Below are 115,343 nucleotides of genomic sequence, written 5' to 3' on the forward strand. Positions count from 1 at the left end.
CCGCCGTTAATCGTGGTCCCGTCAAGTCCGCGGACAATGACATTGCCCGAATCAACGATGATCTCCACGGAGTTGTCCGACATGTCGCCATGCAGCACGGCGTCGCGGCCGACAAACTGAGCCATCACGTTTCCTGCCAGCAGCACTCGATCTTCCAGCCGCTGAAGACGCGAAACGGGCAATGATCGCTCGGAGCGGGCTCGAAAACGTCGCGAAGAGCCGCGGCGCGACCGGCCGCGCGAGAACAGATGTGCAACATTCATGGGTGGCAAATAACCTTCCTGGAGGTTCTGGCAAACGTGGCGGAACAGCGGATTCCCGGAATTCATGGAGGCCGGGAAGCGTGGACTCACCGCCTTGTCGACGTGAATTACCCGGAATTCTAACGCCGCGGCGCAGTGACCCGCAATTTGCAACCTGGGAAACATGGCGAATCTGCGCACGCCCGCCGGTCCGGCTGTGACGATTGTCCGCGGCGTGCTGCCCGCGAACCGCCCCTACGCGAACAGGGAATCGCGGGAAGCATCGTGCTGCAGCAGATTCCGTCGCGCCACAAACTGTGCTCGTTCGGCCGCCGCCTGGACTCGGGCGACGTACGAACTGAAGTCCGTCGGCGATTCGTCATCCGGACCCGCGTCTCGAACGATCGCGCTGGCCAGCCATTGTCCGTAGCGCTGCAGCAGCGAGTCTTCCGCCGACACAAACGTCTGTGCCGATCCGGGGTCACCCTGGCGGGCACAGCGGCCGATCAATTGCCGATCCATGCGGCCCGACAACTGACATTCGGCGACGATCACGTGCAGACCGCCGTGTTCGCGAACAGCGGGATCCAAAGCGATGTCCGTACCGCGCCCGGCAAGGTTCGTCGCGATCGTGACCGAACGGCTGCGACCGGCCCTGGCGACGACGTCCGCTTCCTCAGCCGATTGCAGGCCGTTGAGAAGTTCATGCGGGATACCGCAGTCGTCCAGCAGTCGTGCCAGAATTTCGCTGTCGACGATGGAACGCGTGCCGACCAGCACCGGCCTTCCGGAAGCGACCTGCTCGGCAACGCTGTTTCGAATCGCATCGCGTTTCGCGTCGGCCGTCGCGAAGAATCGCGTCGGCAGCAGAACACGCGCTGACGGAACTCGCAGCGGGATCGCCGCCACGGCTTTTCCGTAGACGGCAGCGAATTCCTGTTCGCAGCCGATGGCTGTGCCCGTCATGCCGCACAGGTTGCGGTACAGTCGAAAGAACCGCTGCCGCGTGATGCGGGCCGCAGCTTCCTTCTCCGCCGAAACGGGCAGACCTTCCCGGGCCTCGATCGCCTGGTGAAGCCCGTCCTGCCAGGAACGGTCTTCGAAAATGCGCCCCGTCGATTCATCCACGATCCGTACTTCGTCATCAGCGACCACATAATGCACGTGACGCCGAAACAGATATCTGGCTCTCAAAGCCTGTTCCACGTATTGCGTCCATGGCCGCAGCAGGTGCGCCGACGGGATGGCGACATCATCCTGGTAACAGCGCGTCAGGCCCGTTTCCGTCAGAGCGACATGACCACTGGCCGGATCGATCCGGAAGTGAACGGGCTGTTCAAGCTGACCGACGAAATCACAGGCCGCTCGATGGACCGATTCATCCGGCGCCGGACCTGTGGACGCGATGCTGAGCACCAGCGGAGAACCCGCGTCGTCAATCAGGACACTGTCGGCTTCGTCAACAATGCAGAACACCAGACCGCGCTGCATCGTGCGGCGCTGGTCGGGATCGGGATTGTTCAGACGCCGCAATACGCCGCTGCCGAGTTCCCCGCCGGCTTCCTGACGCAGCGTCAACTGGTCCCGCAGATAGTCGAACCCGTATTCGTTGCCGGTGGCATACGTCACGTCACAGTCGTACGCCGGACGTTTCTGAGCCGCCTCAACGCGTTCCGGCAGCAGCCCGGCCGTCATCTGCAGCGCTGCCAGAACAGGCGTCGCCAGCCGGCAATCGCGTTCGGCCAGGTACGCGTTCGGCGTGGCGACATGAACACCCAGACCAGCCAGAGCAAGATGCGTGGCGACAGCGATCGCGACGTAGGTCTTGCCTTCTCCGGTCTGCATCTGAGCAACCCGGCCGCGCGTGAGTTCCACAGCAGCCTGAATCTGAACATCGTACAACTGAACATTGTGACTGCGTCGCAGTGCTTCGGTGGCAAGCGCCAGCCCGGCAATCAGGATTTCCGGACGCGTCACGGACTGATCTCCGGACAGCTCACTTCGCAGCCGGTTCGCTTCGTCAATCAGTTCATCTGCGGCGGCATGCCGCGCCAGCGACTCAGCGCGTTCGCGGATTTCCGCAACCAGTTGCTCAACCGATGGCTCCGACGTGGAGCGCCGTCGCGATGCGGTTTTCGGTGACGTTTTCGTTGCGGGCAACATGACACGTTCGCTTGTACTTCGGTTTCATTGCTGACGGTATGAGTTCGATTCTGTGGTGGACGGCGACACAGCACAGCACGAGAGATTTCGCTGAACCGCCATCCCCGCTCACGCCGTCATTCCCGCGAAGGCGTTCCGTCATTCCCGCGAAGGCGGGAACCCAGCGGAACGGAAACAGCTCGCAAAAGAACCACGACGGGGTCAACAGCGTGCCCGCATGCGCGGGAATGACGGGAATGACGTCAAGTTACTCTTCGGCAGGCAGAATCGTGGTTTCGCCATCGGTGACCGTTTGCAGACGCCCGTCCATCCACCGCTGTTCGGATTCCGGAACGTCCGGAAGTGAGTGGCGGCTTCTCAGCAGCGTGCCTTGTTCCTTTTTCAGCCGCACCAGAGCCACCGCGTGGTCCGCCAGAGCCTGAGCAAAAGCGCTTTCTTCGTCGGCCAGCCGTTCGTAGGCGGCCAGCAGGTCTTCCAGCAGCAGCGTGGCGGAATCTTCCACCATCGGCAGCACGTCGAAGCGGTCCTGCAGGTATTCGGCTTCGTCCCGAGCGGCGGACATCGCCTGGTACCGGCTTTGAACTTCGGAAAACGCGGTGGCGACTTCGCGGCGGGCGATTTCCACATCAGTCAGCGACTTTTCGACCGTCGCGCGATAGACGTTGATGGCTCGCCGCAGTTCCCACTGCCGCTGTTCGTAGCGGGCTCGAGCAGCGCGATTGCCGATCGGGACTTCAAATTCCAGGCCGACGGTATAGCCCGGACGGTTGTCCGTGAACTGGTTCGAGTACGCGGTCCCCAGTTCATCGAAGCCTGCCAGGTCGGCGACGTAGGCGGTTACGATCAGATCCAGTTGCGGCAGCAGTTCGTTCTGGCTGACTCCCAGGCGAACGCCGGCCGCGCGCATCCGGCGAATGGCTTCCGAAATATCCGGCCGATTCATCAGCGCGTATTGCAGCGACTCCCGCAGCGGAGACGGGTCGCTGACCATGCCGGGAGCTTCCAGCGGCAGCAGTTCGGTCTGTCCGACATTCAGCATTCCCGGTGAATTCACCAGCAGTCGAAGCTGTGATTCCGCGTCGCGAATTCGTGCGAACGAACGCTGGATGCGCGACTGAGCCTGCGCGACGGCAGCTTTGGCTCGCAAAATCTGGCGAGGAACGGTGTCAACCTGATTGCGGCCTTCCAGTGTTCGCAGAACTCGCTGAGCCGACTGCAGAAGTTTCTGCCGCTGAAAAAACTCCGCTCGCGCGCGATACAGCGTCCAGTAGGTTTCGGTCACTTTCAGCAGATGATCCTGCAGCGACCCGACGACATCGTCTTCCGACGCGTTGGCCGCGATTCGGGCCAGCACGATTTCACTCTGATTCACCGCCTGTCCGGCTCCGTCCAGCAGCGGCTGACGATAGCTGAGTTCCAGTCGCGCGGTCGCCTGATGCGGCGGTACAAAGAACTGCGAGTTCTGTGTTTCGTGACCCAGTTTCTGAGCCACCGAAAACTCACCGCCCTGCAGGTTCTTCTGGCGGATGCCGGCGGCGAAGTTGAATTTCTCGTCAAGCAGCCGTGTCTGGCCGTTCGGTCCCAGCGTCAGCGTATTGCCGACCGGATCGTTCAGGTTGCTGTACACGCCGCTCAGAAATGTCGACCAGTCGAAGTTGGCGACTTCCTGTCCGATAACGCGATACAGCACTTCCGGTTCAGCCTTGATCGCCAGCACCTGCGGCGAATACAGCAGCGCATCCTGCAGCAGCATGGACATGTCGACGGGCAGCGTTGACGAAGTCAGCCCCGTTCCGGACCGCACGGCGTTGTCCCACCACGGCGAATACGTCGCGGGAACCTGCGGCACCGTTGGGATGGCAACCGACGTCACGGCCGAATCGCCCGCCGCGTCGGCTCGCTGCGTGTAGGGCGAAATCCACATCGCGGCATCGCTTTCCACGGTCGCTCGAAAACGAGACAGACCCGGGCCCGCCGTGAATACGGAGTGCCCATACGAAATCTGACTTGAAGCCGGCTGACGTCGAATCGGTCCCGGTGCCGACGATGCCTCGACGGCGGACGACGAAACCGACGACGGTGCAACCGGGTGTGAAATTGCACGCTGATGCAAAAGTGGCGGGGCGTAGCGACCCGAATACGTTGGCGAAAACTGCGGCGGCGGTTCCTGAAGTGTCGGCTGCTGTGACTGACCGCGGACTGCGGACGTCGTGGTCAGCACGGCCAATTGCGATGGATCTGACGACGCCGAAAAGAAATTCTCCGCACCGATCGACGGATCATCCGACGCCGGTGAAATCAGCGTCGTGGACGCCGGCGAATTCCAGGTAAATCCGTGACCCGTGAAACCGTGGCCGGTTGCACGGATGGGTGGTTGTGACGCTGTCGAACCGGTTCCGTTTTGAAACGTGGCCGTTCGAACATTGACCCCGCCGCTACCGGTTGTCTGATCGCGGCGCTGCGGTTGGCGTTGAACGGAAGCCGCAGTCTTGCCGCTGTAGAACGACGGAGCCTGAAGTTCCGCCCGAGGTGGTGCGTGGCCGAACTGAGGCGGCTGCAGTCGAATGAAGGAGGCATTGCCGGCAGCCTGGCCGATGTCGTCGACGGCGCGCAGATCGTCCGCAACAGCAAGCAGGACGAGCGTCGCGGCGAGGCACACGCTTCCCGCGGCAAGCAGCGCGCGCACGCCTGACGACTGCCGCATGTTCGTCAGCAATCCGTCGCGGAGTCGCGCGCGGGCTGTCGGCCGGCTGTCGCTGTCGCACGACAAACTGTTTGAACCGTCTCCCATGCCGCCCACATGAAGTTTCAAGGATACGTGATTCCGATCGGGGTGCGGTCCGGCGTCATCCCGCCAGACGCGACGCGCACAAATCGCGCAGATCGTTCCCATTCGGACATTCGTCACAATCGAACCGCAGGAACCAGAAAATCCGGCGCGGTGCGCTGAGGTCGCGGGCGCTTGCGGGTTTTTCCGACCGGAAGAACCCAGCCGCGCTGAGTGAAATCCCTCGCGCAGCGCGCCGACGGAGCGTCTCCGCCGCGGGTCTTCAATGGTCGCAACAGATCTGCCGATGGCGACGTGTTGCCGGATTACATCGTGTCGGAACCTTCGGAAATATCATCCGCGCTCGGACCGAAGGGTGAAATGAGTTCACAACGCGGACCGTGGCCTAGCTTTGAATCGTGGAAAACCGGTTTGCCTGCGCGCCCGGCGCACAGACGGTCCGGACCTTTCCCGCCGGCCAACTCAAAAACGGTCCTGCCACCAATGTGACCCTGATGACTCGTACGTTTCGCAACCTGCCCGGTCGCTGTCGACTTGCCGTCGATCAGTTGCTGCACGCGCTGCGAAGTGAGCCTGTGTGCCGCATCGGTGACTGGGGCACCGGAAGCGTCCAGATTCTGACGCTGGAACATCGCATCCTGATGAGCGCGTCACCAGCGGCTGTCGTGGCCGCCGACGCGATCCCGGCCGCGGGCGACGCGCAGGTCACCGATGCAGCGGGAATGGAGGAAGCTGTCTGGTCGGCGGAGTTCGGTTCCTTTGAACAGGACGCCGCGCTGCCAACGGACTTCGATTTCGCCGAAGAGACCGACGCAGTTCGCGGCGTGGAACTGGTAGTGATCGATCCGGCGACGGAAGACTACCAGCAGCTTGTCGCCGACCTGACGACTCAAACCGAGCGCGTGTTTGAAATCCTGATTCTGGATCCTCACAGCGACGGCATCGCCCAGATCACCGACGCCGTTTCGCGGCTAAGCGACATTTCCGCGATTCACATCGTGTCTCACGGCGAAGACGGCGAGATCTTGCTGGGCACCAGTGTGCTGAGCCGGCGGACATTCGATCGCTACGCGGCGGAGATCCTGACGTGGCAGAATTCGCTGACGTCCGACGCGGACGTGCTGATTTATGGCTGCGATCTGGCCGCCAGTGAATCGGGACGCGAACTCGCCGCGGTCCTGAATTCACTGACCGGCGCGGACATCGCAGCCAGCGACGACGACACCGGACACGCCGTGTTTGGTGCCGACTGGCAACTGGAATACACCGTCGGCAGCATTCAGACTGACATCGCCTTTTCCGAGGCGGTGCAGAACGAATGGATGCATGTTCTGAACGTTTCCGTCGACGCCACCAGCACGGGAACGGCCGCTGGCGGTTCTTCATCGGTCACGGTTTCTCACACAACCTCCGGCACGAATCGTCTGATGCTGGTGGGCATCAGTTTCGGTCGCGACGACGGAGAAACCGTCAGTTCAGTCACGTGGAACGGCACGAGCCTGACGCGAGTGGGTTTCGCTGAACACACCGATTCCGATCGTTCGCGAGTGGAAATCTGGTCTCTGGTCGCTCCGCAAACGGGTACTCACGACGTCATCGTCAACTTCAGCGGCTCCAGTCATGAAGGAGCCACCGTCGGCGTCATGACGTTTACCGACGTGGACCAGGTCAATCCGCTGGGCACGCTGGCTGCGGCACAGGGGCAGTCGACGTCGTCTTCGGTCACGGTTTCGTCGGCAGTCGGTGAGACCGTTTTCGGTATCGTCGCATTCGACGACACCAACAACCTGAATCTGGTGCCCACGAGCGGTCAGGACGAACGCTGGGATTTGTTCCGACAAACCGCGAACGGGGCAGGCGGAATCCAGACGGGAGCCGCATCGGTCACAAATTCCTGGTCGTCGGGAAGCAATACTCGCTGGGCGGCTGCTGGAGTGTCCATCCGGCCGTCATCGGTGATATTCGATGTCACGGGCGAATTTCTCGTCAACCAGACGACGTCGGATAATCAGGTCACATCAGCGGAAACTCGCGGAAGTCAGCAGGCTGTTTCCGCGGATTCGAACGGAAACTACGTCGTGGTGTGGTCGTCGAATCAGGCCACCGGCGCTGACGGGACGGGCTACGGAGTGCTCGCTCGTGTGTTTGACGCGCACGGCAATCCGCTGACGAACGAGTTTCAGGTGAACACCGCCACGACGGGCGATCAGGATTCGGCGCGAGTCGCGTTCGCGGACGACGGCACGTTCGTCGTCACCTGGACGACCGAAGCGGCCGGCAGCAAGGACATCCGCTTTCGTAAGTTCTCCGCGGACGGCACGGCACTCACCGCGGAATTGTCGGCGAATTCCACGACGACGGGGGCGCAGTGGAATTCCGTCATCGCAATGGATCGTGCGACCGGTGACTTTGTTCTGGCATGGCAGGGCGAGGGACCCGGCGACGCATCTTCGATCTTCTTCCGCAGGTTCAGCGCCAATGGTGCCGCGAAGGATGCGGCCGACAGAATCGCAACTCCCGCGGGCGTTGGTGCGGAGATCGATCCGGCCATCGCAATGCTGACCGGCGGCAAGTTTGTGATTGCCTGGGAACGATCCGACAACGATCACATCTACTTCCAGCGTTTTGCCGCAGATGGCTCGAAGCTTGGTGGCGAAACACAGATCGACAATGGTCTGGCGACCAGCACAGGACTCGCTGTCGCTGCAGACGCAAGTGGCGGTTTTACGTTTGTCTACCGCGAAGAAGTCATCCTGCCCGGTGTCTGGCGGCGCGGCTACAACGAAGACGGATCGCAGAACTACACCTGGGCACAGATTTCGCTCGGCGACGCATCCAGCGCATCGATCGCGATGGCGGCGGACGGGTCGTATGTCGTCACCTGGCAAAAGACCAGCGACGGGTTGGATGTCTTCGCACGCAAAGGCAACGCGGACGGCAGTTTCAACGGCGGCACATTTCAGGTGAACCAGACCAGCACGGGCGCTCAGTCGATGGCGTCCGTGGCGGTTTCCGACACTGACAATTTTGTCGTCGTCTGGAGCGGCAGCGGCACCGCTGACGCAGACGGGGTCTATGCCAGGCAGTTCGGGTCACCGGCAGTCACGGCAAATGACGACGACTATTCGACAACAGAAAACACGGTGCTGAACATTTCCGCGGCTGGAGTCCTGTCCAACGATACTCAGGGTCCGCCGCCGGTCGCGGGAAACACGCTGGGATACAACGCGGCGTCCGATACCAACGGCGACGATGTCTGGGACAACGGTACGGGAACCAGCGGCTTCGACTGGGACTTCAGCGGCGGCGGTGTCACCTACACGACGACGCCCACGACAACCAACAGCAACATCAGCGCGGCGTGGGTGTTTGACGGCACGGGCGGCGGGTTCACCGATGCGTTTGAATCCATCGCAGGAAATCCGACCGACGATCCCGCCAGCTTTGAAATCTGGTTCAATCCATCCGATCCGATTGGTCAGGAACTGATCTTTGAAACCGGCGGCAATGGCCAGGGAACATCGCTGTCTCTGAATGGAACGACGCTGGAACTGCTGGTCACGAAGGGCGCTGCGACCGCGCTGGCCACATATGATCTGACGACCGAGATTCTGGCCAACGAATTCATCCACGTGACGGGCGTGGTCGACAACGCGTCGGCCGTGCCGGACGTCTATCTGTACGTGAACGGCACGCTGGTCGATTCCGTGATGGATGTCGCGGGACTGACGTTCTGGGCGAACTTCGACGCCAGCGGACTCGGGAGCGTCAACGGGACCACAGGCACGAGCAACACGTCCAGCTTTCAGGGAGAAATCGCTGCCTTCCGGCTGTACGAATCGGCTCTGACGGCCACCGAAGTGCTGACCAACTTCCAGTCGGTGACACAGGCGGAAGGCAGCGTGCTGACCGCCACCGATCTGAACACCAGCGGCACCGTCGGCGCCGTGACGCTGAACTCCGACGGATCATTCACGTACACGCCGCAGATCGGGTTCTCCGGCGTCGACACGTTCCGCTACACCGCGGACAACGGAGGAAACAGTTCCACGGCAACGGTCACGATCACCGTCATCGACACAAATGACCCACCGCTGGCGGATGCCGGCGGACCGTATTCCATCAATGAAGGCACATCGCTGATTCTGGATGCCAGCGGTTCATCGGATCCGGACACCGATCCGCTGACGTACAAATGGGATCTCGACAACGACGGCGACTTCGACGAAGCCGGTGAACCGTCCGGAGTCGCTCCGACAGTGACATGGGCCACGCTGCAAAGCTTCGGGATCGCTGATAACGGTTCGTTCACGATCGGGCTGCAGGTCGACGACGGGCAGGGCGGAATCACCACCACGACGGCGACGCTGACAGTCGTCAACGTGGCTCCCGCGATCACCTCGTCAGCGACCGCCAGCGTTGTGGAAAACTCCACGACCGTGCAGACGGTCACGGCCACCGATCCGGTGGATTCCCTGACATTCAGTGTCACCGGCGGTGCCGATCAGACGCTATTTTCGATTCAAACGACATCCGGCCTGCTGACATTCAACGCGCCTCCCGACTTTGAAACACCGGGCGACGTCGGCGCAAATAATGTCTACGAGGTCCAGGTTAGCGTCAGCGACGGTGACGGCGGAATCACAACGCAGACCATCACTGTCACAGTCACGAACGCCAATGACAACACACCCGTTGTCGACGCGAGTCAGTCGTTCAGCGTCTCCGAAGCGGCCGTCAACGGGACGTCGCTGGGAACCGTCACGGCCAGCGATAACGACGCCGGCACAACGTTCAGCAACTGGACCATCACCGGCGGCAACACGGACGGCATCTTCGCCATCAACAGCAGCACCGGTGAACTGACCGTCCTGGACAACGCGAATCTCGACTTCGAAACAACGACAAGCTACACGCTGAGCGTCTCCGTGTCCGACGGAACGCACACGTCGGCCGCGGGAACGGTTTCGATCACGGTGACGCCGGCCAACGACAACGTGCCGGTCGTCGATCCGAGTCAGTCGTTCAGCATTTCCGAAGCGGCCATCAACGGGACGTCGCTGGGAACTGTCACCGCCAGCGATAATGACGCCGGCACAACCTTCAGCAACTGGACCATCACCGACGGAAATTCCGACGGCATCTTCGCCATCAACAGCAGCACCGGCGAATTGACCGTTCTGAACAACGCAAATCTCGACTTCGAAACAACCACAGCCTACACCCTCAGCGTCACCGTGTCCGACGGAACGCACACCTCGACCGTGGAAACGGTCAATGTCACCGTTACAAATGCCAATGAAGATCCCGTCGCGGTGAATGACAGCTACACCGTCGTCGAAGGTGGTTCGATTAGCATCGGCGCGATCAGTGGCGTTTCCGCCAACGACACGGACCCGGAGAACAATTCGCTGACGGCCGCACTTCTCAGCGGCCCGGCCCACGCGACAGCGTTCACTCTGAATCCCGACGGATCGTTTTCTTACAGCCACGACGGCAGTGAAACCACCAGCGATACCTTCACGTACGAAGTGTCCGACGGTTTGGGCGGAACAGCAACGGCGACGGTGACACTGACCGTGACGCCCGGCAATGACGCTCCCACAACCAGCGGCATCAGCGACTACAACGGTGCCGAAGACACGGCGATTCCGGCGTTTTCCGTCAGCACCGCGTTCCATGACACGGACCCGGGCGACGTGCTGCACTATTCGGTGTCACTGCCGGGCGGAAGTACGCCGTTGCTGCAGTCACTTTCCGTCAACGCGAATACGGGAGTCGTGCAGATTTCGCTGGCCGCGAATCAAAGCGGATCGGTGGTTATTCGGGCAACGGCGACAGATTCGGGCGGCCTGTCCGTCAGCAGCGACTTTCTGGTTTCGATCAGTCCGGTGAATGACCGGCCGACCGTTGTCAGCCAGACTTACGCGGCTGACGATACCGGAAATCTGTCCGTCACGGCTCCGGGAGTGCTGGCGGGCGCCGCTGACGTTGAAGGTCAGACTCTGACTGCTGTGCTCGTCGCGGCACCGTCTCACGGAACGGTCACGCTTAGCAGCACCGGACAATTCACCTACACCGCCAGCGCAGGGTTTCCCGGATTCGATTCGTTTTCCTTCGCGGCGTCGGATGGTTCGCTGAACAGTACCGCCGGAACTGTCACGATTACGGCGACTCCCACGGTGGGCGGAACGCCGCCGGCAACCGGCGGTTCCGATTCTGACAGCAACACGACTACCAGCGACGACGGCAACAACTCGGATTCCGCAGCGGACTCCGGTGATTCCACAATCACCTACGGCGGCACATCGACGGAAACGTCCGGCCAGAACGATGACTCATCGGGCGACGGTTATGGCAGCGTCCGAAGCAGCGGCAGTGACGACGATTCATCGCCGACCAGCGTTCCTCAGCAAACCGAAGTCACATCCATCGCCATCTGGTCAGCGGACGATACGGAGATTTCCGCAACCGTCGACAATCGAGTCGCGTCGTCATCGCTGTCAAACGTCGAGTCAACTCGGGCGGGCCGCGGCGAGCTGCGGCAAACCGACTCAATTCTTCCGGACCAATCCGCGACAACCACTGCCGGACTGCTGTATCAGCAGTTTTCGGAACACGGAACGATGTGGCAAAGTCTGGACACGCTCAGCGACGACGTTGCGTCTGACCTGAACTTCGAAAACGCGGTTGTCGGATCGGTGGGCGTTGTATCAACCGGATTCGCCGTGGGATCCCTGCTTTGGGCTGTTCGCGGCGGAGTCCTGCTTTCGGGACTTCTGGCGCAGTTGCCGATCTGGACACTGTTCGACCCGCTGCTGGTCATCGACGGCGTCGCCAGGGACGACGAGTCCGGTGATTCGATTCATGACATCGTGGACAAGCAACAACGCGCGGTGAACCTGAAGTCCGCTTCCGCCGGTGGTCCCGCCACTGAGTATTCCTCTGACCCCGACGTCGCCGATGCGACACCGGACGCTGAAAACGGATCGTTGACATGAAACGCCTGACTGTCGGAACCCGCATTTCAATCGGCCTGGTTTGTTCCATGCTGGGCATTCTGCTGGCCGCCAACTACGTCGGTCTGCTGCCGGATCGCGAACGGATGATTATCGGTCATCGCGCGCAGGTGGCCGAAAGCCTGGCGTTCAGCGCATCGGCTTTGATTCAGCAGGACAACATCGACGGTCTGTCGGCGGTGATGAAGGGACTGGTCGACCGACACGACGACCTGCAATCCGTCGGCATTCGAAATCATTCCGACGGACTGCTGGTGGACAGCGGCCGTCACGGAGAATTGTGGCCCGCTGACCAGCCGATAACCTCCGATGCCGAACACATGCAGGTGCCTCTGACGCGAGGCGACGATGCTCAGTGGGGTCAGATCGAACTGTGCTTTGCTCCGCTTCACACCAGCGGCTGGTGGGCTCCGCTGCGTTCGCAACTTGTTGTACTGCTGGCCTTCTGTGCCATCGGTGGCTTCTTTGCCTTTCGCACGTTTCTGAGATTCGTTCTGAAGAACCTGGACCCTTCGCGAGCCGTGCCCAGGCGCGTCCGCGAGGCATTGGACATTCTGGCTGAAGGTCTGATGATCGTGGGCGTCGACGACCGCATCCTGCTGGCCAACAAAGCTCTGGCCAGTGTCACCGGCCAGGACGCCGAAAGTCTGATCGGCAGGAAAGCATCGGAACTGGGATTTCGCTGTCGAGTACCCGGCGGCAGTCAGCCGTGGACGGAAGCCTTCGCGCAGGAGAAATCGCTGTCCAACGTCACGATGGACTACTTCGCCGCTGACGGTGCCCGCATCTTTAACGTCAACTGTTCGCCGCTGCTGGGCAATGGCGGAAAGAACCGGGGAGTGATGGTGACGTTTGATGATGTCACCACTCTGGAACAGCACAAGATTGAACTTCGCGCCGCCAAGGACGAAGCCGACGCCGCCAACAAGGCCAAAAGCGATTTTCTGGCAAACATGAGCCACGAAATCCGCAATCCCATGAACGCCATCGTCGGATTTACCGACATCCTGCGCCGCGGACTGGAAGAAAACGAAACCACTCGCACGGAATATCTGAACACGATTCACGCCAGCGGCACTCACCTGATGGATCTGATCAACGACATTCTGGACCTGTCGAAGATCGAAGCCGGCAAGATGGAAATGGAACTGTGCGACTGTTCTCCGTTCCAGGTCGTGGCGGAAGTGGTCAACGTGATGCAGATGAAAGCGCAGCAGCAGAATCTGGTGCTGGAATCGTCGGTCCGCGGCAAAATTCCCCGCATGATTCTGACGGATCAGACGCGGCTGCGGCAGATTCTGATGAACCTGGTCGGCAACGCCATCAAGTTCACTCAGCAGGGAAGTGTCCGCATCGTCACCGAACTGATCGACGACCCGCGCAGGCCGATGTTGAAGTTCGAAGTCAGCGACACCGGGATCGGCATGACGGCCGAACAGTGCGGGAAGATCTTCGAAGAATTCACTCAGGCCGACAGTTCCGTCAATCGCCGATTCGGCGGAACAGGACTGGGGCTGGCCATCAGCAAACGGCTGACCGAAGCGCTGGGAGGAACGATTGAAGTTTCCAGCAGGTCCGGTCAGGGCAGCACGTTTACGTTTACCGTGACGACCGGCAACATTTCCATGGTGCCACGCATCGACCATGACACGGCGGTCACGGATCTGCGAAACACGTATCAGCGACACAAGTCCGGGCTGTCGGTCACGTTCAAGCGGGCTCGCGTGCTGATCACCGACGACACTGCCGCCAATCGGCAGCTTGTCGGTCTGGTCCTTCGCCGCGCCGGGCTGCATGTGGAAGAAGCAAAGAACGGTCTGGAAGCGGTCAAACGCGCGACGGCGGAGAAGTTCGACCTGCTGCTGATGGACATGCAGATGCCGGTGATGGATGGATTCACGGCAACTCGCAAGCTGCGCGAAAAGGGCATGAACGCACCGATCATCGCGCTGACCGCAAACGTGATGGCCAGCGACCGCGAACGCTGCGAGCAGGCCGGCTGCAGCGGATTCCTGACGAAACCGATCGACATCGACAACCTGCTGCAGGCGCTTGCCGAACGATTGCCAACCGCCGATGTTCGTCAGGAAGCGACTGCCGGCACCGAGACCACGAACTTCAACCCCTACGTCGACCAGCCGGCACCGGGAGAGAAGCGCAGCCCCGCTGCGCCAAAGGGAGCCGCGCCGGCAATCGCGCGTTCCGCCGGCGTCCGTCCGCCGGTGCGGTCCGCGGAACAGAAATCACCCGCACCACAACCGGCGGTGCCGAAGTCCAGGCCGGCCGTACCGCCGACTCGACGCGCCGTCGAAACACAGGTTGCGGCACCGAAACAGCAGCCGGAATCCACGCGGCGTCCGGCGTCGAAACCGAAAACTTCGCGGGCTCCGATCACCTCCACTCTTCCCATGGAGATCCCCGAATTCCGCGAGATCGTGGAACAGTTCGTCGGCGGACTCAGCACCACACTGGGAACGATGCAGTCCGCGTGGGATCGGCGCGACTTTGCGACACTTCGCGACCATGCCCACCGCCTGAAAGGCACCGGCGGAACCGTCGGGTTCCATCAGTTTACGGCTCCCGCAGCCGCTCTGCAGGATCGGGCAGAACAGAGAGCGGAAGCAGATATTGATGAACTGCTGGCGGAACTGCATGAGTTGTCGCACGCCATTCAACTGCCCGGTTGCGGCGATCTTTGCGGTGTCGCGGATTAGTCGGAATGCAATACCGCGCGGGATTTCCCCCGTCGCCGAATCGCAACAAAAGTGGCCGGCAGCATCGGATGCACGAAGCGGGCCGACCTAGTCTGTTAGATGATGTCTGCCGAAATTCCGGCCGGGGCCGGGCCTCGAAATCGCGCCGCAACCGGCGACACAAAACGAACGTGGATTGGAATCATGACAGGAAAGGCCAATAGTCAGGAACGCTCCGTGCTGGACGACGTCCGGTCGGCGATTGCCTCGCTGGACGCCCTGCGCGGCAGACGTCGCTCTGACGCTCAGCATGCCGGATCGGCGCATGGCAGTGACCTGGCGGAAGAAGTCAGTGCTGTGGCGGTCGCTGATGTGGCTGCGGATGCAACTGCCGGTGACTGCGAAGCTCATTCTGTGGCAGACTGGAGCAGCCGGACCGCGGAATTCTCACTCGAACGCGAAGCGGCCGCGGAGGTCCACGAGGACGCGTACGAAGAATCGGAATTGAACGAACTGCCGTCGTATGAACCCGCAGTCGGCGACGATGCTGTCGGCGATGATTCCGTCGGCGATGATTTGGGCGCCGACACCGAATGCGATGATGAACTTGACGGCAGCCTGTTCTCGTCGGCCGACCGGCTGATCAATCGCGCGGCAAACAAGGCCGCGAAGATCATGATTGTCGATGACGAGCCTCTGAACATCATGACCTTCCGTCAGCATCTGAAGATGGAAGGCTACAACAACTTTGTCACTACGGAAAAAGCCACTCAGGCGCTCACGCTGATTCGGCGCGAGAAACCGGACATCGTCCTGCTGGATATCCGTATGCCCGAAGTCAGCGGCATCGACATCCTGCGCGTGATCGGGCTCGACCCCGCGCTGCAGCATATTCCGGTGCTGATTCTGACCGCGGCCACCGACCCGAGAATCCGCCGGAAAGCTCTGGAACTGGGCGCCAGTGACTTCTTGTCAAAGCCGATCGATCCGAACGAACTGCTGCCGCGAGTCCGCAACGCCATCGTGCTGAAGCAGCACTACGACATGGTGTCCAACGAAGCCGCGCGGCTGGAACAGCAGGTCGAACGGCGCACCCAGCAACTGGAAGCCACGCGGCAGCAGTTGATTCTCAGCCTGGCCCGCGCGGCCGAACACCGCGACGACGATACCGGCAACCACGTCATTCGTGTGGGACGGTACACGGCGATCATCGCCCATGAACTGGGTTACCCGACCAGCAAGCTGTCGATGCTGGAACAGGCCGCGCAGCTTCACGACGTCGGCAAGATCGGCATTCCCGACTCCATTCTGTTCAAGCCCGGCAAGCTGGAACCGGATCAGTTCGAAATGATGAAGAAGCACTGTGCTCTGGGAAAACAGATCATCGAACCGATCTCGGAGAAGGACTGGAACATCCTGAAGACGCACACTCGCCGCGGCGAAAGTCTGCTGCACGTCCGTTCGTCGCCGCTGCTGATGCTGGCGGCCCGGATCGCTCAGACACATCACGAAAAATGGAACGGCGCCGGATATCCGCTGGGCCTGTCGGGAGAAGACATTCCGCTGGAAGGCCGCATTGTCGCGGTCGCGGACGTCTTCGATGCGCTGTCCAGCGCCCGGCCGTACAAGCCGCCGTTCTCCCGCGAAAAGTCCTTCCGCATCCTGGAAGAAGGCCGCGGAACGCATTTCGACCCGCGCGTGCTGGACGCATTCTTCGCCCGGGCCAACGAAATCATCGAAACGCAACTGCTGCTGATGGACGAGACCGACCGAATTACGGGCCCCGGATGCGCGGACGAGGAATAGTCGGGCGGGCCTACATCCCGTATTCGGTTTCCACCAGCGGACTGTAATTTTCGAACCGCATGTACTCCCGGCGCCAGGTCAGCCGCACGATGCCCGTCGGGCCGCTGCGATGCTTGGCGATGACGATCTCCGCTTCGCCCGGTCGGTCTTCGGGATCGTAGGCGTCCGGCCGATGCAGGAACATGACCATGTCGGCGTCCTGTTCGATCGCGCCGCTTTCGCGCAGGTCGGCCAGTCTGGGCCGCTTGTCTTCACGCAGTTCCACGCCGCGATTCAACTGAGCCAGTGCGATCACCGGGACCTTCAGTTCCTTCGCCAGAAACTTCAGGCGCCGGGATATCCCTGCGATCTGTTGTTCCCGCGGTGCCGACTTTTCCTCCGGTTCAATCAACTGCAGATAGTCGATGACGATAATCCCCAGCGGACTCTTGCGGTGCTGGCGCCGCGCGAGCGCAGCGATCTGTGTCATCGTCCGGCCCGGCTTGTCGTCGATAAACAGCGGCAGATCATGCAGCGCGTCGGACGCCTCCATCAGATCCTCACGCTGTTCATCGGTCAGGTTTCCGGCACGCAGGTCATGCCCGTTGACTCGCGCGGTGATGCACAGGAACCGTTCCGCCAGCTCCAGATTCGACTGTTCCAGACTGAACACCAGCACGCCCTTGCCGGATTGGCGCGCCACCGCTTCGGCCACATTGCAGACAAACGCCGTCTTTCCCATGCTGGGGCGAGCGGCCAGGATGATCAGTTCCGTCGGCTGAAAACCAGTTGTGTGTTCGTCCAGATCAGAGAAGCCGGTTGTGATCCCGGACACTTCTCCGACACGATTCAGGCGTTCGTCAATCCGGTCGAACGCGTCGATCAGGATTTCGCCGATCGAGATGTTTCCGGTGTTTTCGGTCTGTTCCAGAATGCCGAAGATCCGCCGTTCAGCCGTCTGCAACAGATCATCGACGTCGCCCGACAGGTCGTAACTGTCGGCAAGGATGTCCGTGCATGCATGGATCAGCGATCGCTGCATCCACTTTTCACGCACGATGTTGGCGTAGTACCGCACGTGAGCGGCGTGGGGAACGGATTCCAGGATCTCGTGAAGATAGGGTCCGCCGCCGATCTCTTCGAATTGCGACCGGCGAATCAGTTCGTCACCCAGCGTAACGGCGTCAATTCCCCGAACGTTATTCTCGTACAGATGGTGGATGGCGGCGAAAATTTTCTGGTGAGCATCATGATAGAAGTGGTCCGCCTTCAGCGACTCGCCAACTTCATCGATCGCTTCGTTCAACAGCAGAATACTGCCGAGCACACCGCGTTCGGCATCCAGATTCTGCGGCGGCAGGCGGATCTCATCTTTCTTCGCCATCCGGCACCTCCGTGATCACACATTCTGTCGCAAAAAAATCCCCAGGCAGAGGGGTTCTGCCTGAGGACAAAGTTTCCTGAGTTGCATCAGCCGGGCCTATCTGCAGTGGCAGTTCGAGCCAGGCCGGGACGTTAAGCCTGCGGCTGTTGAGAACATACCCTCCCGTTGAAACGGGAGGGTCGAAGTTTGATCGCCGTTCAGGCGATCAAACGAGGGGAGGGCGTCCGCGCAAAGGGAGTTCCCTGTGCGTCACCCTCCCCGCGATCGAACGCCTGAACGGCATTAGATCGGCGACCCTCCCGTTGAAACGGGAGGGTGAAGCAATTGTTCCACTGCATTGGAAAATTCTCATCTGCCAATCGCCTTGCGTTTCGCGCGCCGCTGCGAATGAGCGGCCGGGAGATCGCAACACGATTTATGCTCCCGTGGCGGACGGGACGACCCACACTTTGACTTCCGTCTGTACCTTCTCGTGGAACTTCAGCTTGACGGTGTACATGCCCAGTTCCTTGATCGGGCCTTCCAGCCGGACGTGTTCCGCTTCCACGGGATGGCCGCCGGCCTTCAGAGCGTCGCTGATGTCGCGGGCACCCACCGAACCGTAAAGGGCATTGTCCGCTGTTGCGTTGGCTTCGATCGTGGCGCTGTACTTGCTGACGGCATCGGCGATCTTTGACAGATCACGCAGCCGGCTGGCTTCAATCGCCGCCAGTCGAGCACGGTGCTTTTCAACCATCCGCTTGTTCTGCTCACTGGCCACGGTCGCCATGCCGTGCGGCAGCAGATAATTGCGAGCATAACCGGGCTTCACCTTGACGATGTCGCCGCGCTGGCCAAGGTTATCGACATCGTGAACCAGCAGGATTTCGACGGAATTGCGAGTCGACCCGGGAACGCCCCGCTTTTTTGTTGTATGAACCATGACAAACGCCCTGTCGGTATGTGATTCGAATTGTTGTTGAGAATGGAAGTAGATCGGAAACACCCGTCGCCCGGAATTCGGGTCTGTCGACGATCGTGAATCGGTTCGCTGAGCAGCTTTCCGGAACCCCGGCACAATGACCGGTGGACCACGTCGCGGAGACATTCCGCCGCCGCATCGACAGTCAGGCGGAGGATCGTACATGGATTCGCGGAATTCGGACAGCCTCCTAAAACGGAACTTCGTCGTCCTGCCCGGACGCCGGCGCGTTGTCGTAAAACGCTTCCGCCGGAGACCGGTCGTCCCCGGAGTCACTTGCGGCAGGCGGCGACTGACCGCCGGAGTCTCGCGGTGCGGACTGGCCGGCGGCGTGGTGCTGTCCGCCGCCACCGGCGCTGTCGCTGCGGCTGCCGAGAAACTGCAGTGTTTCGCCGACGACGCGCAGCTTCGAACGCTTCTGTCCCGTTTCGCGGTCTTCCCATTGATCGAGCTGCAGGCGCCCCTCGATCAGCACCGGACGGCCTTTGGAAAGATATTCACCAGCGATTTCCGCGGTTCGTCCCCACAAAGTCACGTCAACAAAGGTGGTTTCTTCCTTGCGCTCGTTTGTGTTTCGGTCGGTCCAGCTTCTGTTAACCGCCATCCCGATTTCTGTCACGGCCGTTCCGCTGGAGATGTAGCGCACTTCCGGATCGCGCGTGACGTTCCCGATCAGAATCACCTTGTTATACGATGCCATGAGTCACACCTGCCTTCCAAACGTCGCGGCCGCTGTCGAATCGGTCAGTCGTCGGACGCGGCGTCGGATTCAGCGGGGCTGCCGCCGTCGCCGGACGCGGTGCCGCTGGACGTCAGGGCTTCCACCATCGCATTGAAAAGCTCCGGCGGGTGGTGCAGCACCATGTGACGAATGATCGTGTCGCTGAGGTGGCACTGGCGAGTAATGATCTCCATCCCGCTGCTGGGCATCCTGAAGCAGACAATGTAGTGCATGCCCTTGCGATGGCCGTTGATTTCGTAGGCCAGCTTGCCGTCCTGCCACGGTCGATGGGCGACAACTGTCGCACCCGCCCGATCCAGAATTGCCATGATGGCCGCCGTCGTCGCATCGGGATCGTTGGCGAATTGCGAACTGCTGACCAGGAACATTCCTTCGTAAAGATGTTCGCTGACCGGTTTGGCCACGGCGGTACTTGATTCGGCGACAGACACCAGCGTTTCACTCCCAGCGATAGTCAGTTCAGACAGCGATAGTCAATTCAGGGGAAATTACCAACGGGCAGGGGCCTGTCGGGCCGCACACTGTGACGACTTTGAATTTGAATTTCAATACCTGGCAGTCATTTCCGCCGGGATGAATACGTGACGCGTCAGGCGTCAGGCTCTCGGTTGTACTGGTTCATTGCCGCGCTGATACCGTCGCGGACCCACATTTCGACGGAATCCGCGGCTCGCCGCAGCGTCAATTGCACCGCCGCACTTTCTTCTTCCCGAAAACGGGCCAGCACAAAGTTCACAGCGTCCATGCGACCCGGCGGACGTCCGATCCCGATCCGAAGCCTGGGAAAATCCTCGCGGCCCAGCCGCTGAATAATGTCGGCCAGGCCCTTCTGGCCGCCGGCGGAACCGCTCGCCCGCCAGCGCAGCTTTTCCAGCGGAAGGTTCATGTCATCGCAGATAACCGCCAGATTCTCAGGCTCCACCTGAAAAAACCGGACAAACTGCCAAACGGACTCTCCGCTGCGGTTCATATAGGTCAGGGGCGTCACCAGCAGAACTTTGGTGCCGGCGATGCTGACATCGGTGAAGTCGGCCTGAAACCTGGTCTGGGGCGTTCCCGCGAGGTGCCGGCCCGCCAGTTCGGCGACGACATCGAACCCGACGTTGTGCCGCGTTCCGGCGTATTTCGCACCGGGATTCCCCAGCCCCACAACCAGCTTCATGCTACTCCGCAGCAGCCTCGGCAACCGCCTTTCTGGGGTTGAAGAATTCCACGACGACGGTATCGGGCGGCGTTTCCAGAGTCGCCGTTTCGGGAATCTTCAAATCCCCGGCCCGGACAACGTCGCCCAGATTCAGAGCCCCCACACGAGCAACAATGTTGCGGGGAATTCGGAAGTCGGGACAGGTGATTCGGACGGTCTTCGACAACAGCCGCAGCTCGCCGCCTTCCTTCAGACCATCCGGTTCGCCGCGCAGCTCAACCGGCACATCCGTGGTCGCAACACCATCCGGGTTGACGCGCTTCAGGTCAAGGTGCTGCACGTGAGTGGAAAACGTGTCCCACTGAAGTTCCTGCACAACCGCCTTTTCGACGTTGCCGCCCAGTTCCACGTCGACGACGCGGGATCCTTTGGCCACAAGCTTTTCGACATCATCCGCGGAAACGGACAGCGCCACGGTGTCCTTCTTCAGACCGTACAAATTCGCCGGAATTCGCCCGCGACCTCGCAGTCGCACCGCTTCCGTAGTTCCCAGCCTGGTGCGAGTTTCCGCTGACAGATGGAAATCGTCTGTCATGTCTGTTGTTCCTGACGCTACGAATCGAAAAAGGTGTCCGGAAATTCCGCCCGCAGTCGCTCGAAACCGCCTGCCGGGAAAATTGGAACGCGGGAGGATATCGGTGGAGTCTGCTGCAATCAACACTGATGGAACAATTCCCGCGTGGGAAACGCGGACCGGGAAACTCAGGACGCAGCGAGTTCCCGCCTGCGGTCGGCGGGAAACTCGCGGCCCCGCCGGCCGCAAATCCACCAGGGACGCGGCGGCGCGGCGTTACAGCGATTCCAGATGTCGCATCGTTTCGTCCAGCGTGTACTGCAGGTAGCGGTCCACGTCATGGTTGAGCACATCCAGGGCCACTTCCGTCGCCTCGTCGGCTCCAAAGAAGCTGCACGCGCGGACCGCTTCCAGGCGGACTCGCGGGTGATCGTCGTTAATTCGCTCCCGAATCAGTTCCAGAGCGTTCGGAATGATGCGGCGCAGGTCGCACACAATCCGCGTCGCGGCAGCGCGGGCGTGGTAGTCATCGGAATTCAGTGACTTGCCCAGCAGCTCCATATCCACCTGATTCTGAGCCTGCAGCACCCAGTTCGCTTCCAGAACATTGTGAGCGTACTGTTTATCCGATTCGTCCAGGCCTGCCGTCCAGGTCTTCACGGCCGCGACGACATCGGCGGTCGGACGTTCCATCAGTTCCCGCCGCGCGTTGTAACGCGTGCGCGATTCGTATTCTTTCAGCGCCTCCAGCAGCGCGAGAATCGGCTGTCCGGTGATTTTGGGAGCCTGCACCAGCGGACGGTCCTTGCAGACGACTCGCCAGATGCGGCCGTGCTGGTGGTCTCGATTCGGTTCACGAAGATTGTGCTGCAGGTGTCCGATGAGTGCGTTGTGCCAGTCGCAGATGTACAGCGTGCCGTCCGGAGCAAACTGAATGTCAATCGGGCGGAAGTTGCCGTCGTCGCAGGTCAGCAGGGCCGGCTTTTCGGTGCCGACAAATCCGCTGCCTTCTTCCTTCACCGAATGCTGCAGCACGGTCAGTTCGCCGATGACGTTGCACAGCAGAAAGTCGCCCTGGTCTTCCGGCTTGAAGTGCCGGCTGGAAACGATTTCGCTGCCGGCCGTCGGCCGAATGCGCATCTTGATGAATGTCGGATAGGCATCGCGTCCCCGCAGAGCGGTGTCCTTGAAGTTGTTGACGCTGTCGTTGAACGCAGCACCGGCGTGCTTGGCCGGATACCTGACATTTCCGCTGATTGGTGTGGCCCAGAAGTTGTCTCCCGGAGACGCATCCGACACAAAATCCTGTCCCCAGTCGTCGAACACGTGTCCCCACGGATTGGCAAACGGAAGCGAAACATACGTGCCGAATTCTTCCGTGCGCGGGCTGTACCGCCACACGCCGGCTTCGTGCATGCGAGTCAGACCATACGGACTTTCGACCTGTGAATACTTGAACGTGCCTTCGTTGAAGTGCAGCGTACCGCCGGGACTCCATTCAAACGCTGAAATCCCGTGGTGAGAATCCGCTGTGTCGAAGCCCACCAGTTTGCGAACGTAGCTGTCCGCCTGATCGTCACCGTCTTCGTCGGTCACAAAAAGAATATCGGGCTGCTGAGCGATGTAGGCTCCGCCGTAGCCCAGTTCGAAACCCGTGGGCTGATGCAGTCCGCGAGCGAACACCTTGCATTCGTCAGCACGGCCGTCGTGGTCGTGGTCTTCCAGAATCAGCACCTTGTCGTCCATCGGATGCTTCGGCTGCCAGTGGGGATACGACGGCATCGTCGACACCCACAACCGACCGGAATTGTCAAAGTTCAGCGCCACCGGGTTGGCGAGTTCCGGGAAGTCCTCTTCCGACGCGACCAACTGAATTTCGTAACCCGGAGCCAGGTGGAATTTCTTCTGCTGCTCCGCCGCGGGAAGATAGTCGAGCGACCCGAGCTTTCCGGCCTTCGCGTTGGGGTCATCTTCACCGCCGACGTTTGTCTTCGGAACGATAAACGGCAGCGTGTTGCTGTCGTCGATCTGTGCGGCAACGTCTTTGCCCTGAGCCACCGCCCAGACACGCTGGTCGCGATTGGCGGTCATCTGATCCAGGATCGCCCGTTCGCGTTCCATCACTTCGCGGTTGCGGTACGTTCCGTCGGAGCCCGCCTCCCCGCGCGCCCCGTAGATCGAATATCCGTTGACGGCCCGATATCGGTGCCACCAGTGGAAATTCTTATCTCGCAGTTCCGCCAGCAGTTTTGCGTGAAACTCAGTCCCGTCGTCGTGGTTCGCGACTGTGCTGTCGAAGGAATCCGGGAACAGTTGTCCCATGAGAATTGGGGCGAATGCCCGGTAACCCGCTTCGTTCAGATGGGAACCGTTCAGCGTCAGCCGGTGTTCGCTGTCTTCGAACAGTGCCTTCGTCGGATGAAACACGTCGGCAAAGTGAGCGCCGGTCTGTTCCGCAACGGCTTTCAGGACCGCCGTATACGCTTCCAGATTGGTGTTCTGTTCGTGGCCGTCGGGCAGGTTGGGATCGCCCGTGTTTTCGAACGCGATCGGCGAAACCAAAATGACTCGCGCGTTGGCTTTTCCGCCGTAATTCTTTTCCTGCGTCTCCGTGACAAGTTTCGTCATCTGCTCCTGAAACGACTTCAGGCCCGCATCGCCGGCGAATGATTCGTTGAATCCGAAGAAATACATGACGACGTCCGCCCGGCTGTGCCGCAGGTGGTCGTCCGGTTCACCGAAATTCATCGACCGGATGCGTTCGAACGGCTCGTCACCCGGAAAACAAAGGTTCCGCACGACAAGTTCACTGTCAGGGAAGGTCTGATGCAGCAGCGCTTCCCAAAAATTATGGTGCTGCATGCGTTCGCCAAGTTCGTTACCGACAAGGCAGATATGGTCACCCGGCTGCAGAGCCGGTTCGGCGGCCCTCGACGGCACGGTGCTGATGAACAGTGACGAAATCAGGAATGCGACGGCGGTTCGAAACATGCTGGTTCTCGCGTGAGGCGTGCGGGCGGAATGCGGGGCAGACGCAGATTTCACACGGATTCCCGCGGCGGTTCAAGCGGGCGGCGCGATCCGCGATTCTCGCCTACTGGCTCGCGGGAGTAAGAAGAGCGAAAAGTATCGGCGTCCGCCGCGGCCAGTATATACTGACCCAGGCGAATACCGCCTCGTTAGCTGATTTCACAGTTCCTCAGTCCGGAACCTCCCCTGCCGAACCGGTTGCGGTATGATTTCGCACCGGCTCTGCCAGTCGTCTGCTTTTATCGGGAACGAAAGATCGACATGATGCCGCGAATCGTCCTTTCGCTGATCGCCGTTTTTGCAACCATCGGATGCCAGCTTGAGGCCGTGGATGGCCCGGCAACCTCAGTTCGGACCGAATCAGCGCCGGTCGCAACGGCCAGCGCCAACGCAGACTCACCCGTTCCATCAGACTCCAGTGGGACCACCGACATGTCACCGAATCCGACGCAAACCGAATACAACGAACTCACGGACTTCGAAAAGTACGTCATCCTGGAAAAAGGAACGGAACGCGCCTTCACGGGTGAGTACACCGATCTGGAAGACGCGGGCACGTACGTTTGCCGGCGCTGCAACGCTCCCCTGTACAAATCGCAGGACAAGTTCCACAGCGGATGCGGCTGGCCTTCCTTCGACGACGAAATCGCCGGAGCGGTCGAGCGACATCGCGACGCCGACGGCATTCGCACGGAAATCATCTGCCACAACTGCGGCGGCCACCTGGGACACGTTTTCTTTGGCGAAGGCGCCACTCCCAAGGACACTCGACATTGCGTGAATTCCGTGTCGATGACATTTGTCCCCGATGGCAAGCCGCTTCCGCCCGTTGTGGCTTCCACCAACGAAGGCGGGACGGCGGAATCGGAATCTCCTGCCGCGTCCGAACTGTAGAGGCGGTTACGGCAACGGACTTGTTGCAAACACGCGAATCGGAAATCCGGAAAACCGCCGCAGCCACGTTCGACGGAGCGCTGAATTCAGGTTCCTGGCGAGCATGACTGCGCAATTCCGACTATCGAACGACTGAAATCCAGGGGAAACAACACACGTGACGCAGACAATCACATGCCGGCAGTTGGCGGAACTCGGCCGAAACGGAAATGTCGAACTGATCGACGTTCGCACGTCAATGGAATTCCGCCACGTTCACGCGGTGGGAGCACGCAGCGTGCCGCTGGATTCACTGGACGTGAACGCTCTGATGGCCGCGCGCAACGGCAATTCCGACGAACCGCTGTATGTCATCTGCCGCTCAGGCAGCCGCGCGAAGAATGCGTGCCGAGCCTTCCATGAAGCAGGCTTCACCAACGTCGTCAACGTCGAAGGCGGAACTCTCGCGTGGGAACAGGCGGGGCTGCCGGTGAATCGCGGTGCCTCGAAAATGATCTCCCTGGAACGACAGGTTCGGATCGCCGCCGGGTTGCTGATCGTGCTGGGAGCGGTGCTGGCGGTGACCGTTGACCGCTGGTTCGCGGGGCTGTCGGGGTTTGTGGGAGCCGGCCTGCTGTTTTCCGGTATCGCGGACAACTGCGCGATGGGACTAATGCTCGCGAAAATGCCGTGGAACCGCGGACAAACGGGCGACGGATGCTCACACAACTGACTTCGCCGTTCCCGACGAAATCAAGGTGTCAGTAACGAATAGCACTATCGTGAGTGGAAGTTCGTTTCAGGTACAGCGTTTATGCAATTCTGCTTTAGAGGCGATCAGAGAGTCCGCGTGGTGGCGGCTGATGACGCGGCCGAGTGGCACTGATGAAAGGTCCGGAAAATCCTGAGCACGATAAAGTGTGCCACTGGCTGTGCCAGTACCCACAGTCACGCAACGGAAAACGCTGGCACAGCCAGTGGCACACCATCCGGTCGTCGACAGTTTCACCCGCCCGGCGGTATGATTCACTGCGACGAGTGGACAAGATCACGTCGCACGGCAACCAGACGGACTATCCGGACGATACCACCCCGTCCCGTTCGTCTTTGGAATCCACGAACCCACGCCGCTCCGGGACAATTTCGTTCCGGGCGGAGCTCAAGATCGCCTCGCGAAGCCCGCCGCGTCGAGAGAACCAGATCGTGCGCGCTGTGATCTCGGCAAGTGACGAAAAACAACGGTCACGCTCAGGCGGTCAGCGGTAACGCCGGTGGCTTGCGGCGGCTAACAGGCCCAGATAAATCATCCAGCACGGGCATCGCCCGGTGAACCACCCCGATGGCAAGGCCAGCAGGCCGGTGATTCGCCCCAACCGCGCGGCATCACGCACAGGAACAGCCCGGGCCGGGCCGGTCGTGGGCTGCTGGATGACTTCGCGTCACCAGGCTTCTCTTGGAACGACCCGGCCCGTTGGGCCTTCGGTTCATTCGCGGCGAAGATTCTACGGGGCGGTGCAGGCTTGACGAACGGCTGGCCCGTTGGGCCAGGACAACCGGCGAAGCATGACCACGGTGCCGCAGCCGGGTCTGTCGACCGACACGACCTGACGTGGGACGCACGGAACCGGCTGGTGAAAGTCGTCGACGGAGCGAACGCCGTGGCCGAGTACCAGTATGACGGCCAGAAAGCGGCGGATCGTAAAAGAAGCTGTACAGCGGCGGCAGCCTCGACGAAACTCGGCACATCTACCTATCCCTGCAGAATCAGGTGCTGGAGAGACGCGTGGATTCGTCGACATCCGACCGACCGGCAGTTCACGTGGGGCGATCGTTACGTCGACGGTCTGGTGCTCCGCACCCCACGATACGGACGCCAATGGGTCTCTGGACGAAACACTGTACGCCCTGCAGGACGCCAGCTGGAACGTCACCGCCACTGGCCGACGCCACGGCGGAGCGATCGTCGAACGCTTCGTCTACGACATCTACGGCCGCTCCACGGTCTCGACGCCGACTTCGGCCGACAGCGACGGAATCAGCGACTACGCCTGGGAATACCGCTACCAGCAGAGAATACGACACCGAAACCGGAATGCACTGCTTCCGGGCAAGGTACCACCATGACGCGACGGGACGATTCCTCGGCAGAGATCCGCTGGAGTTTCTCGGTGGAAAGAATCTGTACAATTATGTAGCGTCGAATCCTCTGATCTTTACAGATCCCTCAGGTGAAATATGGATCCCGCCCGGCGGGCTGTAGTATGGGGTATTGTGGACCTTTTAGTGGCCCTTTTCCGCCCGCTGGGCCGCCACCGATCGATGGCCTCGACAGGTGCTGTCCTGAATCGCGATCTTTGCTATGGACCGAACCCGACGCATTGTCACTACACGGGATGGGGAAATCCGGTCACTACGGCATGTGATGTTGCCTTGTGCAATTGTGCGCGGATTCAATTGTGCATCCGTGCCGTGAGTGGAGACGGCTGACCTGCAACTGGTATCGTGCGAAAGCAATCGGGTACTTCTGCGGCGTAAAAGGACTGGCTCCATAACCAGCATCTTTGCAAAGTACATTGAGGTCTGGTATTGCTGGTACCAGCGACACCGGTGTGTCCCTGCTGCAAGAGCTTTGGGACTTTAAATACACTATGTGTGACGCCATGATCTCATGCAACCTGTTCCACAATGTAGTAGCCAGCTTGGTACTTTTGTGACTGGATGTGGAGAGGAAAGGCCGGCTCGTCAATCCACACAGGGCGTCAACTACGACAGCGTCACTGTGGCACCGACAGAACAATCGTCCGGACAGGAAGTACGTTGATGGTCGCCACAATTTTGAATTCGTCCCCAACAAGCACCTACGCGTCCGTCAGTCCTACCACGGCGTTATCAGACTGTCTGAAACGGGACAGTTCCCGGGACTGACGGTAACCAGTGAAACGCAGTTTCGTCGTTCACTATGATCGGAAGGAGACCTCCGACTCGAGAGACACGACTCGAATGACGATCCCTATGTCATTCAGGCAGACGTAACTCGGCGAAGTATCATGGAACGGAAAGACTCAACGATTTGCCTCAGGACGAGACGCGTTTCACCTTCAGCGGAATCACTCTGTACAGCTCCCTCTTTTTGCCAAGCTGCTTGACGGATGTCGGATGGCACAACGAAACATACATCTTGCCGATGGAAAGTCCTTTCTACAGGCTTGGGCAACCAATCGCGATTGGATGGCATTATCTCAGTTGAAGGCAATGACTGTCACCGTGTCATTTGTGAACGCAAGTCAGTTACTTGGACTATTTATGTCGACACAGAAACACGGTCTCCGTCGCGTCGATTGCAGATTTCTGAATCACAGATGGGAGCATTTGAAATCAAAGAAGAGATTACGCGGAGGTCTTCTGGAAGGCTACTGGCGATAAAGCAATCCCAATTGTTTTGATCGATGAAGTCGTGGGTCGTTCCCAAGAAGAGTGCATCGGACGGCACAGGGCCGGAAGACACCGGGAGGGCATCAGTGTTGACGAGCGGTCCGATGTGGGTGAAACGACCAGCGAAGGAGAAGGGTGACGACTCTGGGAGGCAGCACAGACAGGGCTGTGCAGTTGATCACGGATACGATAAAGGTGTCAGGAACCTTTGATCGGCCGTAGAGCGAGAAATCGCCCTGGGCACAATCAGGCAATTGACATTGAAAATACTATTGTAACAGATGGGCGGCTGGCGGAGACCGCGGCGTCTGGGAGTGATCCGAACAGTGGAGAATCAATATGGCGACCAATAGGCATTACGTGGATTCCGAGCCGGCGTCCAGCGCGTGGGGCGATTGTCGACCGCGATTCTGATCTGCAGTTCTTTGTGCGAGTGTACCCGAACGCAGGACGGCCGAATTGCCCTCGGGCGTCCAACGAAGGCCCGCAGATGACGCCGTGTGTCGAAAGCTCAGTTTGATGTCGACGAGAATATGTTGAGAACACCCGACTTTGGTTGATCCTGAAAAGTCAGTAGGCACTCAGACATCAATGTCGCTCCAGACAGCGAATCAGCGGTTGATCCTGGTGGTGACGAACACCGAACCAAATTACGTAGTAATCAGAGGCGTGAGAGTTTTCGAGAGGCCAGAGTTGGCGCGACATTCTTGAGAAACTCGGACGTCCCACCCGCTCGAAACTGCGTACACTGACGTTCACCCGGGGAATAGTCTTCTTCATGATGATCCGGACCTTCGGCTGTTCTTTTTACGCTCGGTTTCGACAGCAAGAATAGCCTGAATTACATCTACTATCATGCAGGATTCTAGCGGAAGCGTAATGCAGACATTCTGGTTTAGGGTAAGCCACTTCGGTGAATAGCACGTTGCTTTGATTTGTAGAGTGCTGGCTTTTCCTGATTGGGGAATGAGCCATGAGTCGCAGGTACTCACGTGAGCAGTGGGTCGAGTGGATTGAGGAGCAGCGGTCGTCCAGGTTGTCGATCGCCAATTTCTGTGAATCGATCGGGGTTTCTCCAGAATGCGTTTATGTCCGAGCGACGTAAGCTGACCAGCACTGCGATAGACGGCACGCATCCGTCATCTTTGCCGAGTGCCCCGGTTTCGTTTCGCTGGAAGCTGGCCGCGCAGGACGCGATCCGTGGGACCGCGACACACCTGCAACAACGCCGCCATCGAAGTCGAGCTTCCGGGAGGCAGCGTTGTTCGCGTGTGTGATCCGCAGGTGATTCGCGATGTCATCGCCGTGGTGCTCGAGCACGGGGGCGGCAGTGATCAGTATGAGGCGCGAAAACGAGCGAAAACGGTGTCCGGAACCTTTGAATGACTTGCGATTTCGGTCGATGAATTCCCCGTGACTAGTCGTGACATCTGTGACGAGAGTTGCGACTCGACCTTCCGTGCAAGCGTCATCTGAGATGAGACGCTGTAGTATTAGTGGCAATACTAATTGAATTTTTCCTTTACTACATTGCGAGGTATACCTTGGCTGATCGAGTGTTTCTTGCAGTTGTATGTTTGGTAGTTGTTACAATGTGGATCGTCGATCGCACGATCTTGAAGGAACCAAAATCCGTGCCCCAAGACAGAAATCCGCGTCCTCAGTGCAGTTCACGCGCCCAACCGACCATGAAGGACTTGGAATCCGCAATTCACGATATGGAGGCTCGGCAAAAAGAGCACGGCCAGCACTTACTGGGAAGCAATGGCAATCTGGGAAGGCTTGGCCCAAGGGGCGGATTGAAGGTACATAGGACACCATGAACGTTCCCCCGAATTCATAGGTTGTCCTGTGTCCGATTCCCCAGCGATTTGACCTGTCGGAAATTGTTTGTCACTGAAGCACTCGAAGATCCCCGGTCCACAATCAGCAGACATCACCCGCTGATCAGTGTCATGACACGAATATCGCTGATCGCGGTGCTCGCCGAGCAGACGGTACAGCCATTTGCAGGTGGGCTGTCACTCCGGCAGGAACAGCTCAAACGCCGCTGTCGCTGCCTCACGGGATCCCGTCCAAAGATGTTTTCCAGCGTTCTGATGGCGCTTGCGGCCGGACGCCTTTCAGGCCTGCTTTGTGAGCTGGCTGAACACACTTCGCGTGCCGGCGGGAGCCAATACGGTTGCTGCGGAACCCAATGAACGACATATCGCCCAGTGGATAAGCAGGGCGATGCCTGCGGGAAACCACAGCCGGTCCAGCGACACAGGACCGCGCTGCACCTGGTAGTGCACGGCTGACGCAGGCGAAGCTGGCTCGCGCAGGTTGCCACCGAGGAAAAATCAATGAAATCACGGCAATTCCCGAACTGTCGAAGCTGATTGACGTGAGCGGATCGATCATCACCATCGACGCCATGGGCACGCAGACGGCGTTCGCCAGACAGATTGTGAATTAACGGCGGAGACCACTGTTCTGGCGGCACGAAAGGCAATCAGAGCGGGCTTCAGGGAAGCGTGGTCAAAAGCCGTCGATGAACATTTGGATGATAACTTTGCCAAAAGTTCCCTCACGCCAGTATGTGGAGGAAACCAGTCAGCCGCCGAAGCACGCGAACCTATATCTACGGTTTTCAGTTCCCAAGAACCTGGCTGGCCGTGAGAAGTGGGCAGTGGTGAACATCAAGATCGTCATCCATTACAGTGTCTGCGGCGACAGAAACTGTGGATGTGCGTCACTACATCAGTAGCACAATACGGAGATCAAACAGTTTGCGCGAGAGCCGTCCGTGGTCACTGGGGAATCGAAACACCTGCCACTGGAACTGGATGTGACCTATTCCAGACGCTCAACGCACGCTACCAGGGCGATTGCGCCATGCTGGGTAATCTGCGATGATTGCGCTGCAGTATTCGAGTTGCCTGCGGTGTGGCAGCCGGCTGCGTTGTGGAACTCATCACGGAGGCTGAGCGATGATCCTGCGGGAAGCTGCTGAATCCCGACGTCTGGCGACATCCATTCACGAACACTTTGCCGACCTGACCGACCCGCGGCGGCGCGAACCGACCTGGCCGCTGATCGATATGATCGTGATGGCTTTGTGTGCCGTGATCTGCGGTGCCGATGATTTTGTGGCGATTGCCAGGTGGGCGAAAACCAAAAGGAACTTCCTGTCGCGGTTTATCAATGTGTCGAAAGGCACGCCGTCGCATGACCGGTTCAATGCCGTGTTCGGGGCCCTGCGGCCGGGAGAATTTGAGAAGTGCCTGCTGAGCTGGATCACGGCGCTGCACCAGATCAGCGATGGTCAGCTGATCGCCATTGACGGCAAAACGCTGCGTCGCAGCTATGACGCCGCCAGCAGCAAAGCCGCCATTCATATGGTGATCGCATGGGCCACGGCCAATCAGATCAGCCTGGGCCAGGTGGTGGTGGACGAGAAGAGCAACGAGATCACCGCCATTCCAAAACTGCTGGAACTTCTGGAACTCAGCGGCTCGCTGGTGACGATCGACGCGATGGGCTGCCAGACGGAAATTGCTGCCAGGATTGTGGACGCAGGCGGCCACTATTGTCTGGCGGTCAAGCAGAATCAGCCCACATTGTATGACGGGCTCGAAGCCTTCTTTCAGGAACAGATGGAGACCGCATTTGCGGACACACAGGTTCGCACACATGAAACTCACGAACGAGGCCACGGCCGCGAGGAATCCCGCTACTACTGGATCTGTCCGATACCCGATTCGCTGCCGGATGCATCGCGCTGGAAGCACCTGCGTGCAATCGGCATGACGCTCAACGTGACGCTCCGTGACGGCAGGGAACATACACAGATCCGTTACTATATTCTGAGCCGGTACATCGCCGGCCGAAAGTTCGGCGAAGCGGTCCGCGGCCACTGGAGCATCGAGAACCGTCTGCACTGGCAGCTCGATGTGAGTTTCGGCGAAGATCAGTGCCGACTGCGGAAAGGTCACAGCGATGCCAATTTCAGCATCCTGCGGCGAACCGCACTCAGCCTGCTGAAAAATGACCAGACGGCCAAAGTCGGCATCAAAAACAAACGCCTGCTCGCCGGCTGGAACGACGACTACCTCGCCCAACTCCTCTTCAAATAACAACTTATCACGCAATCGCCCTGGGCTTCCTACAGTCACAAGTCCTTACAGCACAAAGCCTTAGTGTGCGCTTGACCGTGCACTTCATCACTGACAAGCTCCATCCCATGGAAAGTCGTATGTCCACCGGAGCTATAGCGATTTTTCCAAATCAATGCCATTTTGAAACACGGTCTTAGTGAGTGCTGACCGTGGTACAGTGAGTCGCACACGGGGGGCCGGATTGCCCGGGCTGGGCTCGCCCGTCGTCGAGACTTGCGGAGACTCGACAGACTGTCCTGACGCGTCCAGTGAACAAAAGTCGCGTTTCGGTAGCAGGCGGACATGCGCAGAAGGTTCTGTCTCGGCGAGACTGACGCGACATCAAAGTTGCCGCCATCGGTTTGCGTGACGAGCCGCCCCAACTCAGCCGCGCCAGCCCCACGCAGGCTCCGATCGGTAAGTCGGGCTGAGTTACCGCCTGCCGACGCCTCGCGTTCAGGCTGCGCGGACGCGGTGTTCCCGCCTGCGCGGGAATGACGGGGTGTGGGGTGCGCGGGAATGACGGGGTGGGGTGCGACTGCGTGGCGGTTCAGTCACAGCGTTCTTGACATGCGGCTTGCCAGGCGTTGCAGGGCCGGGCTGACGTCGTGCGAATCGAGATGCACGTTCAGCAGGCTGAATGTATCGTTGTTCGCCAGAGCCGCCTGCAGCGCTTTTTCCAGATCGTCTTCTGTGTGAACTTCAAACCCCCAGCCACCTCCGAGCAGATCCGGCATGCGGTGATAGTCCCAGTTGGGGATATTGTTGAACGGACCTTCCTGAAGAAATCGCTCGGTCGTATAGCCTTTGTTGTTCAGCACGATGACGATTGGATTGAAGCCCAGCTTCAGGCCCGTGGACAGTTCCAGACAGGTCATCTGGAACGCTCCGTCGCCGACCAGCACGATGGGTCGCAGCCTGCGGTTCGCCACCTGAACTCCCACGGACGCGGGAATCGCAAATCCCATCGACGTGTAGTACGCGGCGCTCAGAAATTCGGTGTGCTGGCTGATGGTCAGGTCGGAGGCTCCGAACAGCGAATCGCCGGTATCCGCAACGACGACCATCGAACCGTCCAGCAGCAGATTGATGCGTTCGAACAGCCGACGAATCGTCATCGTCTGTTTTGCTTTCGGAGTAAACCTGTCGGGGACCTCTCGTTTGTTTTTTGGCGGCTTGTCCGCCTGCATGCTGAATTTCGCCGACGCCAGCTTCTTTACGAAGTCCTGAAGCTGCACATCGTGAAAATGGTGGTGCCGGATGCGCAGTTTTTCGCTGGTGGCATAGATGCACTTCGCGGGATCCAGATGGGCCGTGAAGATCCCCAGGTTGATGTCGGTCATGAAGGTCCCCAGCAGGATGACGCAGTCGCTTTGTTCGACGTAGCGGCGGACGTCGTCGCGGCCCATGGCACCTTCGTAGACTCCCAGATACAGCGGGTGTTTTTCGCTGACGACGGATTTTCCCAGCAGCGTGGCACACATCGGGATGTTGTGATTTTCCGCCAGCTTCAGCACGTCCTGGCGCAGGCCGAAGCGATGCACTTCGACGCCGGCCAGAATGACGGGACGTTTGGCGGCCTCGATCATTTCACGCGATTCTTCGATTGATTCCCGCAGCGCGTCGGGATGCGACTTGCGTTTTTCGACAAGCGGCCTGTGAGCGAACAGCGCTTCAGTGCGAACTCGGTCGCGGGGAAGTTCCAGATACACGGGCCGCTTGAATCGCACGGCGGCTTCCAGGCAGCGGTCAATTTCTCGAAACGCGGTCAGCGCGTCGTCGAGACATGCGGAAGCCACGGTAATCTTTTCGAAGACGTCCTTCTGAGTGTTGAAGTCCCGGACTCGATGGTGCAGCAGCGGATCCGACTGACGCTCGTCCATTCCCGGAGCACCGCTGATGACAATCACGGGCGACTTTTCGGCGTAGGCTCCTGCAATCGAATTGCACAGACTGAGTCCTCCGACGCAGTACGTGATGCAGACGGCTCCGATGCCGTGTACGCGGGCGTAGCCGTCGGCCGCGTATCCGGCACAGTCTTCGCGCGTGGTGCCGATAACGCGGATCGGGCTCTCTTCCAGCATGCCGTAGAACCCCAGGACGAAGTCGCCGGGAATCCCGAAGATGTCATCGACTCCGTAGTGCTGCAGCCGTTCGATGAGATACGAACCGATCGTCTGCGGCGACGACGTTCTGGTCCGCGCGGGCTTTGGCTTCGCCGAGGCAGCGCTGGGAATTCTCCGTTTCGCAGAGGTCTTCTTCCTGGCCGCCATTGTCGTGTACTTTCCAAGGAGTTCTGATTTGCCGGTGCCTGCTACCGGCGTCATTGTTTGGCCGGCACCGGAAAACGTCAAACCGTCGGAGTATTGTGAGTGGCGCCAACCGGTGGCGGTTGACTGGCTGACGAACGCGCGATGCGCTGTCGCAGACGGATTGAATGGAAGGGAGTTGTCATTGTGGCGAGAGTCCTGATGGGCTGGGAACTCGGCGGAGGTCTGGGCCATGTGGCTCGACTGCTGCCGATTGCCAGGGAACTTCGGCAGGCGGGGCATCAGCCGTGGTTTGTTGTAAAGCGCCCGGAATCAGCCTCGCTGTTGTTTGAAGGCGATGAATTCCCTGTCTCGCAGGCTCCGCCATTTCCGGCGTTCCGCTCGATGGATGCGAATGACACCTTTCGGGCAGAAACCTATGCGGACATTCTGCGCGTTCATGGTTTTGCTGATCACGACGCGCTGGCAAATGGATTGGCGGCCTGGGACCGGGTGTTTTGTGAACTGCGGCCTTCACTGATCGTCTGTGATCATGCGCCGCGGCTGTGTCTTGCCGCCATGCGGAAGATTCCCGTTGTCCACGTTGGCACGGGATTCACGTGTCCGCCCGTCAGTGATACCTGGTTTCCGCCGATTCCGTCCGATGCGCCGGTGATAACGGATCAGACCGAGCTGCTGCAGGTTGTCCGGGATGTCCAACGGCAGCGCGGAGGGTTCCTGCCGGAACGGCTGACGGACGTTCTGAGTCATGCTGAAGAGTTTGTGACCGTTTGGCGCGAGCTGGATCCTTATCGGACGGTTCGAGAGCGCGGTACAGCGGGACCGCTGCATCGAATTCCAGACACCGACTATGAATCGGCAGATTCCGGTGACGTTGAATTCTTCGCGTATCTGTCCGGCAGCATGCCCGGCATCGAACAGGTCGTGCTGGCTCTGCTGAAATCCGGGCTTCGCGGCCGCACGTTTCTCCGCGACGCGACGCCTGATCAGACGCGCCGGCTGCAACAGGCAGGTGCGCGACTGGAGATTCGTCCGGTGCCGCTGGATGCCGTTCTGCCGACAACGCCGCTGGTCGTTCATCACGGTGGGATCGGTTTGACGGAAGCCGGTATTGCGGCCGGTTGTCCTCAATTGCTGCTGCCCGGGTTTCTGGAACAGAAGCTGACCGGAGACTGCCTCGAAGCGATGCAGGCGGGACGATCGTTTCACGGAACCGTCCGGCTGTCGTCAGTCATCGCGGCTGCGGGTGAGCTGCTGAACCCGGAGACTCGGCAGCGGTCAAAACAACTTGCGCTGAACCTGCGAGATCGGTATCCGGAGTCGGCGATTGTCCCTGTGATGAACGTCTGTCTGCGACTATTGCGATGGGCGATCAATTGACTGATGACGCGCTGCGGTCCGCTGATGAATTCTTCGCGAAGGATGCAAAGAGGCGCTGTCAGCGGAAATGCGTGCCGGGCAAGAGGTTGCCGGGCTCCGGCATGCAGGCGGTCAAACCTTCGAACCTGAATTCCAGGAAAGCCGACTTGCAGAACAAACGCGGACAGTTACCCTACCCGCTCAGCACCCTTGACGACGCATAATTGGGCCATCGTCCCGGCCAGGCGCCGGTTGAACTCCCTATTCGTCCTGAGTCGATTAGTCGATTGTTGCCCATTTGCTCATGCGTCCGGTGCAGGTCCAGGGAATATGCGGGTCCTGCACACCCCCTCAATCCATCGCCTGCGTTACGGACAACGTAGTGCCGGTTTCCAGCGGTCCCCGATGCACGAATCATCCCGGGTGACCACGTGTCCCAAGTCCCTTCTGAGGAGCATTGTCGAATGATTCCCGCACGATTTCGTGACCTGTTGTTTCGCAAGAGTGTTTCCAGTCGTCCCGCGCGCCGTCGCCGCTCGCGGCGAAGCAGTCTGTGTGTTGAATCACTGGAAAGAAGATCGCTGCTGACCACGTTCACGGTCACCAGCCTTGCGGATTCCGGCGCCGGCACGCTGCGGCAGGCGATCGATGATGCCAATAACAATGACAATGGCTTTGAATATGATGAGATCGCCTTTGACCTGCCTTCCGGGAGCACAATCTCGCTGACGTCGGGTGACATCGCCATTACAGAGACGGTCGCCATTCTGGGGCCGGGAGAAACCGAACTGACGATCGACGCGGGCGGAAACTCGCGAGTTTTCGATATCATCGAACAGCCGGAAACGTTTCTGGGAGTCGACATTTTCGGTGTCACTCTGACGGGCGGTTCTGAAGTTGATGGCGGTGCAATTCGCAACATCTTCGGCAGCGTCTACATCGCCGAAAGCACGCTGACCGGCAATTCGGCGTCGCGCGGCGGAGCCATCTACACTGAAGGTGATTCGCTTGGCTATGGCGGACCGCTGGCATCGCTGTATCTGGACGACGTGGAAATTTCCGGCAACTCGGCCGACGACGGCGGTGGCATTTACAACAACCTGGACCACGTTGAGCTGTACAACGGTTCGGTTGTGTCCGGCAATTCCGCCACCAACGACGGCGGAGGCATCTACACGCTGGGACAGGGCGGCGGCGTTGTTCTGGGCACGCTGTTTGTCTACGAAGGCAGCCAGGTCAGTAACAATGTGGCCGGCAATAACGGAGGCGGAATCTACAACGAAAACGATCACGTCGAATTGTGGGACGGCAGCCTGATCAGCGGCAATGTGGCCGGCAACGCGGGTGGCGGTGTCTACACTTTCGCGGACGGCTTTAACGGGCCCGGCGAAACACTGTACGTCAGTGACAGCCAGATTACCGGCAACACGGCGGTTCACGGAGGCGGCATCTACAACAGCGGCGACTATGTTTCGCTGTTCCGCAGTTCTGTCGACGGTAATCAGGCCACCGGTACGGACGGCACCGGGTCAGCCGACGGACTCGGCGGCGGCATCTACAGCGAGAGCAACGAACTCGGCTATGGCAGCGTCGATCTGTACCAGTCGACTGTCGCCAACAACGTCGCTCAGGCGGGAACCGGTGTCACGGGAGCACCCGGTGTCGGTCAGGGTGGCGGAGTCTACGCCGGCTCCGGGGCTCTCTACACGTACCAGTCAACGCTCAGCGGTAATCAGGCTCTGCGGCGAGCCGACGGGCAGGGTGAAGGCGAGGGCGGCGGGCTGTGGAGTTCCGCTGACTATATGTCCGCGGAGAACTCGACGTTCTCCGGCAACTCGGCCGAGGACGCCGGTGGCGGCATCTATACGGGAACGGCGGTCGAGGCTTCTTATTGGCTGTCTTTCGTGACGATCACGAACAACACCGCAGCGGACGGCGGCGGCATCTTCCATGACGAGTCTGCCACCCTGACCATCGATGGCTCAATCGTCGCGGGAAATTCATCGAACGACATCACAGGAGCGTTCAGTGGAACGTCCAACCTGATCGGCGTTGATCCGCTGCTGGGGCCGCTGCAGGACAATTTCGGCCCGACGCAAACTCACGCACTGCTGCCCGGCAGTCCGGCCATCGATGCCAGTACGCTGAGTCGGTTTGAAGATCAGCGCGACCTGCGCGTCTTTGGAACGTCGGACATCGGTGCGTTCGAAGTCGTGCTGGACTTTGGTGATGCTCCGGCATCCTTCCCGGTGACTTTGGCCGATGACGGTGCCCGCCACGAAGTCAGCGGCCTGTACCTTGGCAGCTCCGTCGACAGTGAAGCAGACGGCCAGGTTTCCAATGCCGGCTTTGCAAACGCAGACGACGACAATGGTTTCCCGGATGATGAAGACGGCGTTACCTTTGTTGCCGCAGTCGGGGGTTTCAGCGGGCGAGTTGAAGTGGTTGCGTCCGGCAATGGATTCCTCAGCGGTTGGATTGACGCGGACGGCAACGGCGTCTGGGATGCAACTGAACAGGTCATCAACGATGTCGCCGTTGCGGCCGGTGTGAACATCATTGACTTCAATCTGCCAGGCCCGCCGATTCTGGAAGGGATCAGCGCGATCGCCAGGTTCCGGCTCAGTTCCACCGGCGGTCTGGCTCCGACGGGCGCCGCAACCGACGGCGAAGTCGAAGACTATTCCCTGCAGATCGACCCCATTGTGTTGCCTGACGGCACAACCGGCGGTTACACATTCACAACGGTGACGCCGCCGCGCGTGCGACGCTGGTACGACCCGGAAGTAGCGGTCGGCTACGACTACGAAGTCAATCCGGGTGGTGACAACTTCACGTCGGTGGAGTTTGTTTCCGGATTCGGTGATGACCTTTACACAGTCGAGTTTGTCGACGGTACCGGCACGGCACAGGTTGTTGTCGTCGGGCCGTTTGATCCGTTTGACTTCGAAACGGAGGGCAATTCTCCCGGCGGCGTCAGCTTCTTCCGGGTCACCGGCATTGAACCCGAAGCGGGGCTCGATCCGGATGACCCCGCCGCGTTCCCGACCGGCCTGGCCTTCGGCGATGCCGACAACAATGGTGAGGCTGTCGTTGACTTCACAATGACGCCGCTGGCGACACCGGTGGCCGTCGACGACGCATACGAAGTTGACGAAGACAACGTGCTAAACACCAACATTTCGGAATCCAGCGTTCTGGACAACGACACCGACCGTAACGAAGACGAACTGACGGCGTCGGTTGTGTCAGGTCCCAGCCACGGCACTCTGGAATTCAACGACAACGGCACGTTCGTCTACACGCCGGACGAAAACTTCAACGGCACCGATTCATTCACGTACGTTGCCAATGACGGGCTTGGAGATTCTGATCCTGCAGCGGTCACAATCACCGTGCATCCCGTCAATGACGTTCCGGTGGCGGCTCCGGACGATGCGACAACCGACGAAGATACGTCTGTCGTCATCGACGTGCTCGCCAACGACTTCGACGTGGACGGCGACGATCTGACCGTTGATCCGCAGGAAGGTCCTTCCAACGGGACGATTGTTATCAACGAAGACGGAACGATCACGTACACGCCCGATGAAAACTTCAACGGCGAAGATTCGTTTACCTATCTGATCGGCGACGGTCAGGCTGTGTCGGAAGTTGTCACGGTCACAATCACGGTAAATCCGGTCAACGATGCTCCGGTTGCCGGTGATGACGAATCGGAAACGGATGAAGATACGTCGGTCGTCATCGACCTGCTGGCCAATGACAACGATGTCGACGGCGATGAACTGACGGTCGGCATCACGGGCGGTCCCGTCAACGGAACGCTGACCGAAAATGAAGACGGCACATTCACCTACACGCCGGCAGAAAACTACTTCGGGACGGACACCATCACATACACGGTGACCGACGGAGAACTGCTGTCAAACGAAGCGACCGTGACGATCACTGTCAACCCGGTCAACGATGCGCCGGAAGCATTCGACGACGCCGCTGAGACCGAGGAAGACGCACCCGTCAACATCGACGTCAATGACAACGATCTGGATGTGGAAAACGACATCCTGTCACCGGTCATCGTGACTCAGCCGGCCAATGGCTCGGTCGTCGTCGAAGAGGACGGTACGCTGACTTACACGCCGAATCCCGATTTCAACGGGACCGACACGTTCACCTATGCAGCCAGCGACGGCGAACTGGAATCCGAACCTGCCACCGTCGCAGTCACCGTGAATTCGGTCAACGACGCACCGGTTGCCGAATCGGATACCGCGGAGACCGATGAAAATACGCCTGTGGACATCGCTGTCCTGGGTAACGATTCTGATGTCGACGGCGACGATCTGACTCCGTCGGTCGTGACAGCCCCGGCCAACGGTACGGCAACGGTCAACGAAGACGGTTCGATCACGTACACGCCGAACGAAGGCTTCACCGGAACGGACACGTTCACCTACGTCGCCAGTGACGGCACAGACGATTCGAATGAAGCAACCGTCACGATCACCGTCAACGCCGTGAATAACACGCCGCCGGAAGCAGCCGATGACGAAGCGGACGTCGAAGAAGGCAGTTCTGTTGTCATCGGCGTGCTGGTCAATGACTTCGATGCCGACGGCGACAATTTGACGCCGGTCATTGTGACGGGGCCCGCAAATGGTACGGCGACCGTCAATGAAGACGGTTCGATCACGTACACGCCGAACGAAGGATTCACCGGAACCGACACGTTCACCTACGTGGCCAATGACGGCACGGCCGATTCGAACGAAGCGACCGTCACAATCACGGTCAGCGCCGCGCCGGGAGGTCCGACGGTCGAGGAAATTCCTGACCCGCTGGATCCTTCGCGCAACGCACTGCTGGTCACCGGCACGTCCGAGAACGACGTGATCTTCTTCCAGCGGCGGCGAGGTGGTGCGATTCGAGTGATCGTCAACGGCGAGAACCTCGGGACGTTCAACAACATCGATGTTGTGATCGCGGAGGGCCTTGGCGGCAACGACCGCATCATTGTCGACGATTCGCTGATCGTGGACGCTCGCCTGTACGGCAACGAGGGTAATGACCGGCTGTACGCAGGACTCGCCGGCATCAATATCCTTGACGGCGGACCGGGCAACGACCGACTTTACGCCAGCCCGTTCGGCAGCACCGTCATGGTCGGCGGCGAAGGCAACGATGAACTGAACGGAGGCTTCCTGTCTCGCGACATTCTGATCGGCGGAACCGGCGTCGATCGCCTGTACGGCGGACTGCTGAGCGAAAGCATTCTGATCGGAGGCACCACAACGTACGACGACGATGCGGTCGCTCTGTCGGCCATCCAGGCCGAATGGGCCTTCGGCGGGCGGTTCAGCAGTCGCATCCGTAACCTGACGAACGGCGGCGGTCTGAATGGCGACAACATCCTTGCCATCGGTGACACGGTGCATGAGGACGATGCCCGCGATCAACTGTTCGGTGGTCTGCTAAGCGACTGGTTCTTCGATCTGGACCGAGATCGACTGCGAAACGTCTGGTTCAATGACTACGTGTCTCGCTGACCGGCCACCGAATTCGGTGATCGGCTGACGCCCGAATTCCAGTAGATGAATGAAGCCCGGCTTCCACGTGAAGTCGGGCTTTCTGTTTGCTGATTGCCACGAGACGATGATTGCGTCCTGGTTTAGAACGTTTGCACAGCCGTCTCGATCGTGGACCGTGGATCGTGGATGCCGGAAGTACTCGCTCGATCGTCCTGCGCCGCGTCAGAAACGCCAGCCGGTCGAACTACCGCAGTCCTGCTTCGGACATCAGTCGTGCGGTCGATTCATACGCTTCACGAACCCAGGCTTCGATATTGTCGGGATCGGGGCTGTATTCGAGTTCAATCGAAACCGTGCCATCGTCGATTTCCAGCGCTGCGATCTGGTTCAGGTACGGTGGAAAGTCGACAACACCGCGTCCCGGCGGCAGGTCGCCGTGTACCTTTCCATCGCAGTCCGAAATGTGAACGTGGATGGCGCGGTTCTTCAGGCGGCTGACTTCGCCGGCCGGCACCCGGGCCAGCAGCAGGTGCGACACGTCGATGTTCGCGCGAAAGGCTGGGTGATCCACGTCGTCGATGAACCGCACCATGCTGCTGACATCGTTGACCAGCGAAAGACGGAAGGGTTCCAGCTCCAGAGCGATCTGCAGTCCCAGGCCATCGGCGTATTCCGCCAGGATCCGGCAGTTGCGGACAGCGGTGTCCCATTGTTCTGCGGGAGGAATGACTTCCTGCTGCCAGATGTATTCGCCAAGCACCAGCAGCAGATTGCGGGCCTCATATTCGTAACACAGATCCAGAAACGCCCTGCAGCGATCGAGATGAAATCGCTGCACACTGGGATTGAAATCCACCAGTCCCGTGGCGACACAACAGATCGAAATGATCGGCAGTTCGGCCCTGCGACACTCGTCGCGGATCAGCCTGCGTTCGCGGGCGTCGATGTCCAGAGGGTCCGTGAAGATGTCGATGCAGTCGAAGCCGATTTCCCTGGTCTTGTGAATACCCCACGCGGTGTCTCGCCCGGCCTGTGCCCACGCACTGTTGATCAGTCCGAGTTTCATGATTGCCTTTCTGCGTCGGGAGTGTGACCGCAATCCACCGTTCCGCAGCGCAAAACGCCGCAGCTTTATTGGTGGGTTGACGCTGTTCAATTCCGCTGCCGCATGACGGACGTCAGCGACGGACCGTGATCCGGCTAAACTTCGACGATCGTCTCCGAGCGAGCGGATTCTGCCAGCCTGTCGCAGACGAGCTGTGTTTTTCTCGAGAGCGACAGCCAGCGGTGATCGACGTCACCTCGCTGAACCAGGTCACAGAACCCGTCGATCATACACTGTTCCAGCGGCTTGTGATCCACAATGTGCTGGGAAGAGATACCGTCGGTGTCATGCACCCAGAACCGCGGAGGTCTGCCTTCCCAGGGGCGAGTGAAATCGTCGCAAACCAGAGCCTGTTTCGAACCGGCGATTTCAATCCAGCGGCGCCGGACGGCGTCGAACCCCGATTCAACTCCGGCCACCAGACCGTTGTCAAACCACAGCATTCCGTTCATGCGCACGTCGACATCGTTGTGCCATCTGGCCGTCGCAAAAACACGCGTCGGCATCCGGTTGAGAAACAGCAGAGTCGCGCCCACGCAGTACCAGCCCAGATCCATCAGCGAACCGCCGCCGGTCGAACGCTGCATCCGGATGTCGTCCATCGGCCACTCATCCCAGCGAAACGTGAATGCCGAGGTGACCTGACGGATCTCTCCCAGCAGCCCGTCCGCCACAATTCGCCGCATCGCCGCCGCGCGGGGAGTGTGGTACCACATGACTCCGTCCAGCAGCACCACGCCATACTGACGGCACGCGGACACCATTTCGTCAACTTCGGCCACATTCATGGCCAGCGGCTTTTCGGACAGCACATGTTTGCCGGCTTCGGCTGCTCTGATCGTCCATTCGCGGTGCAGGGAAGGCGGCAGCGGAAGATAGACAGCATCGACATCGGGACTGTCCAGCGCCGCCTGATAGCTGCCAAACGACGCCGGGATCCCGAGTTCACGGGCGAAGGCCGATGCCTTATCAGCACAGCGGCTGGCAACGGCAACCAGCTTCGCGCCGTCGGATTGCTGAATATGGGGAGCCACCCTGCGAGCGATCCGGGCGGTTCCCAGAATGGCAAATCGAATGCGGTCGGGCATGAATCCGTCGGTCGTCTGCGTGAACCGGACAGCGAATGTTTCTTGTGCCCGATGATTCTACGCGACCGGGAAACATCACACCACAAGCGCGGCGGAGCGACAGGCCACCGTCGTCAGCGGCTCTTCGTGTCCGCTCCGTCGATCGCGGCCGCACGAACACTTTCGCGGTCAGTCAGCTTAAGGACCAACTGCTGCCGCTGACCTCCCCGGAAGACTTCGATCTTTACGCTTCTGCCGATCTCCGCCAGGCTGACCAGGTTGATAAGGTGGTTTTCGTCTGCGACAGGAATGCCGTTGAACGAGACGATCACGTCGTCCGGCCGCATGCCGGCGATCGCCGCGGGAGTGGGAGTCGCACTTCGGTAGACGCGAGTCACGCGGGCACCGTAGGCCCGGTCCAGGCCCAGCCGGCGAGCCGCGGAAAGGTCAAAGTCACTGTCGAGTTCCACGCCCAGGTATGCTCGCTGAACCCGGCCGTACGAGACCAGTTGTTCAAAGACGTGGCGTACCAGATTGCAGGGAATGCTGAAGCCGATGCCCTCATTGCCGCCGCTGTTGGAAGCGATGGCTGTGTTAATGCCCACCACTCGTCCGTGCATGTCGATCAGCGGACCGCCGCTGTTGCCGGGATTGATGGCAGCATCCGTCTGGATGAAGTCCTGATTGATGACCGTGTGATCTTCCGTCAGAGAAAGATCGCGGCGGCTTTTGGCGCTGACGATGCCCATTGTCACAGACTGACTCAGGCCGAACGGACTTCCGATGGCAAGCACGTAGTGACCAATCGCGACGGAATCACTGTCGCCCCAGACACCGGTCTGCGTGCCGTAGTCCTGAATCTGCAGGATCGCGATGTCGCTTTCTTCGTCGCGATAGATTCGCAGTGGGTTGAGTTCCAGACCGTCGGCGGTCTGCAGTTCGATGTCCTGCAGTTCGGCTCCGCGAATAACGTGGTTGTTGGTAATGACGAATAACCCGTTCACGCGGCTGCTTCGCATGGCCACGCCGGAACCGGTTTCTTCAACTTTGCGTCCGTCCTTTTCGCGGCGAACGGCCTGGATATGGACCGCCGTCGGCATAACGGCCTGCGAAATGCGGGCAATATGCTCACCGCTGCTCATCAGCGCCTGAGAACCCGCGGAGGCCATGTCGGTCCCGCGTTCCGGTGAGACGGCCTGAGCTTTGGAATTCAGGCGGATTGAATCGAGATGCCCTCCCACTGCCAGACCAATGGCCAGCATGGATGTGGAAAGCAGAATTGTTCCTGATCGTCGCGCCATCAACGTACTCTCCGGGGAAAGTCACACTTCCTGTGGCACGGCTCCGTCCGCATCTTTCTGGTCTGAACCCCGCGTTGCCGACAGCAGACAACTGACGCCGTTGCAGCGTCGGCTGGCCGCCGGAGCGGGAGTGGCACTCGCTTCCGTCGCGATCACCCTTTAATCCGGGAACGATCCACCGACGAAATGTCGTCAGGAACTGTTCCCGACTGTCATCGGGCGTTCATTTGCCGCATGGCAAACTGAATCCGGCTGAATTTGCCGTTGCCGGGAACATCGTGTGCGGAGTGGCGCAACAACGCGATTCGGCGGCATGTGCCGAAGCGTCGGCAGAACTGGCGCGATTGACAGCAGTCAGACGACCGGTGGTGGCGGTACGGGATTTCCCCGGTCGGTGCCGGAAATTGCCGGTGACATCTGCGGCAACTGTTTGGACTGTACCGGCAAAACACTTACGCCGCGGAATGCGGCTGCCAGACGAAAATCTCGCCCTTGCCGGGCACCGACAGATCGCCCGACCACCGCTGATAGGTTCCTTCCGAATCCCGGTACGGCAGTGAAACACCGAATTGCCGCAGGTGCCGTGAATACACGTTCAAAAACGTCGGATTGCCGTGCGACGATCGCGCGAACGTCGGCATCAGTTGCAGCGGTTTCAGCGAAATAATCGTTCCGCGGTTCATCCATGCTCCCGTGCGAATTTCGGCCCCGCTGAGAAGCACGATCGTTCCGCCCTTCATCTGCAGGCCGGCGAAATCTCTCACGATTCCCCCGAAAACGATCGTTCCGCGGCGCATTCTCATGCCGACTTCAAGTCCGGCGGTGCCATCGACAATGATCGTGCCGTTCTTCATGCCGGCCAGACTGCCGCGATAAGCAGCACCCACCTGACCGCCGGCATTGCCGTGAACATGTATCAGGCCGTTCTTCATTTCAGCGCCCAGCCAGTCGGACGCGTTGCCGTGGACTTCGATTCGGCCGCCCGTCATTCGGGCTCCCAGATGCATGCCCGCGTTGCCGTGAACCGTGATGCTGCCGCGCGACATGGACCGGCCGATCCAGCGCACACGATGCAGGTCACCGTGAAGTTCCAGTTGGTCGCTGCGTTCGCCGCTGACGTCAAAGAACTCGCTGAGCGGGACCTGTCGCTTGCCGTGGTACAGGGTTAAGTCCTGAATTTCTCTGCAGGACAATTCGGCAAAAGCATCCGGCGAGATTGCTTCCGCCTCCAGAGGCACCGACGGCGGCTGTTTGAGAGTCAGCGTGATTGTCATGAATACGATCGTCTTACTGCTGTGACGCAACTGCGAAAGTTTGCCGATCGTCGCAGAATCGCGAATCCAACACGGCCTGTCGACTGTGCGAATTCGGTCCGCGGCCGGTACGGTCCGTCAGCCGTCGCCCATGCGTTCGAACACGGCCTTGATCAGCAGCGGCAGAATCACGGTGGCATCGGCGTAGACTTCGGCAAACCGGCCTCCGTCGGCCGGGCTGAAGAATTTTCCCCAACTGACTCCTTCAGAATACGTGCACCCCGACAGTCCTCCCCAATGAACCGGTTCCGGGCAGATTCGCACGCCGTATTTGAACCGCGGCGGAGTCATCGCAGTGCCGGTGCGGCAGTTGGTGATGTCGATGAACGGTCCGACCTGCTGAGCCCAGTTGCGGGGCACTCCGCCGCCGATTGTGAAGATCCCGATGTTTTCGTAGCCGGTAATGCGTTTTGCGTAGTCGTACAGATCCAGGAAGGGATTGAACTGCGGAATCTGAGTCAGCACATCCGCCGGAGCCAGCGCCGCTCGCTGCTCAGCGCTGAGCTTTGAAATCGAGTCCAGAATCGCGGTGGTTGCGAAATCCAGCCCCAGTTCACTGTCCGTAAACGCCGGCACGAATACCGGGACATCGTGTTCATACGCACTGCGCAGGATTCCGGGGCCGACGTTCATTTCGCTCAGCCGCTGACCCACAGCGCGCGAAAACCGGGCGGACGACCAGATGCCATCCGCCGGCGGATCCTTTTCCAGAACATCGGCCACCAGCGCCGACAGGTCATTCAGGTTGGATTCCATTTCCAGAGTGTCGTAGATCCGGTTGTATCCCTTCTCAAACAGAACCGAGTCAGACTGATTGGGGTCGTGGCGGTAGTGAGTCAGGCCGATGGATTCCGTCAGACCGTGGGCCATGAGTGCTCCCGTCGCAACAACCGTCTGCACGCAGCCTCGGTCAATCAGATCGCAGATGATTTTGCCCTGCTTGGCAACAGTCATCGCTCCGGAGATCGTCATCACGACGCCGCAGTTCGGGTCGCTGAACATGCCGGTCAGTATTCGTGTCGCTTCGCCTGCTGACCTGCCGCTGAATGCGGTGTTCGACATCGCGTCCAGCAGTTCAGAAAACGTCGAGATGTTGTCAAGGTCGAGGCTGACCAGCGGCCGCAATCCGTCCCTGCGGCCGTCGTGAAGCTCACGTTCCTGCATGATGAGTCCTGATCGGGGATGCCGGAATGGGGGCCGGACGAGCGGCGCGATTTCATCGTCACTCGCTGCGGCATGACGACTCCTGACTGCGGCCCAGCGCGGCACTGCAGTTCGGACCTGAAGGAGTCTAACCAAACCGATGAGCGAAACGAGCGTCCGCGACTTCTGGATCGGCGGCGCGGCGATTCCTGTGACCGGTCCCGCCAGCCGGGAATCTCCCGTGATCGTCGTCCGCCGCGCGAGCGCATTGCGAGCGGTGCGGCGGCAACTCTTCCTGACTCATCACCTCCGGCGGCAGGTCAATGCTCGCAACCAGCCGCAGCTGCTGCGACGAGGGACTGGCTCGCCGCGATAGTCGCCTGTGACGCCGTGACGGCAGGCGGGCTATGCGGGCGCGCGGGAACGGTCGCCGAAAGCGCCTGCACCAACAGTGAGGTCAGTTTCGAAGCCTGTGACGCAGATACGCCGTCCCATGCCGAAGTCAGCTCACCGGCATCGCAATCAGCACCGGATGCCGCCTGAACCAGCAGCTCCACGGGGACGTGAAACACGGGCGATTCCGTATCCGGCAGCCCGCGACGAATGCCCGAAACACCGGAATCGGACAGCAGCAGGCTGAACTGTCCACCTCCGGGCCCGAACGCGTCGACGCCGACTTCCACAGCATCCGGCTGACTGTCATCCGCAGCGGGAACGCCGGCCAAAACGTCGCAGGCCCAGGCTGCGGGAGCGTCGTACTGCGGACGGTTCTTGCCCCAGCGATCCTGTGTGCCGTAATCGATGTAGCGGTAGATCACGGTCCGATCGATCCGCGGACAGATGATGTCCCCGGCAAAGCGTTTCGTGTTGGTCATGTCGAACACGTTGTCGCTGGTTTCGTACGGCTGATACGTTCCCATGTTTTCGGAATAGAGCCGTTCGAACAGCCATTGATCTTCGTCTTCGTCTCTTGCCACCTGCGAGACACCTTCCACCGGAGGTCCGCACAGGACGGCTCCGGTGGAATTGTAGTAGTCGCCCGTGTATCGAATGACTTCGCCGGATGTCAGAGGAACATCGGGAGCCATCTGGTAGGTGCCGCCCCGTGCTTCGGGAGTTTCGAACAGGCGCACCATGACCGCCGACACCCATTCAACCGGAATCACGTTGCGCCGTTCCTCACCTGTCATCCAGAATCTGATCGGCGTGTGCCGTACACCGTTTTCGTCCGGCGGAACAGCGGGAACCATCAATGCCGCCAAGCGCAGGTAAAGGTAGATGCCGTGGTAGGTGTTCGTATAGCCGGTGACGGAATCGCCGGCAATCACGGCCGGGCGGTACACAGTGACGTGATCGGCGAAATCGATCTCACGAACAGCCTTTTCCGCGAGAAACTTGCTGTGTTCGTAGTCGTTGCGAAATTCCTGGCCGACGTCCAGTGCATCTTCCATCGCGACGGTGGTCTGAGTGCCGGCGACGTAGGCGGTTGACACATAGTGGATATCACGAATGTCCAGTTCGCGGCACAGTTCGATCATATTTTGCGTGCCGCCGAGATTGGTCCGCCACGGCTCACCCGATCGATCTTCGCCGTAGAATTCCAGAATCGCCGCGCTGTGAATGATCGTGTCGACGTGGTCCCGCACCCAGTCCCGATCTTCTTCACTGAATCCGAACCCGGGATCGGAAATATCGCCGGCCAGCACCACGGGCCGCGGCAAACGGCTGCCCAGTTCGTCTTCCCAGTGCTGAAGAATGATTTCCATTCGTTCCGCGGGCGTTTGTTTCTTTGACGGGCGAACGACAACGGCCAGCTTATGTCCGTTCAACAACAAATCGCGGACCAGATAGCGTCCGACCAGTCCCGTAGCACCCGTCAGTAGTGTGTACATCATTTATCCTGTTGAAGGAACGAACTCCTGCTCTCAACCGCAACCGGCACGGACGATCGTAGCCCAAACCGATTCAATCGCTGGCAAGCCGGCAGAGTCGTTTCATGAAAAACCGGCGGCGAGCACCGCAGTTTTGCCGCGCCTCTGCCCTATTCAAAAGGAAAAATCTGCGGCGACGTCCGGAAGGATCGCCATGCCGATCGTCTTCCGATAGCCTTTTCGGAACCGGGATAGTCGAACCAGCATTTCCGGCAACACAAAGATTCCGCAGAAATCGAGCAAGCACAATAGGCTACACAAGCTCAGGTCACAATCAACCGCAGAGCACGTATCCTGCTTCCATATCTCACTTTCGGATCACGCACCGAAGATCGCAATGGCTGTTTCTTTGCTCACCCTGTGACGACAATGGTCGTGGTTTCCCGGAAGTTCTCTGCCGCGGTATATCGTGCCGCACCTCGGGCGAGCTGAGCGATTTCCGGCTTGTCGGCACGCATGGCGAATCCGCAATCATCCCGCGAATTGACGCAAACTCAATTCCAGTTTTGGAAATCCACAGCTAGAAACACGGGAATTGTGATGCCTGAATCGTTCCGGCGGGAAGCCGGGAGGTTCGGGAAGGACGCGACGATGGCGGCAGGCGCGCCGCGTCCAGGAAACTCCGAAAAGCGCACCTGACTTCGGCCGGACCACGCAGTGGCGGGCATCACTGAAGACATTCCTGCGCCGGCACCGTCGTTCGAGGTTCTCATGAGTATGAAAGACCGTTGATGCCGACTACTCATACAACCGACATGATCGTTGTCGCGGCCTACCTGCTGGTGGTGACACTGATCGGCTGTCTGATGACGCGCAAAACCCGCTCGGCCCGCGAATTCATGTCGGCAGGCGGATCGCTGCCGGGCTGGGTTGTCGGACTTTCCATTGTCGGCACTTTCGTCAGCAGCATCAGCTTCGTGGCGAACCCCGGAAAGAGTTACTCCGGGAACTGGAATCCGTTCGTGTTCTCTCTGTCGCTGCCGTACGCGGCCTGGATCGCGACGGTTTTCTTTGTGCCGTTCTTTCGCAATTGCGGAAGCATGTCCGCCTACGAACACCTGGAACACCGGTTCGGTCCCTGGGCCAGGCTGTACGCCGCGCTGTTCAATGTGATGTACCACGTCGGCCGCATCGGAACGATCCTGTACCTGGTTTCTCTGGCGGTGTCGAAGTTACTGGAACTGCCGGTTCCTGCGATCATCGTCGGCCTGGGTGTACTGGTCGTCGTTTACACACTGATGGGCGGCATCGAAGCGGTGATCTGGACCGATGTTGTGCAAAGCGTCGTCCTGGTGGGCGGCATGATAGTCTGCGCTGTATTGCTGGTCATGAAGGTTCCGGAAGGCTTCTTCGGCATCGTCCGCGCGGCTTCGTCGATGGCGGACAACAGGCTGTCACTGGGTTCGCTGGAAGTCAGTTCCAGAAGTTTCACAGGCGGAACATTCTGGACGACGCTGGTCTTCGGGCTGTTTATTAACGTTCAGAACTTCGCCGCCGACCAGACCTATGTGCAGCGCTACTTCACCGCGAATTCCGAGACCGCCGCGAAACGCAGCGTGTGGATGGGAGCGGTCGCGTATCTGCCGATTTCCGCCGTGCTGTTCTTCCTGGGAACCGGACTCTTCATCTTCTACCAGACAACGGGAACGCTGCCGGAAGGAACAAAGCCCGACGGAGTCCTGCCGTGGTTCATCATGCACGAACTTCCCGACGGCGTCTCCGGACTGCTGATCGCCGCAATTCTGGCGGCTGCGATGAGCACTGTGGACTCGTCTCTGAACAGTTCGGCAACGCTGCTGCTGTGCGATGTCAGGAACCGCTTCCTGCGGCGATCATCGGAAACAGAGTCGTCGTCCGCAGCGCAGGATCGATCGGAACTGAGATTTCTGCGGCTTTCCACGCTGGGTCTGGGCGTCGCCGGAGTGCTGGCGGCGCTGGCCATGATCGATGTCGAAACGATGCTGGAAGTCTGGTGGACAATTTCCGGGGTTCTCAGCGGAGGCACATTGGGGTTGATCCTGCTGGCACGGTTTACGTCCGTTCGCGGAACCGCGGCGACGCTGCCGGCTACAATTGCAGGCGTTGCCGGGATGGCGGCTGTCACGCTCGCGCATCAGGACAACGCTCCCGGATTTCTGTTGCCGATTAAGGAATACCTGTCACCTCTGATGGCGATCGTCGTCGGAACAATGCTGGTTGTGATCGTCGCAGTCGTATTGTCACCGTTTACAAGTCGCGGCGGAAACGGAGTTGATGATTCCGTTCGCGGTCGTGTTTGAGAGATCGTGATGATTCGATCGACGCGAGCCAGCCACGACGTGACCGCGCGTGGCACGACCAAATGGTCCGGCGTCCGGTTCACGTCGATCAAAGCGTGACCGCTGTCCGTGCCGCAAGTCAAATATCGATGCCGATCTGGACGCTTCAAAACCTGACCCTGCACGGTACTGACCGGCCGCGCCTTTACGACGTGTCTGTGCGGATCAACGAAGGCGTGACCGCGCTGGTGGGCTATTCGGGGGCCGGCAAGAGTTCTCTGCTGAGCATTCTGGCGGGAATGGAGCGGCCCGACGCCGGAACGATCGAAACCGGAGATCGCACCGCGACCGGCGAACAGCGTTCCGCCGAAACATTTCCGCCCGATTCCCCAAACGCGGAGCCACCGGAGCACGCGCTGCCGCTGTTCTGGGCTCCGGAAACAGGTGGGCTCTGGCCACACTTGACCGCGCGGCAGCATCTGGAAGCGGTCCATCCCGCGTCACCCGGCGCCGAACCGGGTTCCGATCGCGGGCAAAGTCTCGTCGCTGTCGCGGATTCCATAGACAATCTACTGGCGGAATTCGATCTCACCGACAGACAGCAGGCATTTCCGGAACAGTTGTCGCAGGGTGAACAGTCGCGACTGTCGATCGTCCGGGCGCTGGCTGCCAGGGCGGCGGTCCTGTTGTTTGACGAACCGCTGGCCCATGTCGATCCGGCAGGGCGGCCAAAGTACTGGGACGCGATTCGCCGTCATCTCACTGAGAGCCGAATGTCACTTGTGTTTGCAACTCACGAACCGGACACCGTCCTGCGTGAAGCGAGGGAAGTGATTTGTCTGAACGAAGGGCAGGTTGTGTATCAGGGTTCCGTCGCGCAGCTCTACGATTCGCCGCCGAACGAAAATGCCGCGTCGTTTCTGGGGCCGGTCAACTGGTTTGAAGCAGGTGAGTCTTCCGTGTGGCTCAATCAGCGCGAACAAAGAAGTCTTCGGCCGGAACGAATTGCACTTGTGAACGACGACTGCTCGCCGATCGAGGTTGTTGCAAGTCACTTCTGCGGCGCCTGCGCGGAGACGCAACTTCGTCATCCGGAACAGGGAGATCGGACTGTGTTTCATCGACCGGCAAGTGCCGACCTGCAGGCCGGCCGGCACGTGCGGATTGAATTGCGCGGGGAATGACGCGATGAGTAAATCTCAGCCCGGACAGACACCGCATCGTCGCGCATTCGACGAATCCGCGCGGGAAGGCAGCGCCCCGACAGTTCGCCCCGAAGCCGCGTCCCGGATCCACGCGCGAGCACAGGTCAGGAGCAGGTTTGCGCGAAGCTGTGGACGCGCCGCTGTGCTGGCTGTGCTGGTGGCGGCGATCGGGTGCGATTCGGCGACCGATCCCGCCTTTCCGGTCTCCCGCTTTGCAGGCTGGAAGCTGCCGGCGGACGGAAGCCGCATTCCGGCCCCGCGAGCCCTGTATTCCGACGAAAACGACACCGTTTATGCACTGGACGATGCCGGACGCGTGCTGGTGTATTCCGCTCAGGGTCAGGTCATGCAGACGTGGCACATGCCGGACTACGAAATCGGTCGGCCGGAAGGCATCATCAAACTTCTGGACGGCCGCATCGCCGTAGCCGACACACACTACGATCGAGTTGTCTTCTTTCATCCCGATGGTGAAGTCGAATCGATACTCGGCGAACACGGCACGGAGCCCGGTCAGTTCGTGTATCCCGTCGCGGTGGCTCAGGACCCGCAGGGATTCCTGTACGTCGGGGAGTACGGTGACAAACAGCGGATTCAGAAGTTTCGCCCGGACGGATCATTCGTAACGCAGTTCGGCGAACACGGCACCGAACCCGGACAGTTTCAGCGTCCCAGCGGAATTGTGTGGAGCGACGGGACGATCTACGCTGTGGACGCGTTCAACAATCGCGTGCAGGCGTTCAGCGACGACGGAAAGTTTCTGCGGGTCATCGATTTGCCAGACAATTCCGCTCATTTTGAATATCCCTACGATATTCGAGCCACCGGGGACGGGCGGCTGTACGTCATTGAAAACAAGGGCAGTCGATTGACGGTACTGACCAGAGACGGCGAAATGGTGGGACGCTTCGGTCGGCCGAGTCGCGGCGATGACGGCTTTCTGGGACCCTGGAGCCTGACCGTGCTGACCGACGGAAGAATTCTTGTCGCCGATACGGGCAACCATCGGATTGTGGAGCTGACACCGTGAACCGACTTCGGCAAACGCTGCGAAGAATCTTCCCGCCACCGCGGCGTCCGCTGACCTGGAAGTCGGGCATTCCGCTGGCCGTGTTTCTGGTCCTGTTCGCCTCAACCTGCCTGACGCTGTACTTCCGGAACCGAATTGATTTCGTCCGGCCCTGGATGTTTCTTCTGCTGCTGGTCACGCCGTGGATCTGGTGGATGCAGGCAGCAGGCTATTCCGGTCTGCCGCGGTTTCGAGGCGGGCTGGCATCGTTTATCCGACTGTTGATTGCCGGCCTGCTGATCGTCGTCCTTGCCGAACCTAGAGCCGTCCGGACCAGCGACGTGGTTTCGGTTGTGTATGACGTGGATGTGTCCGATTCGGTCAACGAAGCGAAGGATCAGGCGTTGTCCATCGTGGCCGGTTCTGCTGCGGAGCGTCCTCCGAAAGACGAAGCCGGCCTGGTCGTTTTCGGCCGCAATGCCGCCGTCGAATATCCGCCGCGCGAAACGTTTCCGTTCGAGAAATTTATCAATTCGCAGGTCGGCCAGGACGCCACCAATCTGGAACAGTCGCTGGCGCTAAGTTCCGCCATGCTGCCCGAAGAACATACCGGTCGCGTCGTACTAATCAGCGATGGCACCGAGACCGTCGGGCAACTCAAGGATGTCATTGACGACCTGCAGTCACGCAACATCGAAGTGGATGTTGTCCCCATCGAATACGAATTCGACCGCGAAGTCCTGCTGGAACGACTCGACCTGCCGAGGTTCGTGCGGCTGGGCGAAACCTACGACACATCCGTTGTGCTGACGTCGCTGAAACCGGGTTCCGGAACGCTGGTCCTGGAACAGAACGACAAAGTCATCGAACGGATGCCGGTCGAGTTCCAGGCAGGCAAGAACCGCTTTTCCGTTCCGATCCTGGTGGCGGCGCCGGGCTATTACGAGTACCGGGCTCGCATTGAAGTGCCGACCACGGAAGACACTCGCGTCGAGAACAACGAGGTTCAGAACTATCTGTTTATCGAAGGGCCCGGCCGAGTCCTGGTGGTCACCGATCCTCAGGATGATCCGCAGGAATGGCAGTACTTTGTTCAGGCGCTGCAACAGGGCGAACGCGAAGTGGAAGTGAAGACGGCGATCGAGTTCCCGCTGGATCCGCTGTCGCTGATGCCCTACGACGCGATCGTGTTCTGCGACGTGCCGGCCGATACACTGTCGTCGACGCAGATTCAGGCGGTTCACGACGCCGTGCGAAACCTGGGAATCGGATTTCTGATGCTGGGAGGGCCGAACAGCTTCGGACCGGGCGGTTACCAGAATTCGCCCATTGAAGACGCGCTGCCGATTTCGATGGAAATCAGCAAGAAGAAGATCCTTCCCAAAGGCGCGCTGGTCATCATTTTGCACACATGCGAGTTTCCTCAGGGCAATAGCTGGGCCAAGCGAATTACCAAGGAAGCCATCCGCGTTCTTAACGCCGAAGACGAAGTGGGTGCGATCGGCTACGGGAATTCCGGCGAATACTGGATCTTCGAACTGACTCCCGCCAGTGACTACAACAGCCTGGTCACGAAGATCAATGCCGCCCAGATTGGCGACATGCCGAGCTTCGACACGACGATGGAACTCGGTCTGGTGGGGCTGCAAAAGAGCGACGCGGCAACGCGGCACATGATTATCATTTCCGACGGCGATCCTCCCATGCCCCCACCGGCCGTCGTTCAAAAGTTCCGCGATACAGAAACGACGATTTCCACTGTCGCCATCTTTCCCCACGGCCCGCGCGATGCTCAGACGCTGAACGCGATCGCCAGCGCCACGGGAGGCCGATTCTATTATCCGCCGGATCCGGCGCAGTTGCCGTCAATCTTTATCAAGGAAGCCAAGACACTGCGCCGCAGCCAGGTGCAGAAGCGGACATTTACGCCGATTCGCGTCAACGATGACCCGATCATCCGCGGCATTACCGCGACACCACCGCTGCACGGCTATGTGCTGACGTCCGAAAAGGAAGACCCGCGAGCCACCATTCTGCTGGCCGCTCCGCCGAAGGAAGGCGACGCCGTTGCCGACGACAGCGACGTCGATCCGATCCTGGCTGTCTGGCGATATGGCCTGGGAGCCACCGCGGCGTTCACATCGGACATGACCAACGACTGGGGTCGCGACTGGCTGGGCTGGGATCAGTTCCAGCAGATGGTGACTCAACTAATGACGCGTATCAGTCGCGTTCGACGCGAACAGTTTCTGCGAGTCTACACATACACCAACGGCAACGAAGGAGTCATCGTCGTCGAAGATTTCCACCCGGAAGAATCACTGCTGGATGTCACCGTCACCGTCACCGGCCCGGACAATTTCAATGTCTCGAAACCCGTCCGCCAGATTGCTCCCCGACGTTACCAGGTCAGTGTGCCGCTGCACGGGCAGGGGCGTTATCAGGTCCAGGTGGCAGCCGTCGGCGCCGATCGCCGGGAAACCGCATACGGCGGTTTCATCGTTTCGTACTCGCCGGAGTACCTGCGGTTTCGGGCGAACCCGATTGTGCTGCGAGACATCGCAACTCGCACCGGCGGGCGAGAGCTGGAAGCCGACGCTAACGGTGAGGAACTTGCCAAACAGATTTATGGTGACCGGAAACCCAAACGCAGTTCGACTTCCATCTTTGACTGGTTCCTGATGACACTGGCCTGCCTGGTCCCGCTGGATGTGGCCGTGCGACGTGTCCAGGTCGACGTCGGCTGGGTGAAACATCTGTTCCGCAAGGGGAAAAAGGAGTCGACCGAAACAATGGGAGCCCTGCTGCAGCGAACAGAGTCCGTGCGGTCAACGCTCGTCGGACAAAAGGACTCCGATCGTCCCCGGCCGGCAATCTCAGAGCGCCCCGTCGTCCCGCGCCCGGTGCTGCCGAAACCGGTGCAGAAAACAGAAGGGCAGCAGTCATCGAAGCCTCAGGCATCGGAAGCCCCGTCCACTCCCGCGAGCGACGACGGCAGCACGACGTCTCGATTGCTGGCCATGAAGAAGAAGCGTGCGGAGGAAGATAAGGAAGGCTAGAAAATCGTTCCACGGCGCTGCCGCGGAACGCACACTCTGACGCCTCCGCCTCGCGCGCCGAGTGCGATTCAGGTCCCTGAACCCGGAAAACTCTGTCGTATCAACACCTCACGAAAGCCCAACCGTTCATGTCAGCCGCAGCGACCGCCTCGACTGCCGAACTGCAATCGGAAGCCGATCAGTTCCGCCGTGAATTCGAATCCATCCGAAACGCCGTCGGCCAGGTCATCGTCGGCCAGCAGAACGTCGTCGAAGCCACGCTGACGGCAATTCTCTGCGGCGGCAACGTCCTGCTGGAAGGCGTCCCCGGCCTGGGAAAAACGGAACTCGTCAAGGCACTGTCGCAGGTCCTGCATCTGCACTTCAGCCGAATTCAGTTTACTCCCGACCTGATGCCGGCCGACGTCATCGGCACCAACGTGATGACCGCCGACGAAGGCGGAAATTACCGTTTCGAATTTCGCAGAGGACCGATTTTCACTCAGTTGCTGCTGGCCGACGAAATCAATCGGGCCACCCCGAAGACTCAGTCCGCGCTGCTGGAGACCATGCAGGAAGGCACCGTCACAACAGGCGGCAGCACCTATCACATGGAACAGCCGTTCTTTGTGCTGGCGACGCAGAACCCCATCGAACAGGAAGGCACTTTTCCTCTGCCGGAAGCACAGCTTGACCGCTTCATGTTCAAGGTCGTCGTCGATTTCCTGTCACTTGAAGACCTGAACGAAGTCGTTTCGCGGACGATCCTCAGAAAGAAAGTTGAAGTCTCCACGGTCATCGACGGACCCCGGATTCTGCATCTGCGGCAGGTATTGGATCGCGTCGTCGTCAGCGACCCGATGCGAGACTACGCCTGCCGGCTGGTGCTTTCGACTCACCCGAATTCGGACTTCGCTCCGGAACGAGTCAGGCAGTTCCTGCGCTGGGGAGCCAGCCCGCGGGCCGCACAGGCGCTGATCCGCGCGGCTCGCGTCAGGGCGCTCGGCCAGGGGCGGCCGCACGTCGCGTTCGAAGACATCCGGCACTTCGCGTCGGAAGTGCTGCAGCACCGGGCATTACTGAACTATGACGGCCAGGCCGAAAACGTCTCCGTCGCCGACCTGATCGCGGACTGTGTGAAAAACGTGCCGACGGAGGCCTGAACAGACAACCCTCGGTCACAGGCTCCAGCCTGGGACCGCATGTCCTCGAAGCTCTGCTTCGCCGGGTGCCGGTTCGTTATCGAATCTGAAAGTCGAGGGGAAGCAGAGCTTCCCGGATAGAGGTTCCCAGGCCGGAACCCGGGAACCAGAGGCCAGTGTGACCACAACCACGAAATCACAGCTCACAAGCCTGTTCGACAATACGATCCTGAATCGTGTTGAACGAATGAGGCTGAAACCCCGGCGACGGCTGACAAATCGCAGCCGCGGTGAGCATCTGTCGGGCAAGGGCGGCAGCAGCACGGACTTCGCCGACTATCGCGACTACGCGGTCGGCGACGACATGCGCTACGTCGACTGGAACATCTTCGCACGGCTGCATCGCCCGTACATCAAGCAGTTTCAGCACGAAGAAGAACTGCACATCGTGCTGCTGATAGATGCCTCCACATCGATGCTGTTCGACCACAAGCTGCTGCGAGCCCGGCAGCTTGCGGCATCGTTCGGCATCATGGGGCTGCTGGGGATTGAACGAGTCAGCGCCTACGCGATCCATCAGAAGGAAGGTCAACCGTGGCGGCTGCCGCCGGGCACCGGACGAACCCGCATCCGGCAGTTGCTGAGCTTCCTGGAACAGATTGAAGGCGGCGGCAACATTCCCGTCGAACAGGCGATCGACACGATGCTGAAGTTTCACCGCGGACGAGGCGTCGCCATCATTGTCAGCGACTTCCTGACGTTTTCCGATCTGACGCGGTCACTGAATATGCTGTACAGCACGGGACTGGAAGTCTGGGGACTGCAGATTCTGGGCGAATCGGAAATCAGTCCCAGCGTCGAAGGAGACCTGCGTTTCGTCGACAGCGAAACCGGTGACACGCTGGACGTCACCAACGCCGGCGAACTGCTGAGCCTGTATCAAAACCACCGCGAATGGCTGAAGGATTACCTGAATCAGCAGTGCCGTCGTCGCAACGGACGATTTCATTCGATCAGCTCGAATACGCCGCTGGAACTGATCCTGTTTGACCAGCTCGCTCGGCAGGGATGGGTGCAGCGATGAGTTGGCCGGTCTTCACCTTCCCGTTTGGCGCGTGGTTTTTCCTGGCGCTGATTCCGCTGGTGATTTTGTACTTTCTGAAGCTGAAACGGCCCCGGCTGGAGATTCCTTCACTGGCGCTGTGGCAGTCGGTGATCAATGACCAGCGGGTGAATTCGCCGTTTCAGAAATTCCGCCGCAATCTGCTGTTGTTGCTGCAGATGCTGCTGTTGTGCCTGCTGATTCTGGCGCTGATGCAGCCGTTTTTGAGTGCCGGGCCGGAATCGGCCGAGTACCTGCCGATTCTGATCGACTGTTCGGCCAGCATGGCGGCAACCCGGGAAGGCGGCGACGAAACGCGGCTGGATCTGATCAAACAGCAGGTCCAGGAACAGATCGATTCGCTGCGCAGCGATCAGCGGATGGCGCTGTTTTCGTTTTCCACGTCAGGTCGGCGTCTGACGGAATTCACGAACGACCGCCGCCAGTTGACGAAGGCTCTGCAGCAACTGACGCCGTCTCATCTGCCGGCCAAGCTGGATGACGTGCTGCGGATGGCGGCGGCCTACACTCGCACGTTTCCCATCGACACAGTCACCGTAATGACCGACGGCAATCTGAACGATCAGGTGGATTTTGAACTGCCGTTCAAGCTGGATGTCCGCAAGGTGGAACCCGGCGGACCGAACATCGGAATCACAGAACTGAACGCTCGTCGCAGCGGACCGGAAGACTGGGACGTGTTCGTGCGGGTTTCCGGTTCGACCGTCGATGTGCAGACCGGTGAATTGAGGCTGTTCCGGAACGGTGAGCTGTACGCGTCTGACACCGTGGAAGTGGCGTCGGACGAATCGCAGCGGTTCATTTTTCCGATCACGTCCGCGGAATCCGTGCTGCTGGAAGCTCGCGTTGTGCCGGCCGGATTCGACGCGCTGTCGCTCGACGACAGCGTGTGGCTGAACCTTCCCGAAGCGCGGCCACTGAAAGTCTGGGCGTCAGACGAACTGTTTTCGTGGAAACACGCGCTGAACGTGCTGCCCCGGCTGGAACTCGATGAGACCACCGATAACAAACCGTCGGCCGCCGATTACGATCTGCTGGTGTCCGACACCGCACAGATCGGCGATGTCCAGGCGCCGGTGAAGATTTTCATCGGTGTCGTCCCGGCGGACGTTGCGGATCTGGTGACGGTCGCCGATGAACAGGCCAGTGTCGTCGACTGGAACCGCACGGCTCCGCTGCTGCGCCATGTCCTGCTGTCCGATGTGCAGATCGGCCAGCGCCCGAATTACTCAGAAGGAATCAGTGAAGGCGATCTGGAAGAACGCGGTTACGAAGTTCTGATCGCCGGCAGTACCGGTCCGCTGCTGCTGCAGAAACGTCTGGGCCTGGAAGTCGAATACTGGTTCCTGTTCCACACCGACCGGTCGACACTGCCGTATCGTGTCGGCTTTCCCATTCTGGTCAGCAACAGCGTGGAGACAGCGCTGCGTCAGGCTTCGCTGTCGGAAGTCAACGCCGCTCCGACGGGAGTCCTGCCGGCGCTGAATCTGGAGTCGGACCGAAGCTATACCGTGAAGGCTCCCGATGGTGAGATCACAACGATCACGTCAACCGCCAGCGGACTGCTGACCGGAGCGCCCGCGGGAATCGTCGGGCGATACGACGTGCTGGACGGCGATCAGATCGTCGCATCAGTCGGCACCGGGTTGCTGAGTTCCGTGGAAACCTCGCTTGAATCCCTCGAGGAACTGCGGTTCACGGAACTGGATATCTCCACGACAGAATCAGACACGCTGCAGGCCGATCGGCCGCTGTGGTGGGTGCTGGCTCTGCTGGCGTTCGGCGTTCTTCTGGTGGAATGGTGGTACTTCCAGCGAGCACGTGGAGCAACCGCATGAACCGCAGCGAAAACACAAATCGGATAACGAGCAACCGGTATCGCACTTCGGCGGTCGCCGCTGTGTTTCGGCTTCCAGGCGTCCGCGCTGTGGGCTGCGTGCTTCGCGTCTGGCTAACGATCGCGATGTTTCTCTGCACAGCGTCGAATGCGGTCGCGAAGCCTCCCGTCGGGCTGAAGATCGAGCCGCTGTCAATTCGCGGGCGATCCGGCGGACCGATCGGTCTGCAGATCAAGCTGGACTACAGCCAGTCGCTGTTGATGGAAGGCGACCTGCTGCTGCGTGTGTATCACGGCACGCCGAATTCCAATCGCCGGCCGTCGGAAGACGATCTGATCTGCACGCTGCGGTACGACGGCATCGTGCTGCAGGGCACCGACTATTTCTTTCGCACCATCCTGCCGCCGATCGAACACGCGTTCTCGGAACAGTACGAGATCGAAGCGTGGTTCGAAACAGACAGTCAGCGCATCCCGCTGTCGTCGGATGTCCGGCAGCTTGACCCTCCAGAACCGCACGATCTGCTGAGCATCGGGGCATTCGAACGCGCGGCCGTGCTGTGTTCGTGTTCCGGTCAGTTGGAACCGCTGCGACTGTCGCCCGCGCGTCGGTTTCTGAACGATGCTCTGTCGCTGGACAACTACAACCCGCTGCCGTCACTGAGAAATGACGGGGACGGCGGCAACCGCAGCGTCGGCGAACGTTCGCGGCGAGTCCAGTGCTTTTCCGCTTTGTGGGATGCTCGCGACCTGCCGGAAGATCCGCTGGCTTTGTGCAGCTTCGACGTTGTGTTGCTGTCCGACGGATCCGTCGGGAGACTCCAGCCGGCTCAGATGGAAGCCCTGAAAACGTGGATTCAGGCCGGAGGAAGTCTGTGTGTGCTGCCCGGCGAAGACCGCATGGACGGACGACATCTGACGTTTCTGCAGGAACTGTTCGAATCAGAAAACGATCCGGGGATCGCACTGAGTCTGACAGACGATGGCGAGTTGCTGGTCATCAGCGACGATGCCGCGCCGATCGTCCTGCGATACGTGGGACTGGGCCGAGTCGCGCTGCTGCCGGACACGGATGACCTGTCGCAGCGGCTGGCGGAACCGGAGCTCGGCCGGCTGGTGGCCCATCTCTGGAAGGCACGGCAGGATTCCAGAATCAGCGACGGACAGAAGTGGACCGTGCAGAGGCTTGACGAAATCCTGCGAGCCAACAATGTTCAGGCGATTCAACAGCAGGACAAATTCTTCCTGGTACCGATTGGTGCCAATTTCAGCGGCAACTTGAACTACAACAATTTTCGTCAATTTGATTCGATGGAAGCCCTCGCCGCCTATTTTTCTGCCAGTGATGAACTCTTCCCGGTCAAAAACCTGCTGGTCGACGCCTGCTCCGAAGCGCTGATGCCATCCGGAGTCAAAATGGTGCCGACATGGGTGATCGCCGCGATTCTGACCGCCTACGTTGTGACGATCGGACCGGTCGATTATCTGGTCCTTGGCTTCTTTCGACTCCGCAAGCTGACGTGGATGCTGTTTCCCGTCGTCACCTTGTTTTACACGCTGCTGACCGTATCGATCGCCAATGCCTACATGGCCAGCGCGGATACCGGCGGTCGCCTGGTCATCACCGACCTGGTCGACGACGGCCGCGCCGTGCGTGAAACCGCCGTGCAACTGCACTTCCACGGTTCGCGCCAGACGGTTGCCACTCCGGAAACAGCGGCGTTTGTTGTACCCACGACGGCACTCGTCAATCAGCAGTCTGCGAATGCCGTTTATGGTCCAAATCCCGCACAGAGCCGCACGACCTCACAATCACCGACTGTGCTCAATTACTCCGGCCGGTTTCCACAATCCTATGCGGCGGAACAGACGTTTCAGCAGTGGACACCAAAGATGACTCGGACGCTGACGTTGACGCCGGACGCTCAGACCGTGCCGCGAATTTCCTGGAACGATGCGTCACTGGTCAGCACGTCTGAAGGCAGGGCGAAGCTGGCCGGAATCCTTTCGGAAGCGAGTATTCCCGGCGGCACACTTCTGGGGGCTGCCGTACTGCATCAGGGGCAGGTGTTTGAAATCGAGGGCCACGCCGGACCGTTTCAAAGTCAGGTCGTCAGCGCCGCTCGACAGAGGCTGGTGCAGTCGGATCAATATGTCTATTACAACCAGGAACTACCGGACGAACACTATCTGGCCGCCGGACTGGTCGATGCTACGTCATGCACTCAGGCGGAATTCTTTAGTGTTGTTTCGCAGGTCTCACCGCACGGTTCCGGCACCCTGGAAGATCTGCCGATCCAGGACGCGTCCGACCCCGGTCAGTGGGTGCTGATGATACTTGTAAAAACGGATCAGGGTTACCACGCGTATCGAAAACTGTATGTCGCTGAGGAATAGTGCAGCGTTGAGAAATCGTGCAGCGTTGCACCAGCCGTCGTCGATGGCGCACGGCAAGCGAGCCCGGGCTTCATTGGCCGCCGGGGTCCGTATCAAACAGAAAGATCTTCTATGGCAGTTCCCGCCGTTCTGATCAGAGATCTGCGAATCAACTACGGTCGGTTTGAAGCCGTCAAAGGGATTTCGCTGGATATTCCCAAAGGCGAAGTGTTTGGCTTTATCGGACCAAACGGCGCTGGGAAGTCATCCACGATTCGCGTCCTGGCGACGCTGCAGCCGAAGTTTCGGGGAATGGCACTTGTCTGCGGTCTGGACGTCCGCAGTGAACCGCAGCAGGTTCGCGAGAAAATCGGCTACATGCCGGACTTCTTCGGTGTCTACGAAGACCTGACGGCGCTCGAATATCTGTATTTCTTTGCGGCGGCCTACAAGCTTCCGCAGAAAAAACGGAAGGGTATCGTCGACGACGTGTTGGCGCTGACGGACCTTTCTCACAAGGCGGACTCACCCGTCGACGGCCTGTCCCGCGGCATGAAGCAGCGGCTGGCTCTGGCTCGCGTGCTGCTGCACGACCCCGAATTGCTGCTGCTGGACGAACCGGCCAGCGGCCTGGACCCGCGGGCGCGGATCGAAGTCCGTGAACTTCTCAAAGCGCTGAAGGAAATGGGAAAGACGATTCTGATCAGCAGCCACATCCTGCACGAACTCAGCCAGTTGTGTACCCGCATCGGGATTATTGAAACCGGGCACCTGGTCGCTCAGGGATCGCTGAATGACATTTTCCGGCAACTGCAGTTAAAGCGAGTCATTCATGTCCGGTTTGAAAACCCGGCGGACGATCTGGAAGCCAGGATTCGCAGAATTCACGGAGTCGATTCCGTCGAACGCCAGGTGGACCGGTTTGCCATTCGTCTGCACGAAGATCAGACGTCAGTGGCGGACCTGCACCAGGCACTGGTGGAAGAAAAGGCACGCGTCGTCATGTACCAGCCGGAAGCCATGGACATGGAAACCGCGTTTATGAAACTTACGGAAGGAAAGACGGCCTGATGGCTCTGCGGATACCGGAACTGCCGCTGCTGCGCCGTGAGCTGATTGAGCTTGCGAACCGCAAGCGCACGTACGTCGTGCGTGTCGTGGGCGCTGTCGTGCTGCTGTTTATGGTGTTTACCGCGTATTCCGTCGCGGTCACGGAATGGGTCAGCAATTCCGGACTCTTCGGGGTCAGCGGCAGTAACCGGTACTTCGGAATCGGCGGTCCGGTATTCGTGCGGATCGTGCCTCTGTTGTTCTACGCGATTCAACTTCTGCTGCCGGCGCTGTGCTGTGCTTCGATCACAATGGAGAAGGAACGGAACACGATCGGGACACTGTTCCTGACGCGCCTGTCGCCGTGGACGATCGTCTTTGAAAAGATGCTCAGCCGCATCATTCCGATGCTGACCATTCTGCTGCTGGCGGCTCCCGTCCTGGCGTATGTGTATTCTCTCGGCGGCGTTGACACTGAGTTGCTGATCGCGACTTTCTGGCTGCTGACCTGCGAATGCCTGCTGTTCGCCAGCATCGCGATGATGTGTTCGTCGTTCTTCGCGACAACGGTATCCGCATTTATCTGGTCGTACTCGCTGATCGCGGTGCTCGGCCTGCTGTCTGCCTCCATGGGGCTGATCACGTTTGTGCCGTCCGTCATCTGGCAACAGATGAGTGTCCAGGGCATGCAGGCCATGTTGTGGCAGCGTTCCGGCGGACCGCTGGGATTGTTCCCGCCGGCGGGTGGCGCCGTCGGGGGTTCGTCGATTCCGGCACTCGCCTTCGTGCTGCTGCGCAGTTCGCTTCCATCGCTGATCGTTACAGCAATTTGTCTCAGCATGGCGCGATCGTTCCTGATTCGCCGGGCGTTCGTGTCGACATCGTCGGTATTGCTGCGAGTCTTCAAGTCGGTTGACCGATTCTTCACGCGGCTGAATGACGCGACCACGGGCGGCATCGAGATCATTCCGGATTCCAGCCCGCTGCCGGTAAACGATCCGGTGGCCTGGCGCGAGCGAAACAAGAAGTCGCTGGGAAAAGCCCGGTACCTGTTCCGAATTCTGCTGTGCCTTGAAGGCCCGACGCTGTTTATTTGCACGGCCGCCGCCAGTACGTCAGCCCGCAGCGCGTTTGAAGGGCTGTATTATCTGCATGCCATCCTGTGGGCTCTGGCCGCGATGATCACGTCCGTCAAAGCGGCGACGCTGTTTTCGTCGGAACGGGCCAGAGAAACGCTGGAACCGCTGCTGGCCACTCCCCTGACATCCGTGGAACTGCTGCGTCAGAAAGTCGCCGGAATGAAGCGGCTGCTGATTGTCATCGCACTGCCGATTCTGACCGTCAACTTCACGCAGGTTCTGCTGCGCGTCAACCTGGACCCGGCGACGCTGCGATCTCCGCTGATTCTGGCACACCCGCTGGTCTACTTCCTGCTGAGCATCATGGCAGTCTGGATCCTGCTGTACCTGACAACCTGGCTGTGCGCCGGTATCGGACTGCGGATTCAGTCGCAGACGAAAGCCGTGCTGGTCGCGGTGGCCGTGATGGCTCTGTGGAGCGTGCTGCCGATTGCCGTCGGTCCGATCTTTCCCTTTCTCCGGGAACTTCTGTTGTTCCTCAGTCCGGCAAGCTGCATCTATCTGCTGGAAATCTACCTGATGCGCGGTTCGCTGTTCACAACGCCCGTGCTTTATGGGCGCGAAACCGGGCTGCTGGATAGCCTGCCGATGATCATTCCGGTTGTCATCTGTCTGTCCTACTATGCCGGTGTCGCGCTGGGACTGCGGTTCCTGGTTCGACGCGGAGCACCCAGGCTGCTGAATCGACTTGAAAGTCCGAAAACCGTTGCCAGCCCCGCGTGGCGGCAGGACGTCATCGAAGGAAACGCGATGCCGGTGGCCGAGGGATCATGATGCGAACGAACCCACAATCCGGATCGAACGAGCCGCGCGACGTGATTCGTCGGATGATCGCCGCAGTGCTTGCGACGCTGTTCGGGTTCATTCCCGCGACCGCGCTCGCTCAGTCGGACGGCGCGAAGCTGAAGATCGTCGAAAGCATCTGGGGGTTTGACGGGCGAGTCCAGCCGGGACATTTCAATCCGGTTTCGCTGCTGATCGACAACGCCGGAGACGAACCGGTGGACGCCACGGCGTCCTTCGTCGAAACGCAGGGACTGCTGGATGATTCCGGCGGAAAGCAACTGCAGCAGGTCTATATCGCCGCGAACTCGCGCCGCTGGGTCCAGTTCTATCCCTACATCGCCAACGTGTATCAGACCGACTGGCGACTGCGGGTCGGCCGGCATTCCTTTGACACTCTGCAGCAGCCGCGCGCGGCGTTCCGAACGGATCTGGACTCCGAAGACCAGGCGCCTCAGGCTGTGATCTTCGACCGGCCGGACTATCAGTCAAACCAGCCGACGACGGTGAAACACTTTCCGGAACACATCTTCCCGCCGTACAGCACCGTTACGTTCGGGCTGCACACCGTGTTTCTGGACCACGTGCCGGACTGGGAACTGCCCCGGCAACAGGCATTCATGTCGTGGCTGAAGCTGGGCGGGCGAGTCCATGTTCTGAAGGACCAGCGGGGAGACTTCCCGCAGTTTTCCGGAGAACTCGCGGAACTCAGCCAGCCGTTCGACAGCTTTCGAGTCGGCAGCGGCCAGGTCACTCGCCACGACGTGCAGCGATCGGAGTTGTCTGCCGACATCGTCAACACGGCACTTTCCGTCCGCACAAGTCGCACCGAACAGGAAGAGCTGGACAAGACGATTGACGAGCAGTCGCAGAACCAGTTCGGAAACTTTCAGGACGCGGTGACGACGCCGGCTTACCTGGACGAGGAGATCTTCCGGTCCATGCGCCGCATGACACAGCCGGAACATTCCTGGCCGCTTATCTTCCTGCTGGCCGTGCTGTATATCGGCTCCATCTTTCCCGGCTGCTGGATCTTGTCTCAGAAGAAGCAGATTCATTTCCTGGCGACGTACGGTGCGATCGCGGGACTGTCGCTGGTCTTCAGCCTGCTGTTCCTGCTGATCGGACGCCGCGGCTATGGCGAATCGACGACGCTGCACACGCTGGCCGTTGCTCACATGGAAGACGACACTCACGCCAGCCTGTTTCAATGGAACACGCTGTTCGTCACGGACGGCGACACGTACACCGCCGGAGGACCCGATCAGGAATCCGTGTACGCCACAGCTTCCGGAGAACGAGCCGTCAGCGCGGGGATCGTCGCCGGAAACGCGGGCGGGATGGAAATGAGAATTCCGCCGTTCAGCGCTCAGACGTTTCTCAGCCGCCGCCGCGTGACCGTGCCATCGTTGGTGTTTCAGATCAATGACGTGGAACTGACTCAATCCGGTCTGAAATCGCTGATGATCAGCGCCGGAGAAAACTTTGCGCCGGCCGATGGCACGGTGTTTCGAGCCATCGCGGGAGCACGCGTGTATCGACTGGCATGGAACAGCGACACTCGCACAATCAATCACGTCGGAGCGATCAGTCGCCTGAGCCAGTTCACGCAGCACCGTTATGAAGACACCTTCACGTTCGGTCCATTCGGCCCCGCAGCCGACGTCGACGACGATCGAACGGAAGAACAGCGTTTCTACGACGAAGCGCTGCCGGATCTGGTTCGCCGCAGTCTGCTGGACGAAATCGAATACGACCCGACAAGGTTCGAACTGCCTGCTGACCGCATTCGTCTGCTGGTGTATTCGCCGATCCCGGAAACCCTGCAGGTTCCCACCAGCGTCGAAGCTCGCGAGACCGGCTGGGTGTTGTTTGTGAAGGATTTGTTTGTTGAAGGGAAATAGGTTTCCGTGTTCGGCTGCCGGCTCCGGACAAAAAAAACGCTGTTACTGATTTTGCCGGGCTGTGAACGATCGGCACGAAGTTCCACGTTATTGCCGAACCGCCGGACAGAAGCTCAGATCTCAAGCCTCAAATCCGAAGTCTCAAATCTGCACACAACCATGCCCGAATCCGTCACACCAGCCACCGTCCCGGCGATTTCCGTCAGCGAACTGTCGCACGCTTTCAAGGGCCATCAGGCACTGAATCAGGTGTCGTTCGCCGTCATGCCGCGGACGGTGCATGGGTTCGTCGGACCGAACGGCGCCGGCAAGACGACGACACTGAAAGTCATCTGCACCTTGCTGAAACCGAACTGGGGGGAAGTCCAGGTCTTCGGCCGCAGTGTGCGATCGGAAGCCGTTCAGGTCCGTCAGAGAATCGGGTTCATGCCCGACCACTTCAGCATGTACCGCCAGATGACCGTGTTCGAATATCTGGATTTCTTCGCGGCCGCCTACGGGCTGAATCTGGCTCAGCGGGATCAGGTCATTGACGACGTGCTGACTCTGACGGACATGGACGGCCGCCGCGACGACCTGATCAGCGGACTTTCGCGCGGAATGCAGCAGCGAGTCAGTCTGGCGCGCGTGCTGGTTCACGACCCCGACCTGCTGCTGCTGGATGAACCGGCCAGCGGCCTGGACCCGCGGGCTCGCATTGAACTGATGGAGATCCTTCGCGAACTGAGGCGCATGGGAAAGACGATCTTCATCAGTTCGCACATCCTGAGTGAACTGGCCGAACTGTGCGACAGCGTCACCATCATCGATCGCGGCCAGATCCGATTCAGCGGCCCGATGGATGCTCTGCTGGACGCCGACGATTCGCTTCCCACGTATCACCTGAAGCTGGGAGAATCGCCGGACAATGTCGTCGGACTGCTGGAAGGCCTTTCAACCATTTCTTCGGTCGAAACTCCGGAAGGCAGCCGTCCGAATGAGTACGTGCTTCAACTGGATCATTCCGTGTCGCCGAACGAACTGCTGCAGTCGCTGATCACGCTGAATCTTCCGATTCTGTCGTTCAGCCAGCGGCGCAAGCATCTGAATCAGGCGTTCATGGATCTGACGACTCGCGGGGTACCCTCGTGATCAGCGGCACAACGACTCTGTTCAACTGGTCGCTGAAGGCCGACGTCAAAAGTGTCTATCCTCACATTGTTCGCGCCGGCTTTGCGGTCTTCATGCTGCTGTCGATTTCGATGGCGTATGCGGGATCACTGACCGGCACCGGTCCCGGCCTGCGGTTCTTTCAGTCGATCTGCTTCCTGAACGTGCTGCTGATTTCCGTTTCCGGGATCAGTTATTTTGTGTCCGCCGTCACGGAAGAAAAGGACGCCGGAACACTGTCACTGCTGCGACTGGCCGGTGTGACTCCGCTCGCGATCGTGCTCAGCAAGTCCACGTCGCGCCTGATTGCGGCGCTGATGCTGCTGCTGATCCAACTGCCGTTTACGTTTCTGGCCATCACACTCGGCGGAGTCCTGCGGGAACAGATTATCGCCGCGTACCTGGCACTGGCGGCCTGGATGTGCCTGGTGGCCAACATGGCTCTGTTCTGTTCTGTTCGCTGCCACACTTCCGGGCGAGCCGCGTCGCTGGCAACGACCGTGCTGATTCTGTTTTTTCTGGCGGGCCCGATTCTTCGAGCCGTCATCGGGCTGAAGGGAAACGCATGGATCAACACAGCCGTCGTCGACGTCGGCACATGGCTGCTGAATCATCAGCAGCAGCTTTCCGTCACACGGCGACTGGATGAACTTCTGCAGGCGACGTCGCCATTTCAGATGCTGGACGCTCAGTTCTGGATGAGCCTTACCGGCGGAACAGTTCTGTTTGTGCTCAGCGTGCTGTTCTTCAACCGCGGCAGCCGGCCGGTGGATGACTACGCTCAGGGGAAATCCGCGCGAGTCCGGCGATTCACCGTCGGTCGCTGCTGGAAACTTGCCGTGGTGTGGAAGGACTTTCTGTTCTTCACAGGCGGGCGACCGTTTTTCATCGTCAAACTGATCGCCTACGGAACACTCGTGCTGGGTTTCGTCATCTTCCATCGGATGGAAAACCGGTCGTCCGACTGGTGGATGTCGACGGATCTGGCGTGGATCTGTTTTTTGACGCTGTCCGCGATGCTGACCGTTGAGGTACTGCTGTACTCATCAGGGTCGCTGTTTCAGGAAGTGCGACAATCCACAATTGCCACGCTGACCATGCTGCCGTCCTACACCGGCACCATTCTGCTGCAGAAACTGGCTGCTTGCCTGATTGCCCTGGCACCGGTGGTCGTCTGGCTGGCCGTCGTGTACGTCCTTGCGCGCGGAACAATTGAACGCGAACTGTCCGGCACGATGGTCGTGTGGTACGTGTTCATGCTGGCTCTGTGTTCGCATCTGACCGTTCTGCTTTCGCTGTACACGCGCTGGGCCGCGCTGCCGCTGGCGATTCTGATCACAGCGGCGTCCAACATGTGCTGTCCGATCGTCACGATGGCACTGTTTTCTCTGTCCGACACCGTCGCACGGAGTCACGGCATCAATCTTGGCATCTTCATCGGAGCCGTCCTGAACCTGATCTGGGCCTGGGTCTTCGTGTTGCTGCCCATGGAAGTGGAAATCGTCAACCGCTGGATCAAGCTCAGTCGCGAGTAGGCGCTACTGCCGCAGTTCATTTGAGTGTAGAATGGCATCAATCGGGGTTCCTATTGCTGTTCAATGGCACAACATATGAGTTCATTGCTTGATACTCCGGACATTCGCGAATCGGCTCTGCGACTGGATGTCGACAGGTACCACAGACTGATTCAATTCGGAATTCTCCCTGAAAGCGCGGAGCTGCTGGACGGCTACGTGATTCGAAAGTTGGGTAAGACGCCGCTCCATACCTGGACCGTGCAGTTCCTCGCCGACTGGTTGCGGAAGGCACAGATCCCGGACCATCATGTTCGCGTTGAACAGCCGTTGACAATTGCCGGAGCGGATTCTGAACCGGAACCGGATCTGGCGGTCGTTCACGGTTGTCGTGATGACTATCGCATGGTCCATCCGACAACTGCCATACTGGTCATTGAAGTCGCCATTTCCACAGCAGGAATCGATCGGCAAAAGGCGCGACTGTACGCCAAAGCAGGAATTCCTGAATGCTGGCTCGTGCTGCCGGACGAGCGAAAGGTCGTCATCTACCGGAATCCAAATTCGGAAGCATACGCCGGGAGCCGTGAGGTGCACTCCGGGATGCTCTCGCTCGAAATCAGTAAGAACGTCGTGCTTCCACTTGTCGACCTGTTTCCGGAATAGGACAGACGACTACTCTTCACCGGACCGGGGACATCCGGGCGGGACAGCGGTCGGCACGGTCTGCGAATCGTGGGTTACTTCGCGAACAGCGCTTCGACGAAACCTTCAGCGTCGAACAACTCCAGATCGTCGACCTTTTCCCCGACGCCGATGTATTTCACGGGAATCCCCATTTCCTGACGAATCGCCACGGTAACGCCGCCGCGAGCAGTCCCGTCCAGCTTGGCCAGAATCAGACCCGTACAATGGACGGCTGTGGAGAAGCTTTTCGCCTGACTGAGCCCGTTTTGTCCCGTTGTCGCGTCCAGTACCAGAAGGCTTTCGTGCGGTGCGTCGGGAATGACTTTTCGGATGACTCGCCGGATCTTTTCGAGTTCGTCCATCAGGTTCTTCTGAGTCTGCAGACGACCGGCGGTATCAACGATCAGATAGTCGGCCGCAGTTTCGACGGCCTTTGATGCACCTTCGTAGGCGACCGCGGCCGGGTCAGCTCCACTGTCCTTGCGGACGATTTCGCAGCCCAGCCGCTGACTCCACATAGTTAGTTGTTCGACGGCAGCGGCTCGAAAGGTATCACCGGCAGCCAGCACGACTTTGTTGCCGTCTTGCTGCAGCAGATTGGCGATCTTGGCGATCGATGTCGTCTTTCCCGCGCCGTTGACTCCCGCGACCAGAATGACGGTCGGCCCGGATTCCGCTTTCGCCAGTGGAGAAAGCCGGTTGTTCAAATCCCAGTGCGTTGTTCCGTCGCCGCGCAGCAGAGTAATCAGTTCCGAACGAACGGTCGCCCAGATGGCCTCGACATCAACCGTGCGTCCGCCGTGCTGTTCGCGCAGTTTCGACACGATCTGGTCAGCCGCTTTGACTCCCATATCCGTGCGAATCAGCCGCGCTTCGAATTCTTCCAGCTTGCCGTCATCAAGAATTTCTCCGGCCCGGAACAAGTCGCGCACGTCCGTGCGCAGGATGTCTTTTGTCTTCTTCAGGCCGGATTTCAGTCGATCGAACAGTCCCATCGGGTTCCTTTAGTGTCGGTATGTTGTCGCTGTCGAGCCGCTGCGAAGAAATCAGGGTAACACATCCTGCGTCCGGCCGGTTGTGCGGTACAGCCGTCGGAAACGTGCCTTATGGGTTCTGGCACCACGACGCCAACCTCTGTTGGTTCTGTGCAATTCCCGCCCTCTTTCCTGCCGCCGCAATGCAGGGCGTGGTACCCGAGTTTCTGTCAGCTCATGAACCACACAGCTCCTGAAACCTGCCCCACGCTTCGTCCCATGCGGCGGAGTCCTTCGGAGTGTATTCGCCGATCGTTTCACTGCGCCGGACAACTTCGCGAATTTCCGACAGCGAAGAAACGTCCCCCGCCGCACGAGCCTGCAGCAGAACATTGCCCAGAGCCGTCGCTTCCACCGGACCTGCCACGACAGGGCGACCGCACGCATCCGCCGTGAACTGATTCAGAAGCTGGTTCTGAGTTCCTCCGCCAACGATGTGAATCACCTTCACGCGAGTTTCCGTCAGCTCTTCCAGCCAGCCCAGCACCATTCGATATTTCAGCGCCAGACTTTCCAGCGCACACCGCACGAACTGTCCGGCGGTTTCCGGAACCGGCTGATTCGTGCGGCGGCATTCGGCGGCGATGGCTTCCGTCATGTCGGGAGGACCAAGAAACTCGGCTCGATCCGGATCAACCAGCGATCGAAACGGCGCTGCTTCGGTGGCCAGGCGGATCAATTCGGAATACTCGATGTCCCTGCCTTTCGCGGCGAATGCCACTTTGCAGCGCTGCACCAGCCACAGTCCCATGATGTTTTTCAGCAGACGATACGTGCCGTCGACGCCGCCTTCGTTGGTGACGTTTCGCTGCAGGGCCTTGTTGGTCAGGATGGCGTCCTGGATTTCGACGCCCATCAGCGACCAGGTGCCGCTGCTGATGTAGGCCCAGTCGGCCGAGCCGGTGTGAGTTGTCGGCACAGCGGCCACGGCGGCACCGGTGTCGTGAGTCGCCGGCGCCACGACGTTCAGTTTGCCGAGTCCCGTGAATTCCGCGACGTGATTGCGAAGCGTTCCCAGGTTGGCTCCCGGCGAAACAATTTCCGGAAACATGTCCGTCGGGATTTCGAACTTCCGCAGCATGTCGAACGCCCAGTCGCGAGTCTTCGCGTTCAGCATCTGCGTGGTTGTGGCGTTGGTGAATTCGACGACGCGGCTGCCGCTCAAACACCAGTGAAAAAAATCCGGCACCATCAGAAACCGCCGGGCCTGAGCAACCAGTTCCGGATCTCGCTCATTCATCGCCAGCAGTTGGTACAGCGAGTTGATCTGCATGAACTGCAAACCGGTTTCGGCAAAGATGTCGGCCCGCGAGACTCGCTGAAACGCCTTTTGAAGCATGCCGTCCGTACGGTGATCGCGGTAATTCCACGGCTGTCCCAGCAATTCGTCGTGCCGATTCATCAGCACAAAGTCCACACCCCACGTGTCGACTCCCACGGAGACCGCCGAACCGCCCAGCTTCGACGCCGCTTCGCGAAGTCCGTTCTGAATCTCCGTCCACAGACTGATCAGGTTCCAACGCAGCGTGCCTCCCAGATTCACCGGCCCGTTCGGAAACCGATGAAACTGCTGCAGGGCAATCTTCTGTCCGTCAAAGCGGCCGGCCATCACGCGGCCGCTTTCGGCTCCCAGATCGACCGCCAGAAATGTTTTCTCCGCCATTACTCCTGACCTCTGCTATCACACAGCAAACGCGAGCGAAGGATGATAGCGACGTGTCGCGCCAGCGCAAATGAACGGACAATCGCCTGTCAGCGGACGTCGCTGTTGAGAAACCATTCAACCGTCTGCCGCATGGCGTCGTGGAAATCCGCGGACGGGTTGTAGCCCAGCAGGTCGTTCGCCTTTTGAATGTCAAAGTCCAGGTTCAGCGCCAGGAACTTGAACCGGGCACGATTCAGCAGCGGCGCTGATTCTTTTCCCAGCAGCTTCCAGAGGCCTTCCAAGCCGGATGCCAGAACCTTCGCGACGGGAAGCGGAACCACTTTTTTCGGCCGGTTAAAGCCGGCGGCATCGCAAATCGTTTCCATGAATTCCTGTTTGCTGACGGCTCGCGGATCGCGCACGTTGAACACTTCGCCGACGACGTCGTCACGTTCGATGGCCAGCCAGATGGCTTCGCACAGATTGCCGACGAAGGTGTTGTTCATCAGCTTGTCCGTGTTGCCAAGGTAAGCGAATTTTCCGGTGGAGAGCCGTTCCATCAGGCGAGGCAGCACTGTGCGGTCCCGCGGGCCGTAGATAAATCCCGGCCGCAGCACGACAGCCGGAAACTGCCGGTCACGAATTTCGTCGCACACAAGCTGTTCGGATTCGATTTTCGTCAGAGTGTACCCATCGATGCCGGCGGCGTTGGGGGGCGTGGTTTCGTCAGTGCCGTAGTGATCGGTGCCCTCGTAGACGCCCAGCGAACTGATCTGCACCCATCGCTGCAGACTGCCGGACTTCAACGCCGCGTCGACCAGTGATCTCGTACCGGCGACGTTGATCCGGCGATACTCGTCGGTGGGTCCCCAGTCGCCGACTTTCGCCGCGCAGTGGACAACGACGGTGGCTCCTTCGCACGCGGCCTTCAGACTGTCCGCGTCGTCGAGATCTCCCTCAACGATTTCCACGCCCCAGTCTTTCAGTAAGCTCGTGCCGGATCCGCGACGGCACAGGGCGCGAACACGCAGATTTCGCGCGCGAGCCTGTTCGGCCACATGACTGCCAACCAGCCCCGTGGCTCCGGTGACGAGAATGATTTCGTTGTCGGTGAGTTTCACAGGAAGATGCGCCGTACTGGAAGTCCGAAGTCCGGCGTAGTTTAACGGTCGATCACCGGCATGAGCACCCGCTGGGTTCCTTTCTGTGGCGCGTGAGAATCTGTGGCGCGTGAGAAACAGTCGTCTGAACACCACGGTCCGCAGGATGCGACTTCCGCGAAATCGCGATTCGATCTGCTTCGCCGCTTGCCACATGCAGTCGCCGTTTGACCGAAGAGCAGTGGTGCAAGCCGCCGATTTCGATACGCTGTGCGACAAGCATCGCAGGAAGGGCAACCTTCGCGGCATCCACCGCGCGGCGTCGAATGGAGCGCTACGCCGATCGGGACATTTTTGATGCAGGAACTACCGACCGTGATGAAGACATCCGCATTGATTGCGGCCGGCATGCGAGACATGGGCCTGCTGATTTCACTGATTGCCGGCGCGGGTCTGGTGGTGTCTCTGATTCTTTTCGTTGCCTGGCGTTACGAAAAGCAGCGGACGGAATCGTTTCGGCAGGTGGCTGAGCAGCTTGGGCTGCCGTTTTTCCCGACCGGGAATGAAGCCCTGCTGAGCCGCCTGAGTCACCTGCACCTGTTTTCGCAGGGTCGCTCCCGGAAGATTCGCAACATGCTGCACGGCGAAGCCAGGGGACTCGAACTGGCCGTGATGGACTACCAATACACGGTCGGCAGTGGCAAGAACTCGCAGACGCTCAGGCAGGGAGTGATCTACTTCCAGACACCCGCATTGAATCTGACGAAATTCGCCGTGCGGCCGGAGAGCATCCTTCACAGGATCGGCAGCGCCTTCGGCTACCAGGACATTGACTTTGCCACGCATCCGCAGTTTTCAAAGCTGTACCTGCTTCGTGGCGACGATGAGTCGGCGATTCGCCAGTTGTTTACCGACAAAGTGCTGACGTTTTTTCAGAATGAACACAGGATCTGTGCCGAAGGAAGCGGAGACCAGTTGGTCTTTTATCGCCAGGGCAAACGGATCAAACCCGCGGAACTACCGGACTTTATCGATGAAGGATTTCGCGTACTGGCCGTGTTTCGTGACTCCGCTCAGCCGAGCGCCTGATTGCCATGACCACCGACCGCATCTATTCACAACCGCTGTCACGCATCGGGCAATTCGAATTTGACGATCAGGTGGCCAGCGTGTTTCCCGACATGATCGCTCGGTCGGTACCGGGCTACGCGTCCATCCTGGCGATGATTGAACAGTTCGCCGCGAAGTACGCCGTGCCCGGTACCGACATCTATGATCTGGGATGTTCACTGGGTGCCGCGACGTTCGCCATGAGACGCGGCGCACCGGCGGACTGCACAATTCACGCCGTGGACAGTTCGGCCGCGATGATGGCCCGACTGCGCGACGCACTGGATCGCGTGCCGGACAGCGGCTGTGCCGTTGAGCTGCACGAATCTGATATCCGCGATGTGCAGATTCGCAACGCTTCCCTGGTTGTGCTGAACCTGACGCTGCAGTTTCTGCCGCCGTCGCAACGCCAGCCGCTGCTTCAAAAAGCCGTCGATGGAATGCGACCAGGCGCCGCTCTGGTGCTGTCGGAAAAGATCTGCTTCGACGATCCCGCTGAACAGCAACTGATGACTGGACTGCATCACGAATTCAAACGGGCTCACGGCTACAGCGACCTGGAGATCGCTCAAAAGCGAACCGCCATCGAAAACCGGCTGATCCCGGAAACTCTGCAGACCCACATCCTTCGGCTGCACGCGGTGGGGTTGCAAACAGCGATGCTCTGGTTTCAGTGCCTGAACTTCGCATCAATCGTCGCCGTAAAATGAAACCCCGGCGAAATTTCAAATCTGAATTCTGAAATCTGACAACTGACAACTCCCTCACGTGCCCCCGTTTTTCAGCGAATGCAGCAGCTTCGCGTCGGCGGGGGTGATCTGGTGTTCGGCTCCCAGCTCGGTCAGTTCGTGAGCCAGTTGGCGGGCCGCCTGGGACTGCCCGGCCGCCTGCAGAGCTTTCGCTTCATACAGCCATGACGTCAGCAGACGTTCGTCGCGGGGAATTGACGAAAAGATCTGCAGCGCGGTTTGCGGATCACCGGTCAGAGCCAGCACCAGTCCCTGCACGTCGCGGATCTGCGGATCGGATGGCGCGATCCGTGACGCAGTCGACGAATACTCCAGTGCTTTCGACAGGTCTCGACGGCTGACGGCCAGAATCCATGCCGCCCGACTGAAGGCTGCCGCGTTTCGTCGATCGTGCTGAATCAGTTGTTCCAGAACGGCCCCGGCGGATTCGTAGTCTTCGAACAGAATCTGCGATTCCGCGTACGCCATCCGCAGCACGACGCTGGCGGGATCGTTGTTGATCAGCCGCAGCAGATCCTGCTGAGCCACCGATCTGACCGCCGCCCGATCCTGACCGCGGCGAAGACATTCCAGCCAACTGAACGCGCGAATGTTGGCATTCGCCGAAACGGGAGACTGCTGCAACACCTGAGCCGCGCGGCGAGCCGACTGCTGTTCGGCCAGAAACCCGACGTAGGCCGGAAGCTGATTTGTGTCCCGCGTCACCAGTTGCTGATAGGCGTTTTCCGCAACGGCCAGAAGTTCGGCCGTGTATTGTCCGCGTCCGTTTCGACCGGCGGACCTGGCAAGACCAGACGTCACTTCGGCGACAATCTTCAGCCGTTTGCCTTCCGAAAGCTGCCGACCGGCGGACGGCGACCTCAGTTGATTCAACCAGATTGTGACGGCCTGCGGTTCTCGGCGAGCCATCAGCAGAGCCAGCAGTCCGCCCTGAGCTGACTCGTCGGCCGCATCATTCTGAACGGTCATTTCGATCTGTCGCTGCAGCGCTGGCGCCTTGACCAGCAGCACGCTGTCCCATGCCTGAGCCAGCTTCGCGTCGCCGGGATGCTGATGGACCGCGCGTTCCAGGTGATCCAGTGCTCGCGACGGAGCACCCTTCGCGAACAGCAGATCGGTCTGCAGCAAAGCCCGCTGCACGTCATCCTGGACGGCGGGACTGGTGTCGCTCAGCAGTTGTTCGACTTCCGACCAGTCGCGGCGGCCGGCTGGCTGAGACAGGTTGGATTCAATCAGCAGATTCGCCAGAAACGCGGGTACTCCGGGAACATCCATCAGCCGCCGGTATTCGATGATGGCCCGAGCCGGCTGGTCCTGCTGCAGGAACGCCGTCGCCATTCCCAGGCGACCACTGACCGACTGAGGATTCGATCTCAGCAACAGCCGGTACGATTCGCGAGCCGCGACGGACTTGCCGGACTGCTGCTGACACAGCGCCAGACACGTGGATGCCCGCGACCTGACGTCATCGTTCTGGCCCGCCAGGCTGATGGCCAGACCGAACGCTTCGGCCGCCGCATCCCACTGTTGTTCGGCCATCAACACGCGGCCCAGCAGAAACTGTCGGCGAGCGCGCGACAGCGCTCGTTCCGGCAGACCGGCATAGACTCTGCGAGCACGTTCGGTCTGATGGCGGCTGACCAGAAAATCGACCAGCAGTTCGTGCAGTCGATATTCCCGCGGACTGCGGCGAATTCCGTCTTCCAGAGTCGCGATGGCAGCATCATTCTGATCGGCAAGCCATTGTGCCGATGCCAGTAACAGCCGCAGCGCCGTCGATTCCGGTTGTGCCACCACCTGCTGCTGAAAATGCTGCAGCAGCCGCGCGGATTCGAACCGAGCGGAAGATGACTCGGCGGACATCTGCCGGTACGCCTGCAGCAGCATCGTGTTGAACGAAATGTCGCCGGGCCGTGACTTCAGCGCCTGCCACAAATCGACGCTCGCATGTTCCGGACGCTGCTGCTGCATCAGCCATGACGCGCGGATGAACCGGGACTTCGCCGAATCGCAGGTCGCCACCATCTGATTTAGCAGAGCTTCGGCGCGATTCGGGTCGGGCATGCGGCCGCCGGCGTTGCTGGAAACAACATTCGCCAGGTGTTCGAAACACTCGGGCGCCGGATTCGGAAGACCGATCGCTCTCTCAAAGTGCGCCGCGGCGGTGTCGAGATCTTCGAGACTCTCCGCCACCAGTCCGCTGTAGTACCAGACTTCGGAAACGTCGGGCGTACGGGATCGAAGTTCCTGCAGGTGAGCCGCCGCGTCCGAAAAACGATCCAGTCGAACAGCAGTCCGGACCTGCCGCAGCCGCAGGTCATCGTCATCCCGGCGCGCCAGCAGCATTTGTTCGTTCATCCGAAACGCACGCTGCAGAGATTCGTCGGTGGTATGTTCCTGCAGCAGCTCGCTCACCAGCCGCTGCACATCGGCGTCACCGCCGCGGAGAGCCAGGTACTGATCCAGAAACTCAAACGCCCGTTCGTGGTCGCCGGCGTCGAGTGCTGCCATTCCTGTTTGTTTCAGATAGTCACACGTCGCGCCAACCTGACGTCCGTGCAGATGACGCACGCCGAAGTGAAACATTGCCAGGACACCCAGCACAATGATCAGAGCTCTGACGTTCAGCGCGCGCCGCGGCGAAGTATGCTTCGAGTTGTCGGATGCATGAGCCATCGATCGATCCGCAGTTCTGTAATCCTGGTTCCGGACGCGTTTACCGGGAAACCGGGACGACTCCCGGCCTTACCGCGCCGCTGACATGAACGCGGGGTTCCGGAACCTCCACAAACAGCCAGTCCAGCAGTTTCAGTTCAAGTAATACGGCTGCCATCGCCACCGGCGGCAGCAGCCAGGCACTCAGCGTGTCATGCACAAAATTCGCTGACGATTCGCCGGACCACTTGTACGCCACGGCCGTTGCGACAACGCGGATCAGGTTCACAATCAGGGCCGTCGGAAGAACACTGAACAGAATCAGCACCTTTTCCCAGGCCTGCCGTCGGCTGGCGACTACCGCAGCAACCGAAACCGCAAGGAACACCATCAGCATTCTCAGCCCGCTGATCGCTTCCGCGACACCAAGCCGCACGTCGCCCATCACAATCGTCCCACCGGACGAAACAGCGGGAATCCCGAACGACTGCACGTAGTAGGTGGCTTCCTGAGCACTCGGAACCTGCAGCGGCGCCGACGTCAGCGTTTCCAGTTGAGTCGGCAGCGGAAACAGGAATGCCGGAAACAACACCGCCGGCCAGACTCCGCAGAAGAATCGCCGTCCCCACACAGCCAGCACAATTCCCGCCGCAGCACACAGAAATGCAGCCTGATCGATGATTTCAATCTGCAGGCGACCGGCCAGAAGGTGCGATGCGACCGCCGCCGCCATCAGCATCACGCCGAAGACGTTCCATTTGGCGGTTCCCGCAAGAATTCTGCCACGTCGCATCCATGCAACAGCGATCGCCATCAGCGGAACAACGAAACCGTGAGCATACTGCGGCTCCGATGCCCAGCGTGCCGCGGCGGAACTGAGCGGACTGCGAAACATCACCAGCGCAGCGACGCTCAGAAGCAACGTCCACGCGGCTCGCACCGGCCAGTCGCGGCAGATCCATTCGGACTGTTCAGTGGAACGGGTCATGAGTCTTTGCTGTGAGTACTGCGAGAATCTGATTGCATTGCCGCCAGCCATGGCGACCACAAAACCGGAACTCAGCCGCTGCGTTCAGAATTCACCGCTATTGCGCAGAACGTGCAGGAACGAAGATCGACCAGGCAACCGAACTGCTGCCGTCGCAACGTCAGCATTCACGACAGCGCCGTTCCCGGGTGTGTTGCTGGAACGCTACACCATGATCACCGTGCGTGGCCGAGCGACAATCAGCGAAGCCCGGTCTTCTGCAGGCTCTGCGGATTGTTTAGCGAAGGCGACAGTTTTGTCGTCGGGCTGCCAAATTGCCGCATCACGATGAATCGATGCGACCGGCAGAATCGGAACCAATTTCAGTGGCCGCGTACGCTCAGCCATGTATGACAGCCGCAATCGTCGGGTCACGCGGCACGCGCATCGCGGGACCAGCTATGTTGTTCTGTCCTGCAGAACTTTCATCGCCGCGTTGTGGCCGGGGATGCCGCTGACCGCACCGCCTCGAACAGCCGACGATCCGCACAGCAGAATGCGGGGATGTTCTGTTTCGACGCCCCACAATCCGGCTTGTTCATCGGATTCCGCAAACGGCCAGGTCAGGTCGCCGTGGAAGATGTTGCCCTGCGGCAGGTGCAGCTTGTTCTGCAGATCGACGGGGCTCATGGCATCGATGCACGGGTCGCCATTCGCGTCGACCGCCAGACAGCTTTCGATCGGTTCTGCCAGAAACTGATTGATGCCGGACAGATACTTCGCCAGCACGTCGCGGCGGACTCGGTCGTTGTCGTCTTCGAAGAGCCGGTAAGGCATGTCGAGTCCAAACAGCGTCAGCGTGTGGGTTCCCTGTCGGTTGAGTTCGTCCGAAAGAATCGAATTGTCAGTGAGAGTGTGGCAGTAGATTTCTCCCGGCGGAGTTTCCGGGACACGTCCGGCGACGCTGTCGGCAAAGCTGGACTGCATCTGCTCGTAACCTTCGTCGATATGAAACGTTCCGGCGAAGGCGGCTTCAGGCGCGCAGTTCGCGGATCGAAGTTTCGGCAGCCGCGACAGCAGCATGTTGATCTTGAAGCCCGCCCCGGCAGGTACGTCACCGGGCGCTTCGTGAACGTTGCCGAGCAGCCGTGCGAGAACATCGGTCGACGCATTGCACAACACGGTATCGGCATCGACATCGCGAACTGTGCCAGCCTGTTCGAACGTGACGGTCGCTCGGTTCGAACCCGGGTCCACACGAACCACAGTGGCCGACGTGACAAACGTGACGCTGCCGGTGCCGGCCGCGATTCGAACCAGTTCATCGACGAGTGCTCCCATGCCGCCGACCGGGACACGCCATTCTCCCGTACCGTTTCCAATGACGTGGTACAGGAAGCAGCGGTTCTGTCTCAATGACGAATCGTGAGGATGCGTCGACAGACCAATCTTTGCGTCCGTAAACACCAGCCCGCGAATCAGGTCATCGGACAGCAGGCGTTCGATGACGTTGCCAAGCGGCTCTTCGACGAAAGCCTGCCACGCCGCCTGGCCGGCGCTCGACAACCGTCGGCGCATCTGAGAACGAGTCACCAGCGGCTGTGTCAGACTCGGCCAGACCACACTCGCGAGTTGCTGCTGCAGGCGCTGCAGTTCCTGAAACTCGTCATAGTCGCGATCGCTGCCGGTCAGAGTTCGAAATGCGTCGCGATTCGCGCCCGGATCATTGTTACGAATCAGCACCTCGCGAAAGCAGCCATTCGCCAGTGACGGAGTGTACGATGCCGTCCCGCGAGACCGCAGCCGCAGGTTCAGCCCGAGATCGTCGACGATCTTCTTTGGAAACAGACTGACCAGATAGGCGTACGCGGACAGCCGGGCGTCGATTCCGGCGAAGAGTCGTTTCGACTGAGTCGCCCCGCCCAATTCTGCATTTCGTTCCAGCACCAGCACTGACTGACCGGCCTTCGCAAGGTAGCAGGCCGCGACCAGTCCGTTATGCCCGCCGCCAATCACGGCGACGTCATAGCGGGAATTGATCGAGACAGCACCTGGCATCGGGGAAAAGTCGGTGAGAAGCTGGCTGGTCGAAACGGCGATCGGCAGGATCCCGCCTTCCGGTGGTTGCGGAAAAGACGATACTCCCGGCAGCGCGATTGAGGGTATCGTCGGGAACGGCTTGGGATCAAATCCGCTGAAGCTGTGGTGGCCTATTCAAACAGGTCGTGGACAGGCAGCGAGAATCCCGGCAGCAGCTCCGGAGCGGCCAGTTCTCGCACCGATCGCAGATGAAACTCACCGTCTTCCAATCGGCAGACAGCCCCGGTCTCGCGCGTCGGATCAATCAGCCAAACGACGGATGCTCCTGACCGCAGCCACTGTTCCGCCTTCTGATGAACCTCCGTCGACGTGTCACCGGGTGAGACGACTTCGACCGCCAGGTCCGGAGCGCCAGGAAAATATCCCGACGGGATTCTGCCACTGACTCGACCGATTCTGACGAACGCAGCATCGGGCGCGCGAACCGTATCGGGATCACTTTCAATCACGAATCCGGTCTCAGCACCGAAAACGTGGCCGAGTTTTCGATCGAGCACAAAGTTCCCCAAAATTCTGCCAACACTGGCGGCCACCCAGCCATGCCGACTGCCTGCAGGGCTCATCAGTTTCACCTCACCTCGAATCAGCTCACAGCGCTGGCGCGAATGATTCGCCAGAAGCTCGCTGGCAGTCACTAATTTCGCTGTAACGGACATCAGATAACCTGAGTTTCGAAATACTCCACAAGCGGCCGGGAAAGGTGCCTGGCGGCTCATGACACGCAGAATCCCGGAATACATCGATCGACGCCGCGACCGGAATGAAAACGACTGACGGCATCTTACCGCCGCGCCGCCGTTGAGTCATTCCGAAACGTTGCGATCGATGTGGTACCCGCTTCACCGCCCGGCAGGCGCGTCCTTTGCCTCGATCTGTCGGACGGGGCCGGCATCGCAATCATCACGCCGAGTTGGTGTCGGTCTGTCAAGGTTGTGGCCGGACGTCAGGCCGGCACGCTATCATGCGTTCCATGAAGCCCTGGTCCACGACAATTCCGATAGCTGACGTCCTTCGCGTGTCCGGGATCGTCAGTTTGCTCATTGCGGGTTGTGGTGAATCCGAAAACCGAACCGCCGGTTCCATTCCGTCGTCCGCCGTTCGCGAAACGATCCGTTACGAAACGACGATCGACGGAGAACCGGAGTCGCAGCGGCAAGCCACACTACGGTCGGTCGCGGAACCTTCACACCACACGGACTCCGGCGACGCTGACGACGCGGACGTTCGGCGACAGGAGCAACGCGATGTCCGTCTGAGTCCACCGGAACAGCGGCTTCGCTTGCCCGACAGTCGGCGTGAAATCAACGAAGCCCGGTTGAGCGAACAGGGGATTCGGGTTTTCCGAGCGAAACGGCTGGTGCTGCTGACCGATCGAGTCGAAGGCGACGGGGCGGGACTGCCGGCGCTGGCGGATGCTCTGTTCGAACGGCTGGAACAGCACTTCGGCCGACTTCCTGAAGCGCCGGACGGTTCTGAGTTCCAGGTGACGGGCCACCTGATTGCGGATGCGGCGCGGTTCGAAGCGGCCGGCCTGATGCCGTCCGACGGGCTGACGTTCAAGCACGGCCGACATCTGAACTACGAGTTCTGGATGCGGGACCAGGTCGATGACTACTATCGGCGGCATTTGCTGCTGCACGAGTTCACTCACTGCTTCATGACGTGCGAATGCGGCATGACCGATACTCCTGATGCCTGGTACATCGAAGGCATGGCTGAATACTTCGCGACGCATTCGCTGATAAGCACTGCGGAGGGCGAAGAGGCCGTAGCTCACTTCGGAGTCATGCCAGCGGTCCACAGCGGATTTGAAGGCTGGGCTCGAATCTTCGAACTGCGGCGCATCTTTGATTCACGGCCCGGTTCTGAGATGAGGACACTGAACATTCCGGCGCTCGATGACGCGCGGCTGCTGTCGGTGCCCGGTGTCGAGGAAGACTCGCGCTACGCCTGGTGGTGGGCGCTGTGCTGGATGATTCACGAGCATCCGTTCTACCGCAAACACCTTGCCGCCGAACTGAAAACGACTCGGCGGCACGCGGACTTTCGCGCGGCCGTGACTCGGTTCGAAGGTGCGTTCCGGAAACGCTGGACGTCGGATTGGCTGCTCTTCGCGGAATCGCTGATTGAAGGTTTCGATACTGACCGATCATTTGCATGGCACGCGGACCGCGAATTGTCAGTCGCTGATGTTTCCGCCAATGAACCGGCGACCGTGACTGTGCGAGCTGATCGCGGCTGGCAGGATTCGGGGGTATCGCTGTCGGCCGGTGAATCGGTTCGCTTGCAGTGCGACGGCGATTTCTTTGTGGCGAATGATCCTCAGCCGTGGCGATCGGAGCCGCAGGGTGTCACGGTTGAATACGTCCACGGCGCGCCGCTGGGGCAGGTCGTGGCAATTCTTGTCTCAGCAGACGGCAGCCGGATTTCCAACAGGGCGGCCATTGCGCGCGACGCTGTCGTGACCGCTCCGTTCGCCAGTCGGCTGTGGCTGCAGATCAACGACAGCGCGGCGTCGCGAGCGGACAATTCGGGAAGTGTCAGCGTTTCCATTTCGCGGGCGCCAGACGGCGTTTGAAACGGTAGATTCTCGTCTGCCGTTTGCCGGAAACGGCTGATGGCTTTGGGGCGGACATTGATCATTGGCATTTGCTCGCCCGATTCCTCCACGCTGACTCGAAAGGAAACCAGATGAGCGGACGACTGATTTCAGCGAACGACAGCAGACGATTCGTCGCCCTGATCGCAGCGGCGGTCACATTCTGCGGCACGTGCCGTGCGGAAACGCCGGAGAAGATTGCTCTGTGGCCCGGCGGCGCTCCGGGCTCGGAGACTCGGATGAATGAACCGGAAGCCGTCGACGAAGGACCGGGAAAGTGCAACGTCTCGAACGTCCATCATCCTTCGATCACTCCGTATCTGCCGAAGGACGACGCCGCAACGGGAACCGCGATCGTGATCGCTCCCGGCGGAGGACACCGAGTGCTGTGTCTGGGGCACGAAGGTGATGCTCTGGCGGAATGGTTCGCCGATCACGGTATCGCGGCCTTTGTCCTGCGTTACCGCCTGGCACGCGAACCGGGGTCGACGTACACCGTCGATGAACACGCGATGGCGGATACTCGGCGAGCCATCCGGATCGTGCGAGCTCGCGCGGACGAATGGAAGATCAACCCGCAGCGAATCGGCGTTCTCGGGTTTTCCGCCGGCGGTGAACTGGCGGCTCTGGCGGCGATGGAATCCGATGGCGGCGACGCGTCGGCATCCGACGAGATTGAACGATCCGGCTGTCGCCCCGATTTTCAGGTGTTGATCTACCCGGGAAGTTCGAAGCGCTTTACGGTGGCGGAAGGAATGCCGCCGGCGTTCATCGCTCTGGGAGCCAAAGACAGGCCCGACATTTCTCTGGGAATGGCTCAGCTGTATCTCAAGTACAAGGAAGCCGGCGTTCCGTGTGAGCTGCACATCTACTCAAATGCGGACCACGGATTCGGTTTTCGGCCGAACAGCACCAGCGCCGCAGGTGACTGGCCACTGCGCCTGCGAGAGTGGCTTGTGGACAGCCAACTGCTGACGGAAACCAGCCAGGCACCAGTCAAACGCTGACAATTTTGCGGCCAGCGTGGACAGAATTCTGCCAACAGCGTCGGCCGGATTCCCGCGTATCACTCCTTCCGAATGCAGCGCGCGATCCTTCCGTCGACCGCGTCTGCCGTTTCGAATTGCTGCGATCGAAATCCGTCATCCTGATGCCCCTCGGCTGGCCGGGTCGCACGATTGGCGGAATTCACGCTGCAATCGATTCTCTGAATTGGCGATTTCGCACATGGGAACGCTCTTTGCTTGTCAGTTGCCTGATCCACCGGACCATGATGTTTGCGGAACCTGATGTTCCACTTGTCAGAAACGGAATGCCCGAACGTCGTGTCTGGTTCGTTTTTGGCAGGTACCCGGACGGCGATGTAAACCGTTGGGACAGTTCCAGGGCAGTCGACAGCGGGAGTGCGTCCATGTTGAAGATGAATCGATGGATTTGTGGTTCCGGCCTCATGGCCCGGATTCGGACATTTGAATCTGGCCCACGGTTGATGGGAGTCATCATGGCCTCATTCCTGATCGCGGGTTCGTCCGGAATGGCCGTCGCACAGCACCACGGCGGAGGCGGAGGAGGACACGGTGGTGGAGGACACGGCGGCGGCGGTCACGGCGGCGGTTTTGGAGGCGGCGGCCACCACGGCGGCATGGGAGGCGGAGGGATCGGCGGCGGTCACCACGGCGGAATCGGTGGTGGCGGCTACGGAGGCGGTCATCACATTGGAGGCGGCGGCGGATACTATGGAGGAAGCCGCGGGTACTATGGCGGCCGCGTTGGCGGAACCAGCCTGTACATCGGCGGACTCTTCGGGTCTCCCTATTACTACGGCGGGCTGGGTGGGTATGGCTATGGCTACGGCTATCCGTCCTACTATTCCGGATATCGGAGCCCGCTTTACGGATCGTCGGCTGCCTATTATTCGACGGTGCCGAACTACACTGTCCAGAACTACATAACTCCCGCCCCCGTTGTTGTGCAGCCGCCGGCAGTCAACGTCGTTCCTGATCCCACGTTGCCGTCCGCATTGCCGAACGCCGGCGCCGCACCGGGAGACCTGCGACCGGGGATGGTGTTGCCGGACGGAGCGGTTGTGGTTTCCGTCGGTCCTCTGCAGCCGGTCGGAACGGGAACGACAACGTCCGACCCGACGACGCCCGCTCCTCCGACGGAACTGGCCCCGATTCCGAATCCGTAATTCCGGCAAGGCACAATTGAGCAGCGAAGCAGGCCGGACAAACTGTTCGGCCTACTTCTGCAAGTCGGCCTTCTGGACATCAACGTCCCACCACCAGGAATTGGGTTCCGCATTCATCGCGGGCATCTTCAGGTCATCACGAATGGTCAGCCGGTCGCGATTCACCACGCTGGCCGGCACCATCGTGATGCCTCCGCCGACCAGCCCGATCATCAACTGACCTGCCGTAAACCGAACATTGACCTGCGACGGAACCTGCTCCGCGACGCTGTATTGGTGCAGCGTCAGACGCTGGTCATCCAGAAACAGGTCGGCGGTCCAGTCGATCCGTTCGGCAAGGCGGTAAGTTCGGATCAAAGCGGCCGCGACGGCCAGGTCGAACTGATTCTGCAGCACCGCCATCGACGGAACTCGCTCGCAAAGTTCCTCCATTTTCTCGTTGAACTGACGTGTGAATTTTTCATTGCTGGCCGTGGAATCCGGCGCGTCTTTGCGATTTCCTGCGGCATCGACCAGTTCATCCTGCGACATCAACTGCAGCCGCGGACCCGTCATGTGGAAGGCAGTTTCGTCCGGACTGGCCTCCAGTGATTCGTAGCGGGCAGTAAACCACCAGCGGCGCATCATGTTTCCATAAATCGTGGCCATTGCCAGGTAGCTGCGGAAACCGCGCACGCGAGGCGAATCCAGCCCCAGCGTCAGTCGCTTAAGCTGATAGTCGGCTTCCACGAATGAGGCTGCTGTCTGCGACGAAGGCGGGACTCCAAAAATCGACACGTTCCACATTCCCAGAATGTTGGCCACTTCCAGAAAACGAGCCTTCGCGACTTCCACGGTCACCGGATCCGAATTTGACTGAAGCCATGCCTGAGCACGGGCGAGTCTGTCCGGATCCGGGTCAAACGAACAGCCGATCGTGTTGTGAGCATTCTTCAGCCGCAGCATCACCAGCAGATCCGTCAGCGTCAGAACCGGCCGACCGGATTCCGTTCCGACAACGCGCCCGTTGTCGGTCGTCCCGAAGCCTTCAGCCGGACCAGCGATCACCAGGTCGCTGGATTCAGGATCAAGAAATACGTATTCCACCCGGGTCAGGCCGGCCAGATACAGAATCTCCGTCGGCAGTGGTTGTTCCGCATCCAGTCGCCGGCGGCATTCTTCTTCGAGCCGCACCAGCGACACCATCCGCATGGCGCTGACCGTGTTGATTTCCGCGGACAGGTATCGACTTGCCAGCGCGCGAAGGCGCTTCTGCTGCAGACGTCCCGGCTGCGGAACAATCGTAGCACCGGCCACGACACCTTCCGGACTGATCAGGATTCCTCCGGGAGGCTGGTTACCCTGATTTCCGCCACCCTGATTGGCTCCTCCCTGATTTCCGCCTCCCTGGTTCTGCGCGACGGCTGCCGGGACAAGAAGGCTCGCGACGGCAGCTAGCTTGACCACGGCGGAAAGAATGCTTCGCATCGAATCATCTCCTGAGGAAGCGAGATCAGACTCGTTTGTTGGTCCGTGCATTCTATACTGGCCGCGGCGGACGCCGATACTCTTCGCTCTTCTTGCTCCCGCGAGCCCGAATGTCTCATTCTGCCCCGCGCGCGTTGGGTCTCCGACGACTGGAATTTCCGGCAGCGATCAGCGTTTGCCTCGAAACGCCGGCGGAATTCCGCATACACTCCGCACGGAATTGATGTGCCGGAAGGCAGTTCCACGGCATTAGGTGACATTCGCTTCTTGAAGATTAACGAACATGAAATTCGCAGGAAAAAACGCTCTGGTCACCGGGTCATCCAAGGGCATCGGCCGCGCGATCGCGGTTGAACTCGCCCGCGGCGGAGCCAACGTCGCCATCAACTGCCATTCCAGCAAAGATCAGGCGGAGGCTGTCGCAAAGGACATCCGGGCGATGGGACGAAAGGCGATCGTCATCGCAGCCGATGTTGCGGATCAGTCGGCCGTGGAAGGCATGGTGGCGGAGACAGTACGCGAGTTCGGCAGTCTGGACGTGTTCGTCTCCAATGCCGTTTACAGCGACCGGGAACTGATGGTTACCGCCGACATGGATGGCTTTCGCAGAACCGTTGACGTCTGCATGTGGGGCGCGTTTTACGGTGTCCGCGCGTCGGCTCAGCAGATGGTGAAGCAGGGCAGCGGAGGATCCATCTGCGTCGTCAGTTCGCCGCACGCGGTTCTGGCGATCCCGACAGCGATGGCCTACAACATGTCGAAGGCAGCCATCGACCACATGGCCCGCACCGCCGCCATCGAACTTGTGAAACACCGCATTCGAGTCAACGTGTTTCATCCCGGCTGGATCGATACTCCGGGCGAACGCAAATTCTTCACCGAAGAACAGATCGAAAGCGGTGCAAAGGGTTTGCCGATGGGCCGCATGGGAACGCCGGAAGAAATGGCCGGCGGAGTCTGTTTTCTGCTCAGCGACGACGCGGCCTATATGACGGGTTCCACGATGACGATGGACGGCGGAGTCGGGTTGCCGTGGTGGTCCAACCGCGCGGAAGGCAAGATGTAATTCACTCCGCCGCGAACATTGAACTCCTCTGGAGATCACCGCAGCGAACTGTCAGAATGACACCGTACCTGTTCGCCGCGTTCCGGAGACCGGACTCGTGAGAAACACTCGTCTGCATCGCCGCACCCTGCTGAAAGGGGGCGGAACCGTAACGATCGGGCTGCCGCTGCTGGAAGAAATGATCCCTGCTTCGGCGCTTGCGGCGTCTTCCGCCCCGAACATCGCGGTGCGGGCGTTCAACGTGTTTTTCGGTCTGGGAATCCCCGCACCGCTGCAAACGGAAGGTTTCGACGGCGTTCTGGAACCCCTGACGCCGCTCCGCGACAAGCTGCTGATCATGCGCGGCATCGATCATGTGCGGTGCGACGAAGCCGGAATCAATGCGCACTTCGACGGCGCGTCCGCTGCGTTCACCGCCGAACCGCCACATGGCGAAGCCAAGGCCGGTGGCCCGTCCATCGACCAGGTCATCCGCCACACTCACTACCCGGACGGTCTGCCGGCAGGAATGGTGCCGACACTGGTGGCGGGCACGTTCTTTCGAAGATCGCGCGTCAGCCGGTACGTTCACAGTTACGGCATGGACGGCACGGTAGCCGCAACGATGCAGGAACGCCCGCGCGATCTGTTCGAACGCGTCTTCGGTTTTCTTGGAACGGACACGGACGAGATCGATACGCGACGCCTGCGACTGCGCCGCAGCGTGCTGGATTCCATTGTCGAACAGTACCGTTTCTACACCGGCGAAAACTCGCCGCTGGGATCGGCTTCAAAGACGCGCGTTGCCGAACATCTGGATCGAATTCGCGAATTCGAACAGCGTGCGTTCGCGATGACAGAGCGCCCGGAAGGTGCTCCGGAAGCGCCGCCCGAATCGAAACTCGCTCATGGAGGACAGGCCGACCCCGGCGGTGAAGGTATCGACATGCCGCTTGCCGACCTGGTCGCGGAATGGAGACTTCTGGCCGATCTGTATGCTCTGGCAATTCAGATGGACCGCGTGCGGTTCGGTTCAATTACGTTTCTGGCCGCCGGCGAACGGCTGCGAATCACCGGCGACTATGAATACAACGGCAGAATGATCCACATCTTCGATGACGCCCGGCAGCTCAACGCCTCCGGATCCGCCGGCTGCAGCCACGAATGGTGGCACCGCTTCAATGAAAAGAAATCGAACGAACAACTGCGAGCTCACGCGCACATGAAGATGCGCGAAGTGGCCTACTTTCTTCAGTTGCTGGACGGCCCCAACAGCGTGGAAGCAAACGGGCGAACGATTCTGGAAAACTCGCTGTTCACGGTGTCGACGGAATCCGGCGACGGACGTCACAACGACGTCAAGCGGGAACTGTCCGGCGTCTTCCACGCCATCACCAGCGCAAACGGGCGATTCCGTACCGGTCAGATCGTCGACGTCGGCAGCGAAGGTATCGACGTCTACAACTCGATGCTTTCGGCAATGGAAGCCGGGCACAGACTGGGGCCTGCGGATCGTCCGGCCGTCGCGGTGGATTCCATTCTCGCGCTGAACAGCTCGCTTCGACGGGATTGGTTTCGCCTTGCCCGCGGCAGAGCAGCGCACTGTCGGCATGGGAGGCAGGAACACGTCGGAACAGGAGAGTCCGCAGCGGGACAACACGTCGCGGCCAAACGCGAACCGGCGGGGCAGGGTACTACAGCCGGAAACGAAATGTCTCAAAGAAGTAGCGTTTGCCCCAGTCCCACGCCGTTCGATGGGAGACCAGAAACCGGGCATTGCCTCTCATTCCGGGTTTAATCAGGAAGTCGTCACCCGTGCTTTCCGGATGGTCGAAATGCATCTCGACGGTTGCCCGAAACACCTTACTGGCCAGCTTTTTCCTGTCCCTGCTGGCCAGGCGTGGTGGCCAGCGGACCGCCGTGCTTTGTTGTCGCGCCTCCGGTGCGACTTCTTCGCCCCGCGGTGAAATGACGGTCACGGGAGCGGTGTAGGTGATGTCCGGAAGGTGGTCCAGCTTCAGTTCGACTTCCATCTGATCCTGCAGGTCGTCCCGGTCCCCCTGGTCAATATACAGCACGGCCTGGATCTGATCCGTGGGAGCGATGCTGAGCAGTTCGGTCCCCTGTTCAACGAAGCAGTGTTCGTTTTCCGGATCCAGCGGAGTGCCGTGCCAGCGGTTGAGCCGGGTGTAGTTGATTTCGTCCCGCTGAGGTTCCGGAACCCGGTTGGCGGCAACAACGCGGCCATCCTTCGGGCGCGCGAATCACGCGTGTGGTCATCAGCCGGACCTTTTCGGTCATGATGCCGTCCAGCACAAACATCTCTTCCACAGCTTCCGCCACGCGAGCCGTCATATCCTTTCTGACACGACCTTCCGCACTGCGATAGGCAACAGCCGCTTCGTACTGCCCGCCACTGGCGAGCCGCCTTTCGCAGCTCATCCAGGTTCTGAAGTCCTTCCGCGTCTTCCAGAATCGCCAGCACCTGGCCTTCTTGCACGAAGTCACCGGGGCGCACCATGCGGGAATACTTCTTCGGAGCCGTTCGGTCAGGCTCACAGGCACCTGTCCGAATTCCTCTTCAGCGGCCCGCCAGGAAATGCCGGCAAAGGATTCCTTCTGGATGTCCGCAAGCTGCTGGTAGCGTTCCCGGTAGTCGTCGGGAGTCATCAGCTTGCCATTGAAGTAAGACGTGACGTGAACAACATCCTTCGGTTCCATGTAAAACGGCTTCGTTGTGCCAGGAATCGGGATCGTCGCGGCCGCGTAGGCGACCGCCGCCAGCACGGACAGCGTAAATGCGATCTTGATCTTGTTCATGGGTTCCAGTCTCGGCGTTACCAGAATCTGATAAATGTTCCGGAACATTGCGAAGAAGATGCCAGCCATGGAAAACACCATCAGCGTGATGCCCAGGCTCTGCAGATCATAGGGCTTCAGGACGGTGTACAGGAACAGGCTGATTGAAACCAAAATTACCCAGCGGTAGCACCAGGCGGCAATCGCGTAGGTCACAAACCAGGCTTTTCCGGTCTCCGGCATGAAGGGGTCCGGCCGGCTTTCGATGCCCAGACAATACCAGGAAAACGCTTCCCGCAGCATCTTGTCCGACTTCGCCCGAAGATTGGGGATCTCCAGGAAGTCGCTCATCATGTAGTAACCGTCGAACCGCATCAGCGGATTGGCATTGAAGATGACCGTTGTGATCGTCGTGACGAAAAAGATGTTCAGCGCCAGGTGGTGAAGCATTCCCGGCCTGGTGAACCACCAGACATAGATGGCGATCGCCGACAGGATCACTTCGATGTACATCCCCGCCGCACCGATGATGATCCGGTGCCACTTGTTTTTCATCATCCACGAGTCTGTGACATCGCAGTACAGGCAGGGGCTGAAGACCAGCAGCATGACACCCATTTCGTGGCATTCGCTGCCGAAGTGGTGGCAACTGAGTCCGTGGCCGAATTCATGAATGATCTTGGCAATGCCCAGCGTCACCCACAAATAGATCAGGTTGGGCCAGCCAAAGAAGCTCTGAAATTCCGGCAGGCGGCTCTGGAATTCGTCCAGGTTAGCTCCCAGCAGCAGCCACGCGCTGATGGTGAATGCGACACAGCCATAGACGACCGGTTTCCAGAACATGAACTTCAGGAACGGATAAATCCACTGCAGTGTGCGTTCCGGGTCCCAGCCGGGCAGCCGCAGATACATCAGGCTCATCAGCGTCTGCTTGAGTTTCTCGTTTCGTGTCTTGCGACGCTCCCGGACGACGGCACCGCCCTGACCCGGCCGGTTACTGACCACCAGACCCTTTTTGTGCAGGTCGGTGATGAGCTGCTGAATGTCGCTCAGCGTGACCTGCAGCGTGGGAAACTGCAGCTTCAGATCATCCCGGACCTGTTCCAGGCTGCGCTTGCCGTCCAGCAGTTCCAGGATCGTGTATTGTTCCACCTGAAGCCGGTGATACTTCAGGGCCACAGGATCCTTGATGACCTGGTAGCCGACACCCAGATAGTCAATCTTTGCGACAACCAGGTCCGCTCGGCGCATCAGCGGAATCGGTCGCTGATTGGACGCGACCATTTCGTTCTGCGTGGCTTCGTTGATGTCAGCCATAGTTGACGCCGAGTCTCATCGGATGGTGCGCGATTGGACGCAGGTGTTCCCGTTTGCCGGTCGCGCCTTCTGTGGCGACGATCAGGAAACGCGGTGGACTGAAAAAAGTGCCGTGACAACCAAACGGCAACCCGTTGGTCACCGAGGTACCATGGCAGCCGTCAGTCTCCCAGGATTACTGCTCGAACCGGCTGACCGTCCCGCAGCAGTGGTCGCCCTTCCGAATCCTTCCGGTTTTGAATGTGAGCCGTGACTTCCAGCAGCTTGTTGGTGGTCAGTTCCGGGGAAATCAGGACAACAGTGCCTTCGAACGTGACGTCATCCGCGTCAGGTTTCGAGGACGTGAGCGTTGCCTCCGGCCTGGTGTCGGCATCACTTTTCGGCCTGTCCGTGAAGAAGGAATCAGCGTCTCTGCCGTCCGAACGCTGGCTGAGATTCGTGTCGTGGTTGAAACGAACCAGTACAGTATCGCCGACCTTGAAGCGGCTCTTGTGAACCTCATCAACATGCACAATGGCTTTCACGACATCGATGTTGACGATCGTCAGGATCGGATCCCCCTGGCGGACGGACTCGCCCGCGGGATGCACAACATCTGTAACGATCCCGTCGATTTCGGAGTGAACCGTGTATTGCTCAAGCTCCCGCTGCTTGGCCTCAATCTCGACGGACTTCGTATCGGCCGCCAGCCCGGCAATTTTCCGGTCGTGCATTGCCTTCCTGATTTCCGCGTCTCCCTGCTTCACGTCAAGTTCGGCACGATTGATTTCGGTCGCTGTGAACACCGGAGCACGGCCGAGTTTTTCCACCTTCTGGTTTGCTTCCAGCCTGACCTGCAGTTCCACCTGAGCAGTGGCATGCTTGACCTTCGCGAATTCGACCAGCACATCCGACTCCGCGGCGGCCTTTGCTTCATTGTATTGAGCTTCGATAACGCTCAGTTCACCACGCACGAGCGAATCGTTCAGTCGCACGACCAGATCGCCCTTGCGGATGATGTCCCCGACGCGGACGACTTCCTTCAGCGTGCCGGGGATGTCGACGGAGATTTCCAGCGTATCGCGGATCTCTATTCGCGGAGTCTGCGCCGCAATCGCTTGGGAGCTGGTCCACCGATCAGGCTCCTGTGCAACACTTGTCGTCGCCAGCAACATTGCTGCCGTCAGGAAGTGGATTCGCATCTCAATCCTCGCTGTTTCGGTTCGCGGACTTTCGGTTTTAAGACCGCCATCCACGCTGAAAATTCCTGAAGAATCACGGACAAAACCCGCATTCCGGCCTACTCCCCGCAGTATCCCGACAGGGAAACGCAAAGCAAGGCCGTGACCATCGCATTCGCCCGGTCACCGCAAACTGACGGCACGACACCGCAAACTTCCGGAACTGCCTCCGCTGCCGGATTTGCCCGACAAGGCGCATTTCGCGCGGCGGACACGTATGATGTCTTCTCAGTAAACCTCGTTTCCATGTAAGGTTCGTGATCGGTCGATTGTCAACGATGAGCCAGAATCCATTGCCGTCTGCGGCATTCGTGGCCGGCAGATCCTGCCGGTATGTGTCGATTCTGTGAACGGTTGCCATCGGCGCCCGACATTCCATGGAATGCGGTCGCTCCTGCGGCTGACGTTTCGCGGAACTGTCGGCATCCTCGTGATTGCTGTCTGCAATCGGCTCGCCCTGCCCATCGGAAGCCCTGCCATGTTTTTCAGACTGCTGTCCATCGCTCTGCTCGGGTGTCTTTCTGCAACGTCGTTCGCTCAGGGAGTGAATGTCCGTTCGTTGAGTCTTGACTTCGGGGGGCCGAACCGGCCACCAGCCGCGGACGATGTGCTAACGGTATCAGCGGAACTGGTCGCCATCGACGAAACCAGCGCCGAACTGCAGGTAACCGCTGAGCTTCAGGACGGCTACTACATCTACCCGACGAACCCGGGTTTCGGCACAGCCACTCAGATCACTCTGACGAACACCGGCGGCCTGACAGCTGCTGGCGGCGAGTTCGTCGCCGATCATGAACCAAAGGTTGTCTTTGACGACATCCTGAAGCTGGATATCGAAAAATACTTCGGAACGGTCACCTGGACGCGCCGGCTGACGTCAACGAACGGGCCGCTCAAACCAGGAATCAGCGTTGAGGGCGAACTGACGGGACAATACTGTTCCAGCGGCGAAGGCGGAGTCTGTGTGCAGATCACCCCCGCACGGCAATTCACCGCGACGCTTTCAGAGTCCACCGTATCAGCGCCTGCGACGACGCGAGACAATGTCGCTGCACCAGAACGAACGAGTGGCAATGGTGATGCCGCAGATTCGCAGTCTCGGGTCACCATTATCCCCGACGTGAAGGGGGATGAGGACGAAAAGTCGCCGATCGAATTCACGATTTCTCTGACTCCGGCTGACGCGTCTGTCGGCGACGAAGTCACGCTTTCTGTCACCGCAAACATCGCCCGGCCCTGGCACACGTATTCACTGACTCAGGACGCCGAACAGGGCGGCGGGCAGCCAACGGAGATTCTGCTGGACGAAGTCACGGGACTTCAGGCGATCGGCACGGACTTTACTGCGTCGGAAAAACCGGAAATTGAAGAACCGCTCGAAGGCTTCGTTCTGGAAACGCACTACGACCACGTGACATGGTCCCGACCGTTCGTGCTGACTGACGAACAGGCTCACATCGCCGGCACGGTCATCTTTCAGATCTGCAACAACGGGTCCTGCCTGCCTCCTGCTGACTTTGAATTTCGTGTTTCCCTGGGAACGGCGACGACCGGACAGATTCCCGCAGTGCCCGGACCGGCAGGGCCGGACGTACTACCGGAAACACAGCCGACAGCAACCGAAACCGATGCCGCGCTGGCTGTGAACAATCCCGCCAAAGACGGGCTGTGGGCATTCCTGCTGACGGCTGTGGTGGCTGGTTATGTCGCTCTGCTGACACCGTGCGTGTTTCCCATGATTCCGGTGACCGTCAGCTTCTTCCTGAAACAGGGCGAAACCGGCAAGGACAACACGCTCAGACTGGCCATCGTTTATTGTCTGGGAATCGTCGGAACATTCACGGTGCTCGGGCTGCTGACGGCAACGTTCTTCGGCGGAGAAGCGCTGAACCAGCTTGCAAACAACCCGTGGCTGAATCTGTTCTTTGCACTTGTGTTCACACTGTTCGCAATGATGCTGCTGGGAATGTTCGAACTGCGAGTTCCGTCGTGGCTGCTGACGTGGTCGGCAAAGCGCGAATCCACCGGAGGAATCGTGGGTGTGTTGTTTATGGCGCTGACATTCACGCTGGTGTCATTTACCTGCACATTTGCCTTTGTAGGCACACTGCTGGTGGTAGCGGCGAAGGGCAGCTATTTCTGGCCGATCATCGGGATGCTGGCGTTTTCAACGGCGTTCGCTTCACCGTTTTTCTTCCTCGCACTGTTTCCCGGCATGCTGAAGAAGCTACCGAAAAGCGGCGGCTGGATGAATCGCGTGAAGGTCACGCTGGGTCTGCTGGAACTGGCAATCGTGGCGAAATTCCTGAGTGTCGCCGACATCGGGTTCAGCGCAACACAGACTCCCTACCTGCTGGACTTCAGTCTTGTCGTCGGAGCGTGGATTGCCGTGGCCGTCGTCACCGGACTGTATCTGCTGGGAATGTTCAGCATCGGACATGATGACAACAACAGGAGCACCGGTCCGCTGCAGGCTGTCTTCGCGCTGACATTTATCGGCATCGGCGTTTACATGGCCGTCGGACTCTTCGCGCGGGAAGAACCCAAAGGGATCGTATGGCAGCAGATCGCGGCCTTCGCTCCACCGACGGCAGCGATCTCCGAAACGGACAATGGTTATTTTCTTGAGCACGACGGCCTGCAGTATGCTCTGGAATTCGACACCGCCGTCGAACAGGCTCGCGGCGCCAACAAGCCGATTTTCGTCGACTTCACCGGAGTCAACTGCATCAACTGCCGCGTGATGGAACGCACGGCCCTGCGGACTCCGAAAGTCCACGAAGTCATCAGCGACCTCCCGCGGGCACAGCTCTACGTCGACACGGTTCCGGGCGTCGAGGACGCCGCGCGCAGCAAGCAGATTCTCAACAGAAATATCGATCTGCAGAAATCGCTGTTTGGTGACGTGGCAATCCCGGCTTATGCAATCGTCTCTCCCGACGGAACACAGATCCTTGCACGTTTCACCGGCCTGGACACATCCGGGGAGAAGTTCCGGGCGTTTCTGGACGAGGGTCTGAACGCTTGGCGTCAGCGGTCCGGCACATCAGGCGCACGCGCCACAACGACCGGCCTGGTTTCCGTGCACTGAACAATCCTGGCTGCGCGATGGCCGGTTGACAATCTGCGGTCTTGAGAGTCCTACTCCGGTCCGAACAGCACGCAGATCGCTGCAGGGGCGAACACAACGCTTTGGTTGTACGTCAGTTCTCCGCTGTTCTGATCGACGACAAACGAAGCCAGCGTGTGAGAATCCTGGCCCGCTGCCAACAGCCAGCGAGCTGATGGATCGAGGTTGAAGTTGCGCGGCGTGGCACCGCGGACGAACTCTCGTTCGACTACTTTCAATTCGCCGGTGTCGGGGTTGACGGCAAATACGGTGATCGTGTCATGTCCACGATTGGCCGAATACACAAAGCGACCGTTCGGATGCACACGGATTTCCGAAGCGCTCGTGAACTGTTCCTTCGCCAGCTCCGCTTTCGGAACAGCTTCAATCGTTTGCTTTGCCGTCATCGTGCCGGCATCGGCGTTGTAGTCGAAGACGGTCACTGTCAGATCCAGTTCATTCAGCACGTAAACCCACTTTCCGGACGTGTGGAACTTCATGTGACGAGGCCCCGCACCGGCAGGAACTTCGCCGAAGCCGTGCGGCGTTATCTTTGAGTTCGCGGCGTCGACTGTGTAGATAACCACCTTGTCCAGCCCCAGATCCGGCACGAATGCGAAACGGTTGTCAGGCGAGAATCCTGTCCAGTGAGGATGTGGGGCGTCCTGCCGGTTTCCCACGACGCGCGATCCGCCATTGTGCTCGATCAACTGAGTACGTTCCTTCAGCGTTCCATCATCGTTGAGCGAAAAAACGGCGACCGAGCCTCCGCCGTATTGTGCCGTCAGCACAGTCTTCGCGGTGGCATCCACGCTGACGTGAGTTCCGCCACCGTCGCCGATTTCCAAAGCATTCAGAAGCGCCAGTGCGGAATGACCATCGTGCGATTCAATGGCATAGCAGATGACGGACGGCTTGCCGCCGACAGAACCGACAGCGTACAGGCGATTTCGGTTGGGGTGCATCGCCAGAAACCCGGGACCGCTGACCTCCGCCGCGACCGTCGGGTTCGAAAGCCTGCCGGTGCGCGTGTCCAGCAGGCAATGGTAGATCCCTCTGCTCAGTGAGTTACCGCCGGTTCCGATCCAGACATCAATGGAATCTGTCTGAGCGATGGACGTGGAACTTGCAGTCGTCACCAGCAGGCCTCCCGTAATGAATATGGCTTGAATCAGTTTCCGGAAACGGGTCATGCGATCCTCCACTGGTCAATAGTCTTCGTCCACCTGTGCCGCCTGCCACAGTTCGAGAAACTTCTCACGAACGTACGGGTTGAGCTGTTCAGCGAAGACCGCAGGAAGCTGGTTGACGCGGATCAGATTCATTACATCTGCCATGTCCTGCATCCGGTGAGCGGCGGTCATGCCGCTGGCCAGTTTCAGTTCCAGCAGTGCCTTGAGCGACACATACGGAATTCCCTCTTCGTGCCGTTCAGCAACTGTTTCAGGCTCAGGGAAGGCCACCGGTTTTGGAAGGCCGTCGCCTGGGTATTCGCCAACCATCAGAGCGTCAATGCTGACATTGGTCACCGCGTCACGAAAACTCTTCGACCCCTCAAATTTGTTGACCCAGCCGCGCCCGATGTATCTGTCTTTGAATTTCTTCAGATCCTCCCGGCGAATCAGGATATCGACATCAGCGGTTGTGCGTTTGTGGCCGTGAGCATTCGCAGCCATGGCACCGGCGATCGCGAACGGAATGTTCATCTCCGTAAGCGTCTTCGTCAGCCGGCGCATAGCTTCGTGTATCGGTGACTGCTGCATGAAGAAGGCGTCTGCCTGCCTGGCGGCTTCCAGAATGGGTACTCTCATGGCGCACGATTCTACCGTGGTCTCACAGCGGAAACGAGCCTGTGGAATTCTCGCTGATCCGAAATGAATCATGCCTTGTCCGAGATATCTGAGCGACACCAGCCGCCCGCCCAGTGAATTTGTTCGACTGCGGCGTAGGCGGCAACTTTGGCATCCGCGATGGTTGCTCCGGTCGCCGTGACACCCAAAACACGCCCGCCGGCGTTCAGAATTCGACTGTCCTTTTCGACGGTTCCGGCGTGAAACACTTTCACATCGGGCATGGCGTCCGCTTCGTCAATGCCGGAGATCTCGCGGCCCTTTTCGTAGTCTCCCGGATAGCCTTCTGATGCCATGACCACGCACACAGCCGGACGAGGATCCCAGTCCAGGCCTTCCAGTTCCGCAAGCCGACCATCGGCCGCCAGAGAAAGCACCTGCGCCAGATCGGACTTCAGTCGCATCAGCACGGGTTGTGCTTCCGGATCTCCGAAGCGAACGTTGTATTCAAGCACTTTCGGCCCCTGGTGCGTCAGCATCAGGCCGGCGTACAGGATGCCGGAAAACGGACAGCCGCGGTTCTTCATCGCGCTGACTGTTGGAATCAGGATGCGCGTAACGATCTCGTCCATCATGGGCTCGGTGACCGATGGAGCCGGGCTGTAGGCTCCCATGCCGCCTGTATTGGGGCCTCGATCGCCGTCCAGTGCTCGTTTGTGATCCTGGGAAGTTTCCAGAGGAATGATCGTGTCGCCATCGATGATGGCCAGAATGCTGGCTTCCTGACCTTCCAGGCATTCTTCGATCACGATCTTTCGCCCCGCGGTACCGAATTCGTCGTGCTTCAGCATCGACGTCGCGGCGTCGATCGCTTCGCGTCGGTTGCGGCAGACATAGACCCCCTTGCCGGCAGCCAGCCCGTCCGCTTTCACAACCAGCGGCAAGTCGTGTTCGACGGAATCCAGATAACTGAGCGCCGGCTGCAGACTTGTAAACGCTTTGAACGCGGCTGTCGGGATTCCGGCCTTCTTCATGATCTCCTTGCAGAACGACTTGCTGCCTTCCAGCTGCGCGGCGGCTTTCGACGGTCCGAAGATGCGAAGCCCCGCGCTGCGGAATTCGTCCACGATGCCGGCCACAAGCGGAGCCTCCGGGCCGACAACCGTCAGGTCGATGGAGTTCTGTTTCGCGAAACTCAGCAGACGGCTGATGTCGTCGGCCGCAATACTGACGTTTTCGCCATCCTGTGACGTTCCGGCGTTGCCTGGTGCGCAGTACACGCGTTCCACGTTGCGCGACTGAGAAAGCTTCCAGACCAGAGCGTGTTCGCGGCCACCCTGACCAATGACGAGAATCTTCATGAAATTCGTTTTGCCCTTCGTTTGTCCACAGCGAAAGCCCATGAGTTCCGCACGTCGCGGTGCCGCGTGTCAGAAACCGTCATTCCGGAACGCTCGCGGCACAAAAAAAGCTCGCGGCAGAGTACCGCGAGCTTCTGTGTTTTTCGACGCCGTCGCCGCAGCGAATCCCGAGTCCTCAGGAACTGGCGGCCATGCTGACCGGCTTCAGCAGGAACGGAAACACACGAACGGCCAGCCCCGGTGCATGATCTTTCTTGTAGGCCAGTTGAGCCGCGCGGTCGGCCGCGAACTGCAGACGCGTAAAGTCCAGCCCGCAAAAGCTGTCGGTATCCGCCTCGGCAGCGACGTCAGCAAACATTTCGCCGGCCGAAGCCGCGTGACGCCGAACACCGTGAATACTGCGTTCCCGGACTTTCACGCCGGCGGCGGAAAGCTTGATTAGTCCCTTCAGGAACCTTCCAACCGTGGTATCCGCTCCGGACACTCGCCACAGCCGTTCCCACTCTTCATGGGCCTCCCAATAGAAGCCCAGGTTGAAGAAGTCGATTGCGAGCAGAAAGTTGCGGTTGTCAGACCAGTTTTCGTTGCTGAGCGCCTTGGGACCGTTGCCTGCCGCATGTTTGCGACCGTAACTGTGACCCTTGGGATCTCGAATCGGGTGCGGAAGTCCCGACCCGGGATAGAAGGCATATTCGGGAAGTGGAACGGACGGAAGCAGACGAGCACATTCCGCGTCAGCCGGTGTCATGGGTGAGAAACTCCGAATAAATTGCTGTGGGATGGTGTGGACGCAGGCAGGGCGGGAAACGATCCGCGCGAAGGTGGGACAGGTGATCCAGTGTTCAGTGCCTGATTGGCTTCCGTTCCGGTTGCACTGACTTTACACGCTTTTCTGCAGACTTCGAGCGCTTCTTTTGTCGAAATCTGCACTTTCCGGACGTTCAGAGTGAACGGTCCCGTTCGCTGTCGGAACCTGTGAACTTCACCCGTTCAGCCCAGCTTTCGCCAACGCCGGGGATTCGGAAACTGTGCGGTTTTCGCCGTGGCGGAACGCCGGGAGACCCGCCTTCGGGGCAGGTATTCAGAGGCGGCGGCGATGCCTCGCACCAGCGTTGGGATCGGCCAGCATGACCACGCGTCACGTCAATTTCGAAGAAACGGATCGAAACCTTCCTGCAGGGCTTTCAGAGCGTGTGGAATCTCCGAAGAACCATCAGCCGCCGACGAAACGGATGGCAATGGTGATCGCGTAAACGGCTCGATATCGGAATTCGACGTCACGTCGGAAAACATGGTCGACACAGATTCCGGCACGTATTCGCGCGCCCGGTCGCGAACATAGCCGCTGACCACACCGGCGCCGTCACTCATGGTGCCGGACAATTCATCCTGGAACCCGGACCGTGCTCGCGCCAAAGCGTCCGACGCGCGGCGATCGAGAGCGCTGGTGACGTCCTGGAAGATTCCGCCGTCCTCCGGCGCCGGCGCCACGCGCGAAGAATCGTCCGTTGAAACCTCATCGCCAAACAACAGACTTTCCAATTCGCTGGTTTCCTGACGGATCTGACGAGTGGAAACGGACGTTTCTGCAGATGTTTCGGTTTCGGTCGTTTCGGGTCTCTGATCCTGTCGCAACCCGGCGCTCCCGGACCGGAAAACGTCCTCGGCGGAAAGTTCGCCTGGATTCATCGCAATCGTTGCACGAGCAGCCGATTCGGTTGTTTCCGTCAACTGCCGAAGCGGCTGAATCCTTTGCGCCGAATCCGGAAACGGAACGCGAAAGATGTCATCGCCGTCATTCGCAGGAGCACGAATCGGTTCCGAGAAAAACCCGGGATCACCGAGCAGATCGTCAGCATCGGAACTCTGCGCAGGAGTTTCATTGATGAATGACCGCAGTTGATCCAGCGTTGAATTTCCTGAAGTGATCGAATCGGCCAGATCGTCAGCCACCGTCGTCGCAATCAGGTCAGAAGACCCGTGGGCCACCAGCGCCCGCGCCAATTCCGGACGATCTGCCCACTGAGCGGCGTCCCAGTTGCGCACGTCGGAATAGGCGAGTCCCAGCGAATGCTGCGGCGTTCTCGGAATGAACTGAAACCCGTCGTGCCCGCGAACGAGATGATACTGCAGAGCGACAAAGATGGATCCGGCCCCCACGCAGCAGCCGATCAGAAACGGTTTCAGTTTGCCCATTGCCAGACCTCATTCGTGATCTTCACAGACACCAGGAACGTGCTGCACGATGTTCGTCACGATCAAACGTATCACCTCCGGCACTGCAATCTTGTGTGAAGTCACCGCACCCGCGGCAGTTTGGAACCGTTTGCCGCTGGTCCGCCCGCCAGGTCTTCGCGGGCAGACAACTTTCACCAGCCGTCACCAGCCGTCTGAACTGCGTTGACGCCACTCCTTTGCGTGAGTCGGGCGAACCCGAATTTTGTGAATTATCGGAAAAACCGGATGTCAGTCCGTTGCTGACAACAGGACATCACAATAAGGTCCGCTGTGGGATTAATGCCCGATGAATCAAAAAACAGACGGTTGAATGTGGTATGGCTGCCCATTATCGTAAGAAGGCAAAACCCAGGAATCTCACCGGCAGCCATTCATGTTCATCACCGGCGAAGTCAGACGAACGATCGACGAGCGACATCGCCTGACTCTTCCCGCCGACTTTGCGGAAGCAGTTGCAGATGAAATTGGCGACGTAATCCTCGCTAAGGAACGTTCCGGATGCGTCAGTTTGTGGCGGCGGGACGAATGGCAGCGACGACTGGACAGCGGCGTCAGTCTGCTGCGGCAGAAGATTGAATCCGGCCGCATGGAACAGCGGTGGGGAGACGTCCAGCGGCTCGGCCGGTTGCTGTCAACCCGCCATCAGCAGGTAAGCCTTGCAAAGCGGTCACGCCTTCTGATTCCTGAGGGATTTCGTCAGTTCTTGGGAGTGGATGCCGGAAAGGAAGTGGTGATTGTCGGGGCGGTGATCTGCGTTGAAATCTGGCACCCGGATCGGTGGATGGACGTGCTGAAGGATGAGATGCCCGAATTCGGAGAGCTGTTTAAGACGTTGACGCAATAGTCCGCGGGAGCACACTGGAAGCAGAAGAATCGAACGAGAGCGGGGCGCGCTTACTCACTCAACAACCCTCCATCTTGGCCGCTCACTCCATGGATGGCCCTTTCGGCAGGGATGCCGCCCTTCTCTCTTCGATTCGAATCATTTCGAAAAGCACGCAGCCCGGGCGGTTCATCGCCCGGGCTGTTTTCGTTGGCGACGGATTTTGTCGACACCACACACTTGCGCAATCGACAAATCCTGCACGTTCCGGAATCTCGGGTTGCTTTGCCTGTCTTTCGTGGCCGGCCCACGCAAATGCGCAACTAAGCTGTCGATAAGTCGATTGCCGAGCCTCGGCGTCACGAATTCAGATCGACTTAGCAGGCAGCAATCCGATGAAACGCACCGTAGAACGACTCCAGGAATTTTCCGCACCCCTCATTCTGGGCGTCATCGTCGCTGTAATCTGGGCGAATCTGAGCCCCAACAGCTACTACGCTGCCGTCCACGCCCCATTCCACCAGTTTGGCGACTGGCTCTCGATGGGAAACAGCGTGACCGAAATGCATGCTCACGGCTGGGCTCATTACTTCACGCTGCACTTCCTGATCAACGACATTTTCATGGTGGTCTTCTTCGGCATCGCCGCGAAGGAAATCACAGAAGCCTGCCTTCCCGAAGGTGCGCTGAATCCGGTGTCGAAGGCCATCAACCCGCTGTTTGGAACAGTTGGCGGCGTACTGGGACCGATCTGTGTGTTCCTTACGCTGAACGCCGTGGTCGGCAAACCGGAGTGGATCAAGGGCTGGGGAGTTCCCACCGCAACAGATATCGCACTGGCGTGGCTGGTGATTCGCTGTCTGTTTGGAAAGACTCATCCCGCGGTCAGTTTTCTGCTGCTGCTGGCAGTGGCTGATGACGCGATCGGGCTGGGAATCATCGCCATCGGCTACCCCGACCCGGCACATCCGACCGAATGGGCAAACCTGATTTGGCTGATCCCGGGAATGGCGACTGCCTGGGGACTGAGAATGAAGGGCGTTCGAAACTGGGTTCCGTATGTCGTCATCGGCGGAGCTCTGTGCTGGTGGGGACTTTACAGCGCTCACCTGCATCCGGCCCTGGCGCTTGTCTTCATCGTTCCGTTCCTGCCGGCACCGACTCACGACGAAGGTCTGTTCGTGGACGCCGAGCGTGACGCGACACATGGTCACTCGCCGCTGGAAAACTTCGAACACGATATGAAGCGGCTGGTCGACTTCGGGCTGTTCTTCTTCGCACTGGCCAATGCCGGCGTCGGATTTTCAGAAGTGAATGGTCTGAGCTGGATGATTCTGGGAGCCCTGATTGTCGGCAAGACGGCGGGAATCACATTGTTTTCGGGCGTTGCCGCGGCAATCGGATTTCCACTGCCGAAGGGCATGACGATGGCCCACCTGCTGGTCACCAGCGTGGTTGCGGGCCTTGGCCTGACGGTGGCTCTGTTCGTCTGCGGGCAGGCGTTTCCGGATCCGTCGATGCAGGGAGCCGCAAAAATGGGAGCTGTGTTTTCCGTCGCGGCCGCCGTGGTTGCTTTTGGCCTGAAGGCGTTTCTGCGGTTCGAAAAAGCTGCGGAAAAGCTGATCGACGAAGCGCGACCTTCGTCCTCAGTCACAGCAAACTGATTGGGCATTGCAGGCGAGCCTCCACTCCAAATGCGCAGTCACATCGATCACACATGCGACGGAATCGCGACAGACGAAGTTTGAACGATGTGGCTGCCGTATTCGGTAAATCCTGCAGTCACCACGACTTGAGAAAATCCGGCAAATTCGGCATCTCCATCGCTCATTGCTGCGTGCAGTAAGTCATTTCAGGAGATGACGGCGGCTTTGTCATCAGAGTCTGGCACCCGCGGGGGGCCGTCGGGCTGGCACCGACCCGAATCTCAGGTTTCTCAGAAAGAAACAGGGAGCAGGAAATGAGCAGGTTCATGGTCGGAGCATGCGCGGCACTGGCAATGGGAATTCTCGGCGCTGATGATGCCTCCGCACAGTACTATCGCGGCGGATACGGTATCGGATATTCGTCGCCGGGTTTCTCGATCGGCATCAACACAGGTCGCGGGTACGGTGGCAATTTCGGCTACGGCCGAACGACGCGTGTCTGGCACAACACGAGTCACTACGACTTCCACCCCACAACAGTTTACCGGCACGGAAATCACTACCACGTTCAGCCGGCACACTATGACTTCCACCAGACCGGTCACGTCGACCGGATCCGCGGCGGACGTGTCATTCACGGTCGCAGCCGAACGGTCTACGGCGGTCATCACCACTGGTGATGCCACAACATCGCGACCGCCGATTTCACGACTGATCACAGAATCGACGACTGAATCCCGCCGACCGGTACACTGGTCGACGGGATTCACTTTGCGCCGCTCGTGGTCGGTTCGAAGGGAAAGTCTGCATCGGCAGCTACGAAGATTACTCATCACTGACCGCACTTCGTTGCAGCCTGCGTCGACGTGCTACTCGCCCTCGTGCGACGCATCAGCGCTATCACTGTGACCGTCGGCACTGTGGCCGGCAGCATGATCGTCTTCCGCGTGTTCGTCGCCGTGGTCGTGCGCGTGGCGAATCACGCCGCTGTACGACTTGCCTCCGATCATCACGACCAGTTTCGGCTCCGCATCGTGCTGGTCGAGATGCTCGGCGAGTTCGCTGTCGCTGGAAACGAACCGCGACGATTTCCCTTCTGCATCTGAGGCATCGGGCTCAGCGGCCAGCGCAAATTGTTCGGGCGTTCCGTCGTGGCTGACGTTGATTTTCAGATCCGCGGCATCGACGGCAACCTGCTGTTTCGCCGCCGAATCGAGAATAAACACAGTCACCGTTTCGGCCTCATCGTCGTGCACGACCTCGGCGTGGTACTCCTCATCGCCAAGTTCTACCAGATCACCGTGGTGCGGCCCCTCGGACGGATGGCTGTGCCCGCCCGCGGTGGATTCGCTGGCCGGTGCCGATCCATAGTCCACGAAATCTTCCTGTTGTTGACATCCGATGCCGCTGACTGCTGCCAGAATCAAGGCCATGACTGCGACTGAAATCGCTGTTTTCATCATTCGTATCCTGCCTCTGTGAGAATCAGTGAATAAGTTTGCCGAGTATCATACGCCGCTGGCAGTTTCGGCCAATGGCTTTGTCATTACAATCCGGCTGCGGGAGCCTGATGGCTCATGTTTTCACCGGCTCAGAGGCTCTCACGAACAGAATTGCGGTATGGACTTTCTGCAGCTTCAGGGAAAGAACGTCCTGGTCCTGGGCGTGGCCAACCGGAAAAGCGTCGCATGGCACACGGCGGAACTGCTGCTGGAAGCAGGCGCCAACGTCTTGTTTGGAGTCCGATCGGAACAGCGCGCGGAAGCAGTGAAAAAGCTCGCTCCCGATTCCCACGTTTTTGTCTGCGATGTCGAACGACAGGCCGATATTGACCGAATGGCGAAAGATGTCAGCGGCGCGGTGGACGTGCTGCACGGAATCGTGCATTCGATTGCCTTTGCCGACTATTCCGCCGGATGGCTGCCGTTCCACGAAACTCCGCGCGATGCCTTTCTTCAGGCGGTCAATGTGTCGTGCTTTTCACTGATTGCCATCTGCAACGCGCTGAAGTCGGTGCTCGATCCGAACACCGGCAGCGTCGTCACAATTTCCATTTCGACAACTCGAATGGCGGCGGAGAATTATGGATTCATGGCTCCGGTCAAGGCGGCTCTGGATTCCTCGATCTGCTTCCTGGCCAAGTCGTTTTCGAAGTTTTCGAAGGTTCGCTTCAATGCAGCCTGTCCGGGACTGTTGAAGACTTCGGCGTCCGCCGGCATTCCCGGCTACGTCGATAGTTACCTGTTCGCTGAAAAGGCGACGCTGCGAAAACAGGCCGTCCGGACCGAAGAAGTGGCGTCGACAGTTGTGTTCCTGTTGAGTCCCCGATCCGCTGGTATCAACTCCCAGGGCATCGTGATCGACGCCGGCATGAGTACGAACTACTTTGATGACGAACTCATCCGAGAAGGCGGCTGACGACCGCACTGCCGGAAATCTGAAGCGAGTACCGGTGCCGCTGGCCGTCCTGCTGGTCGCGGCACTGTTGCTGCGCATCGCAGCCGTGATGGCGCTTGGCGACGACCTGCGGACCGATCCGGACGGCTATGTCGGCCTGGCTCAAAGCGTCGCCGCCGGTTCAGGCCTTTCGGTGCCGGGTTCTGATCGTGCAACCGCGTTCCGACCACCGCTGTTGCCTTTGATGATTGCCGTGGGAATTCGGATCGGTTTGTCCGGCGTCGCTGCGGTCGTTTTGCTGAACATCGCCGCGGGCGTGATCACCGTTGCCGCCACCTGGATGCTCGGCAGAACTCTGCAACTGAACGGCCGGTGGATTTTCGCTGCGGCCGCGGTTCCCGTCTTCGACCCCCTTCTTCTGCGCTACACGGCAATTCCAATGACGGAAGTTCCAAGCGCCGCCCTGGCAACGATCGCCGTCTGGCTGTTCGTCCGATATCAGCAGTCTCACGAAATGAAGGATGGTGCTGGATCCGGAGTCGCCTTTGGTCTCGCTGCGCTTTGTCGTCCGGTCCTGCTGGTCACGGGAGTACTGCTGGCAGTCATCGGCGCGACAAGCCGGTGGCGACGCTGGCGAATCACGAATGGACGGTTTTTTCGAATGATCCTGCTGTCGACAGTGCCGGCTGCGGCCATGGCGGTCACAGTCGCTCCGTGGATCGTCCGAAACGAAGTCGTGTTCGGCAAATCTATCCCGGCAACAACGCACGGAGGCTACACACTGCTGCTGGGCAACAATTCTGTGTTCTTCCGCGAAGTGGTTGATGCCCCCGGCCAGCCGGTCTGGTCAGGTCAGAGCCTCTCTGAATGGCAGCAGGACATGAATCATCAGATGACGAATGATGGCGTCGCGCCTGGTGACGAAATCGCCGCCGATCGGTGGATGTATGCACGTGCGCGCGAGGAAATCCATGCTCAACCCGGCGTCTTCCTTAAGGCCTGCCTTCTGCGATGGAAGCGATTCTGGGGGCTCAGTCCCGCCACCGGCAGCCACGGCGTTCCAATCGATCTGGCTGTCGGCACGTGGTACGCTGTCCTGTGGATCGGACTCCTGGGCAGTCTGATTCCGCGCGGAGTCCGGCAGCGCACGGATTGCATTTGGCTGCTGTGGACCGCCATACTCTCCTTCCTGCTGCTGCACACGTTTTATTGGACCGACACCCGGATGCGAGCGCCGCTGACAGGCGTGCTGGCCGTTCTGGCGATCGTCGGCTATCAGAATTGGCTGCGGCTGTCTTCACGCCTGAGGCGTACGACGGAGCTCAGTTCATGAATCGCACCGAACAACTCGCAGCGGCTGACCTCAGACTGAGTGACGAAGATGACGGCAGAGTCCCGGCAAGACCATGATCCCGCGGCCCGATTTGGCGCGGACGAAAACACTTGCGAGCACAACCGCCCGAGAATCGGCCATCCACAACGGTCTGACATTCACTTCGACGGAAACATGCCTGCTGACGGACGACGCCGATGATCTGTATTTCCGTTTCACCGTCGTCCCGCACGCTTGCTCCCGTGGATTTGCTGAACGCTTCCCGCAAGTGCGATTTGATTGAACTCTGCCTGGACCAGTTCATCAAGACTCCGGACGTTGCCGAACTGCTCCGGAGCGTCGACAAACCGGTGTTGGTTTCGTGTCGTCGACAGCGTGACGGCGGCCACTGGCGGCACAGCGAAGAACAGCGGCTGCAATTGCTGCGCAACTCCATCGTCGCCGGTCCGGCCTACATCGAACTGGAATTGGATGTGGCTGACAAGGTGCCGCGTTTCGGCAATACCAGGCGAGTGATCAGCTATACAAGTCTGAATCGGCCACCGGCGAAGATCGATGATGTCTTCGAAAAGTGCTGGAACGCGAAAGCTGACGTGGTCAAGTTCACCTGGCCAACAGACGATCTCGACGCCGCGTGGCCGTTGCTGGCGGCGGTGACTCAGAAACGCGAACTGCCGGTCGTCGGACAGGGAATCGGACCGTCCGGACTGACGTTTTCACTGCTGAGCCGGAAGTACGGATCTCCGTGGATTTACGCGGCGCTGGAAAAGGGCATGGAAACCTGGCCCGGCCAGCCGACGGTCTGGGAACTGGAAGAAGAATATCGGTGGAACGAAATCGGCAGGGGCACCCGGTTCCTGGGCATCATCGGGATGGGTGCCGCCGAAAACACGTCCACGCGTATCCTGAATTTCTCGTTCCAGGAACTTGGCAGGCGCATCCGGTGCCTGCCGCTGATACCGGGCAAGTCTGATCGGCTGAAGAAGATGCTGCAGGTGATGAAGATCAACGGACTGATTGTCGATCCGATGTGTTCAGCACACCTCGACGATTTCGCTGAACCCGGCGACGAGGTTGCCCGAAAGTCCGGTTACATGGATCTGTTCATGGAGAAGAGCAGCGGCTGGAAGGGCGTCGCCACACTGTTATCAGCGCTGGAAACTGTCATTCACAACCAGCGGGAAGATCTGTTGCGAATGAACGGCCGCGCCGTCACGGTGATTGGCAGTGGTCCTCTGGGAATGGCGGCCGCCGTCTGGGCGGCATCAAAGAACGCCGCCGTCAGCATTGCCGCTCCTTCTGATAACGCGGCAACGTCCGCCGCCAGACACTGCGGGGTACGACACCTGCCGTGGAGTGCCGTTCACGGAGTACGGACGGAAATCCTGATTCTGGCGGGTTGTGAAATTCGCTGTGGCACGGATCGCCGCGAATTGAATCCGTCGCTCATCCGTGAAGGCATGACGGTTGTCGATCTGACCCGGTATCCCAACGAATCAGCGTTCGCCGACGAGGCAGCCGCTCGGGGAGCACACTATCCTTCGCCGCCGCGAATCTTTGCCGAACAGCTTCAACTTCAGTTCCGAACACTGACCGGGCTCGACTTGCCGCCGGGAGCGTTCGAAAAGGGACTTGGCCCGCGATAGCTCGGGAGGCATGATTTCCCCTTGCGATCGCAAAACGGCGAACAACCGCTGGCGATCAGTTCCGGTGCGCAAACACGAAAGCCCGCCATTTGCAGAAATGGCGGGCTTTCAGACGATTCAGAAACTGGCTCAGCAGGCGGAGAATTACACGCCTGGCAACTCCATGGCCGCGCGGCTGGTGTCATCCATTTCGATTGCCAGCCTTGCAGTGGGATCGGCAAGCTCAGCCATCACAGCCGACACAGCGTCGTGTGTCGCCGATTCCAGCGCGGGTGCGGCGACCTCTTCCCGTGCTTCCGACCGTTCGACCGTCGCAGCGTCGGCCTGTTCGACTTCGTGAACGACAACCGTTCTACGTGCAGACTCAGCCGGCTGCCGTTCCCGGATCTGACTGCTTCGATCTTGCTCTGTCAGCAGAAGATCACCGGAGACAAGGTCAAAATGCGGATTGAAACCGGTCGCCGAGTCAGCGCTGGCCATGATGGCGAAGGATCGATCACTGCTCCAGCTACTGGCCGATCCCTGAGAATTGAAGGCTCGAATCCAGAAGCGATACGTTCCCGTGCGGAAGTCGGTCTGCGATGTGTAGGCCGCGGTGCCACTGGAACCGTCGACGGAAAAGTCCTCCACGTCCAGCACGATGTTCTCGTTTCTCTCCAGATCGCGTACCAGGATCTGGTAGCGCACGTTGCCGTCGGTGTGTTCCCAGATAAACGTCGGCCGCGAAGTCGTCACGGTTCCGGTCGGGGCAATGATGATCGGCGTCGTGGCATTCGGCACGTCAATTCGGAAGACAAACGGTTCGCTCCAGCGGCTGAATTCTCCGACGCTGTTACCTGCCCTCACCCATGCGGTATAGACGTGTTCTTCCAGAATCTGGCTGTCCGGAACTGTGAAGGACGTTGTGTCCAGGTCCTGAACGCGAATGACCTGCGACTTGTTGCTGGTGGTGTCGTTCAGCCACAGGTCGTAGACGGTACCGGGCACATCGACCAGCCAGTTGATCGTGGGTGTCGCATCCGTCACGCTTCCGGACGGTCCGGAAGTTGGCGCGACAATCACCGGTTGCGAAGGAACGGGCACGTCGATGCTGAATCTCAGCGGCACACTCCACGGGCCGGCTTCGCCGGCGGAATTAAAGGCTCGCACCCACGCCCGGAAGTCTCCTTCCGGCAACTCGTCCGTTGCAGGATACGTCAGGCCGCCGATGCCAGTCTGGTGGACAATCCGCACAGTGCCCGAAGTGTCGTGATTGACCCACAGTTCATACGACACCGCACGTTCAGCGGCGGTCCACTGGAATGTCGGTGTCGGCGTCCTGACAACTCCGTTGGCGTCTCCCGCCGGTCCGGTGACTGTGGGACGCGTCGGTGCCAGGATGTCAATCAGGAATGTCTCCGGCGTGCTCCACGCACTGTACTCGCCGGCTCCGTTGACCGCGCGAACCCAGGCCCGATACGTTCCCTGTGGCATCGCATTGACGATGTTGTAGAACGTCTGACCTTCGATATCACGAACCCGAATCACCTGAGACTTGCCGTGCGACAGGTCATTGACCCAAAGGTCGTATTGATAAGCGTACTCAACCGCATTCCAGGTAATCTTTGGAGTCGCGGTTTCCACGGCTCCCGCGAAGGGAACCAGGACCGGCGCCGCCGGTGTGGGGATGTCAATTCGGAATTCCTCGTAAAGGCTCCATGCACTGACTTCACCGATCGAATTGAATGCACGTGCCCGAACACGATACATCGCTTCTCCCAGCGGGGAGAAGTGCGTGTATGACTGGGTGGTATGGTTCGTACGATTGATCACTCGCACCCAGGCACCGGTCGCGGCGTCCTGGCGATCGACCTCCAGCGAATAGCTGGTTGCATTTTCCGCGGTCCAGGCAAAATTCGGAAACGCGCTGGTGGTCACATCAACCGAAGGATTCGTGATGACCGGGCGCGTCGGAGCCGGCAGATCCACGTTGAAGCTGACAACGTTACTCCATTCGCTGACGACACCATTCGACTGAATCGCCCGAACCCGGGCTGTGTAGTCACCCTCCGGGAACTGAAAACCGGGCGTAAACACCACAGCGGTGATGTTGGCATTACTATATGTTACGTTGCCGGTGCCGGTATTGGTGACTTCCAGTTCATAGCGGGCGGCATTCAGCGTCGGCGTCCACAGGAACGTAAGCGTCGACTGTGTCTGCAGGCCATTCGGGCCGATCATCGTCGGTGCCGCCGCCAGCGGGATGATCGTTCCGTCCAGCGTGTAAGCGCCCAGGGAACCATACTGGCCCGTGCTTCCGACGGCGATGTAGTACGTCCCGGCTGCAACGTTCGCAGTCAGCGACGCGTTCAGGCTATTGGTCGGATTGCCGGTGGCAACGACATTACCCTGGTTGTCATACAGTGTCAGCACGATGTCCAGGTTCGTGCCGGGGTTGTTTGTATTCGCCGGATAGATCTGTGTGAGATCCAGGCCGCTGGCGGAGAACGAGAGATCGCCGGCGTCGGTATCAAACTCGAAATAGTCCGCGTCGCCGACCCGCTCAATGATCCCGCTGCCGGAGACACCCGGCAGGGAAGAGTCCAGAACCGTGGCAGTCGCCCGGTTGTTGCCGTGATCATCGACCCGGTAGGCAAACGTCTGGTTCTGGGCTCGTGTCATCACGGCCAGGTCGTCCTGCAGAACAGTGGCGCCCAGCGAACTCGGGCCGTCGTTCCACAGTTCACGCAGCGAATCAAACGGAGCACCCATGATCGGGCCGAGCGTCGGAGTGCCGCCGTCATACTCGGCGGTCTTGTT

Annotated in this window: 71 protein-coding genes and 1 pseudogene (2 of these 72 cut by a window edge); 37 read left to right on the forward strand and 35 right to left on the reverse strand. The window is 59.7% G+C overall.

All coding sequences use genetic code 11. From position 1 onward, the window contains the following. From R3C19_12525 to R3C19_12535, 3 genes are all read right to left on the reverse strand, one after another. Positions 1-263 carry the 5' portion of a peptidylprolyl isomerase gene (locus R3C19_12525; protein MEZ6061182.1) on the reverse strand. 3,139 nt of this gene lie to the left of the window's left edge, so 263 of the gene's 3,402 nt are visible here — the first part of the coding sequence; it begins with the start codon at positions 261-263; its stop codon lies off the left edge, out of view. Between the two features lie 234 nt (positions 264-497). Beyond that, a complete protein-coding gene (locus R3C19_12530) occupies positions 498-2,405 on the reverse strand; it encodes a translocase (protein MEZ6061183.1) in 1,908 nt (635 codons plus the stop codon). Positions 2,406-2,652: 247 nt separating this feature from the next. Continuing rightward, a complete protein-coding gene (locus R3C19_12535; GenBank protein ID MEZ6061184.1) occupies positions 2,653-5,217 on the reverse strand; it encodes a TolC family protein in 2,565 nt (854 codons plus the stop codon). Between the two features lie 470 nt (positions 5,218-5,687). On the opposite strand from R3C19_12535, the gene R3C19_12540 reads away from it, so the two are divergent. The 3 genes from R3C19_12540 (at position 5,688) to R3C19_12550 (ending at position 16,711) form a co-directional block, all read left to right on the forward strand. After that, positions 5,688-12,194, forward strand: a complete 6,507-nt coding sequence (locus R3C19_12540) for a DUF4347 domain-containing protein (protein ID MEZ6061185.1) — start codon at positions 5,688-5,690, stop codon at positions 12,192-12,194. Then, positions 12,191-14,926, forward strand: a complete 2,736-nt coding sequence (locus R3C19_12545; protein ID MEZ6061186.1) for an ATP-binding protein — start codon at positions 12,191-12,193, stop codon at positions 14,924-14,926. The genes R3C19_12540 and R3C19_12545 overlap by 4 nt, the downstream gene beginning before the upstream one ends. A 183-nt stretch (positions 14,927-15,109) precedes the next feature. Next, positions 15,110-16,711, forward strand: a complete 1,602-nt coding sequence (locus R3C19_12550; protein MEZ6061187.1) for a response regulator — start codon at positions 15,110-15,112, stop codon at positions 16,709-16,711. A 10-nt stretch (positions 16,712-16,721) separates the two neighbouring features. Here R3C19_12550 and dnaB read toward each other — a convergent pair whose 3' ends face one another. The 7 genes from dnaB to R3C19_12585 form a co-directional block, all read right to left on the reverse strand. After that, complete coding sequence (dnaB, locus tag R3C19_12555; protein ID MEZ6061188.1) at positions 16,722-18,074, reverse strand: replicative DNA helicase; 1,353 nt, start codon at positions 18,072-18,074, stop codon at positions 16,722-16,724. 415 nt (positions 18,075-18,489) lie between these two features. After that, a complete protein-coding gene (gene rplI / locus R3C19_12560) occupies positions 18,490-18,996 on the reverse strand; it encodes a 50S ribosomal protein L9 (GenBank protein MEZ6061189.1) in 507 nt (168 codons plus the stop codon). A gap of 229 nt (positions 18,997-19,225) precedes the next feature. Next, on the reverse strand, positions 19,226-19,735 hold the full coding sequence (locus R3C19_12565; GenBank protein MEZ6061190.1) for a single-stranded DNA-binding protein: 510 nt from the start codon (positions 19,733-19,735) through the stop codon (positions 19,226-19,228). A 44-nt stretch (positions 19,736-19,779) separates the two neighbouring features. Then, positions 19,780-20,208, reverse strand: coding sequence for a 30S ribosomal protein S6 (gene rpsF / locus R3C19_12570; GenBank protein MEZ6061191.1), 429 nt, complete (start codon positions 20,206-20,208; stop codon positions 19,780-19,782). A 158-nt stretch (positions 20,209-20,366) separates the two neighbouring features. Then, positions 20,367-20,939 carry an aminoacyl-tRNA hydrolase gene (gene pth / locus R3C19_12575; GenBank protein ID MEZ6061192.1) on the reverse strand — a complete coding sequence of 191 codons (573 nt, stop codon included), beginning with the start codon at positions 20,937-20,939 and terminating at the stop codon, positions 20,367-20,369. Between the two features lies 1 nt (position 20,940). Beyond that, positions 20,941-21,516, reverse strand: coding sequence for a 50S ribosomal protein L25 (locus R3C19_12580; protein ID MEZ6061193.1), 576 nt, complete (start codon positions 21,514-21,516; stop codon positions 20,941-20,943). A gap of 255 nt (positions 21,517-21,771) precedes the next feature. Next, on the reverse strand, positions 21,772-24,486 hold the full coding sequence (locus R3C19_12585) for a GDSL-type esterase/lipase family protein (GenBank protein ID MEZ6061194.1): 2,715 nt from the start codon (positions 24,484-24,486) through the stop codon (positions 21,772-21,774). A gap of 471 nt (positions 24,487-24,957) precedes the next feature. On the opposite strand from R3C19_12585, the gene R3C19_12590 reads away from it, so the two are divergent. From R3C19_12590 to R3C19_12605, 4 genes and pseudogenes are all read left to right on the forward strand, one after another. Continuing rightward, the gene (locus tag R3C19_12590; protein ID MEZ6061195.1) at positions 24,958-25,419 is read left to right on the forward strand and encodes a methionine-R-sulfoxide reductase; all 462 of its coding nucleotides are present in this window, start codon (positions 24,958-24,960) and stop codon (positions 25,417-25,419) included. A 157-nt stretch (positions 25,420-25,576) separates the two neighbouring features. Then, positions 25,577-26,131 carry a rhodanese-like domain-containing protein gene (locus tag R3C19_12595; GenBank protein MEZ6061196.1) on the forward strand — a complete coding sequence of 185 codons (555 nt, stop codon included), beginning with the start codon at positions 25,577-25,579 and terminating at the stop codon, positions 26,129-26,131. Positions 26,132-30,030: 3,899 nt separating this feature from the next. Next, entirely contained in the window at positions 30,031-30,216 is a 186-nt protein-coding gene (locus R3C19_12600; protein MEZ6061197.1) for a hypothetical protein, read from the forward strand. A 1,628-nt stretch (positions 30,217-31,844) separates the two neighbouring features. Then, positions 31,845-32,948, forward strand: a pseudogene (locus R3C19_12605) (ISAs1 family transposase). 575 nt (positions 32,949-33,523) lie between these two features. On the opposite strand, the gene R3C19_12610 reads toward R3C19_12605, so the two are convergent. Then, positions 33,524-35,296 carry a thiamine pyrophosphate-binding protein gene (locus R3C19_12610; GenBank protein ID MEZ6061198.1) on the reverse strand — a complete coding sequence of 591 codons (1,773 nt, stop codon included), beginning with the start codon at positions 35,294-35,296 and terminating at the stop codon, positions 33,524-33,526. Between the two features lie 129 nt (positions 35,297-35,425). Between R3C19_12610 and R3C19_12615 the strand changes: the two genes are divergently transcribed. Both R3C19_12615 and R3C19_12620 read left to right on the forward strand, forming a co-directional pair. Beyond that, on the forward strand, positions 35,426-36,619 hold the full coding sequence (locus R3C19_12615; protein MEZ6061199.1) for a hypothetical protein: 1,194 nt from the start codon (positions 35,426-35,428) through the stop codon (positions 36,617-36,619). 443 nt (positions 36,620-37,062) lie between these two features. Next, positions 37,063-42,147: an Ig-like domain-containing protein gene (locus R3C19_12620; GenBank protein ID MEZ6061200.1), complete on the forward strand. Its 5,085-nt coding sequence runs from the start codon at positions 37,063-37,065 to the stop codon at positions 42,145-42,147. Between the two features lie 226 nt (positions 42,148-42,373). Here the strand turns inward: R3C19_12620 and R3C19_12625 are convergent, their stop codons facing one another. The 6 genes from R3C19_12625 to R3C19_12650 form a co-directional block, all read right to left on the reverse strand. Further along, on the reverse strand, positions 42,374-43,195 hold the full coding sequence (locus tag R3C19_12625; protein MEZ6061201.1) for a sugar phosphate isomerase/epimerase family protein: 822 nt from the start codon (positions 43,193-43,195) through the stop codon (positions 42,374-42,376). A 134-nt stretch (positions 43,196-43,329) separates the two neighbouring features. Further along, positions 43,330-44,322, reverse strand: a complete 993-nt coding sequence (locus tag R3C19_12630) for a Gfo/Idh/MocA family oxidoreductase (GenBank protein ID MEZ6061202.1) — start codon at positions 44,320-44,322, stop codon at positions 43,330-43,332. Positions 44,323-44,435: 113 nt separating this feature from the next. Next, positions 44,436-45,602 (reverse strand): trypsin-like peptidase domain-containing protein, encoded by a 1,167-nt coding sequence (locus R3C19_12635; GenBank protein ID MEZ6061203.1) that lies wholly within the window; start codon positions 45,600-45,602, stop codon positions 44,436-44,438. Positions 45,603-46,054: 452 nt separating this feature from the next. Continuing rightward, entirely contained in the window at positions 46,055-46,876 is an 822-nt protein-coding gene (locus R3C19_12640; protein ID MEZ6061204.1) for a formylmethanofuran dehydrogenase subunit C, read from the reverse strand. A 117-nt stretch (positions 46,877-46,993) separates the two neighbouring features. Continuing rightward, positions 46,994-48,079, reverse strand: coding sequence for a deoxyhypusine synthase family protein (locus R3C19_12645; GenBank protein MEZ6061205.1), 1,086 nt, complete (start codon positions 48,077-48,079; stop codon positions 46,994-46,996). 299 nt (positions 48,080-48,378) lie between these two features. Then, positions 48,379-49,953 carry an SDR family oxidoreductase gene (locus tag R3C19_12650; GenBank protein MEZ6061206.1) on the reverse strand — a complete coding sequence of 525 codons (1,575 nt, stop codon included), beginning with the start codon at positions 49,951-49,953 and terminating at the stop codon, positions 48,379-48,381. A gap of 767 nt (positions 49,954-50,720) precedes the next feature. On the opposite strand from R3C19_12650, the gene R3C19_12655 reads away from it, so the two are divergent. From R3C19_12655 to R3C19_12720, 14 genes are all read left to right on the forward strand, one after another. Then, positions 50,721-52,268, forward strand: coding sequence for a sodium:solute symporter (locus tag R3C19_12655; protein MEZ6061207.1), 1,548 nt, complete (start codon positions 50,721-50,723; stop codon positions 52,266-52,268). Positions 52,269-52,396: 128 nt separating this feature from the next. Next, positions 52,397-53,431 (forward strand): ATP-binding cassette domain-containing protein, encoded by a 1,035-nt coding sequence (locus tag R3C19_12660; GenBank protein MEZ6061208.1) that lies wholly within the window; start codon positions 52,397-52,399, stop codon positions 53,429-53,431. 4 nt (positions 53,432-53,435) lie between these two features. After that, positions 53,436-54,482 carry a hypothetical protein gene (locus R3C19_12665; protein ID MEZ6061209.1) on the forward strand — a complete coding sequence of 349 codons (1,047 nt, stop codon included), beginning with the start codon at positions 53,436-53,438 and terminating at the stop codon, positions 54,480-54,482. Then, positions 54,479-57,520: a VWA domain-containing protein gene (locus tag R3C19_12670; GenBank protein MEZ6061210.1), complete on the forward strand. Its 3,042-nt coding sequence runs from the start codon at positions 54,479-54,481 to the stop codon at positions 57,518-57,520. The genes R3C19_12665 and R3C19_12670 overlap by 4 nt, the downstream gene beginning before the upstream one ends. Positions 57,521-57,648: 128 nt before the next feature. After that, the gene (locus R3C19_12675; GenBank protein MEZ6061211.1) at positions 57,649-58,662 is read left to right on the forward strand and encodes a MoxR family ATPase; all 1,014 of its coding nucleotides are present in this window, start codon (positions 57,649-57,651) and stop codon (positions 58,660-58,662) included. Between the two features lie 157 nt (positions 58,663-58,819). Further along, the gene (locus R3C19_12680) at positions 58,820-59,725 is read left to right on the forward strand and encodes a DUF58 domain-containing protein (GenBank protein ID MEZ6061212.1); all 906 of its coding nucleotides are present in this window, start codon (positions 58,820-58,822) and stop codon (positions 59,723-59,725) included. Beyond that, on the forward strand, positions 59,722-61,602 hold the full coding sequence (locus R3C19_12685) for a BatA and WFA domain-containing protein (protein ID MEZ6061213.1): 1,881 nt from the start codon (positions 59,722-59,724) through the stop codon (positions 61,600-61,602). Before R3C19_12680 ends, R3C19_12685 begins: the two co-directional genes overlap by 4 nt. Positions 61,603-61,727: 125 nt before the next feature. Next, positions 61,728-63,998 (forward strand): hypothetical protein, encoded by a 2,271-nt coding sequence (locus R3C19_12690; GenBank protein MEZ6061214.1) that lies wholly within the window; start codon positions 61,728-61,730, stop codon positions 63,996-63,998. Positions 63,999-64,109: 111 nt separating this feature from the next. Next, positions 64,110-65,048: an ABC transporter ATP-binding protein gene (locus tag R3C19_12695; protein MEZ6061215.1), complete on the forward strand. Its 939-nt coding sequence runs from the start codon at positions 64,110-64,112 to the stop codon at positions 65,046-65,048. Further along, positions 65,048-66,940, forward strand: coding sequence for an ABC transporter permease subunit (locus R3C19_12700; protein ID MEZ6061216.1), 1,893 nt, complete (start codon positions 65,048-65,050; stop codon positions 66,938-66,940). The genes R3C19_12695 and R3C19_12700 overlap by 1 nt, the downstream gene beginning before the upstream one ends. A 41-nt stretch (positions 66,941-66,981) precedes the next feature. Next, positions 66,982-68,853: a hypothetical protein gene (locus R3C19_12705; protein MEZ6061217.1), complete on the forward strand. Its 1,872-nt coding sequence runs from the start codon at positions 66,982-66,984 to the stop codon at positions 68,851-68,853. Positions 68,854-69,012: 159 nt separating this feature from the next. Then, positions 69,013-69,984 carry an ABC transporter ATP-binding protein gene (locus R3C19_12710; protein MEZ6061218.1) on the forward strand — a complete coding sequence of 324 codons (972 nt, stop codon included), beginning with the start codon at positions 69,013-69,015 and terminating at the stop codon, positions 69,982-69,984. Beyond that, positions 69,981-71,537, forward strand: a complete 1,557-nt coding sequence (locus R3C19_12715) for a hypothetical protein (GenBank protein MEZ6061219.1) — start codon at positions 69,981-69,983, stop codon at positions 71,535-71,537. Before R3C19_12710 ends, R3C19_12715 begins: the two co-directional genes overlap by 4 nt. Positions 71,538-71,612: 75 nt before the next feature. Continuing rightward, entirely contained in the window at positions 71,613-72,182 is a 570-nt protein-coding gene (locus tag R3C19_12720) for a Uma2 family endonuclease (protein MEZ6061220.1), read from the forward strand. A 74-nt stretch (positions 72,183-72,256) separates the two neighbouring features. Here R3C19_12720 and ftsY read toward each other — a convergent pair whose 3' ends face one another. The 3 genes from ftsY to R3C19_12735 form a co-directional block, all read right to left on the reverse strand. After that, positions 72,257-73,198: a signal recognition particle-docking protein FtsY gene (gene ftsY / locus R3C19_12725; protein MEZ6061221.1), complete on the reverse strand. Its 942-nt coding sequence runs from the start codon at positions 73,196-73,198 to the stop codon at positions 72,257-72,259. A gap of 214 nt (positions 73,199-73,412) precedes the next feature. Beyond that, positions 73,413-74,900, reverse strand: coding sequence for a rhamnulokinase (rhaB, locus tag R3C19_12730; GenBank protein ID MEZ6061222.1), 1,488 nt, complete (start codon positions 74,898-74,900; stop codon positions 73,413-73,415). A gap of 89 nt (positions 74,901-74,989) precedes the next feature. Further along, entirely contained in the window at positions 74,990-76,003 is a 1,014-nt protein-coding gene (locus R3C19_12735) for an NAD-dependent epimerase/dehydratase family protein (protein MEZ6061223.1), read from the reverse strand. Between the two features lie 357 nt (positions 76,004-76,360). Here R3C19_12735 and R3C19_12740 point away from each other — a divergent pair, with 357 nt between their 5' ends. Continuing rightward, the gene (locus tag R3C19_12740; GenBank protein ID MEZ6061224.1) at positions 76,361-77,071 is read left to right on the forward strand and encodes a hypothetical protein; all 711 of its coding nucleotides are present in this window, start codon (positions 76,361-76,363) and stop codon (positions 77,069-77,071) included. Between the two features lie 5 nt (positions 77,072-77,076). Next, positions 77,077-77,802 carry a carboxy-S-adenosyl-L-methionine synthase CmoA gene (gene cmoA, locus R3C19_12745; GenBank protein ID MEZ6061225.1) on the forward strand — a complete coding sequence of 242 codons (726 nt, stop codon included), beginning with the start codon at positions 77,077-77,079 and terminating at the stop codon, positions 77,800-77,802. A gap of 54 nt (positions 77,803-77,856) precedes the next feature. Here the strand turns inward: cmoA and R3C19_12750 are convergent, their stop codons facing one another. The 4 genes from R3C19_12750 to R3C19_12765 all read right to left on the reverse strand — a co-directional run bounded on the left by R3C19_12750 (position 77,857) and on the right by R3C19_12765 (position 84,303). Further along, on the reverse strand, positions 77,857-80,517 hold the full coding sequence (locus R3C19_12750) for a tetratricopeptide repeat protein (protein MEZ6061226.1): 2,661 nt from the start codon (positions 80,515-80,517) through the stop codon (positions 77,857-77,859). Positions 80,518-80,557: 40 nt separating this feature from the next. Beyond that, complete coding sequence (locus tag R3C19_12755) at positions 80,558-81,484, reverse strand: exosortase/archaeosortase family protein (protein ID MEZ6061227.1); 927 nt, start codon at positions 81,482-81,484, stop codon at positions 80,558-80,560. 438 nt (positions 81,485-81,922) lie between these two features. After that, positions 81,923-83,521 carry an NAD(P)/FAD-dependent oxidoreductase gene (locus R3C19_12760; GenBank protein ID MEZ6061228.1) on the reverse strand — a complete coding sequence of 533 codons (1,599 nt, stop codon included), beginning with the start codon at positions 83,519-83,521 and terminating at the stop codon, positions 81,923-81,925. Between the two features lie 152 nt (positions 83,522-83,673). Then, positions 83,674-84,303 carry a Uma2 family endonuclease gene (locus R3C19_12765; protein MEZ6061229.1) on the reverse strand — a complete coding sequence of 210 codons (630 nt, stop codon included), beginning with the start codon at positions 84,301-84,303 and terminating at the stop codon, positions 83,674-83,676. Between the two features lie 230 nt (positions 84,304-84,533). On the opposite strand from R3C19_12765, the gene R3C19_12770 reads away from it, so the two are divergent. The 3 genes from R3C19_12770 to R3C19_12780 all read left to right on the forward strand — a co-directional run bounded on the left by R3C19_12770 (position 84,534) and on the right by R3C19_12780 (position 88,353). After that, positions 84,534-86,141, forward strand: coding sequence for a hypothetical protein (locus R3C19_12770; GenBank protein MEZ6061230.1), 1,608 nt, complete (start codon positions 84,534-84,536; stop codon positions 86,139-86,141). A gap of 113 nt (positions 86,142-86,254) precedes the next feature. Further along, on the forward strand, positions 86,255-87,169 hold the full coding sequence (locus R3C19_12775; protein MEZ6061231.1) for an alpha/beta hydrolase: 915 nt from the start codon (positions 86,255-86,257) through the stop codon (positions 87,167-87,169). A gap of 494 nt (positions 87,170-87,663) precedes the next feature. Beyond that, positions 87,664-88,353: a hypothetical protein gene (locus R3C19_12780; protein MEZ6061232.1), complete on the forward strand. Its 690-nt coding sequence runs from the start codon at positions 87,664-87,666 to the stop codon at positions 88,351-88,353. 51 nt (positions 88,354-88,404) lie between these two features. On the opposite strand, the gene R3C19_12785 is transcribed toward R3C19_12780, so the two are convergent. Next, on the reverse strand, positions 88,405-89,820 hold the full coding sequence (locus R3C19_12785) for a DUF1598 domain-containing protein (protein ID MEZ6061233.1): 1,416 nt from the start codon (positions 89,818-89,820) through the stop codon (positions 88,405-88,407). Positions 89,821-90,103: 283 nt separating this feature from the next. On the opposite strand from R3C19_12785, the gene R3C19_12790 reads away from it, so the two are divergent. Further along, the gene (locus tag R3C19_12790; protein ID MEZ6061234.1) at positions 90,104-90,886 is read left to right on the forward strand and encodes an SDR family oxidoreductase; all 783 of its coding nucleotides are present in this window, start codon (positions 90,104-90,106) and stop codon (positions 90,884-90,886) included. Between the two features lie 97 nt (positions 90,887-90,983). Continuing rightward, positions 90,984-92,663: a DUF1552 domain-containing protein gene (locus tag R3C19_12795; GenBank protein ID MEZ6061235.1), complete on the forward strand. Its 1,680-nt coding sequence runs from the start codon at positions 90,984-90,986 to the stop codon at positions 92,661-92,663. Here R3C19_12795 and R3C19_12800 read toward each other — a convergent pair. The 3 genes from R3C19_12800 to R3C19_12810 all read right to left on the reverse strand — a co-directional run bounded on the left by R3C19_12800 (position 92,560) and on the right by R3C19_12810 (position 96,162). Continuing rightward, positions 92,560-93,063 carry an HlyD family secretion protein gene (locus R3C19_12800; protein MEZ6061236.1) on the reverse strand — a complete coding sequence of 168 codons (504 nt, stop codon included), beginning with the start codon at positions 93,061-93,063 and terminating at the stop codon, positions 92,560-92,562. The two genes, R3C19_12795 and R3C19_12800, sit on opposite strands and share 104 nt — an antisense overlap. Beyond that, the gene (locus R3C19_12805) at positions 92,993-94,981 is read right to left on the reverse strand and encodes a hypothetical protein (protein ID MEZ6061237.1); all 1,989 of its coding nucleotides are present in this window, start codon (positions 94,979-94,981) and stop codon (positions 92,993-92,995) included. The genes R3C19_12800 and R3C19_12805 overlap by 71 nt, the downstream gene beginning before the upstream one ends. A 161-nt stretch (positions 94,982-95,142) precedes the next feature. Next, the gene (locus tag R3C19_12810) at positions 95,143-96,162 is read right to left on the reverse strand and encodes an HlyD family efflux transporter periplasmic adaptor subunit (GenBank protein MEZ6061238.1); all 1,020 of its coding nucleotides are present in this window, start codon (positions 96,160-96,162) and stop codon (positions 95,143-95,145) included. Between the two features lie 517 nt (positions 96,163-96,679). Here R3C19_12810 and R3C19_12815 point away from each other — a divergent pair. Next, on the forward strand, positions 96,680-99,292 hold the full coding sequence (locus R3C19_12815; protein ID MEZ6061239.1) for a protein-disulfide reductase DsbD family protein: 2,613 nt from the start codon (positions 96,680-96,682) through the stop codon (positions 99,290-99,292). Between the two features lie 50 nt (positions 99,293-99,342). On the opposite strand, the gene R3C19_12820 is transcribed toward R3C19_12815, so the two are convergent. The 5 genes from R3C19_12820 to R3C19_12840 form a co-directional block, all read right to left on the reverse strand. After that, a complete protein-coding gene (locus tag R3C19_12820; protein ID MEZ6061240.1) occupies positions 99,343-100,503 on the reverse strand; it encodes a lactonase family protein in 1,161 nt (386 codons plus the stop codon). A gap of 15 nt (positions 100,504-100,518) precedes the next feature. Beyond that, positions 100,519-101,121 carry a hypothetical protein gene (locus R3C19_12825; protein MEZ6061241.1) on the reverse strand — a complete coding sequence of 201 codons (603 nt, stop codon included), beginning with the start codon at positions 101,119-101,121 and terminating at the stop codon, positions 100,519-100,521. Positions 101,122-101,189: 68 nt separating this feature from the next. Beyond that, a complete protein-coding gene (gene purD / locus R3C19_12830) occupies positions 101,190-102,461 on the reverse strand; it encodes a phosphoribosylamine--glycine ligase (GenBank protein ID MEZ6061242.1) in 1,272 nt (423 codons plus the stop codon). 175 nt (positions 102,462-102,636) lie between these two features. Then, complete coding sequence (locus R3C19_12835) at positions 102,637-103,209, reverse strand: DUF309 domain-containing protein (GenBank protein MEZ6061243.1); 573 nt, start codon at positions 103,207-103,209, stop codon at positions 102,637-102,639. A gap of 395 nt (positions 103,210-103,604) precedes the next feature. Beyond that, positions 103,605-104,657, reverse strand: coding sequence for a hypothetical protein (locus R3C19_12840; protein ID MEZ6061244.1), 1,053 nt, complete (start codon positions 104,655-104,657; stop codon positions 103,605-103,607). Positions 104,658-105,072: 415 nt separating this feature from the next. On the opposite strand from R3C19_12840, the gene R3C19_12845 reads away from it, so the two are divergent. From R3C19_12845 to R3C19_12855, 3 genes are all read left to right on the forward strand, one after another. Continuing rightward, entirely contained in the window at positions 105,073-105,543 is a 471-nt protein-coding gene (locus R3C19_12845) for a division/cell wall cluster transcriptional repressor MraZ (protein ID MEZ6061245.1), read from the forward strand. Between the two features lie 374 nt (positions 105,544-105,917). Further along, complete coding sequence (locus R3C19_12850) at positions 105,918-107,186, forward strand: Na+/H+ antiporter NhaA (GenBank protein ID MEZ6061246.1); 1,269 nt, start codon at positions 105,918-105,920, stop codon at positions 107,184-107,186. A gap of 296 nt (positions 107,187-107,482) precedes the next feature. Beyond that, positions 107,483-107,848 (forward strand): hypothetical protein, encoded by a 366-nt coding sequence (locus R3C19_12855; protein ID MEZ6061247.1) that lies wholly within the window; start codon positions 107,483-107,485, stop codon positions 107,846-107,848. A gap of 189 nt (positions 107,849-108,037) precedes the next feature. On the opposite strand, the gene R3C19_12860 is transcribed toward R3C19_12855, so the two are convergent. Next, positions 108,038-108,601, reverse strand: coding sequence for a hypothetical protein (locus tag R3C19_12860; protein MEZ6061248.1), 564 nt, complete (start codon positions 108,599-108,601; stop codon positions 108,038-108,040). Positions 108,602-108,788: 187 nt separating this feature from the next. On the opposite strand from R3C19_12860, the gene R3C19_12865 reads away from it, so the two are divergent. The 3 genes from R3C19_12865 to R3C19_12875 all read left to right on the forward strand — a co-directional run bounded on the left by R3C19_12865 (position 108,789) and on the right by R3C19_12875 (position 112,544). Further along, positions 108,789-109,586: an SDR family oxidoreductase gene (locus tag R3C19_12865; protein MEZ6061249.1), complete on the forward strand. Its 798-nt coding sequence runs from the start codon at positions 108,789-108,791 to the stop codon at positions 109,584-109,586. Continuing rightward, the gene (locus tag R3C19_12870; GenBank protein MEZ6061250.1) at positions 109,558-110,898 is read left to right on the forward strand and encodes a glycosyltransferase family 39 protein; all 1,341 of its coding nucleotides are present in this window, start codon (positions 109,558-109,560) and stop codon (positions 110,896-110,898) included. Before R3C19_12865 ends, R3C19_12870 begins: the two co-directional genes overlap by 29 nt. Positions 110,899-111,095: 197 nt before the next feature. Next, a complete protein-coding gene (locus R3C19_12875; GenBank protein MEZ6061251.1) occupies positions 111,096-112,544 on the forward strand; it encodes a type I 3-dehydroquinate dehydratase in 1,449 nt (482 codons plus the stop codon). A 144-nt stretch (positions 112,545-112,688) separates the two neighbouring features. Here R3C19_12875 and R3C19_12880 read toward each other — a convergent pair whose 3' ends face one another. Further along, positions 112,689-115,343 carry the 3' portion of a hypothetical protein gene (locus tag R3C19_12880; protein ID MEZ6061252.1) on the reverse strand. It continues 507 nt past the right edge of the window, so 2,655 of the gene's 3,162 nt are visible here — the last part of the coding sequence; the start codon falls outside the window, past its right edge — the gene reads right to left on this strand; it ends in the stop codon at positions 112,689-112,691.

It is taken from the genome of Planctomycetaceae bacterium (assembly GCA_041398785.1).
In the GTDB taxonomy this organism is placed as follows: domain Bacteria; phylum Planctomycetota; class Planctomycetia; order Planctomycetales; family Planctomycetaceae; genus JAWKUA01.

Coding starts and splice junctions, on each gene's coding strand:
- R3C19_12530 (MEZ6061183.1), bottom strand. CDS start 2,405: ATGTTGCCCGCAACGAAAACGTCACCGAAAACCGCATCGCGACGGCGC.
- R3C19_12540 (MEZ6061185.1), top strand. CDS start 5,688: ATGACTCGTACGTTTCGCAACCTGCCCGGTCGCTGTCGACTTGCCGTC.
- R3C19_12545 (MEZ6061186.1), top strand. CDS start 12,191: ATGAAACGCCTGACTGTCGGAACCCGCATTTCAATCGGCCTGGTTTGT.
- R3C19_12550 (MEZ6061187.1), top strand. CDS start 15,110: ATGACAGGAAAGGCCAATAGTCAGGAACGCTCCGTGCTGGACGACGTC.
- dnaB (MEZ6061188.1), bottom strand. CDS start 18,074: ATGGCGAAGAAAGATGAGATCCGCCTGCCGCCGCAGAATCTGGATGCC.
- rplI (MEZ6061189.1), bottom strand. CDS start 18,996: ATGGTTCATACAACAAAAAAGCGGGGCGTTCCCGGGTCGACTCGCAAT.
- R3C19_12565 (MEZ6061190.1), bottom strand. CDS start 19,735: ATGGCATCGTATAACAAGGTGATTCTGATCGGGAACGTCACGCGCGAT.
- pth (MEZ6061192.1), bottom strand. CDS start 20,939: ATGAAGCTGGTTGTGGGGCTGGGGAATCCCGGTGCGAAATACGCCGGA.
- R3C19_12580 (MEZ6061193.1), bottom strand. CDS start 21,516: ATGACAGACGATTTCCATCTGTCAGCGGAAACTCGCACCAGGCTGGGA.
- R3C19_12585 (MEZ6061194.1), bottom strand. CDS start 24,486: ATGTTTCGAACCGCCGTCGCATTCCTGATTTCGTCACTGTTCATCAGC.
- R3C19_12590 (MEZ6061195.1), top strand. CDS start 24,958: ATGTCACCGAATCCGACGCAAACCGAATACAACGAACTCACGGACTTC.
- R3C19_12610 (MEZ6061198.1), bottom strand. CDS start 35,296: ATGACGCCGGTAGCAGGCACCGGCAAATCAGAACTCCTTGGAAAGTAC.
- R3C19_12620 (MEZ6061200.1), top strand. CDS start 37,063: ATGATTCCCGCACGATTTCGTGACCTGTTGTTTCGCAAGAGTGTTTCC.
- R3C19_12625 (MEZ6061201.1), bottom strand. CDS start 43,195: ATGAAACTCGGACTGATCAACAGTGCGTGGGCACAGGCCGGGCGAGAC.
- R3C19_12630 (MEZ6061202.1), bottom strand. CDS start 44,322: ATGCCCGACCGCATTCGATTTGCCATTCTGGGAACCGCCCGGATCGCT.
- R3C19_12635 (MEZ6061203.1), bottom strand. CDS start 45,602: ATGGCGCGACGATCAGGAACAATTCTGCTTTCCACATCCATGCTGGCC.
- R3C19_12640 (MEZ6061204.1), bottom strand. CDS start 46,876: ATGACAATCACGCTGACTCTCAAACAGCCGCCGTCGGTGCCTCTGGAG.
- R3C19_12645 (MEZ6061205.1), bottom strand. CDS start 48,079: ATGCAGGAACGTGAGCTTCACGACGGCCGCAGGGACGGATTGCGGCCG.
- R3C19_12650 (MEZ6061206.1), bottom strand. CDS start 49,953: ATGATGTACACACTACTGACGGGTGCTACGGGACTGGTCGGACGCTAT.
- R3C19_12655 (MEZ6061207.1), top strand. CDS start 50,721: ATGCCGACTACTCATACAACCGACATGATCGTTGTCGCGGCCTACCTG.
- R3C19_12660 (MEZ6061208.1), top strand. CDS start 52,397: ATGCCGATCTGGACGCTTCAAAACCTGACCCTGCACGGTACTGACCGG.
- R3C19_12665 (MEZ6061209.1), top strand. CDS start 53,436: ATGAGTAAATCTCAGCCCGGACAGACACCGCATCGTCGCGCATTCGAC.
- R3C19_12675 (MEZ6061211.1), top strand. CDS start 57,649: ATGTCAGCCGCAGCGACCGCCTCGACTGCCGAACTGCAATCGGAAGCC.
- R3C19_12685 (MEZ6061213.1), top strand. CDS start 59,722: ATGAGTTGGCCGGTCTTCACCTTCCCGTTTGGCGCGTGGTTTTTCCTG.
- R3C19_12690 (MEZ6061214.1), top strand. CDS start 61,728: ATGTTTCTCTGCACAGCGTCGAATGCGGTCGCGAAGCCTCCCGTCGGG.
- R3C19_12695 (MEZ6061215.1), top strand. CDS start 64,110: ATGGCAGTTCCCGCCGTTCTGATCAGAGATCTGCGAATCAACTACGGT.
- R3C19_12700 (MEZ6061216.1), top strand. CDS start 65,048: ATGGCTCTGCGGATACCGGAACTGCCGCTGCTGCGCCGTGAGCTGATT.
- R3C19_12710 (MEZ6061218.1), top strand. CDS start 69,013: ATGCCCGAATCCGTCACACCAGCCACCGTCCCGGCGATTTCCGTCAGC.
- R3C19_12720 (MEZ6061220.1), top strand. CDS start 71,613: ATGAGTTCATTGCTTGATACTCCGGACATTCGCGAATCGGCTCTGCGA.
- ftsY (MEZ6061221.1), bottom strand. CDS start 73,198: ATGGGACTGTTCGATCGACTGAAATCCGGCCTGAAGAAGACAAAAGAC.
- rhaB (MEZ6061222.1), bottom strand. CDS start 74,900: ATGGCGGAGAAAACATTTCTGGCGGTCGATCTGGGAGCCGAAAGCGGC.
- R3C19_12740 (MEZ6061224.1), top strand. CDS start 76,361: ATGAAGACATCCGCATTGATTGCGGCCGGCATGCGAGACATGGGCCTG.
- cmoA (MEZ6061225.1), top strand. CDS start 77,077: ATGACCACCGACCGCATCTATTCACAACCGCTGTCACGCATCGGGCAA.
- R3C19_12750 (MEZ6061226.1), bottom strand. CDS start 80,517: ATGGCTCATGCATCCGACAACTCGAAGCATACTTCGCCGCGGCGCGCG.
- R3C19_12755 (MEZ6061227.1), bottom strand. CDS start 81,484: ATGACCCGTTCCACTGAACAGTCCGAATGGATCTGCCGCGACTGGCCG.
- R3C19_12760 (MEZ6061228.1), bottom strand. CDS start 83,521: ATGCCAGGTGCTGTCTCGATCAATTCCCGCTATGACGTCGCCGTGATT.
- R3C19_12765 (MEZ6061229.1), bottom strand. CDS start 84,303: ATGTATTCCGGGATTCTGCGTGTCATGAGCCGCCAGGCACCTTTCCCG.
- R3C19_12770 (MEZ6061230.1), top strand. CDS start 84,534: ATGAAGCCCTGGTCCACGACAATTCCGATAGCTGACGTCCTTCGCGTG.
- R3C19_12775 (MEZ6061231.1), top strand. CDS start 86,255: ATGAGCGGACGACTGATTTCAGCGAACGACAGCAGACGATTCGTCGCC.
- R3C19_12780 (MEZ6061232.1), top strand. CDS start 87,664: ATGGCCTCATTCCTGATCGCGGGTTCGTCCGGAATGGCCGTCGCACAG.
- R3C19_12785 (MEZ6061233.1), bottom strand. CDS start 89,820: ATGCGAAGCATTCTTTCCGCCGTGGTCAAGCTAGCTGCCGTCGCGAGC.
- R3C19_12790 (MEZ6061234.1), top strand. CDS start 90,104: ATGAAATTCGCAGGAAAAAACGCTCTGGTCACCGGGTCATCCAAGGGC.
- R3C19_12805 (MEZ6061237.1), bottom strand. CDS start 94,981: ATGGCTGACATCAACGAAGCCACGCAGAACGAAATGGTCGCGTCCAAT.
- R3C19_12810 (MEZ6061238.1), bottom strand. CDS start 96,162: ATGCGAATCCACTTCCTGACGGCAGCAATGTTGCTGGCGACGACAAGT.
- R3C19_12815 (MEZ6061239.1), top strand. CDS start 96,680: ATGTTTTTCAGACTGCTGTCCATCGCTCTGCTCGGGTGTCTTTCTGCA.
- R3C19_12820 (MEZ6061240.1), bottom strand. CDS start 100,503: ATGACCCGTTTCCGGAAACTGATTCAAGCCATATTCATTACGGGAGGC.
- R3C19_12825 (MEZ6061241.1), bottom strand. CDS start 101,121: ATGAGAGTACCCATTCTGGAAGCCGCCAGGCAGGCAGACGCCTTCTTC.
- purD (MEZ6061242.1), bottom strand. CDS start 102,461: ATGAAGATTCTCGTCATTGGTCAGGGTGGCCGCGAACACGCTCTGGTC.
- R3C19_12835 (MEZ6061243.1), bottom strand. CDS start 103,209: ATGACACCGGCTGACGCGGAATGTGCTCGTCTGCTTCCGTCCGTTCCA.
- R3C19_12840 (MEZ6061244.1), bottom strand. CDS start 104,657: ATGGGCAAACTGAAACCGTTTCTGATCGGCTGCTGCGTGGGGGCCGGA.
- R3C19_12845 (MEZ6061245.1), top strand. CDS start 105,073: ATGTTCATCACCGGCGAAGTCAGACGAACGATCGACGAGCGACATCGC.
- R3C19_12850 (MEZ6061246.1), top strand. CDS start 105,918: ATGAAACGCACCGTAGAACGACTCCAGGAATTTTCCGCACCCCTCATT.
- R3C19_12855 (MEZ6061247.1), top strand. CDS start 107,483: ATGAGCAGGTTCATGGTCGGAGCATGCGCGGCACTGGCAATGGGAATT.
- R3C19_12860 (MEZ6061248.1), bottom strand. CDS start 108,601: ATGGCCTTGATTCTGGCAGCAGTCAGCGGCATCGGATGTCAACAACAG.
- R3C19_12865 (MEZ6061249.1), top strand. CDS start 108,789: ATGGACTTTCTGCAGCTTCAGGGAAAGAACGTCCTGGTCCTGGGCGTG.
- R3C19_12870 (MEZ6061250.1), top strand. CDS start 109,558: ATGACGAACTCATCCGAGAAGGCGGCTGACGACCGCACTGCCGGAAAT.
- R3C19_12875 (MEZ6061251.1), top strand. CDS start 111,096: ATGATCTGTATTTCCGTTTCACCGTCGTCCCGCACGCTTGCTCCCGTG.